Source organism: Thalassolituus pacificus (genome assembly GCF_025318105.1).
Classification (GTDB): Bacteria; Pseudomonadota; Gammaproteobacteria; order Pseudomonadales; family Oceanobacteraceae; genus Venatoribacter; species Venatoribacter pacificus.
Genome location: NZ_JAOANI010000015.1, coordinates 406,255 through 521,597, shown reverse-complemented (window position 1 = coordinate 521,597; position 115,343 = coordinate 406,255). Strand labels below are relative to the sequence as shown.

At 55.0% G+C, this 115,343-nt stretch carries 104 protein-coding genes (2 of these 104 only partly in view); 68 read left to right on the top strand and 36 right to left on the bottom strand.

Features of this window, described 5'->3' with window-relative positions:
• On the bottom strand, positions 1 to 672 hold the 5' portion of the coding sequence (gene prlC / locus NYR02_RS09515; RefSeq protein WP_260976128.1) for an oligopeptidase A. The gene continues 1,407 nt to the left of window position 1, outside the view; the window shows 672 of its 2,079 coding nt (coding positions 1-672); its start codon is at positions 670 to 672; its stop codon lies beyond the left edge, outside the window.
• A gap of 122 nt (positions 673 to 794) precedes the next feature.
• Between prlC and NYR02_RS09510 the strand changes: the two genes are divergently transcribed.
• Entirely contained in the window at positions 795 to 1,346 is a 552-nt protein-coding gene (locus NYR02_RS09510; protein ID WP_260976127.1) for a gamma carbonic anhydrase family protein, read from the top strand.
• Between the two features lie 41 nt (positions 1,347 to 1,387).
• On the top strand, positions 1,388 to 3,844 hold the full coding sequence (locus NYR02_RS09505) for an ATP-binding protein (protein ID WP_260976126.1): 2,457 nt from the start codon (positions 1,388 to 1,390) through the stop codon (positions 3,842 to 3,844).
• A gap of 66 nt (positions 3,845 to 3,910) precedes the next feature.
• Here NYR02_RS09505 and NYR02_RS09500 read toward each other — a convergent pair whose 3' ends face one another.
• The 3 genes from NYR02_RS09500 to NYR02_RS09490 form a co-directional block, all read right to left on the bottom strand.
• The gene (locus NYR02_RS09500) at positions 3,911 to 4,225 is read right to left on the bottom strand and encodes a CcdB family protein (protein WP_260976125.1); all 315 of its coding nucleotides are present in this window, start codon (positions 4,223 to 4,225) and stop codon (positions 3,911 to 3,913) included.
• Positions 4,225 to 4,470: a type II toxin-antitoxin system CcdA family antitoxin gene (locus tag NYR02_RS09495; protein ID WP_260976124.1), complete on the bottom strand. Its 246-nt coding sequence runs from the start codon at positions 4,468 to 4,470 to the stop codon at positions 4,225 to 4,227. Before NYR02_RS09495 ends, NYR02_RS09500 begins: the two co-directional genes overlap by 1 nt.
• Positions 4,471 to 4,627: 157 nt before the next feature.
• A complete protein-coding gene (locus NYR02_RS09490) occupies positions 4,628 to 5,875 on the bottom strand; it encodes an OmpP1/FadL family transporter (RefSeq protein ID WP_260976123.1) in 1,248 nt (415 codons plus the stop codon).
• Positions 5,876 to 6,110: 235 nt separating this feature from the next.
• Between NYR02_RS09490 and NYR02_RS09485 the strand changes: the two genes are divergently transcribed.
• Positions 6,111 to 6,833, top strand: a complete 723-nt coding sequence (locus NYR02_RS09485) for a YebC/PmpR family DNA-binding transcriptional regulator (protein WP_260976122.1) — start codon at positions 6,111 to 6,113, stop codon at positions 6,831 to 6,833.
• 172 nt (positions 6,834 to 7,005) lie between these two features.
• Positions 7,006 to 8,877 carry a choice-of-anchor I family protein gene (locus tag NYR02_RS09480; RefSeq protein ID WP_260976121.1) on the top strand — a complete coding sequence of 624 codons (1,872 nt, stop codon included), beginning with the start codon at positions 7,006 to 7,008 and terminating at the stop codon, positions 8,875 to 8,877.
• Positions 8,878 to 8,947: 70 nt separating this feature from the next.
• On the opposite strand, the gene NYR02_RS09475 is transcribed toward NYR02_RS09480, so the two are convergent.
• The 4 genes from NYR02_RS09475 to tsaC all read right to left on the bottom strand — a co-directional run bounded on the left by NYR02_RS09475 (position 8,948) and on the right by tsaC (position 12,096).
• Positions 8,948 to 9,646 (bottom strand): VC0807 family protein, encoded by a 699-nt coding sequence (locus tag NYR02_RS09475; protein ID WP_260976120.1) that lies wholly within the window; start codon positions 9,644 to 9,646, stop codon positions 8,948 to 8,950.
• A gap of 70 nt (positions 9,647 to 9,716) precedes the next feature.
• The gene (gene aroE / locus NYR02_RS09470; RefSeq protein ID WP_260976119.1) at positions 9,717 to 10,544 is read right to left on the bottom strand and encodes a shikimate dehydrogenase; all 828 of its coding nucleotides are present in this window, start codon (positions 10,542 to 10,544) and stop codon (positions 9,717 to 9,719) included.
• Positions 10,545 to 10,554: 10 nt separating this feature from the next.
• The gene (hemF, locus tag NYR02_RS09465; protein ID WP_260976118.1) at positions 10,555 to 11,517 is read right to left on the bottom strand and encodes an oxygen-dependent coproporphyrinogen oxidase; all 963 of its coding nucleotides are present in this window, start codon (positions 11,515 to 11,517) and stop codon (positions 10,555 to 10,557) included.
• Positions 11,518 to 11,550: 33 nt separating this feature from the next.
• Entirely contained in the window at positions 11,551 to 12,096 is a 546-nt protein-coding gene (tsaC, locus tag NYR02_RS09460; protein WP_260976117.1) for an L-threonylcarbamoyladenylate synthase type 1 TsaC, read from the bottom strand.
• A 244-nt stretch (positions 12,097 to 12,340) separates the two neighbouring features.
• Between tsaC and NYR02_RS09455 the strand changes: the two genes are divergently transcribed.
• The 10 genes from NYR02_RS09455 to NYR02_RS09415 all read left to right on the top strand — a co-directional run bounded on the left by NYR02_RS09455 (position 12,341) and on the right by NYR02_RS09415 (position 26,863).
• Positions 12,341 to 15,091, top strand: a complete 2,751-nt coding sequence (locus NYR02_RS09455; RefSeq protein WP_260976116.1) for a carboxypeptidase regulatory-like domain-containing protein — start codon at positions 12,341 to 12,343, stop codon at positions 15,089 to 15,091.
• Positions 15,088 to 19,215, top strand: a complete 4,128-nt coding sequence (locus tag NYR02_RS09450; protein ID WP_260976115.1) for a hypothetical protein — start codon at positions 15,088 to 15,090, stop codon at positions 19,213 to 19,215. Before NYR02_RS09455 ends, NYR02_RS09450 begins: the two co-directional genes overlap by 4 nt.
• A gap of 20 nt (positions 19,216 to 19,235) precedes the next feature.
• On the top strand, positions 19,236 to 22,283 hold the full coding sequence (locus NYR02_RS09445; RefSeq protein WP_260976114.1) for a transglutaminase domain-containing protein: 3,048 nt from the start codon (positions 19,236 to 19,238) through the stop codon (positions 22,281 to 22,283).
• Positions 22,284 to 22,534: 251 nt separating this feature from the next.
• Positions 22,535 to 22,663 carry a transglutaminase domain-containing protein gene (locus tag NYR02_RS19605; protein ID WP_420864302.1) on the top strand — a complete coding sequence of 43 codons (129 nt, stop codon included), beginning with the start codon at positions 22,535 to 22,537 and terminating at the stop codon, positions 22,661 to 22,663.
• Positions 22,664 to 22,704: 41 nt separating this feature from the next.
• The gene (locus NYR02_RS09440; RefSeq protein WP_260976113.1) at positions 22,705 to 23,187 is read left to right on the top strand and encodes a hypothetical protein; all 483 of its coding nucleotides are present in this window, start codon (positions 22,705 to 22,707) and stop codon (positions 23,185 to 23,187) included.
• Complete coding sequence (locus NYR02_RS09435) at positions 23,188 to 23,658, top strand: hypothetical protein (RefSeq protein ID WP_260976112.1); 471 nt, start codon at positions 23,188 to 23,190, stop codon at positions 23,656 to 23,658.
• A 169-nt stretch (positions 23,659 to 23,827) separates the two neighbouring features.
• Positions 23,828 to 24,127 (top strand): hypothetical protein, encoded by a 300-nt coding sequence (locus tag NYR02_RS09430; protein WP_260976111.1) that lies wholly within the window; start codon positions 23,828 to 23,830, stop codon positions 24,125 to 24,127.
• An 878-nt stretch (positions 24,128 to 25,005) separates the two neighbouring features.
• The gene (locus NYR02_RS09425; protein ID WP_260976110.1) at positions 25,006 to 25,263 is read left to right on the top strand and encodes a hypothetical protein; all 258 of its coding nucleotides are present in this window, start codon (positions 25,006 to 25,008) and stop codon (positions 25,261 to 25,263) included.
• A 707-nt stretch (positions 25,264 to 25,970) separates the two neighbouring features.
• Complete coding sequence (locus NYR02_RS09420; RefSeq protein ID WP_260976109.1) at positions 25,971 to 26,465, top strand: hypothetical protein; 495 nt, start codon at positions 25,971 to 25,973, stop codon at positions 26,463 to 26,465.
• 179 nt (positions 26,466 to 26,644) lie between these two features.
• A complete protein-coding gene (locus tag NYR02_RS09415; RefSeq protein ID WP_260976108.1) occupies positions 26,645 to 26,863 on the top strand; it encodes a hypothetical protein in 219 nt (72 codons plus the stop codon).
• 15 nt (positions 26,864 to 26,878) lie between these two features.
• Here NYR02_RS09415 and dprA read toward each other — a convergent pair whose 3' ends face one another.
• Both dprA and NYR02_RS09405 read right to left on the bottom strand, forming a co-directional pair.
• Positions 26,879 to 28,024: a DNA-processing protein DprA gene (gene dprA, locus NYR02_RS09410; protein WP_260976107.1), complete on the bottom strand. Its 1,146-nt coding sequence runs from the start codon at positions 28,022 to 28,024 to the stop codon at positions 26,879 to 26,881.
• Positions 28,025 to 28,033: 9 nt separating this feature from the next.
• Positions 28,034 to 29,095 (bottom strand): LysM peptidoglycan-binding domain-containing protein, encoded by a 1,062-nt coding sequence (locus NYR02_RS09405; protein ID WP_260976106.1) that lies wholly within the window; start codon positions 29,093 to 29,095, stop codon positions 28,034 to 28,036.
• A 111-nt stretch (positions 29,096 to 29,206) separates the two neighbouring features.
• Here NYR02_RS09405 and def point away from each other — a divergent pair, with 111 nt between their 5' ends.
• From def to NYR02_RS09370, 7 genes are all read left to right on the top strand, one after another.
• Positions 29,207 to 29,728 (top strand): peptide deformylase, encoded by a 522-nt coding sequence (def, locus tag NYR02_RS09400; RefSeq protein ID WP_260976105.1) that lies wholly within the window; start codon positions 29,207 to 29,209, stop codon positions 29,726 to 29,728.
• The gene (fmt, locus tag NYR02_RS09395) at positions 29,728 to 30,678 is read left to right on the top strand and encodes a methionyl-tRNA formyltransferase (RefSeq protein ID WP_260976104.1); all 951 of its coding nucleotides are present in this window, start codon (positions 29,728 to 29,730) and stop codon (positions 30,676 to 30,678) included. The genes def and fmt overlap by 1 nt, the downstream gene beginning before the upstream one ends.
• Positions 30,675 to 32,021 (top strand): 16S rRNA (cytosine(967)-C(5))-methyltransferase RsmB, encoded by a 1,347-nt coding sequence (rsmB, locus tag NYR02_RS09390; RefSeq protein ID WP_260976103.1) that lies wholly within the window; start codon positions 30,675 to 30,677, stop codon positions 32,019 to 32,021. Before fmt ends, rsmB begins: the two co-directional genes overlap by 4 nt.
• A 102-nt stretch (positions 32,022 to 32,123) precedes the next feature.
• Complete coding sequence (gene trkA, locus NYR02_RS09385) at positions 32,124 to 33,497, top strand: Trk system potassium transporter TrkA (RefSeq protein ID WP_260976102.1); 1,374 nt, start codon at positions 32,124 to 32,126, stop codon at positions 33,495 to 33,497.
• Between the two features lie 12 nt (positions 33,498 to 33,509).
• The gene (locus tag NYR02_RS09380) at positions 33,510 to 34,958 is read left to right on the top strand and encodes a TrkH family potassium uptake protein (RefSeq protein WP_260976101.1); all 1,449 of its coding nucleotides are present in this window, start codon (positions 33,510 to 33,512) and stop codon (positions 34,956 to 34,958) included.
• A 2-nt stretch (positions 34,959 to 34,960) separates the two neighbouring features.
• Complete coding sequence (locus NYR02_RS09375; protein ID WP_260976100.1) at positions 34,961 to 35,551, top strand: sigma-70 family RNA polymerase sigma factor; 591 nt, start codon at positions 34,961 to 34,963, stop codon at positions 35,549 to 35,551.
• Entirely contained in the window at positions 35,548 to 35,742 is a 195-nt protein-coding gene (locus tag NYR02_RS09370; protein ID WP_225691293.1) for a zf-HC2 domain-containing protein, read from the top strand. The genes NYR02_RS09375 and NYR02_RS09370 overlap by 4 nt, the downstream gene beginning before the upstream one ends.
• A gap of 45 nt (positions 35,743 to 35,787) precedes the next feature.
• Here NYR02_RS09370 and NYR02_RS09365 read toward each other — a convergent pair whose 3' ends face one another.
• A complete protein-coding gene (locus tag NYR02_RS09365; protein WP_260976099.1) occupies positions 35,788 to 36,693 on the bottom strand; it encodes a lysophospholipid acyltransferase family protein in 906 nt (301 codons plus the stop codon).
• 128 nt (positions 36,694 to 36,821) lie between these two features.
• Entirely contained in the window at positions 36,822 to 37,730 is a 909-nt protein-coding gene (locus tag NYR02_RS09360) for a lysophospholipid acyltransferase family protein (protein ID WP_260976098.1), read from the bottom strand.
• Between the two features lie 151 nt (positions 37,731 to 37,881).
• On the opposite strand from NYR02_RS09360, the gene NYR02_RS09355 reads away from it, so the two are divergent.
• Together NYR02_RS09355 and NYR02_RS09350 are read left to right on the top strand one after the other, a co-directional pair.
• A complete protein-coding gene (locus NYR02_RS09355) occupies positions 37,882 to 39,522 on the top strand; it encodes a tetratricopeptide repeat-containing response regulator (RefSeq protein WP_260976097.1) in 1,641 nt (546 codons plus the stop codon).
• A 16-nt stretch (positions 39,523 to 39,538) separates the two neighbouring features.
• Entirely contained in the window at positions 39,539 to 40,171 is a 633-nt protein-coding gene (locus NYR02_RS09350) for a sensor histidine kinase (protein ID WP_260976096.1), read from the top strand.
• On the opposite strand, the gene NYR02_RS09345 is transcribed toward NYR02_RS09350, so the two are convergent.
• A complete protein-coding gene (locus NYR02_RS09345; RefSeq protein ID WP_260976095.1) occupies positions 40,159 to 42,231 on the bottom strand; it encodes a BCCT family transporter in 2,073 nt (690 codons plus the stop codon). The genes NYR02_RS09350 and NYR02_RS09345 overlap by 13 nt on opposite strands.
• A gap of 291 nt (positions 42,232 to 42,522) precedes the next feature.
• On the opposite strand from NYR02_RS09345, the gene glyQ reads away from it, so the two are divergent.
• The 3 genes from glyQ to NYR02_RS09330 all read left to right on the top strand — a co-directional run bounded on the left by glyQ (position 42,523) and on the right by NYR02_RS09330 (position 46,880).
• Positions 42,523 to 43,512: a glycine--tRNA ligase subunit alpha gene (gene glyQ, locus NYR02_RS09340; protein WP_260976094.1), complete on the top strand. Its 990-nt coding sequence runs from the start codon at positions 42,523 to 42,525 to the stop codon at positions 43,510 to 43,512.
• Positions 43,512 to 45,587: a glycine--tRNA ligase subunit beta gene (glyS, locus tag NYR02_RS09335; RefSeq protein ID WP_260976093.1), complete on the top strand. Its 2,076-nt coding sequence runs from the start codon at positions 43,512 to 43,514 to the stop codon at positions 45,585 to 45,587. Before glyQ ends, glyS begins: the two co-directional genes overlap by 1 nt.
• Before the next feature lie 96 nt (positions 45,588 to 45,683).
• Positions 45,684 to 46,880, top strand: a complete 1,197-nt coding sequence (locus NYR02_RS09330) for a hypothetical protein (protein ID WP_260976092.1) — start codon at positions 45,684 to 45,686, stop codon at positions 46,878 to 46,880.
• Between the two features lie 77 nt (positions 46,881 to 46,957).
• On the opposite strand, the gene NYR02_RS09325 is transcribed toward NYR02_RS09330, so the two are convergent.
• Positions 46,958 to 48,646 (bottom strand): hypothetical protein, encoded by a 1,689-nt coding sequence (locus tag NYR02_RS09325; RefSeq protein WP_260976091.1) that lies wholly within the window; start codon positions 48,644 to 48,646, stop codon positions 46,958 to 46,960.
• Positions 48,647 to 48,888: 242 nt separating this feature from the next.
• Here NYR02_RS09325 and gmhB point away from each other — a divergent pair, with 242 nt between their 5' ends.
• Together gmhB and NYR02_RS09315 are read left to right on the top strand one after the other, a co-directional pair.
• Positions 48,889 to 49,443 carry a D-glycero-beta-D-manno-heptose 1,7-bisphosphate 7-phosphatase gene (gmhB, locus tag NYR02_RS09320; protein WP_260976090.1) on the top strand — a complete coding sequence of 185 codons (555 nt, stop codon included), beginning with the start codon at positions 48,889 to 48,891 and terminating at the stop codon, positions 49,441 to 49,443.
• Positions 49,444 to 49,540: 97 nt separating this feature from the next.
• Entirely contained in the window at positions 49,541 to 50,371 is an 831-nt protein-coding gene (locus tag NYR02_RS09315; protein ID WP_260976089.1) for a lysophospholipid acyltransferase family protein, read from the top strand.
• A gap of 79 nt (positions 50,372 to 50,450) precedes the next feature.
• Here NYR02_RS09315 and NYR02_RS09310 read toward each other — a convergent pair whose 3' ends face one another.
• Positions 50,451 to 51,773 (bottom strand): Na+/H+ antiporter family protein, encoded by a 1,323-nt coding sequence (locus NYR02_RS09310; protein ID WP_260976088.1) that lies wholly within the window; start codon positions 51,771 to 51,773, stop codon positions 50,451 to 50,453.
• A 288-nt stretch (positions 51,774 to 52,061) separates the two neighbouring features.
• On the opposite strand from NYR02_RS09310, the gene NYR02_RS09305 reads away from it, so the two are divergent.
• Positions 52,062 to 53,225 carry a Fic family protein gene (locus NYR02_RS09305; RefSeq protein ID WP_260976087.1) on the top strand — a complete coding sequence of 388 codons (1,164 nt, stop codon included), beginning with the start codon at positions 52,062 to 52,064 and terminating at the stop codon, positions 53,223 to 53,225.
• Positions 53,226 to 53,324: 99 nt separating this feature from the next.
• On the opposite strand, the gene gyrB is transcribed toward NYR02_RS09305, so the two are convergent.
• From gyrB to dnaA, 4 genes are all read right to left on the bottom strand, one after another.
• Positions 53,325 to 55,742 (bottom strand): DNA topoisomerase (ATP-hydrolyzing) subunit B, encoded by a 2,418-nt coding sequence (gene gyrB, locus NYR02_RS09300; RefSeq protein WP_260976086.1) that lies wholly within the window; start codon positions 55,740 to 55,742, stop codon positions 53,325 to 53,327.
• Between the two features lie 79 nt (positions 55,743 to 55,821).
• Complete coding sequence (gene recF / locus NYR02_RS09295) at positions 55,822 to 56,949, bottom strand: DNA replication/repair protein RecF (protein WP_260976085.1); 1,128 nt, start codon at positions 56,947 to 56,949, stop codon at positions 55,822 to 55,824.
• Between the two features lie 27 nt (positions 56,950 to 56,976).
• On the bottom strand, positions 56,977 to 58,077 hold the full coding sequence (dnaN, locus tag NYR02_RS09290; protein WP_260976084.1) for a DNA polymerase III subunit beta: 1,101 nt from the start codon (positions 58,075 to 58,077) through the stop codon (positions 56,977 to 56,979).
• A gap of 99 nt (positions 58,078 to 58,176) precedes the next feature.
• Complete coding sequence (gene dnaA / locus NYR02_RS09285) at positions 58,177 to 59,685, bottom strand: chromosomal replication initiator protein DnaA (protein WP_260976083.1); 1,509 nt, start codon at positions 59,683 to 59,685, stop codon at positions 58,177 to 58,179.
• A 510-nt stretch (positions 59,686 to 60,195) separates the two neighbouring features.
• Between dnaA and rpmH the strand changes: the two genes are divergently transcribed.
• The 5 genes from rpmH (at position 60,196) to mnmE (ending at position 64,301) form a co-directional block, all read left to right on the top strand.
• Positions 60,196 to 60,330, top strand: a complete 135-nt coding sequence (rpmH, locus tag NYR02_RS09280) for a 50S ribosomal protein L34 (protein ID WP_260976082.1) — start codon at positions 60,196 to 60,198, stop codon at positions 60,328 to 60,330.
• A 32-nt stretch (positions 60,331 to 60,362) separates the two neighbouring features.
• Positions 60,363 to 60,767 carry a ribonuclease P protein component gene (gene rnpA, locus NYR02_RS09275; protein ID WP_260976081.1) on the top strand — a complete coding sequence of 135 codons (405 nt, stop codon included), beginning with the start codon at positions 60,363 to 60,365 and terminating at the stop codon, positions 60,765 to 60,767.
• Positions 60,715 to 61,011 carry a membrane protein insertion efficiency factor YidD gene (gene yidD / locus NYR02_RS09270; RefSeq protein ID WP_260976080.1) on the top strand — a complete coding sequence of 99 codons (297 nt, stop codon included), beginning with the start codon at positions 60,715 to 60,717 and terminating at the stop codon, positions 61,009 to 61,011. The genes rnpA and yidD overlap by 53 nt, the downstream gene beginning before the upstream one ends.
• A gap of 2 nt (positions 61,012 to 61,013) precedes the next feature.
• Positions 61,014 to 62,666: a membrane protein insertase YidC gene (yidC, locus tag NYR02_RS09265; protein WP_260976079.1), complete on the top strand. Its 1,653-nt coding sequence runs from the start codon at positions 61,014 to 61,016 to the stop codon at positions 62,664 to 62,666.
• 240 nt (positions 62,667 to 62,906) lie between these two features.
• Positions 62,907 to 64,301, top strand: a complete 1,395-nt coding sequence (gene mnmE / locus NYR02_RS09260) for a tRNA uridine-5-carboxymethylaminomethyl(34) synthesis GTPase MnmE (protein WP_260976078.1) — start codon at positions 62,907 to 62,909, stop codon at positions 64,299 to 64,301.
• 123 nt (positions 64,302 to 64,424) lie between these two features.
• Here mnmE and NYR02_RS09255 read toward each other — a convergent pair whose 3' ends face one another.
• From NYR02_RS09255 to NYR02_RS09245, 3 genes are all read right to left on the bottom strand, one after another.
• Positions 64,425 to 65,276 carry a metal-dependent hydrolase gene (locus tag NYR02_RS09255; RefSeq protein WP_260976077.1) on the bottom strand — a complete coding sequence of 284 codons (852 nt, stop codon included), beginning with the start codon at positions 65,274 to 65,276 and terminating at the stop codon, positions 64,425 to 64,427.
• A 224-nt stretch (positions 65,277 to 65,500) separates the two neighbouring features.
• Positions 65,501 to 66,169: a cupin domain-containing protein gene (locus NYR02_RS09250; protein WP_260976076.1), complete on the bottom strand. Its 669-nt coding sequence runs from the start codon at positions 66,167 to 66,169 to the stop codon at positions 65,501 to 65,503.
• Positions 66,166 to 66,741, bottom strand: coding sequence for a TetR/AcrR family transcriptional regulator (locus NYR02_RS09245; protein WP_260976075.1), 576 nt, complete (start codon positions 66,739 to 66,741; stop codon positions 66,166 to 66,168). The genes NYR02_RS09250 and NYR02_RS09245 overlap by 4 nt, the downstream gene beginning before the upstream one ends.
• 199 nt (positions 66,742 to 66,940) lie before the next feature.
• Between NYR02_RS09245 and NYR02_RS09240 the strand changes: the two genes are divergently transcribed.
• Together NYR02_RS09240 and mnmG are read left to right on the top strand one after the other, a co-directional pair.
• Complete coding sequence (locus tag NYR02_RS09240; protein WP_260976074.1) at positions 66,941 to 67,765, top strand: hypothetical protein; 825 nt, start codon at positions 66,941 to 66,943, stop codon at positions 67,763 to 67,765.
• Between the two features lie 382 nt (positions 67,766 to 68,147).
• A complete protein-coding gene (gene mnmG / locus NYR02_RS09235) occupies positions 68,148 to 70,046 on the top strand; it encodes a tRNA uridine-5-carboxymethylaminomethyl(34) synthesis enzyme MnmG (protein WP_260976073.1) in 1,899 nt (632 codons plus the stop codon).
• 145 nt (positions 70,047 to 70,191) lie between these two features.
• On the opposite strand, the gene NYR02_RS09230 is transcribed toward mnmG, so the two are convergent.
• The gene (locus tag NYR02_RS09230; protein ID WP_260976072.1) at positions 70,192 to 72,243 is read right to left on the bottom strand and encodes a TonB-dependent receptor; all 2,052 of its coding nucleotides are present in this window, start codon (positions 72,241 to 72,243) and stop codon (positions 70,192 to 70,194) included.
• A gap of 92 nt (positions 72,244 to 72,335) precedes the next feature.
• Entirely contained in the window at positions 72,336 to 73,280 is a 945-nt protein-coding gene (locus NYR02_RS09225) for a helix-turn-helix transcriptional regulator (protein ID WP_260976071.1), read from the bottom strand.
• Between the two features lie 167 nt (positions 73,281 to 73,447).
• Here NYR02_RS09225 and NYR02_RS09220 point away from each other — a divergent pair, with 167 nt between their 5' ends.
• The 4 genes from NYR02_RS09220 (at position 73,448) to NYR02_RS09205 (ending at position 76,015) form a co-directional block, all read left to right on the top strand.
• Entirely contained in the window at positions 73,448 to 73,744 is a 297-nt protein-coding gene (locus NYR02_RS09220) for a hypothetical protein (protein ID WP_260976070.1), read from the top strand.
• Positions 73,741 to 74,025, top strand: coding sequence for a hypothetical protein (locus NYR02_RS09215; RefSeq protein ID WP_260976069.1), 285 nt, complete (start codon positions 73,741 to 73,743; stop codon positions 74,023 to 74,025). Before NYR02_RS09220 ends, NYR02_RS09215 begins: the two co-directional genes overlap by 4 nt.
• Positions 74,022 to 75,638 (top strand): PepSY-associated TM helix domain-containing protein, encoded by a 1,617-nt coding sequence (locus NYR02_RS09210; protein WP_260976068.1) that lies wholly within the window; start codon positions 74,022 to 74,024, stop codon positions 75,636 to 75,638. Before NYR02_RS09215 ends, NYR02_RS09210 begins: the two co-directional genes overlap by 4 nt.
• 143 nt (positions 75,639 to 75,781) lie before the next feature.
• Complete coding sequence (locus NYR02_RS09205) at positions 75,782 to 76,015, top strand: hypothetical protein (protein ID WP_260976067.1); 234 nt, start codon at positions 75,782 to 75,784, stop codon at positions 76,013 to 76,015.
• Between the two features lie 41 nt (positions 76,016 to 76,056).
• Here NYR02_RS09205 and NYR02_RS09200 read toward each other — a convergent pair whose 3' ends face one another.
• Positions 76,057 to 76,944: a LysR family transcriptional regulator gene (locus NYR02_RS09200; protein WP_260976066.1), complete on the bottom strand. Its 888-nt coding sequence runs from the start codon at positions 76,942 to 76,944 to the stop codon at positions 76,057 to 76,059.
• A gap of 113 nt (positions 76,945 to 77,057) precedes the next feature.
• Here NYR02_RS09200 and NYR02_RS09195 point away from each other — a divergent pair, with 113 nt between their 5' ends.
• The 5 genes from NYR02_RS09195 to NYR02_RS09175 are packed head-to-tail and all read left to right on the top strand — an operon-like array spanning position 77,058 to position 83,849.
• The gene (locus NYR02_RS09195) at positions 77,058 to 78,695 is read left to right on the top strand and encodes an NADH-quinone oxidoreductase subunit L (RefSeq protein WP_260976065.1); all 1,638 of its coding nucleotides are present in this window, start codon (positions 77,058 to 77,060) and stop codon (positions 78,693 to 78,695) included.
• The gene (locus NYR02_RS09190; RefSeq protein ID WP_260976064.1) at positions 78,692 to 81,124 is read left to right on the top strand and encodes a YbcC family protein; all 2,433 of its coding nucleotides are present in this window, start codon (positions 78,692 to 78,694) and stop codon (positions 81,122 to 81,124) included. Before NYR02_RS09195 ends, NYR02_RS09190 begins: the two co-directional genes overlap by 4 nt.
• Positions 81,117 to 82,052 (top strand): sulfate adenylyltransferase subunit CysD, encoded by a 936-nt coding sequence (gene cysD / locus NYR02_RS09185; protein ID WP_260976063.1) that lies wholly within the window; start codon positions 81,117 to 81,119, stop codon positions 82,050 to 82,052. Before NYR02_RS09190 ends, cysD begins: the two co-directional genes overlap by 8 nt.
• Positions 82,052 to 82,828 (top strand): DUF6671 family protein, encoded by a 777-nt coding sequence (locus NYR02_RS09180; RefSeq protein ID WP_260976062.1) that lies wholly within the window; start codon positions 82,052 to 82,054, stop codon positions 82,826 to 82,828. The genes cysD and NYR02_RS09180 overlap by 1 nt, the downstream gene beginning before the upstream one ends.
• A gap of 34 nt (positions 82,829 to 82,862) precedes the next feature.
• A complete protein-coding gene (locus tag NYR02_RS09175) occupies positions 82,863 to 83,849 on the top strand; it encodes an L-threonylcarbamoyladenylate synthase (protein ID WP_260976061.1) in 987 nt (328 codons plus the stop codon).
• On the opposite strand, the gene NYR02_RS09170 is transcribed toward NYR02_RS09175, so the two are convergent.
• Genes NYR02_RS09170 through NYR02_RS09145 form a run of 6 tightly spaced genes read right to left on the bottom strand, consistent with a single transcriptional unit; the run spans position 83,815 to position 87,704 of the window.
• Positions 83,815 to 85,182, bottom strand: coding sequence for a sensor histidine kinase (locus NYR02_RS09170; RefSeq protein WP_260976060.1), 1,368 nt, complete (start codon positions 85,180 to 85,182; stop codon positions 83,815 to 83,817). The two genes, NYR02_RS09175 and NYR02_RS09170, sit on opposite strands and share 35 nt — an antisense overlap.
• Positions 85,179 to 85,850, bottom strand: a complete 672-nt coding sequence (locus NYR02_RS09165; RefSeq protein WP_260976059.1) for a response regulator transcription factor — start codon at positions 85,848 to 85,850, stop codon at positions 85,179 to 85,181. Before NYR02_RS09165 ends, NYR02_RS09170 begins: the two co-directional genes overlap by 4 nt.
• 12 nt (positions 85,851 to 85,862) lie before the next feature.
• Positions 85,863 to 86,162: a PepSY domain-containing protein gene (locus tag NYR02_RS09160; RefSeq protein WP_260976058.1), complete on the bottom strand. Its 300-nt coding sequence runs from the start codon at positions 86,160 to 86,162 to the stop codon at positions 85,863 to 85,865.
• The gene (locus tag NYR02_RS09155) at positions 86,116 to 86,700 is read right to left on the bottom strand and encodes a diheme cytochrome c (RefSeq protein WP_260976057.1); all 585 of its coding nucleotides are present in this window, start codon (positions 86,698 to 86,700) and stop codon (positions 86,116 to 86,118) included. Before NYR02_RS09155 ends, NYR02_RS09160 begins: the two co-directional genes overlap by 47 nt.
• 22 nt (positions 86,701 to 86,722) lie before the next feature.
• A complete protein-coding gene (locus tag NYR02_RS09150; protein ID WP_260976056.1) occupies positions 86,723 to 87,118 on the bottom strand; it encodes a DUF1924 domain-containing protein in 396 nt (131 codons plus the stop codon).
• Positions 87,111 to 87,704, bottom strand: a complete 594-nt coding sequence (locus NYR02_RS09145; RefSeq protein WP_260976055.1) for a cytochrome b/b6 domain-containing protein — start codon at positions 87,702 to 87,704, stop codon at positions 87,111 to 87,113. The genes NYR02_RS09150 and NYR02_RS09145 overlap by 8 nt, the downstream gene beginning before the upstream one ends.
• A gap of 195 nt (positions 87,705 to 87,899) precedes the next feature.
• Between NYR02_RS09145 and NYR02_RS09140 the strand changes: the two genes are divergently transcribed.
• The gene (locus NYR02_RS09140) at positions 87,900 to 88,679 is read left to right on the top strand and encodes a substrate-binding periplasmic protein (protein WP_260976054.1); all 780 of its coding nucleotides are present in this window, start codon (positions 87,900 to 87,902) and stop codon (positions 88,677 to 88,679) included.
• A 157-nt stretch (positions 88,680 to 88,836) separates the two neighbouring features.
• Here the strand turns inward: NYR02_RS09140 and NYR02_RS19445 are convergent, their stop codons facing one another.
• Both NYR02_RS19445 and NYR02_RS09130 read right to left on the bottom strand, forming a co-directional pair.
• A complete protein-coding gene (locus tag NYR02_RS19445; protein ID WP_270049560.1) occupies positions 88,837 to 90,273 on the bottom strand; it encodes a collagen-like domain-containing protein in 1,437 nt (478 codons plus the stop codon).
• Between the two features lie 21 nt (positions 90,274 to 90,294).
• On the bottom strand, positions 90,295 to 90,621 hold the full coding sequence (locus NYR02_RS09130; RefSeq protein ID WP_260976053.1) for a hypothetical protein: 327 nt from the start codon (positions 90,619 to 90,621) through the stop codon (positions 90,295 to 90,297).
• 299 nt (positions 90,622 to 90,920) lie between these two features.
• Here NYR02_RS09130 and NYR02_RS09125 point away from each other — a divergent pair, with 299 nt between their 5' ends.
• The 11 genes from NYR02_RS09125 to NYR02_RS09075 all read left to right on the top strand — a co-directional run bounded on the left by NYR02_RS09125 (position 90,921) and on the right by NYR02_RS09075 (position 103,645).
• Complete coding sequence (locus NYR02_RS09125) at positions 90,921 to 91,313, top strand: MerR family transcriptional regulator (protein ID WP_260976052.1); 393 nt, start codon at positions 90,921 to 90,923, stop codon at positions 91,311 to 91,313.
• 63 nt (positions 91,314 to 91,376) lie between these two features.
• A complete protein-coding gene (locus NYR02_RS09120) occupies positions 91,377 to 92,534 on the top strand; it encodes an isovaleryl-CoA dehydrogenase (RefSeq protein ID WP_260976051.1) in 1,158 nt (385 codons plus the stop codon).
• Positions 92,534 to 94,138, top strand: coding sequence for a carboxyl transferase domain-containing protein (locus tag NYR02_RS09115; protein WP_260976050.1), 1,605 nt, complete (start codon positions 92,534 to 92,536; stop codon positions 94,136 to 94,138). The genes NYR02_RS09120 and NYR02_RS09115 overlap by 1 nt, the downstream gene beginning before the upstream one ends.
• Positions 94,139 to 94,168: 30 nt before the next feature.
• On the top strand, positions 94,169 to 94,954 hold the full coding sequence (locus NYR02_RS09110; protein WP_260976049.1) for an enoyl-CoA hydratase-related protein: 786 nt from the start codon (positions 94,169 to 94,171) through the stop codon (positions 94,952 to 94,954).
• Positions 94,947 to 97,025 (top strand): acetyl/propionyl/methylcrotonyl-CoA carboxylase subunit alpha, encoded by a 2,079-nt coding sequence (locus NYR02_RS09105; protein WP_260976048.1) that lies wholly within the window; start codon positions 94,947 to 94,949, stop codon positions 97,023 to 97,025. The genes NYR02_RS09110 and NYR02_RS09105 overlap by 8 nt, the downstream gene beginning before the upstream one ends.
• The gene (locus NYR02_RS09100) at positions 97,022 to 97,942 is read left to right on the top strand and encodes a hydroxymethylglutaryl-CoA lyase (RefSeq protein ID WP_270049559.1); all 921 of its coding nucleotides are present in this window, start codon (positions 97,022 to 97,024) and stop codon (positions 97,940 to 97,942) included. The genes NYR02_RS09105 and NYR02_RS09100 overlap by 4 nt, the downstream gene beginning before the upstream one ends.
• A gap of 74 nt (positions 97,943 to 98,016) precedes the next feature.
• Positions 98,017 to 98,469, top strand: a complete 453-nt coding sequence (locus NYR02_RS09095) for an REP-associated tyrosine transposase (RefSeq protein WP_260976047.1) — start codon at positions 98,017 to 98,019, stop codon at positions 98,467 to 98,469.
• 85 nt (positions 98,470 to 98,554) lie between these two features.
• Positions 98,555 to 100,609 carry an acetoacetate--CoA ligase gene (locus tag NYR02_RS09090; RefSeq protein ID WP_260976046.1) on the top strand — a complete coding sequence of 685 codons (2,055 nt, stop codon included), beginning with the start codon at positions 98,555 to 98,557 and terminating at the stop codon, positions 100,607 to 100,609.
• Complete coding sequence (locus NYR02_RS09085; protein ID WP_260976045.1) at positions 100,602 to 101,381, top strand: enoyl-CoA hydratase-related protein; 780 nt, start codon at positions 100,602 to 100,604, stop codon at positions 101,379 to 101,381. The genes NYR02_RS09090 and NYR02_RS09085 overlap by 8 nt, the downstream gene beginning before the upstream one ends.
• A gap of 112 nt (positions 101,382 to 101,493) precedes the next feature.
• Positions 101,494 to 101,844: a hypothetical protein gene (locus NYR02_RS09080; RefSeq protein WP_260976044.1), complete on the top strand. Its 351-nt coding sequence runs from the start codon at positions 101,494 to 101,496 to the stop codon at positions 101,842 to 101,844.
• 49 nt (positions 101,845 to 101,893) lie between these two features.
• Complete coding sequence (locus NYR02_RS09075) at positions 101,894 to 103,645, top strand: Lnb N-terminal periplasmic domain-containing protein (RefSeq protein ID WP_260976043.1); 1,752 nt, start codon at positions 101,894 to 101,896, stop codon at positions 103,643 to 103,645.
• A gap of 7 nt (positions 103,646 to 103,652) precedes the next feature.
• On the opposite strand, the gene NYR02_RS09070 is transcribed toward NYR02_RS09075, so the two are convergent.
• Together NYR02_RS09070 and NYR02_RS09065 are read right to left on the bottom strand one after the other, a co-directional pair.
• The gene (locus tag NYR02_RS09070) at positions 103,653 to 104,468 is read right to left on the bottom strand and encodes a DODA-type extradiol aromatic ring-opening family dioxygenase (RefSeq protein WP_260976042.1); all 816 of its coding nucleotides are present in this window, start codon (positions 104,466 to 104,468) and stop codon (positions 103,653 to 103,655) included.
• Between the two features lie 10 nt (positions 104,469 to 104,478).
• Entirely contained in the window at positions 104,479 to 105,651 is a 1,173-nt protein-coding gene (locus NYR02_RS09065; RefSeq protein ID WP_260976041.1) for a YbfB/YjiJ family MFS transporter, read from the bottom strand.
• Between the two features lie 182 nt (positions 105,652 to 105,833).
• Here NYR02_RS09065 and rsmG point away from each other — a divergent pair, with 182 nt between their 5' ends.
• The 3 genes from rsmG to NYR02_RS09050 are packed head-to-tail and all read left to right on the top strand — an operon-like array spanning position 105,834 to position 108,249.
• Positions 105,834 to 106,487, top strand: coding sequence for a 16S rRNA (guanine(527)-N(7))-methyltransferase RsmG (rsmG, locus tag NYR02_RS09060; protein ID WP_260976040.1), 654 nt, complete (start codon positions 105,834 to 105,836; stop codon positions 106,485 to 106,487).
• 37 nt (positions 106,488 to 106,524) lie between these two features.
• Entirely contained in the window at positions 106,525 to 107,307 is a 783-nt protein-coding gene (locus tag NYR02_RS09055; RefSeq protein WP_260976039.1) for a ParA family protein, read from the top strand.
• 27 nt (positions 107,308 to 107,334) lie between these two features.
• Positions 107,335 to 108,249: a ParB/RepB/Spo0J family partition protein gene (locus NYR02_RS09050; RefSeq protein WP_260976038.1), complete on the top strand. Its 915-nt coding sequence runs from the start codon at positions 107,335 to 107,337 to the stop codon at positions 108,247 to 108,249.
• 1 nt (position 108,250) lies between these two features.
• Here NYR02_RS09050 and NYR02_RS09045 read toward each other — a convergent pair whose 3' ends face one another.
• Positions 108,251 to 109,177, bottom strand: a complete 927-nt coding sequence (locus NYR02_RS09045) for a M43 family zinc metalloprotease (protein WP_260976037.1) — start codon at positions 109,175 to 109,177, stop codon at positions 108,251 to 108,253.
• Between the two features lie 372 nt (positions 109,178 to 109,549).
• On the opposite strand from NYR02_RS09045, the gene NYR02_RS09040 reads away from it, so the two are divergent.
• From NYR02_RS09040 to atpD, 8 genes are all read left to right on the top strand, one after another.
• On the top strand, positions 109,550 to 109,918 hold the full coding sequence (locus NYR02_RS09040; RefSeq protein WP_145467405.1) for a F0F1 ATP synthase subunit I: 369 nt from the start codon (positions 109,550 to 109,552) through the stop codon (positions 109,916 to 109,918).
• Between the two features lie 23 nt (positions 109,919 to 109,941).
• Entirely contained in the window at positions 109,942 to 110,841 is a 900-nt protein-coding gene (atpB, locus tag NYR02_RS09035) for a F0F1 ATP synthase subunit A (protein ID WP_260976036.1), read from the top strand.
• A gap of 50 nt (positions 110,842 to 110,891) precedes the next feature.
• Complete coding sequence (gene atpE, locus NYR02_RS09030; RefSeq protein ID WP_015488783.1) at positions 110,892 to 111,119, top strand: F0F1 ATP synthase subunit C; 228 nt, start codon at positions 110,892 to 110,894, stop codon at positions 111,117 to 111,119.
• Positions 111,120 to 111,170: 51 nt separating this feature from the next.
• Positions 111,171 to 111,641, top strand: a complete 471-nt coding sequence (locus NYR02_RS09025; RefSeq protein WP_260976035.1) for a F0F1 ATP synthase subunit B — start codon at positions 111,171 to 111,173, stop codon at positions 111,639 to 111,641.
• 11 nt (positions 111,642 to 111,652) lie between these two features.
• Complete coding sequence (locus NYR02_RS09020; RefSeq protein WP_260976034.1) at positions 111,653 to 112,189, top strand: F0F1 ATP synthase subunit delta; 537 nt, start codon at positions 111,653 to 111,655, stop codon at positions 112,187 to 112,189.
• A gap of 15 nt (positions 112,190 to 112,204) precedes the next feature.
• Positions 112,205 to 113,749 carry a F0F1 ATP synthase subunit alpha gene (atpA, locus tag NYR02_RS09015; RefSeq protein ID WP_260976033.1) on the top strand — a complete coding sequence of 515 codons (1,545 nt, stop codon included), beginning with the start codon at positions 112,205 to 112,207 and terminating at the stop codon, positions 113,747 to 113,749.
• 65 nt (positions 113,750 to 113,814) lie between these two features.
• Positions 113,815 to 114,675, top strand: coding sequence for a F0F1 ATP synthase subunit gamma (gene atpG / locus NYR02_RS09010; protein WP_260976032.1), 861 nt, complete (start codon positions 113,815 to 113,817; stop codon positions 114,673 to 114,675).
• Positions 114,676 to 114,715: 40 nt separating this feature from the next.
• Positions 114,716 to 115,343, top strand: the 5' portion of a protein-coding gene (atpD, locus tag NYR02_RS09005) for a F0F1 ATP synthase subunit beta (RefSeq protein WP_260976031.1). The gene runs 767 nt beyond the window's last position; only the first 628 of its 1,395 coding nucleotides appear in the window; the start codon lies at positions 114,716 to 114,718; its stop codon lies off the right edge, out of view.

The window sequence follows — 115,343 nt, the reverse complement described above, 5'->3', positions numbered from 1 at the left end:
CGTTAAACGATAGCCTTGCTGCTCATGCGCTTTAGCCTGTTGCGCCAGCAGGTCGAGGGCACTGTCGGGCAGACCGGCCAGCTCAGGCTTATCGCTGATCAGTTTGCTCCACGCATTGGTGGCATCCAGCACGTTCTCGCCGAACTTAGAGGTCAGCTCAGACAAACGCTGACGGATTTCACCGTAACGGGCTTTTTTATCGTCCGGCAGATCGACACCGGCCAGATGGAAATCGCGCAGTGCATGTTCGACGGCGGTTTTCTGTGCGGTGCTCAGACTGTCGAAGTGCGCCGAGGCGCGCAGCTTTTTATAGGCATCGCACAGCGCTTTGTTCTGCCCCATTTCGGTACTGTACTGGCTCAGCAGCGGCAGGCAGGCGTTATAGGCATCGCGCAGCTCGTCGCTGTTAAGCACACCGTTTAAATGACCAACCGGCGACCAGGCCTGGCTCAGTTCATCGTCCCAGGCTTCCATCGGCGCAATAAAGTTATCCCAGGTTGGCTCGCTGACCGTGACCAGCAACTCGCGGATACGCTCGCGGTTCTGGTTCAACCTTTGTTCGATAGCAGGTTTGATATGTTCTGGTTTAATAGCCGAAAACGGCGGCAGACGATGGTTTACTGACAGCGGATTGGTCGCGGCCGTTGCGCTGGTAGATGAAGAAGTGGTCATAGATGCTTCGCTTCCGGAAAAGGGGCGTAGGTGAAGGTGCCTGACGGGCAACCCTTGCTCAATGCCTTATAAATTGGGTCAAATGGCCTTAATTCAAGATCATAGCGCGGGAACAGAACACAATGTCAGACGTAAGAAGCTATCAGGGCCATAGCCCGAAACTGGGCGAGCGCGTATTCGTGGACCGCAGTGCGGTAATTATCGGCGATGTGGAAATGGGCGACGACTGCTCGGTATGGCCGTTAGCGGTTATCCGCGGCGATATGCACCATATCCGTATCGGCGCACGCACCAGCGTACAGGATGGCAGCGTACTGCATATTACCCACGCCTCCGACTATAACTCCGGCGGTTACCCGCTGATTATCGGCGATGATGTCACCATCGGCCATCAGGCCATGCTGCACGGCTGCACCATCGGCAACCGCGTATTAATCGGCATGAAATCCATGATCATGGACGGCGCCATCGTCGAAGACGAAGTGATCGTCGCCGCCGGCGCCGTAGTGACACCGGGCAAACGTCTGGAAAGTGGTTATGTATACGTCGGCAACCCGGCGAAACAGGCACGGCCGATTACCGAAAAAGAACGCAGCTTTTTTACCTATGGTGCGGGGAATTATGTACGGCTGAAGGATAAGCATCTGGCGGAGGGTTACGATAAACCGCTCTGAGGCATTACACTGCTGACTTTGCACTCAATGAAGGGATTGAAATGGGCAGCAAGGTCAGCAGCAACACCTCTAAATTTAAATCTGCTTTACTCCGATGGATCAATGTCCTTGCCTTAGGTGTACTGGCTGCCGTCTTCTGGTTCTTTGTATTCGAAACTAGTATTCCAAATTTCGTATTCAGCTGGTTATCGAAACAGCCAACGCTGATTCAGTGCGTGCTTTCGGCACTTGCGGCCTTAATTACCATTCTGATTCAGCAACGCTTTCATGTACGACTTAAGCGAGCAAAACATAAGTACGTCCTTGATCTGAAAGCACTGCTGTATTACCCACCACTCCATATATCGGTTGCGATAGGCCTGATTCTATTCATCTGCATGAGCGATGCAGTTGCAACTCAACCATTCGACTCAAGTTCAACACTGCTGATCACTGTATTTTGCTTTACTTATGGAATTCTCGCAATTTCCATACACCCAAAATCCGAAAGGAAACATCTCACCAATACATCAAGCCAATCTCTCGACGCTATGTCTGATGAGGAATTCGGAAAGTGGATTAATACTGATGAACCTAAGTACACAGCTGATCTTTTAAATCGTAAGCAGTATGTCGAAAGGATAGTGAAACGGTTAGTGGATTCTGCATCAACAAAAGCAACCAGAGGTCAAATAATATACGGTCCATTTGGAAGCGGAAAATCAACACTTATCGAATCAGTCTTCAATGAACTTTCTGATCGCCACGATGAAGAATGGATCAGCTGTCATTTTGACTGCTGGGGCCGGACAGAAGATGCTGAAAAGCTCACAGAGCTTCTTTTAGAGGAAGTGATCGATGCAATTGGTCAACACGTCGATGCCTCCGCCATTATTGGTGTTCCATCAGAATATGTCGCTGCAGCCTACGATGCACACTCATTATTTCGGATTGCTGCGCCATTTATACGGAAACGTCCGAGAAATATGGTATTAGAAGACATTAATAAAATACTTAAACAGAACAATCTGAAACTGCTATTAGTCATAGAGAATATAGACAGAGCACAAAATGTTTCATTGTTTGCCGGTGTAGTGGGGAGTGTACTGGACCAGGTAGCGGTTCTGGACAGCATTCGCTTTCTTTTCACCTCGGATCGCCATCCTGATATTGCACAAATAGCCAGTCGCTTAGCTGATCATATTGAAGATCTCTCACTGAGCAACATTTACAAAATTATTCCTAGATTTATTGAATACTGCGTTAAGCAAACAGCATACGATATTATTTTATCTTACAAAGATCAGAACGGCGTTATATATCAGAGCAGAAAGAGTATCCATGACAAAAAGTTCCGTTCACTCTATATTGCTGCAGCTTCATTCATAGACAATATTCGTGATCTAAAACTGATATTCAGAAACACCGTAGAGATGTGGCGAATTCATCAGGGTGAGATACATATTCTGGATATTCTATTGTACAGTCTATACAGACACAGCTATAAACTTACACAAGAAATCGACAACATAGTTTTCAATAGAAATGGTAACGATAAAAGTGATCTAAACCAGGTCATCGAATACGAAAACCTAGCGGATCGAGTTGACGAAAGTTACATTCAACACTCGGCAATTAATAGCCCTGAAACGTCTCTTGCTATACTTCGAACATATTTTCTTGCGCATGGAGCCTATAGAGATAAATACGCCGGGATCAATCTTTCTGATAAATACGGAAACAACGCCCTTGAGAGCTTAAGAAATGGTGAAAAAACAGAGCAGAGTATTCAACCATTTTTAAGAGCCGTAATCAGCCTGAATGTTAATAATAAAAGCGGTCTGATGCAGCATTACTCACCAGATGATTTTATCAGCTACTCCAATGATTTAAATGTTATCGCCTATTGCTACTGGCATAACAATATAGAGGTTGCGAGAAAAGTCTGGCAACGAGCTCTTACAATAGAGTTTACAATGTCGGATGAAAACAGGCTCCGTTTCCGCTCTCTTGCCCACGATTTCGTATATTCGTCTGCCGTTATTACTCAAAATCGATTAGAAGATATTCTCCGCCCAACATTAGATATACTGGATGAGTCGGGGCGTTACGAACAAGCGATAATCCTGACGGAAGCCATCGAAAAAAAATATGATCTAGATATTGCAGAAAGATCATTCGAACATCTAATCTCTTTGAAATTTCAGGGTTTTAAAGATGTCAATCTGTCCATTTGCTTAGCAGACTTTACTTTCCTATTTGAGGAGAGAATAAATGATCACAACCAGAGCCAGTGTTTAGAACAGATCCGCATTGTTTTTGACTTACTGAGATCTAAAATGGAGCACGATGCCTACTGGCTGGAAGGATATTTCAAAGAAGTTAACGCTACAACAAAGCTTAAATCCAGAATGGAAAAAATTTTCTCCAAGCTAACGAAACTCGACGACTTTTCAGAGCGTGATAAAAATATTATCGAAATGATTGCAAAAACGCCTACTTCGGAGAAACATCAATAGAAGTATTTAAATCTATAAAAACAGGAGATGCCGTGACTGGCACCTCCTTGTTCGGATTTTATCACTTTAAATCCCCACCACCGCAAAATCGATCGCCGCTATAATCTCAGTTCGGTAAGCCGATAAATCGGCAACCTCTTCCCCCAGTAAGCGCGACTCAATACCCGCCATCTGTTGGGTCAGAGCAACGAAGGTTGCACCGTTAATGTTAAACACCGGGCACAGTTTGCTGATAACGCCAGAACGGCAATTGGCCTGTGCGGTTAGGGGAATCACCAGCCGTGTTTTAAGGTCGGCCAGAAGGCTGTTCTGCACATCCAACAGATAGGGGTACTGCCCCTTACTGGCGGGATTGGTGTTGCTGTAAACATAAAACTGCATCAGAAACTTCTCAGGCCGTCGCTGAATACACCCTGCTCGTCCACCAGCTGGTTGTAACCATTGATCGCCTGCTGGTTTTCTTTAAGCCACTGTTCACGCTGAACCTGAGCGACCTTATCGGCCAGCGCCTGTTCCAGCGTTGCCGACAGGTTGATTTTACAGGCCCGAGCCTGGGCCAGCAGGTCACTGTTGATGCTGACGTTGGTCGGTTTTTTCGGAGCGGCGTTGTTGTATGTGGCTTGCATACGAGATCCCATGCGCTATTCATATGTGCATAGACTATGCGCACCACGTTTTATGCACAACCCTAAAACAGAAACGGGAGGTGCCATTACTGGCCCTCCCGTTTTTAAGCGTCTTTCTGCGTCCGACATCAGACATCCGACCTCAGACAGACACCCCTCAGAACTTCACCTGCCAGCCCAGCGCCAGCTGGTTCTGGAACATGGTGATATCGGCTTCACCGCCACCAAAATTCGCCGGAATCGAGCCACTGCCATGCACGGTTTCTTCAAAGCCGTGGGTGTAAGCCACCGACACGTCGTTGCTGTCGTTTACGGCGTAGGTCGCGCCCAGTGAGGCGTGTTTCTGAATTACGCCCGGCGCCAGAATATTGAAGAAGGTCTGATTAACCAGAACTGGCTGGTCGCAGTAGCTGAAGCCAGCGCGCAGGGTCAGCCCCGGCTGCACATCGTACTCAACGCCGATTTTATAGACGTTGATACTTTCCCAACCAAAACCGGAACCGTTATCAGCCCCCAGTGGGCCACCTTCGTCCAGTTCGTTGGCGATGGAGCGCACACTGCCGTAGCCGATGAATTGCCAGTCGGCCGCCAGCGTCAGTGCCGGAATGACCTGCCAGGCCACGCCGGCGCTGTAGTTTTCGGGAATATCAAAGCCGCCGTTTTCAGCAAACAGGCCACGGTAACGATCAAAGCCATCGGTTCTGATGGCCGAAGACCAGCTCGCGCCCAGCGTGACACTGTCGCTCAGGTTACCCTGCCAGCCGAGTTTTACACCCCAGCCGGTGGCGGTATCGACGCCCTGATTGGATACCGCGCTGCCATCCTGTGACATACCGGCAAACGGCTGAATGCCTTTGGCTTCAAACTGCTGACGAACCCAGGTTAAGCCCAACCCCAGCGCGTGCTGATCGTTAAACTGGTAAGCGACGGTACTGGTAATAAACAGTTGCTCAAGGTTCACGCCGGCGCTGCCCTGCGCACCAAAATTGGCAAACGGGTTTTTGCCGTAATCGGTGTTCATCCCACCATTGCCATAAAGCGCCAGACCGTAGCTGAGGTGGTCGGAATGTTTACGGGCAAAGCCCAGTTCCGGCATCAGAAAGGATTCGCTGTCGTTGCCATCGTAATGGCCATCAATACCAAAGCCATTTCCGTGAATATCGGCGGAACGCTCAGGTTTGAAATAGGTGATGCCGGCATCCAGCTGTTGCTCTGCCGACAATGCACTGATGGCCGCCGGATTGCTGGCCGCCGCCAATGCATCATGAGCCATGGCGACAGAGACACCGGCCATTCCCTGGGCACGAACACTGCTGGCATGGGTAAAGTAACCGTTGGTGGCCTGGGCGCTGAATGCCAGACCACTGAGTGCAATGGCACTGCTGAGACGCAAAACCTGAGACATTGTTAAAACTCCGCGCGGGGACTGATGAAGGTGCGCAGTTTAGTCCATAGAGTTATAACCAATAAGTAATATTTCGGGATAAGGTTATAACAACCCCATGCTTTGATATCAGAGCCGCTGTTACCAGACCACTGATGAGCGGGCATTGATCCGCGCTCCGCGCCGCAGAAGACAGCATCGCGTCCAGCGGTTACAATCGGTGCGTTTTTTTCATTAGCCACAAGAAGCAATTCCTATGGGCCGCGCGTACCAGAACCGTAAAGAATCAATGGCCAAAACGGCCGCTGCTAAAACCAAAGTGTATTCCCGTTATGGCCGCGAGATTTATATGTGCGCCAAAAACGGTGGTATCGATCCATCCGCCAACCTGTCGTTGCGCGGTCTGATTGATAAAGCCAAGAAAGATCAGGTGCCAAGCCACGTGATCGATAAAGCCATCGACAAAGCCAAAGGCGGCGCCGGTGAAGACTTCCAGCCAGCGCTGTATGAAGGCATTGGCCCCGGTGGTTGCATGGTGCTGATCAGCGCTCTGACCGATAACGGTAACCGTACTTTCGGTGATATCCGTGGCATCTTCTCCAAGTGCAAAGCCAAGCTGGGCAGCCAGGGTTCGGTGTCGCACATGTTCGATCACCGCGCGATGTTTGTGTTTGCCGGTGACGACGAAGAAGGCGCACTGGAAGCCCTGATGATGGCCGATGTGGATGTCTCCGATATCGACTGCGAAGACGGCATGATCACTGTGTTGGTGCCGCCAACGGATTACTTCAAGGCGAAAACCGCGCTGACCGAGATGAACCCGGAAATCGATTTCGAAGTGGAAGAGATTACTTATCTGCCACAGACCGAGCATCCGGTGTCCGGCGATGACATCGCTCAGTTCGAGCGTTTCGCTGGCCTGCTGAACGATCTGGAAGATGTTGCGCACATCTACCATAACGGTGTGTTTGAAGGCTGATTCTGGCTTTTAACAACACTGAAAAAAACGCCGCTGCGGGTAACCACAGTGGCGTTTTTTATGGCTGAGACTTAATCTGCCATGTTTACCTCGCGGCTCAATTTCACGCAGCTGTAACATCTGCCCACCATTCTCTGCGCCCATAAATTTAAAGAATTTAAGCGGAGATAATATGAACCCGAAGTTTCTGGCTGTTGCGGTAAGCACGGCGCTGCTGGCTGCCTGTGGTGGCGATGACAACAATAGCAACAATAACGACAGCAAAAGTCCACTGGCCGAGCTGGGTATTCAGTGTGCTGCGGTAGAAAAAGCGGCAACTGAAACTAGCACCGGTACGCTGCAATTATCATTGGTTGATTCTTATTTTTCCGGTAATGACTTCGCCACCAGCTCAGCTGAGATTGTCAGCTATGACAGCTGCTCCGATCAGCTTTATGTGGTGAATGCCAAAGACGCCACCATCGATGTGTTATCACTGGCGCAGAACAACAGCGCGCCGACGAAAAAAAGCAGCATCAATCTGGCCGCTGCAGCCACTGCCGCCGGTATTGAAATTGGTGCCGCCAACAGTGTCTCGGCGAAAAAGGGGTTAGTCGCCGTCGCCATTGAAGCCAAGGTAAAACAGGATGCCGGTCTGATTGCACTGTACCGTTCTGACGATCTGAGCCTGTTGGCAACTTACTCTGCCGGTAGCCTGCCGGACATGGTCACCCTGTCGGCTGATGGCCGTTATATTCTGAGCGCGAACGAAGGCGAACCGAGCGGCGATTATAAAAATGACCCGCAGGGTTCGGTCACCATCGTCGATTTAAATAAAGGCTTCAGTGCCGATAAAGCCGTGGTACAGCAGGTGCTGTTTACCGATTTTAATAACGGTGGCAGCCGCGCTGCTGAGCTGCCAGAAGGCGTGCGTATTTCCGGCCCGGCCGGCACCAGCGTGGCACAGGATCTGGAACCGGAATATATGACCCTGAACAGCGACGGCAGCAAAGCCTGGGTTGCGCTGCAGGAAAATAACGCCATGGCCATTATTGATGTCGCCAACGCCCGCGTAGAAAGCATTAAAGCGCTGGGAGAAAAATCCTGGAATTCAGACTCCGGCAATCAGCTGGATGCATCGAATAAAGATAACGGCCCGGGGGAATTTGCCAGCTACGAGCAACTGGCTGGTCTTTATATGCCGGACACCATTGCCAGTTTCGAACTGAATAACGAAACCTATATTGTCTCTGCCAACGAAGGCGACGGACGCGAGTATATTTACGAAACCACACAGCAGGCTTGTGATACGGCCAATCACAGCTGGGATGGCAAAGATTATTCTGTAGGTGGTAAAAACGAAGATGCGCAAAAATATACCAACGAAAGCGACGACTGTATTTCTCATGTCGACGAAGCCCGCGGCGGCGACCTGTTTGATATCGTTGCTGACGCCCATCCGTTAAAAGCCGCACTCGATGATAACGACCAGCTGAAGCGTCTTAAATTTATTAACGACCGCGAAAGTATCGCTGCAGCCGATACCCTGTACTCCTACGGCGCACGTTCATTCTCAATCTGGAACAGCAATGCAGAGCTGGTATTCGACAGTGGCGACGATATTGCCAAGCGCGTATTTGCCGTTGAGCCTGATAACTTTAATGCCGACAATGAAATTAATTTAACCGCAGAAACCGCCGACAACCGCAGCGATGACAAAGGCACCGAGCCGGAAGCCATTGAAGTGGCCACTATTAACGGCCGTATTTTTGCGTTCGTTGGCCTGGAGCGTCAGGGCGGCATTATGGTGTACGACATCAGCAACCCGCAGGTACCGGTATTCCAGAGCTATCTGAATAACCGCGATTTTACTGCACCGGTCTGCACCGCAGTAAATGGCGATGGTGAATGCGATAACGATACTTACAACAGCGCGGCCGGCGATTTAGGCCCTGAGTCTATCGACTACTTCAGCCGTGAGGGTAAGCATTTTATTGCCGTGGGTAATGAAGTGAGTGGGACGACCAGTGTGTATCAGTTGAATTTCAGCAGCGCTGTACTGTAACGGCTGTATTGATAAAAAAACCGCGCTCCGGCGCGGTTTTTTTTATCTCTCTTATGTCTCTGCGCCAAGCTTACTGCCGCATAAAATCTTCCAGTCCGCGGCCGGTGGCTTTGTGGATATTGCGGAATAAATACCAGATCGCCAGAGCCAGAATAATCATGCTCGGCAGCACAATCACCGGATAGCTCATCGCCGTCATTGCACCCAGCTGTTCGTTATATTCTTCGGTACCTGGCATGGCGGTTACCATATAGCGCGCCAGGCCATAGTTAAGCGCTGATGACAGAAAAAACGAGGTGGCAATAATTTTATTGGCCATCGTCAGGTGACGCTGAAAGTTCTCTTCTTCGCCATGCTCGGCAATTGCCTGCTGCAGTTTTTCTGTGTCGATCACTTCGTCATTCAGAATAATCATGCGCAGTAACGAATAACGGGTATTCAAAGTCAGCAGCACGGCAATGCCGATAAGACCGGGAATAAGCGCTTCTTTAATGGCAAGATATTCCGGCGGCAAATGCAGCAGGCTGATACCACCGGTGAGTAAGACGCTGACGATACCCAGTATCGAAAAGGCATTCACTTTGCCAGCGGTCTTCAGATCCCACAGACCAAACGCTAACGGAAACGCCAATGCGACGACCACACCCAACGTTGGGCCCAGCATATCGTCACCACTGGCTTTGGTGAGAATCAGCGTCGGGATCACGATATTAAACAGCAGGTTACTGAAAAAATTATGATTCTTTTTATTGCTTGTGGTGGTGGCCATTACACTCTTCCATCAAAAAATAGACTGACGATCATCACTGCACAGGGTGACTGGGCAGATAAAGATGGCCTTAACGGTGGCGGCGTTCGCCACGCAATACCGCAATAACCGTTTTTGTTTCCGGGCGGACATCGCGCCACAGAGCAAAGGCTTCAGCCGCCTGCTCTACCAGCATGCCCAGACCATCAATCACTTTCTGCACGCCATTATCCAGTGACCACTGATTAAAAATCGTGGTCTGAGCACTGTACATCATGTCGTAGCAAACCGTTCCGGCTGTTAACACAGAGGCCGGTAACGGTGGCAAATCACCACTCAAACTGGCCGATGTGCCGTTAATAATCACATCAAACGTGCCGTCCAGCGCAGCAAACTCTGATGCTTTTACATTGCCTAAATCGGCAAAGTCCTTGGCCAGCATTTCTGCTTTACTCAGGGTACGGTTGGCAATAATCAGTTCCGCCGGTTGTTGCTCCAGAAGCGGTTGCAACACGCCCCGTACTGCACCACCGGCACCCAGCAATAAAATACGTTTACCGTTTAATGCCACACCATGATTCACCGTGAGATCACGCACCAGCCCCACGCCATCAGTGTTGTCGGCAAGAATACGTCCGTCAGCCATTTTCTTTAGTGTATTCACCGCCTGCGCACGCTGTGCGCGCGGGGTAAATTCATCGGCGTAACGCCAGGCGTTTTCTTTAAATGGTACGGTCACGTTCACACCACAACCACCGTGTTTAAAGAATTTATTCAGCGCCGAATCAAAACTGTCCAGCGGTACCAGCTGTGCCGTGTAGAGCAAATCCTGACGGGTCTGCGCGGCAAAGGCGGTGTGAATTTGTGGTGATTTACTGTGGCCAATGGGATTTCCCACCACGGCATAAAGGTCAGTCATGGCAGCCTCCTTACACCCATTCTTTGTGGGGCAGAAAATCGGTGTACAGCAACGCTTCCGGACTGCCCGGCTCTGGCTGCCAGTCGTAATCCCAATGCACCACCGGCGGCAACGACATCAGGATCGACTCGGTGCGGCCACCGGTCTGCAGTCCGAAAATTGTGCCGCGATCAAAGACCAGATTAAATTCGACATAACGGCCACGACGGTAGCACTGGAATTTACGCTCACGCTCGCCATAAGGCTGCTCTTTACGCTTAGCCACAATCGGCACATAAGCGTCGATATAGCCGTTACCCACCGCCTGCATAAAGGCGAAGGATTTTTCAAAATTCAGTTCGCCGTCCCACTCGTTCAGGTCGTCGAAAAACAGGCCGCCGACACCACGGTTTTCATCGCGGTGTTTAAGGTAAAAATAGTCGTCACACCATTTTTTATATTGAGCAAAAACACCGTCACCAAAAGGTGCGCACAAATCTTTGCCAGTCTGATGCCAGTGCACCACATCCTCTTCATAGGGATAAAACGGTGTTAAATCAAAACCGCCGCCAAACCACCACACCGGCGCTTCGCCTTCTTTTTCTGCAACAAATAAGCGTACGTTGGCATGGGAAGTCGGCACATAAGGATTGTGCGGATGAATCACCAGCGAAACGCCGAGAGCCTGAAAACTGCGACCCGCCAGCTCCGGGCGATTGGCCGTTGCCGATGCCGGTAAACGCGCGCCACGCACATGAGAGAAATTCACGCCGCCTTTTTCAATCACGGCACCATCCGCGATCACGCGGGTACGGCCGCCACCGGTTAATGCCAGCTCGCCCTCTGCCGCCGGACGTTCCCAGGAGTCTTCCTGAAACAACGCCTTACCGTCCTGCGCTTCCAGTGCGCTGCAAATACGGTCCTGCAGATCCAGCAGAAACGTTTTAACTGCCGCCACATCGCAGCGTTGCTGCGGATTCTGAGCCTGGCTCATAAATATTCTCCTCTGAGACCTGTCACAGGTCTGTTAACGCAAACGCTGACCAGACAGCGTGCGGATCTCTGACGGCTGAGCACGGCCACCCAATGCTCCCGGCAAAATACAATCGAGTTGATCCGTAAAATACTGACGCACACGCATCGCGGTACGGGCCGGTTCACGCCCCGCCGGATTGGCCGAGGTGGAAACAACAGGACCCACTTCATCACACAATGCACGTACCAGTGGATGATCGGTTATCCGCACCGCCAGCGACTGATGCTGACCCCGTAATAATGGCGAGACTTCGCGACGACAAGGTAACACCCAGGTGACCGGGCCGGGCCAGGTGGACATCACCTGCGCCAAATCGTCATCGTTCAGCGGCAACAACAGCTCATCTAACTGCTGCAATGACGATGCCACCAACACCAGACCTTTGTGCGCCGGGCGACCTTTAAGTTCAAGGATACGGCGGATGGCCGCATCGTTGTGCGGATCACAGCCCAAGCCCCAGACCGCCTCAGTCGGATAAGCCAACACGCCACCGGAGCGAATACTGCGCGCCGCCAGTTCAAGATGCCATGAATTCACAGACGGAACCCGCAGATGAAAGGAAAGGCGGCACCCTACAACAAGGGACGGAGGGCGGCAAGAGGAGGCCCAACGGCCACACTTTCGTCATCAATGCCACATCAGATCAATTCAGGCCTAAGACTTAAGAATGATTGTCACGGTACACGATTGAACCTGTCATTTCTGGCCAGTAGCCTCGCCGACTTTTCAGGGACGATGCATGCCTGTTTTCAGGCCTGCTTCAACAACTCAGGGGCAACCGATGAACGTCTGGTTCAGAGTTTTCTATATTGTGCTGGCACTGCTGCCAGCCACGCTTCACGCACACACTTCCGCAACGTCTGACGATATAACCCGCGGACTGGCCTGGCTCAGCAGCCAGCAGCAAGCAGACGGATCCTTCCGCAGCAATACCATGGCAGCCACCGACTGGCAGGCCAGTACCGAGGCTCTGCAGGCATTTGCCAGTGCCGGGCAGCAGGATCATCTCAATACCCAGACACTCGCAACCTATCTGGCTGGTCTCAATGCACCCGAGACCGAATTGCTGAGTCGGCGCATCAGCGCCAACCTGCGCCTCGGCCAGCCGTTCGCCGACGATCTGGCCACACTGGCTCTGCGGCAGAACAGTGATGGCGGCTTTGGTGACGAAAACGGCTTTGACAGCTCAGTTTACGACACCCTGTTTGCTCTGCAGGTATTGGCCAATGCCGGTAACCGGGCCTCACCGGCAACCTCGGCGGCTATCGGTTTTCTGCTGTCTCAGCAGCGCAGTGATGGCAGCTTTGCCCTCGATAGCGACACCGCCTCCTCCGCTTATATCACCGCCCTGACTCTGCGCGCTGTTACCCCTTATCTCTATGTGTACAACGTCGGTGAATCCCTGAATAAAGGTCAGGAATACCTGTACAGCCTGAGCGCCGCCAACGGCAGCTGGCAGAGTGACTGGCAAGCGGCGTTGTTCCTGCTCGCGGTTGTCCCTCTGACCACCGATGTTACCCGCTATGCCAACACCCTCAGCTGGCTGAAACTGCAACAGCAGGGCAATGGCTCCTGGCAGGATGATGCCTTTACCACCGCGCTGGCCGTACAGGCGCTGTATCTGAGTGCCAATATCAGCCTGCCAACCGCACCGGATAAGGCCACGGTTCGCGGTCGTACGGTCGATGCCGTCAGCGCACAGCCGCTGGCTAATGTACGTATTACCACCTCGCCGCTCAGTGCTACCGATCTGTTATCCGATGCGCAAGGCAGCTTTGTACTTAACGGTCTGGAAGAAGGCAGCTACCGCCTGACCTACGAAGCCGATGGTTATCTGACCGCCTCACAGACGCTGAACGTTAAAGCCGGGCAGCTGATTGATCTGGGCGATATCCGCCTGAATCTGGCGCCGACGACCAGTCTGGTGCGTGGTGTGGTCAGCGATGCCAATACCGGTCTGCCGGTCGCTCAGGCTCTGGTGCAGGTCACTCTGGCTGGCACCACAACCGATACCCTGACCGCGGTCGATGGTTCCTATCAGCTCAGCTCAGGTGCTGGCAGTGCCAGCCTGATGATCAGCGCCAGCGGTTACCATGGCGTCAGCGCCAGTGCCAATCTGGTGGCCGGCAGCGCAGCAGAGTTTTCTGTGCAGCTGCAGCCGGATTCAGAACCCACCGTGCCGCTGCAACTGTCTGGCCGGGTGCTGGATGCCACGACCGGACAACCGCTGGCCGATGTACAGGCCGAGCAGCTGAGCAATACCTCAGCGGTGCTGTCCGGCAGCGATGGCCGCTTTACCATCCCGTCACCGCTGGCAGGCGAGCAGCAGATTATGCTGTCGCGCCCGGGTTATGACAGCGTGCTGCTCAGTGTCGTCGTACCGGCCACCGGCCGCGCTGCACTGGGAGATATCCTGCTGACCGCCAGCGAGCCGGTGAGCACAACCCGTATTACCGGCCGTATTACCGATGCCGACAGCGGGTCCGCGATTGAAGGTGCTCAGGTCAGCGTATTTGGCAGCAGCACGACCTCCGACAGTAACGGCTTCTATCAGCTCGATGGCATTACCAGCCTGGAGTTTGTGATCGGAGCCAACGCCACCGGTTACGTCTTTGGTTCCGCACCGGTCAGCCTCAGCCAGCCACGCGCCCTGACCATGGATATCGCCCTGATGCCAGCCAACGCCGGTGGCATTCTGGTCAGCCAGGTCACCACCGGCCAGCCTGCCTACGGCGCCTATCAGCGGGTTGCACTGAGCACCACGCTGACCAACCTCACGGTACGTGAACGCCGCCTGCTGCTGTATGTGCTGATCACCGACAACAACAACCAGATTCTTGACCGTTTCCCGGGGGCCGATCTGCCAGCGTTACCGGATACCGATAACGCCGAAGCCTGGGAACACTACAAACAGCATCTGAGTGACGCTACTGAGGTGCTGGCACCGAATGAAAGCCGCCATGTTGAGCTGGCCATGAGCTGGAACAGCGGCCGTCAGGCTCCCGGGCAATACCGGGTGACCATTCAGGCTCTGGACGCTGACACCAGCCAGGTGCTGGCTGAAGCGGCAGCGGCACTGGTGATTGAGCCGACACAGGCACTGCCTTCTCTGGCAGCCGAGATTACTCCGGCCTTCGCGCTGCTCGACAGCAACGCCGACCTGACTCTGGGGGCGGTATTGCGTAATGCTTCCAACGTGCCGGTCGACGCCAGCCTCAGCTGGACTCTGGCCGACCCGGACAACCAGATCCTGAGCAGTGGTCGTCAGGATCTGCAAATCACGCCGGAGCAAACCAATCTGCAGCTGACGCTGGAAAACCTGCAGCAACAGATCAGCCGCAGTGGTAATTACCCACTGACCCTGACCCTCGACACGACTGCCACTCAGGGAACCCCTGAGGCCGCACAGCTGTTCGTGCCGCCAACGGTACGCCTGCAGGTGGAGCAGGACCTTACCCCGCAACAACTGATTCCGGGCGCCGAGCGCCGCTCACAGGTACGCATTCTGATCAAAGGAGTTGATGGCGAATGATTTTTCCGGCCCATTTTAAAATCTGGTGCCTGGCTCTGCTGAGCCTGTGCGCCGTGCTGCTGAGTCCTGCCAGTCAGGCCTCCCATGCCCGCTATGGTCATATCAGCTGGGAGCCACGCCCCGAAATCAGCGAAACAACCGTCGACTTCCGTATTGTGGTGGCCTTCCGCCGCAGCTATTTCGGTAACCTGCAGCTGGGCAGTGTCTTTCGTCCGGCCGCTATCAGCTTCGGTGATGGTAAATCCGCGAACTATGAGTTTGAGGTGATCGCCCTTAACACTCAGGAAGATTGGGTTATCGGTCAGGCGCGTCAGGCCGGACTTGAATCCGGTACCGTACGCCACGAATATCCGTCGCAGGCACGCAGCAATGGTGAACCCTGGGTGGCATCGTTATCGGTCTGTTGCCGCATCGGTTCGCTGCGTAACTCTGCCAACAGTAATTACCGGGTGCATACCAATGTTGATCTGAGCAGCGGCAACCGCTCTCCGGTCAGCAGCCTGCCACCGATTGTCAGCTGCGCCCGTGGTGACTGCAGTTTCTCTGTCCCTGCCGTTGATAAAGACAATGACCATCTGCGCTGGAGCCTGACGCCACTTGGCCAGTCAGGTATCTCACGTAATCCCACCGGCTTAACGCTGGATACCAGCACCGGTTATGTCGACTGGAGTGCCGGCAGCCAGAACGAACCTCTCGGACTCTATGCCCTGTCGGTCACCATCGAAGATCTGGATGAGTTTGATCAGCCGCGCAGCGCCGTGGTGGTCGATTTTATTATCAACCTGCGCGACTTCGTCGATAACCAGCCACCGGTATTTGATCAGCCACCATCACCGGCAACCGGCGATATTATCAATGCCGTTGTTGGCCAGACTCTGACCCTGGATATTCAGGCGAGCGACAGCGACCTCAACGACGAAGTGTTCGTCAACAACCTTGGCCTGCCTGCCGGTGCCAATGTCAGCAACCTGACTCAGGGCAACCCGAGCGCGGTGCGTTTCAGCTGGACTCCGTCCATGGCCGACCTCGGTGACAAACTGCTGACCTTTACCGCCACCGACCAGAAGGCTGCCAGTGCGCTGCCGCTGTCGCTGGTGATCCGGGTTATCCAGCCAATGATCAGTGATGTGCGGGTTATCGACCGCATTGCCGCCACCGATATTGATATCGAGCAGAGCACCTTCAGTGAAACCCCGGCCGACGTTCGCCTCGGTACTCCGGTGTCGGAAGTGGAGTGGCACTACCCGACCTTTGATGTCGGCCAGATTGCCGATATCCGTTTCGACCTGAAGCTGCACAACCTGCAACCCGGCGAAACACGTCTGGTTATCCATGAACTGGAAATGACCTACCGCGATGTGAACGGCAATCTGATCCGTGATGGCCTTGGCTCACGCGCGGTGCAGGTTTCTGAAACCGTTCTGGCGCTGTCGACCAATACCGACCGCATTCAGTACCGGCCGCAGGAACAGGTCATTATCAGCAGTCAGGTCCGCAATCAGGACGAAGGCGATACCAGCAGCGGCTTCCGCCTGCAGATCGTCGATGAACAGGGCGTACTGGTCAGCCAGCTGAACGAACAGACCCTGAGTTTCACCAGTCTGGAAGATAAAACCATCAATGGTTATGACTTCAGCATCGGCAATCTGATTGCCGGTAACTACCGCGTGCGGGCCGAACTGCTGCGCGCCGATGGCCGCGTAACCGCAGTGGCCGAAGCCCCCTTCAGCGTTGTGGCTAACAGTGGCGGCGCGCTGAGTCTGGCCACCAGCCTGTATACCGACAAACCGGTTTACGGCCGCTGGGACAGCGTTAACCTCAGCGCCCGTCTGCAGAATACTTCCAGCAATGCGCCGCTGACGACCACCCGCAACGAACTGCTGGTGTATGCGCCGGATGGCACAGAAGTTTTCCGCCAGAGCCGTGATCTGGGCAGCCTCGCACCGTCGTCAATGGAAGACTTCAGCTTCCTGCTGGCCCTGAACGACGCCAGTCAGGGACAGTATCAGGCTGTGTGGAAAACACTGGATGCCACCAGCGGTCAGGAACTCAGCCGTTCGCAGGCCGGATTCCGCGTGCAGTCTCTGGCACTGCAGGAACTGCTGGGCAGTGTTCAGGCCGCAGACAGCCGTATCTATCATACCGGCAGCACCCGCTGTGATTTCACGGTACGCAACCGGGCGCCGGAAGCGGCTTTGGGGACTCAGCTGGCTTACAGCCTGATTCAGGCGGACAGCGAAACCCTGCTGCAGCGCACCGAAATCAGCGCCGATATCGGCCGCAATGATGAATTTACCTGGCACACCGACTTCAGCGCCGCAGGACAAGCTTACGGTGGTTATGCCTGTGTACTGGAAGCCAACATCAACGGCACCTGGCAGGTTCTGGCCAGTGACAGCTTTGAAGTGCAGGCGCCTGAAGTATCCACGGCCATCAGCAGTGAAGGCCCTGGCCGCGTGCTGGTGCTGACCGATGCTCCGCGTCAGTGTTCTGCTCTTGAGGACATCCGCGTTGGCTTCGACTTCGGCGCCGAACTGAGCACCTCTCAGCAGATTGAAATCCGCCTCTACGGCCCAGATGGCAAGCTGTTGGATACCGAAATCGTCAGCGCGCTGGATACCGAAATCAACCATCGCCACGGCAAGGCCAACACCGATCTCAGTGTGAAAGCTCAGGCCAGCGGTCAGTTCGAGGTGCTGGTGCAGTCATCATCCGGACTGGGCAAAGAGTACCGGGTGGAGGTATCGGTTAAACGTAACTGGCTGAGTAAAGTTGAGAAGTCCTGGACCTTCGACTGCAGCTGCGACCGCCCATTAACGCTTAATGAACTGTACGAAGACGTCAGCCTGCTGGCCTGGCATCCGTGGCACAGCGATGACGATCTGCGTAATGCCGACCCGTTCGGCCCGCTCAACGGCCCGGATGTGAATGAGCAGAACGACTTTATCGAACAACTGCTGCAGGACGCTGGCTGGGAATACACGCTGGTACACAGCGCCGATGACTTTGCCCGCGAGCACCGTCTCGGTGGTTACAGCAGCTACCTGTTGCTGGCCGAACGTCCGCAGCTGCACTGGCAGGTACAGAAAGAGCTGCGCGAAGCGGTCTTCGCCGGTAAAGGCCTGATCGTCGCCGGTGGTTTCGATAAACGTAACCTGTGGCTGGAATCGGCACTGGGTGTGGCGGTGATTGGCCGTCATCCATGGGCGCGGGAATTACAGGTACACAACTCTGACCTGAGCAGCGCCTGGAATGCCCAGCTGCCGCTGGCCGATAAGGTTCAGGGTATCTGGCTGACCGGCGCCGAAACCCTTGCCGAATACGCGCTGGCCGGAGACGACCAGCAGCATAACTGGCACTGGCTGGATAAAGGCGAGCATAAAGCGCACGACATTTTCGATGTTAAGCGCCGCGCCATTACCGGCTACGACTATGGCAAAGGACGCAGCCTGTTCTTTGGTTTCGACCTGTTGCTGCAGGCCACTCAGGCCGGGGCTGACAGCAGCTATGCCGAACTGATTCTGCAGGCACTGCAACAGATCCAGCCGGATGAACTGCCGGCCCTGGGCTCTGCCGTACTGCCGCTGAACGTACAGTGGCAGAACAACCGCGGTGCCGTCAGCTTAGTCAGCGAACTGCTGCTGCCGGAAGGTGCTGAGCTGCTGATTCCCGGCATTTTTGCTCAGCAGGATGAACACTGGCTGGCAACCCTGACGCTGGCAGAGCAGCAGACTCTGGCATCACGTCTGTACATCAAATTGGCCGACCGCGACGGTGAGCAGAGCATCGGCCTGCTGACCACCACCGTCGACGGCAATCAGCAACTGCAACAGGCGCAGGCCAGCTTTGCATTCGGCGCCAGCGCCACCCCGGAACTCGCGGCAACCCAGGCACTGCTCGACAGCCTGGCCTGGGACTACTGGTATCGCCTGAACTACCGCCATGCCTGGCTGAAGTTCAAGCTGGCCCGCGAAGCCATCAACAAAGAGCACTGGTATCAGGCGCAGACGCTGTTGCTGCTGGCCGCCGACCTGTTGCTGGTTGGCCATGAAGACGATGTCGCCAGTGCCCGTCAGCAGGTACAGCGTCATATTCAGTTTGTCGGCGAGAAGCTGGCGCAATGATCATGAAACGGAATTCAGTTATGACTTCAGGAACCCCTTCTATGCCTTTGCTGCAACAGGAGCTGCTGCTGGACAGCGCTCCACGCTCATCCCGCCCGCTGCGCCTTATTGCGCGCACGGTGCTGGTTGTTTTTCTGAATGCGGTGATCTGGCCGTCCTGGGCGGTTGCGGTGGAAATTGACCAGCAACAGCAGCTGGAAGAACAGCAACGCTGGCTGCAGGACAATCAGCAGCTTGATCAGGTGCTGGCCAATCTGCGCGATCATATAAGCCAGCAGCGGCAACAGGTGCTGGACAAACAGAATGCCGAGCAGGGTTTTGTCAGCCGTGCGCTGAGCTTTGTTGGCTTTGGTGAGGATGCCTTGCCGGATAATCCCAGCCAGCGGTTTCAGCAGCGTCTGAATGAGCTGCGCCAGGACACCGAAAATTCCCTCGCACAGGAAGCCGCCCGTCTGCAGGAGCATCGCCTGCCGGCCGTTGTGCTGGAGCGACAGCAGCAACTGCAGACGCAGATTCTGGCCCGCTACCAGCAACTGCAGGAACAACTGACGGCAGCCACACAAGAGCAATCGCTGGATGATCAGGAGCAACAGCTCAACGCCCTGAACGACCTGCTGAACAGTTTCAGTATCGGTAACCCGCGTGATCCGTTCGATCCGGAACAACTGCCGTGGGGCACACCAGATCCGAAACTGACCCCGGAACCGGCACAGGATGCCAAACTGCTGAGTCAGCGTTACGACCTGCCGTTATTTGAGCAGGGCGTACAACTGGCCAGTAACGTCATCACCCCAGACATGCTGGGCAATCCCGGCGGCCCGGTTCAGGCCGATCTGGATGCCACCCTCGACGCACCGCTCAGCCCGGCCATGATTGCCAAAGCCGGTGAGCTGAATAACGATCCGGTCGCGATCTATCAGTGGGTTCGTAATAACGTTGAATATATTCCCAGCTACGGTTCGGTGCAGGGCGCTGAATACACCCTGACTTATCAGAAAGGTAACGCCTTCGATACCGCCAGCCTGCTGGTTGCCCTGCTGCGTGCCGCCAATGTTCCGGCCCGTTACGCCTTTGGTACCGTGCGTATGCCCGCCGCCAGCGTGATGAACTGGGTTGGTAATGTGCAGGTACCGGAAGCCGCCGGCAATCTGCTCGGTCAGGGCGGCGTGCCCAGCAAGATGCTGGTCAGCGGTGGTCAGGTGACGCACTTCGAACTGGAGCATGTCTGGGTTGAAGCCTGGATCGATTATTTACCCAGCCGTGGGGCAAAGCACAGCGTCGGTGACAGCTGGATTCCGATGGATGCCAGCTACAAGCAATATGAATATCAGGACGGTATGGGCCTTGATCAGGCCGTACCTTTTGATGCCCAGGCGCTGGCCGACAGCCTTGAGCAAAGCAGTACCGTTAATGAAGACGAAGGCTGGGTACAGGGTATTCCACAACAGGATGTTGAACAGGCGCTGACTAACTATCAGGCTCAACTGGAAGACTACATCAGCAGCCAGGCTCCGGACGCCACCGTCGGCGATGTACTGGGTACGGCTGCCATCAAGACTGTTGTGCGTGAATCACTGGCGGCCTCGCTGCCGTACGAACTGCGTACCCGCAAACTGGTGGCTTCGGCCCTGACCGACAACCAGCGCTGGAAATTCAAATACACGCTGGGCAGCAGTCAGTACGGTCAGATGGGCAATATTCTGCTCAGCATTAATCAGCCAACCGCCTTGTTAGCCGGTAAAAAGCTGGCTCTGTCATTTGCCCCGGCTTCAGAAGCCGATGAGCAAACCCTCACCAGCTATCTGCCGGAGCCGGATGCCAATGGCGACATCGACCCGGCGGATATACCCGACACCCTGCCCGGTTACCTGATTCATCTGAACGGTGAGTTCACCATTGGCAGTGAGATTACTGCGGCGACAAGCAGCAGCGTGACCATGGGTACCGAGCTGTTATCGGAAATGGGTTACTGGCAACCCGGCCGTGGCTGGCGCACCTCGCAGAACAAACCCATTGCCGGTGAATACCGTGCACTGGCGCTCGACCTGCATGGCGTCAGCCCGGCACAGGCCGATGCACTGAAAAATGATCTGGAAAACACCCAACAAAAAATCACTGCCGAAGATTACACCGACCTTGGCAAACAACAGCTGGTTGGTGATTTACTCTACGCCACCATCCTCAGCTACTTTGCCCTGAATAATGTGCAGGATGATATTGCGGCAAGTCAGGCCAATATGGTGAGCTATAAAGCACCCAGCTACGGTTTATTCAAAACCAATGTGACCCCGCTGTACTGGTTTGGTATTCCGCGTAACGTGAAGATTAATGGTCTGGTAATGGACGTTGATCACATCACGCATCTGCTGGCGCATAAAAATAACGACACCCAGCAATGGATTAATTACAACCGCGTTTCTGGTGCACGCCTGAGTGCGATGGAACATCTCGTTCCCGAGCAGATGTTCAGCACTGAAGACAATCCGGCAAACGGTATCAGTGCAGTCAAAGCCCTACAGCTGGCAGCGGCCGAAGGCCAGAAAATCTGGACCATCACACAGGCAAACCTCGACGTCGCATTAAATGGTCTGCAGTTGCCGGCATCTGTTGAAACGGATATCCGTAATTCGGTATACGCTGGCAAAGAAGTTACCGCCCATGAAAAGCCAATCAGCTTCTTTGGCAGCAGTCAGGTTGGTTATATTGTGCTGGATCCGGAAACCGGGGCCGGTGCTTATCTGATTGGTGGCGGGGAGAATGGTGCTTTTGTTTTAATCCTTTCTGGGCTAGCGCTTACTTTCTTCGGAATAGGAATATTGAGCGCTGCTTTACTTGGCGGGCCTGTAGGTTTACTAATGTCTGGTATATTAATTTCTGCAGGTTCTTTACTTATCGCAGCTGGCTTCGCACTTATCAGTGGCAATAGCTGGGCATGTAGTAAAATGGTAGGAGCTGCGGTTGGTATGCTTACCTATGCATTAGGACTAATAAGTGTTGCTTTTGGTGGTTTGGCTGCGGCTGTCATATTTGGTGCGTTGTTATCTGATATAACGTCTATATGTGGATAGCTTAGATATGCCGAAAGAATATAGCGCTTTATTAACAGTAATGTCTGGAACACTTTTAGGCTATATGCTGCAGGACTATTCACAATGTACTAATGATTTAATGAGAGTCACAGATTTTTTGTCATCATCTGCACTATTTTGTTTGGTAGTATTTTTTATACTAGAGATAAGGAGATACTTCAAAAATAGAAATGTCGACTAATTTACTTCAGAGCTTTTACTGAAATACAGAGGGCGGATTACAAACTCGAATATCGCGCGGTAACGCCTTCGATACTGCCAGCCTGCTGGTTGTCCTGCTGCGTGCCGCCAATGTTCCGGCCCGTTACGCCTTTGGTACTGTGCGTATGCCCGTCGCCAGCGTGATGAAGAGTGCTTGATCCTCTACTGAATCGTTCGATTAAAAATGGGGGGATTACAGGTGTACGCCAGTAAAGAAGTGACTGCCCATGAAAAACCAGTCAGCTTCTTTGGTAAATCGTCCGTTGGTTACACCGTTCTGGATCCGGAGACAGGAGCCGGTGCTTATCTGATTGGTGGAGGGGAGAACGGGGGAAGACTACTCTCTGATCTTTCGGCAGGAATTGGACATTTAGCGATCCTTACATCTGTATCCTCTTTCTTCTGGCCTTTGATTGTAACTCCACCATTTGCATTAGCCATTGCAATTTTTTCTGGCATAATAGCGCTAGCCAGTCTAAGTGTTAATTGTTCGACGAATCCAAGAGCAATTGTTCCATCATTAGTCTTAATCGCAATGATCGGTGCTGCTATCGTGTTTGCATACTATGCAATAATATTTGCTACATTCGCCAGCTTGGCAGCCATGGTTTCAACTGCTGCGCTTGTTGCGTTTTCTCTTGATATTTTCGCTTATATTCTCTCCACATTTCTGGTTTGTTAAATGCTGTACTACTGGGTATTTCTTATTCTATTTATCGCTGTCTCTTCTGCTCTTCTTGCACTAAAGAAGAGCAGGAGTCTACTGTGGGAAGACTTAAATCAGACTGTACCAATCTGTAAATTTCCACAGATGGAATACTCTAGAATCAAATTCAGATATGACATAAAAGACATGGTCTTACAGAATGATGGCGTATATAAAATTGCAGCGGTAAAGATGTTTCGAGTTGGTCGATTGACACCTCGCAGAGTTGACCCTGCGATAATGTTTTTCTTGGATAAGAAAGAATTAAAAGCATCCGAAATCGACTCAATTACAAACAGAATAAAATCCTATACTAACTCCTTTTTTAATAGACTTTTTGGCATAGCTGAGTTTCATGAATACAGTGATGATGGCGGTGTGCTTTTGGTCATCATTGGTCTTATACCAAGAAAGAAGCATCTGCAAAAATTTGGCATTTGGAGGTAGTCATCACGCGACTCTATACTTTCCACAGAATTATTTTTCATAAGCATTTTAGGCGATACAAATCACAATAATGACAGGTTTAATATCAGCAGAATCACCAGTAACCCGGTCATATAGAAAACAGGGATGGTGCTATCTGGAAGAGCAAATCAATGGCTGAAAATGGCCATTGATTAATCATCTGCTGGCGCCTGTTGTTGCCATGATCACGCCGCTGATTTTTATCGGTGGCGCTGAATATATCCGTCCAGAGATTGTGCAGATGTCATTGGTAACAAGTGCTGTTTTTCTGCCATCCGGCCAGCTGCGCTGGTTCTGGCAGCAGCGCTTCAGGGATCTGAAAATTTTTCCGGATTCAGGCCAGGTAACGTATATTTTATCAGCAGTAGCCGATGGAATTCCAAATCGTATTGGAACAGCAGTAAGAGCGATATTGTTATATTTAATCTGTCTGTCAGGATTGCTATGAGAACAAAAATTATTATGACCATGTTTTTTTATGGTATTTTTTTGATAATGCTAGCGACACAAAATTGGATAATTCAAACTCTGGGCTGGAAGAGTTTTTTTATCTTACTGGTGCTATGGACCTCATCTTTAATATGGATACGAAGCAGTGGAAAAATATTCTAAACTCCCTTTGAATAATTGATCTGATTCTATAGCTTCTGGGGAAGCATCCGACATAGTAGGTGTAATTCCAACCTGACAATCACGTTCACTGTACACTCAAGTGGTATCTGTCTTGTCTGCAGAAACTCAAGCAGACAGAACATTAGCTGTGTGGATTTTTGTTTAAAATAGTGTTAATTTTTTGCAAGCTACTTTTATTGGAAGCTTGAATCTACTTGGATGACAATGGCATTGACTAAGAAACCTGAAGATCTTAATGATAGCTTTGGCATTTCTCTTGCTTCCATCGTACTGCTTGGTTATTTTTTTTACCAACTGTGCGAAGGTAAGATTTACACACATTCAGTTTCAGGATATGTAATTACATCAGAGAATGACACGTTCTTTTGGGTTTCTGCCAGCATACTCGTAATACTACTCAGCATTTTGATTTATATTTTCATTAAAAAGAAAATTTAAGGCACATCTGATTCTCATCACTTTAACCCAGACTTTATAAATCCTGAAAAATTACCGAATTATCCACGATAAACAAATTGGATTAACTCTTTTTATAGTAAACTGAATCCCCAGTTCACCATCGACTATGAGGTGCAGAATAAATCGATTAACGGCGAATAGCATGAGTGCTTAACCTGCTGGCGCGAGCCCTGAAAATTTAGAAAATACCCAGCAATGGCTTACAACTGTACTTCTTGTACAGGCATGAGTACGATGGTGCATCTTGTTTCTGAACACAAAACAGCAGGAGCAGCTTTGCACAGTAATGTCGCCCGAAGGGTGGTATATATGGATATATCGAATGAAATGTTAAGCACCAAAGGCAGTCTATCGAACGGCATCAATATAGTTAAAGATTTATTGCTTTCAGTTGCAGAAGGTCAGAAAACCTGGACTATTACACAGGTCAACCTGTATTTTTTATTAAGCAACCTGACACAGTCAGAACAGGATCATTGGATATGTGGCTAAGTTCATTGTGTCAGAGTCTTTCATTCGAAAATACATGGTCTTTGGCGGCCCTGGGTGTGCTGTTTATTCTTATATATTGGTGGTTCATTCAACGAAAGAAGAATCACCACTTGTTATGGTTTTATGGGTATGGGGTAGTTTTAAGCTTTTTTTACAAATTATTCGTATTTCCATATAAAACCCAGTATTGGCCAACGTTAACCTCGGAAGAGGTTATCTTAATGGCCATTGTCCCCGGGTTTATATACATAGCGCTCCTTTCATTTAAGCCTTCGAAGGGTGATATGGGGAGCGCTATATACAATCTAACCCAGGGAAGTATGGTGTTTGCCCTGATATTAGTGCTTGGCTGGCTGTTCAGTCCTTCGTGTTTTTCACACTGATGGAGTTGTGTAGCAGATGCCCCTGGCCAATAGATAATGTCAAAACCAACTGAGTAATCTGCTTTAATTGTGGCTGTCATCATGGAATTCTTTACAGATTCAGATTTTCTATGGACCTTGATTCGCAGAACAGGCTTCCATGTAAACTGTGCGGTTCAGACATGGTAGATAATGATAAATCTGGATGTTATTTTTTCCTCTGGATCGTTCTTGGTGTTTGCCTACCTATCATTTTTGATGACATCGCTTGTAGCATTTCACTTTCAGTACTCAGCATGGTTTTATTCACTTATTTGTTACTCTCTATAAAAAAGAAACGTCGTTTTGATCAGAATCAGATTTCTCCTCTGGCTTATACTGAGCGCTCTGATTTACTGGCTGAATATCAGCAGCATCACCAGTGATTCATTTGTGCAGAAAATGGGAATGGTGGCAGGCAGTACTCTGCTTGCTATTCTGCCGCTGATGTCGGTTAAGTGGTGGTGCTATCTGGAAGAGCAAACCAATGGCCGCCGGTGGCCATTGATTAATCATCTGCTGGCACCGGTTTTTGCCATTATCACGCCGCTGATTTTTATCGGTGGCGCTGAATATATCCGTACAGAGATTGTGCTGCTGTCATTGGCAACCGGCGCTGTTTTTCTGCCATCCGGCCAGCTGCGCTGGTTCTGGCAGCAGCGCTTCGGCGATCTGAAAAGCTTTCCGGATTCAGGCCAGGTAAGCCGGAGTCAGCTCAGCCGTATCCGCAACCTGGCACTGGGCTGGATATTTATGCCGTTACCTTTGTATTTTGTTGCTTCGTTGCTGTGGCAGCGCTGATCGTCACGCCATAAGCGAAATTCAGACCTCAGGGTTTTATGCGCAAAAAGAACATTCTGGTATTGGAAATCCTGCTCTGGCTGTTTATCGGTCTGTTGATTGTTATTGCCAGTCAAAATTCCTGACCATTGAACAGAGGCCAGTAACCAACAGCTTTATCTTTTATACCGGAGACAGCAATGCCAACATCTGCCGATACTGCATGGCTGCCTTATTTCATCAGCATCGCATTAGTTGCTGTGATCGGTGTACTGATCAGTGGCCTGAAGAATAAGCGTATTTTTGCTTTTGGCCGTTGGTATAAAGCCGGGGAAAACAAGTCGCAGTATGTACAGATCGTGATCGGCTATCTGCTACTGATTGCGCTGTTTATTTTTCTGCTGCTAAATAGTTTGTAGGGGCAATTGCGGCTGTTACTTCAGCCGCATATAACCACCTGGCACCTGTGCCAGCCAGCCCTGCAATTCGAGATCGAGGAGTTGCGGTAATAATTGCGAGATGGGTAAGGTACTGCGCAGGGCAATCACATCGGTGCTGGTCGCACTGTAATCCACCTGAGTAACCAGTTGTGGTACTTCAGTCCGCACTGCAGCCGTCGCTGTCGGTGGTAAGACAATCGGCACATCTGCCGATGCCGTCGGCTCGTCGAATTCCAGTTGTGTCTGTGCTTGCGCCTGTTCCGGCAACAGGTTCAGCTCCTGCAATACATCCTGTGCGTTTTGCACCAGACAGGCACCTTCGCGGATCAGCTGATGGCAACCATGGCTGAGCGGATTGGTCACCGCACCGGGTAAGGCAAAAACTTCGCGCCCCTGTTCTGCGGCCTGCCGCGCGGTAATCAGCGAGCCACTTTTAATCGCCGCTTCAACCACTACAGTGCCCAGACTCAGACCGCTGATAATGCGGTTACGGGAAGGAAAGTGTTTGGCCTGGGGCTCTGTTCCCGGGGCAAACTCCGACAACAACAGTCCTTTTTGCATCACCATCTGCGCCAGCCCAAGATGGCGCTGCGGATAAATCACATCCGGGCCACTGCCGAGTACCGCAATGGTGCGCCCACAACTAAGCGCTCCCTGATGCACTGCGCCATCAATACCAATCGCCATGCCACTGACGACCGTCAGACCAGCCGCCGCCAGCTGACTGGCTGTTTGTTGCGCCCATTCCGCGCCATAAGGGGTTGGGTTACGACTGCCGACCATGGCAATCATCGGCTGACTGAAACAGGCCAGATCGCCGTGATAATAAAGAAAGGTCGGCGCATCGCGCAGACTGGCAAGCGTTTCAGGATACGGAGCCACACCCGCCAGCAATACGCCACAACGGTTGTGGTTGCGCCAGCGTTGCAGCACATCAAAACCATCGCTCAGGGCAGGATCATCCAGCCAGCGCGCAGCAGCATCGGCCTTCAGGCCAAAAGATTGCAGCTGCGCAGCGGTGCAGGATAAAAGATCGTGCGGACGGGAAAGATTTTGGCGGATGTCGCCTAGTGTAACGCTGCCGACGCCCGGCAGTTTTGCCAGACGCCACCAGGCGAGTAACAGCTCGTCCCTGAGCATAAACAGTCCTTATTGGTTCGGGGATTCCACCTTGTCGCCGACACGCAGCGGCTGGGTGGCACGCATAATCAATGCGTAAGACAGTTTTTCGAAGGTGCGGAATACCATCAGGCTGCCGGCACGTTCTTCAGGCAGGCGAACCCGCTCGGCGGCCACGCGGTCATACACCACGGCACCGGCTTTTTTAATCAGCAGCACAGAACCTGGCTCCAGACCATCGCGCTCACCCCGGTTAAGCACCACCACGTCGTACTGGCCAACCTGCGTGACGCCACCGGATACCGCCAGAATCTGTCCCATTACGGCACGATCCGGAGATTTCGGATAGAAGTTGGCAATCAGATCGCGATCTTCGGTTGGCAACAGCAAGTCACCAACGGAAACCTGCTGGTTAGTGCGTTCCAGTTCCAGCGTGACAATATCATTGTCATGCGCCAATACGCGGCCCATACCGATATCCAGTGCTTCCAGTCCCAGCACTTCGCCGCTCTCCGGATCACGGTATACCTGACCTTTGCGGAACACGCCGTAAGCGCTGGAAACCTGCGGGCCAAAATCACCGCGCGCATACACTTTACCGCCAGCACCCATCAGGATGCGGGTATCGGTACCGGACAGAACACGCGGTGCTTTCTCCAGCACTTCCGGCGCAACGACGCGGTGCTCACGCAGAAAACCACGGATGGCGTCCTGAGGAATCGCAGGAATGGCTGATTCAATCGGCTCTACGCGTGCCGTTGGCTGCATTTTTACCGTACCCGGCGATAACTTCACCGTACGGCTGCCTTCGCCGCGTTTGGTCACGGTTACGCGGGTTTCACCATCAATGCTGACCAAACCAATTTCATCACCAGGGAAAATCAGGTGCGGATCTTTGATCTGACCGTTCTGATACCAGATTTCCGGCCACTGCCAGGGATCATTGGTAAAGCGTTCGGAGATATCCCAAAGGGTATCGCCCTTTTTAACCACATAGCGTTGTGGCGCATCCGATTTCAGATCCAGCGCCATGGCACCGGTTGAAAGACACATCAAACCAGCAACGAGAATGCGCTTGATGGTTTTGCTCATCCTGTATTCCCTTTATTATTAGCGGATCTGCGATCGCGCATTGAAAATCACTGTTCGGCAGCCATCTTAGCAAGTCACGACCACTTAGTTCTATAAAAGCACAGCAACTCTATGTCCATACTCGAAATTTTAGAATACCCGGATCCCCGTTTACGTACCAAAGCCGTGCCAGTGGCTGAGGTGGACGAGCGCGTGCGGGCCATCGTTGATGATATGTTCGAAACCATGTATCAGGCACCGGGCATTGGTCTGGCGGCCACGCAGGTCAATGTGCATGAGCGCATCGTGACCATCGACGTGTCGGAAGACAAGAACGAACCGCTGGTGTTTATCAACCCGGAAATCACCGTGCTCGACGGCGAAATGGAATCCATGCAGGAAGGCTGCTTATCGGTACCGGGCTTCTACGAAGAGGTTACCCGTATTGAGCACTGCCTGGTCAAAGCCCTCGACCGTGATGGCAAACCCTTTGAAATGGAATGCCGTGGTCTGCTGGCAGTCTGTATTCAGCACGAAACCGACCACCTCGAAGGTAAACTGATGGTCGATTATATTTCGCCGCTGAAGCGTAACCGCATCAAAGACAAACTCGAGAAGAAGCACAAACTCGAAGCCCGCTCAGGGAAACAGTAATGTCATTACGTATCGTTTTTGCCGGTACGCCGGAGTTTGCTGCCATCCATCTGCAGGCGCTGATCAACAGCGAGCATGAAGTGATCGGCGTTTATACCCAACCCGACCGCCCGGCCGGACGCGGTAAGAAGCTGCAGCCGAGCCCCGTTAAACAGGTTGCACTGGATAACGGCCTGCCGGTTTACCAGCCGCTGAATTTCAAAGACCCGGCTGATGTTGAACAGCTGAAAAGCCTGAATGCCGACGTCATGATCGTGGTCGCCTACGGCCTGATTCTTCCGCAAAGCGTACTCGACGCACCAAAACACGGCTGCCTGAACGTCCACGCCTCACTGCTGCCACGCTGGCGCGGTGCAGCGCCGATTCAGCGCTGCATTGAAGCTGGTGACAAAATGACCGGCATCACCATCATGCAGATGGATAAGGGTCTGGATACCGGCGACATGCTGAGCAAAGTCACCACCGGTATTCTGGCTGACGATACCGGCGGCACCCTGCATGATCGTCTGGCAGAGATGGGGCCGGGCGCTCTGCTGAATACCCTGGCACAGCTTGAAGCCGGAACCCTGCAGCCGGAAAAGCAAAACGATGCACTGGCCAACTACGCCCATAAACTGCTGAAAGAAGAAGCGTTAATCGACTGGCAACAACCGGCTGAAGAAATTGCGCTGCGCGTGCGCGCCTTTAACCCGTTCCCGATGGCTTACACCCTGCTTGGCGATGAGCGCATCCGCGTGCTGATGGCCGAAGCTCTTGAACAATCAAGTCAGCTGCTGCCAGGCACTATCGCCAACGTCAGCGCCGATGGTCTGGAAATCGCCTGTGGCGAAGGAGTATTACGTATCACTCAGGTACAGTTAGCCGGCAAAAAAGCCATGAACGTGGCCGATGTGATTAACGGTCAGCCGCAGTTGTTTCAGCCGCACCACATGCTGGCGTCACAACTTTGACCGCCGTAACCTCGCCCTGGGGTAAAGCCAAAGACACCACCCTGAGTGCCCGCCGTGCGGCGGCCATGGCACTCAGCGCCGTCCTCGCCGGACAATCCCTTAACCAATGCCTGCCACCGCTGGAACTGCGTGTTGAACTCGCCGACCGTGGCTTTCTGCGCGATCTGGCACTGGGCAGCTGCCGTCATTTTCAGCGCCTGAACGCACTGGCCAAAATGCTGCTCAGCCGGCCTTTTGGCGAAGAAGATCAGGACTTATTTGCCCTGCTGATCATCGGTCTGTACCAGCTGGAAATTCAGAAGAAGGCACCGCACGCCGCCGTGCACGCCACCGTCGAAGTCTGCGAAGAGCTGGGCAAGGGTTACGCCAAATCCGTTATTAATGCCTGCCTGCGCCGTTACGCGCGCGAATACGAAAGCCTGACCCCACCACTGGACGAAAACCCGGTCACCGCCAGCAGCCACCCGAAATGGCTGGTGAAAATGCTGAGCAAAGCCTGGCCGGAACAGTTTCAGGACATTCTCGACGAAAATAACCAGCGCCCACCGCTGTGCCTGCGCGTAAATCAGCGCCACGGCAGCCGTGAGCAATACCTTGAGCGCCTGCAGCAAGCCGGTATCGAAGCCCATGCCGCCGAACACAGCGCCGTTGGTATTTATCTGCTGGAATCCTGCGATATCACCGCCCTGCCCGGTTTTGCCGATGGTGATTTCAGCGTGCAGGACGAAGCCGCACAGCTGGCCGCCATGCTGCTGGCACCGCAGGACGGCGAACGCATTCTCGATGCCTGCGCCGCTCCCGGTGGTAAAACCTGCCATCTGCTAGAAAGCGCAGACGCCCGTGTCGTAGCGCTGGATATTGAACAAAACCGCCTGCCACGGGTGCATGAAAACCTCGCCCGCCTGCAACTCAGCGCCGAGGTTGTGTGTGCCGATATGGCCACGCCCGACGTCTGGTGGGATGGTGAACTGTTCGACGCCATTCTGCTCGACGCGCCCTGCTCGGCCACTGGTGTGATCCGTCGTCATCCGGATATCAAGCTGCTGCGTCGTCGTGAAGACATCGCCCAACTGGCGCAGGTTCAGGCGCAATTGCTGGATACCACCTGGTCATTACTGAAGCCTGGCGGGCGGCTGTTGTATGCCACCTGCTCGGTGCTGCCGGAAGAAAACAGCGCGCAAATGCAACGCTTTGCCGATGCCAATGCCGACGCACAACTGCAGACGCTGGACTTTTGCTGGGGAAGCGCCTGTAATGCCGGGCGTCAGCTGCTGCCACAACGCAACGGCCACGACGGTTTTTACTACGCCCTGCTTGTCAAAGGAGCCGGAACACATGCGTAACAGAATGCCCTGGAAACTGAGCGAATTTATGACAAAAAGGCAGGAACGCCTTTTTGCACAGCCGCAGGCTGCCCGTCAGGGTGCTGCACAAGGATGTGCAGCATGAAGATTATTATCCTGGGAGCCGGTCAGGTCGGCGGCACACTGGCTGAAAACCTGGCCAACGAGCAGAATGACATCACCGTGGTCGATACCGATGCCGACCGCCTGCGCGAGCTGCAGGACCGCATCGACATTAAAACCGTACTTGGTCGTGGCTCGTATCCCAGTATTCTGCGTGATGCCGGGGCCGATGATGCCGACATGCTGGTTGCCGTCACCAACTCTGACGAAACCAATATGGTCGCCTGTCAGGTCGCTTATACCCTGTTCCGCACCCCGACCAAGATCAGCCGCATCCGCTCCGGCCAGTATCTGAAGCAGGCCGAGCTGTTCCGCAATGATGCCTTCCCGATCGACGTTCTGATTTCCCCCGAGCAGGTAGTGACCAACTACATCAGCCGCCTGCTGCAGTATCCCGGCGCATTACAGGTGCTGGATTTTGCCGATCAGCGCGTGCAGCTGGTTGCTGTCCGCGCATACTACGGCGGCCCGCTGGTCGGTCAGGCGATTCATCACCTGAAAGATCACCTGCCCAACATTGATGCCCGCGTGGCGGCCGTTTTCCGCCGCAACAAAGCCATTGAGCCAACCGGTGACACCATCATTGAAGCCGACGACGAAGTCTTCTTCGTTGCCGCCAAAGAGCATATCCGTAAGGTAATGAGTGAACTGCGCCGCGAAGAAGACTCTTACAAGCGGGTGATGATCGTCGGCGGCGGTAATATCGGTTACCGCCTAGCGAAAGCGCTGGAGCGTGATTACCGCATCAAACTGATTGAACACGGCGAACAACGCGCTCAGTTCCTCAGTGAAAATCTGAGCAAAACCGTGGTGCTGCTGGGCAGCGCCACCGACAAAGCGCTGCTGGAAGAAGAAAACATCGAAAACACCGATGTATTCTGTGCGCTGACTAACGATGACGAGGTGAACATCATGTCGTCGCTGCTGGCCAAGCGTCTTGGTGCACGCAAGGTGATGACCCTGATTAATAAAGCGGCCTATGTCGATCTGGTCCAAGGCGGCATGATCGACGTGGCGCTGTCTCCGCAACAGGCCACCATCGGCAGCCTGCTGACCCACGTACGCCGTGGCGACGTAGTGAATGTTCACTCACTGCGCCGCGGTGCTGCCGAAGCGATTGAAGCCATTGCCCACGGCGACAGCAGCTCGTCCAAAGTGGTGGGGCGAAAAATCCGCGAAATCAAACTGCCACCGGGTACCACCATTGGTGCCATTGTGCGCGGTGAAGAAGTGATTATGGCGAGCTCTGATGTGGTGGTGGAATCCAATGACCACGTCATCCTGTTCGTGATGAAAAAACGCCATATTCCGGATGTCGAGCGCCTGTTCCAGGTCGGCCTCGGTTTCTTCTGAGCGGAGCAGTCCATGCACTTTGCGGTTATTGCACGCATTCTTGGTATTTTTCTCATGCTGTTCAGCATGACCATGCTGCCACCGATTCTGGTGTCGATGTGGTTCAACGACGGTGCCACCGAAGCCTTCGTCATCGCCCTGGTGCTGACCTTTGGCCTGGGTTTTGTGTCCTGGTTACCGGTTAAAAATGCCAATAACGACCTGCGCACCCGCGACGGCTTCCTGATTGCCGCATTGTTCTGGCTGACGTTAGGGCTGGCCGGTACGCTGCCGTTTATGATTGCCGAACAGCCGGGCCTGAGTTTTGCCGACGCGTTCTTTGAATCGTTGTCCGGCTGGACCACCACTGGTGCAACAGTGATGACCGGCCTCGAATACCTGCCAAAATCCATTCTCTGGTATCGCCAGCAGCTGCAATGGCTGGGCGGCATGGGGATTATCGTACTGGCGGTCGCCATTCTGCCGATGCTGGGGATTGGTGGCATGCAGCTCTACCGCGCGGAAATGCCCGGCCCGCTGAAAGACTCCAAACTGACCCCGCGCATTGCCGAAACCGCCAAAGCCCTGTGGTACGTGTACGCCTTCTTAACCATCAGCTGCGCGCTGGCTTACTGGTTTGCCGGCATGAGTGGCTTTGATGCCATTACCCACAGTTTTGCCACCGTAGGCATTGGTGGTTTCTCAACCTATGACGCCTCCATCGGCCATTTCGACAGCGCTCTGATTGAAGGCATCTGCGTGTTTTTTATGCTGACTGCGGCCATCAATTACTCTCTGCATTTTTTCGCCTGGCGCAACCGTACACTCAGCCATTACTGGCAGGACTCGGAAGTACGCTTCTTCCTGCTGGTAATGACTGGCGGTGCCCTGCTGACCATTTCGGCGCTGTGGCTGACCAACACCTACGCACTGCCGGAAGCCATCCGTTTCGGTGTCTTTGAACTGGTGTCCATCGCCACCACCGCAGGCTTCGGCACCGCCGACTTTGCCGGCTGGCCAGTCTTTCTGCCGGTATTGCTGTTTATGATGGCCTTTATCGGTGGCTGCACCGGTTCGACCGGCGGCGGTATGAAAGTCATCCGCGTGCTGCTGATCTACAAACAGGGCGTGCGCGAAATCCGCCGTTTGATTCATCCCAATGCCATGATGCCCATTAAGCTCGGCCGCCGTGCCGTACCCGACCGGATTCTGGATGCTGTATGGGGATTTTTCGCCGTCTATATCGTCACTTTTATGGTGATGATGCTTGCGCTGATGGCCACCGGCCTTGATCAGGTAACCGCCTTCTCTGCAGTGGGTTCCTGCCTCAATAACCTCGGCCCTGGTCTCGGCGATGTCGCCGCCCATTACGGCAATATTTCCGACACCGCGAAATGGCTGCTGGCACTGACCATGCTGCTTGGCCGTCTGGAAATTTTCACCTTACTGGTACTGCTCAGCCCGACGTTCTGGCGCAGCTGAGCATGAATAATCCCCGGCCTTTTGCTGATAACGAAGAGCTGACCGAACTGCGCCAGCAGATGCTCAGCTTCGCCCGCCTGCAACTCAGCGACGAACAACAGGCCGAAGATGTGGTGCAGGAAGCACTGGCCGGCGCACTGAAAAATGCCGCCGCCTTCAACCGCTCCGCCAGTCTTAAAACCTGGGTGTTTGCCATTTTGAAAAACAAAATTGCAGACGCCCTGCGAGGCCGTTACCGCCAACCACAAATGACCGATATCGACGACTGTAAGGATTGCAGCCTGGCCGACGACCAACTGTTTGATGAGCGCGGACACTGGCATAAAAATGAGCGTCCGCAGCGCTGGGATGCACCAGAGCAACTGGTGCACGATGAACACTTCTGGCGCGTCTTCGACCGCTGTCTTGATGCGGTCCCGGCAGAACAGGCACGGGTATTTATGATGCGGGAATTTATCGAACTGGACAGCCAGGAAATCTGTGCGGCACTGGAACTGACAACAAGCAACCTGCATGTGCTGCTGTACCGCGCGCGGCTGCGGCTGCGCGAATGTCTGGAAGATCACTGGTTTGGTGCAGGGGAAAACGCATGATGAATTGTCAGCAGGCCACACGCCTGATGTCTGAAGCCCAGGAGCGCCCGCTCAGCCTTAAAGAGCAGGCCGAGCTGAAAGTTCACACCCTTATCTGCTCTGGCTGCCGCCGTTTTGGTGAACAGATGCATCTGCTGCGACGATTCACCAAAGCATCCCATCCGCAGGATAAAGACGACAGCAATCAATAGCGCCTGTACGCTTCAGACCAGAGCCCGCTACATAATTCAGACACCTTATGGGATATTCGCAATCCGGTAGCGCGTCGGCCCGCCTTCAGGGAAGCGGTTAAAACGCTTATAGGTCCACTGGTATTGCGCCGGACAGAGCGAAACACACTCTTCAATGCTGCGGTTCATTGACGTAGCCGACACACGTACATCGTCAGCGTACAGATCGTCATCTGCACGGATGAAATAAATATCAAAACCTTCGGCATTGGGCAGGCGCTTGGCAAAACCGTAAATGGCTATGGCACCGGTTTTTTTCAGCATGTCATGCGGTAATTTCGGCGTCAGGGTTTCTATGCCCATAAAAGGCGCGAACACGCCGCTTTTCTTTTGCGGCTCCTGATCCGGCAGAAAGCCGATCATTCCACCGTCATTGAGCACATCAAATAACCCTTTTACACCGGCCCGGGTGGTCGGCACCAGCTTACAACCCACCGCTTCACGGCGGGCAACCATCCAGTTATTGAATACCGGTATTTTGGCCGGACGATACATGATGGTGATCGGACATTTAGTGGAGATGTAGTTGTTGATGATTTCCCAGTTGCCCAGATGCGGCGCCAGCAGAATCAGGCCACGGGGATCAGCGATCGCTTCATCAAGCACATCTTCGCCAATAACATTGCGGATCAGGCCTGCTGCCCGCTCGGGCGCGTAGCCCCACATCGGCCCCATTTCGGCGAGAATCTTGCCGTTTTCTGCCAGCGTTTCAGCCAGCAGATCTTCGCGTTCTGCTTCGCTCAGCTGTGGATAACAGAGGGACAGATTGAGACGGGCCACTTCACGGGCGCGGGTACGGCGTTTCAATAACAGCCAGCCCAGACCACGGCCAACTTTTTGTGCCAGAGAGAGAGAAGTAAGGGACAGCAGCTTGATCAGCCCTATCGCCAGATAACCAATAATCGATTTCACAATACGACTCCTGTGCGGGAGTCGCAGTGTACCGGTTACCACATTTCATGCAACAGACCGGCACAGGATCAGAACTGTTCTTAAAGATTAATAATATGGCCAGGCAAAGCCCGGCTAGCGCTGCGGAATCAGGGAACCCCGGCTTTGGCGTAAGGGTTCAGCGCATGCTCGGGACGATGCTTAAAGCGCTTGTATTCCCACTGATACTGCTCAGGGCACAGCGCGATACAGCGCTCAATTGCCAGGTTCATGGCCGTTGCCGACACTTCGGGATCGTCCGCGTAAATATCTGAAGGGGGCTCAGAAATATGGATATCAAAGCCTTGCGACTCAGGCAGCCGGACAACGCACAGCATCAGGGCAATCGCGCCGGTTTTTCTCAGCAGCTCACCGGGCAATTTGGGCGTCAGTGCCGGCACTGACATAAAAGGCACAAACACGCCGCTGCGGCGCTTGGGTTCCTGATCGGGTAAAAAGCCCACGACCCCACCAGACTGCAATACGTCAAAAAGCGTTTTTACTCCGGCCCCGGTAGTCGGAACCAGATTGCAGCCCAGCATCTCCCGCCGCTTCACCATCCAGTCATTAAATACCTGATTCTTCAGCGGCCGGTACATAAAGGTTACCGGGGTCTGGCCCGAGATGAAGTTGTTCGTCAGCTCCCAATTTCCCTGGTGCGGAATCAGCAGCAACACACCCTGTTCATCCGCAAGCGCCCTGTCCAGCAGCTCACCACCGTGAACCTTGTTCAGCAGTTTCAGGCCTTCCTGCTGACTGTAACCCCAGAAAGGCCCCATCTCTGCCGCTGTCATACCGCTGTGCAGCAAAGCATCACGCGCCAGCTGATCACACTGCTCAGGTGCCATGTCCGGATAACAGAGCCTGAGGTTTACCCGCGTCACCTCTCGGGCACGACTGCGGAAAAACCAGAGCAGCCAGCCGATACCCCGCCCCAGCTTTTGCGCCGTCTTTAACGGTGTCAGTCCTACTAACTTAATCAGTCCGATCAGTATGTAGCCTAAAAGAGATTTCAACATGCAACTCCTCTGCAGAGCCTGAAGTGTACCTGCAGCCTGTCTCATGCAACAGGCACAACTGAGACGACGCAGAGACAACAAACATAGGCCCGGCAACAGCATCCATCGGTTGCTCTGCTAGACTCAGAACATCACGTAAATGACCGCTCATATGATTAATCTTGAACTCGCCCTCAAAGAAAAACGCATCCTCGTTGTAGATGATCTGGTAGAAGCCCGCAGCGCACTGAAAAAGATGATTACCATCCTTGGCGCGACGCAAATAGATACCGCCACTGACGGCCGTGAAGCCATGGAATTTATCATGGAGCGCGAATACGACATCGTGCTGTCCGACTACAACCTCGGCAAAGGCAAAGACGGCCAGCAGATTCTGGAAGAAGCGCGCTACTGCAACCGCCTGCGTTCAACCGCGTTGTTTATTCTGGTTACCGGTGAAAATGCCGTAGAAATGGTCATGGGCGCGCTCGAATATGAGCCCGACAATTACATCACCAAGCCCTTTACCCTGAATATGCTGCGTGAACGCCTGACCCGCATCCTCACCACCAAGCTGGAGTTACTGGAAGTCGATACTGCCATTGATCTGGGTGAAAACGATCGCGCCATAGATCTGGCCAACGCCGTGCTCGACAACAATCCTAAGCTGCTGATTCCTGTTACCCGCATTCTCGGCAAACTCTACATCCGCCAGAAGCGCTATAACGAAGCCATCAAAGTGTATTCCGAGCTGCTGAACAAGCGCTCGGTATCCTGGGCGCGCCTTGGCCAGGCCATCTGCATGCATTTTCTCGGTGATTCGCGCAGCGCCCTGGCGCTGCTCAAACAAACGCTGACGGCTCACCCTATGTATGTGCAGTGTTATGACTGGACCGCCACGATTCTGCTCAGTCTGGGTGATGCCAAAGGCGCGCAGAAACAATTGGAGAAGGCGGTAGAAATTTCCCCCAAAGCCGTGCTGCGCCAAATGGAGCTGGGCAAACTGGCGTACAGCAACGGCGATTTTCCGGTAGCGGAAGCCGCCTTTGAACAAGCCATCAAACTCGGTCGTCACTCCTGCTATAAAAACTCCAGAAACTATCTGCAGTTTGCCCATACCGTGCGCCACGAATTAAAACCCGGCGAACAAAGCCGCGAGCAGCGCGCACGGGTCGAAAAAGCCTTTAAGGCCATTGATGAGTTGCGCCAGGACTACGCCGGTCAGGACAGCATCATGTTCGAGACCAGCATCATTGAAGGCAAAACCTACAACGCGCTGAATGAAGAAGATAAAGCGCGCGCTTCAGCCCAGCGTGCCGAAGAGATTCTGCAGCGTATGAAAAATCCCAGCGATGAACAGCAACTGCAAATGACCGAAGCCTACATCGACACCGGTCAGCACGTGAAAGCCAAGCAACTGATACGCAAACTGCAGCAGCAGGGAATGGGCAGTCACGAACTCAACCAGTTGCAGGCGCTGGAAGAAAGCCTCAACCAAATGGTCATCCGTGATCACACTACAGCCCTCAATGCCCGTGGCGTGAGCCACTATGAAAAAAGTGAATTTAACGAAGCCATCGCCGCCTTCGATGAAGCCGCCTCTTATGAAGAAGCGGGCGTCAGCGTGCTGCTGAATGCTATCCAGGCCAAAATCAGCCTGATCGAAAATACCCAGGTAGACATCGGTCAGCTGAAAGATTGCTACCGTTATTTCCAGCGTATTGGCAAAATTGGCAGTAACGATGAACGTTATGAACGCTACGAGCGTCTGAAGGGCACGTTTATGCGCCTGAAACGGGCCGCAGGTCTTTAGGGCACAGGAAGTTTCCATGAAATTTGAACATCTGGTCGGTGCTGTCGTACACGATCTGAAAAATCAGCTGCAGGCACTGCTCGACTACGAGCAGGAAGCACTGGCGCGCATTCCCAAGCGCTATCACACGCACCTTGAACCGATTCTGCAGCGCACCAATCGCCTGAAAAACGACACCATGCAAATGGTGACCTTATTTCGTCTCGAACAAAAATCCCATTTCCCGATGGACGATGCCTGGCCACGCGACACCGCCGCCGATGCCATTGAAGCCACCAGCCTGCAATATCCGGGTATCCGTTTCTCCAACGATATCGGTGAAGACTGCCAGGGCTTTTATAACGAAACCCTGATTCATCTGGCGCTAATTACCTTAATCACCAACAGCGCTCAGGCCGGTGCCACACAAATCCGCCTGACCGCCGACGACAGTAATGGCCTCACCATCTGCGTCGACGATAATGGCCACGGCTTTGATGAAGCTGTGCTTGCCGGTGAAAAAGACACCACCAAAAACGAAGGTTCAGGCCTCGGCCTGTTCTTTGTTGAACTGATTGCCAGCCACCACAAACAAGGCGAAGAACACGGCAGCATACGCATCGCCAACCGCAAGGAAGGCGGTGCGTCGGTCAGCGTTCACTTACTCTGAACGGCCTCCGTGCTGGTGCTGAGCTCATCGTAACCCGCCGTCTCCCAGGGCAGGTGCCCGGGGGTGATGTGCAGGAAGTTCAGATAATTCTCAAACTGATCAAGCAAATCACGGATGACCTCCTGCTGATCACAGCCATACAGGTCATAACCCTGACTGCCGCGGCGCAGATACACCTCCGCACGGGCAAACTGCTCACCGGCTGCCGGGGTTTTATACGCCGGTAAAGGCTGCAGTGTGCGGCGGATATCGTAGATAAAGTCCACCTCGTCACCGCCCTGCACCTGCAACCAGACTCTGGCCTGCGCGGTATCGTGCCCAACCTCAGCCTGCCAGCCGTGCTGCGCCAGCTCTTTGCAGACCTGCTCCAGCGCCGGTACTGCGGTGGTGGCAATAAAGCCATCAACGCGTGTGGCATCCGGGAAATCCACCAGACCCGCCAGACGCCGACGCCACTGGCTCTGCTGCTGATGCGGGCGGGTGGACGCGCTTGAGTTCAGGCTCGAAGCACGGTGCCCTTCAATCACTAACGCCCGCCACAATCCCAACACGGCCAGCAACATGATGACGGCAAACGGCAGCGCACTGGCGATGGTCATGGTTTGCAGCGCACTCAGGCCACCGGCCAACAGCAAGACGGCGGCGATGGTTCCTTCCAGAAAAGCCCAGAAGATGCGCTGCCACAGCGGAGTTTCCAGCGCCCCGCCAGAGGCGAGGGAATCGACTACCAATGAGCCGGAATCCGATGAAGTTACAAAGAAGGTAATGATCAGACACACCGTAATCAGCGATAAGAACGACGACCAGGGTAAGTGATCATAGAGCTGAAACAGCGCCACGGCGTGGTCAGCCTGCACATCGGCAATCAGGGTATTGAGGCCTTCATTCATAATCAGATACAGCGCAGTATCGCCAAAAATCGAAAACCAGAGAAAGGTAAACAACGTCGGTACCGCCAGTACGCCAAAGACAAACTGCCGGATGGTGCGGCCACGACTGATTTTGGCAATAAACAAACCCACAAACGGTGCCCAGGCGATGGTCCAGCCGAAAATAAACAGCGTCCAGTTGCCAATCCAGTCACTGCGCGAATAAGCCTGCAGATTGAAGGTACGCGCCACCAGTCCGCTCAGATAATCGCCGGTGTTCTGCAGAAAGGTTTCCAGAATATGAATGCTCGGGCCAATGAAAAACACCACCACCATCAGGAAGATGGCCAGCGTCATATTCAGCATCGACAGGTTTTTAATGCCTTTATCCATCCCCGCTACCACCGAGGCCGTCGCCGCCAGCGTGATGGTGAAGATCGCAATCACCTGTACCGTGGTACTAACCGGCACCGCCGGCCAGAGGTAGTGAATGCCGGCATTAATCTGCGCCACCGATAACCCCAGTGTGGTCGCCAGACCAAACAACGTGCCGAGAATCGCAAACACATCCACGGTATGTCCCAGCGGCCCATAAATGCGCTCGCCAATTAACGGATACAACGCCGAACGGATCGACAACGGCAGGCCATGACGAAACGCAAAATAGGCCAGCACCAACCCAACCAGACCGTATATCGCCCAGATATGAACACCCCAGTGGAAATACGCAATCTGCATCGCCTGGCGCGCCGCCGGAATGGTTTCGGCCGCGCCCATCGGCGGTTGTGAATAATGCAGCACCGGTTCAGCCACGCCAAAAAACAACAGCGCAATGCCGTAGCCCGCCGAAAACAACATCGCGAACCAGGCCGGAAAGCTGTATTCCGGCTCGGCATGGTCGGGCCCGAGGCGGATATTGCCCCAGCCGGATATCGCCACCCCGACGATAAACAGCAGAAAAATCGCCACCGCCAGCATGTAAAACCAACCAAAGGTGCTGGTGATCCAGCTCAGTGCGCTGCTGAACACCTCACCGGCCAGTTGCGGATTGGCGATGGTGCCGATGATCAGCAACGCGGCAATAAGAACCGTAGGAATAAACACCGGCAGCAGCACGGTCGATTGCACCGCCTTATGTTCGGCCAGCGGCGATGGTTGTTGCTTGCGGACAGAGTCCGGTGAAGTGGTCATAAAGCCTCCATGTTATGCCAGAGCGGTTCAGGCCCTTTGCCCGCCAGCGCACGAAACACACGCAGAGCAACTCCGGAAATCCGCCCTGCCTGTGGCAGGACGATGCTTTTTTACCCTGACAAACCCCTCCGGCGATTACAACCCCCCGAACTTGCTGACCCCGCACGCTGCCCCTGTTCTCGGGGCGCATCGCTGCTATAATCCGGCGTCTTTTTATTTTGCGAACAGCATTCAGGGCCTGATTCACTTAGTCTGAACAAGCTCTGGCCGTGCCAACACAGGAATTCCACCGTGAGTCAGAGTCGCCACAACGTTAAAACCTTCCAGGGCCTGATTGCCGCCCTGCAGGAATACTGGTCCGAACAGGGCTGTGTGATTAACCAACCTCTGGATATGGAAGTGGGCGCCGGTACCTTTCACACCGCGACCTTCCTGCGCGCCATTGGCCCGGAAAACTGGAGCTCTGCTTACGTGCAGCCAAGCCGTCGTCCGACCGATGGCCGTTACGGCGAAAACCCAAACCGTCTGCAGCACTACTACCAGTTTCAGGTCGTGATGAAGCCGAATCCGGTGGATATTCAGGACAAATACCTCGAATCCCTGCGCGTAATGGGCATCGACACCCTGGTGCATGACGTCCGTTTTGTTGAAGACAACTGGGAATCGCCAACTCTGGGCGCCTGGGGTCTGGGTTGGGAAGTGTGGCTGAACGGTATGGAAGTGACTCAGTTCACCTACTTCCAGCAGGTTGGCGGCCTTGAGTGTTTCCCGGTAACCGGCGAAATCACCTACGGTCTTGAGCGTATTGCCATGTACCTGCAGGAAGTGGATTCGGTCTACGACCTGGTGTGGACCTACGGCCCGGACGGCACGCCCGTGACGTACGGCGATGTCTTCCACCAGAACGAAGTGGAGCAATCGGCTTACAACTTTGAACACGCCGATGTCGATTTCCTGTTCATCGCCTTTGACCAATACGAAAAAACCTGTGCGCGCCTGATCGAAGCCGGTCTGCCGCTGCCCGCTTACGAGCAGGTACTGAAAGCCTCACACACCTTTAACCTGCTGGATGCCCGTGGTGCCATCTCGGTCACCGAGCGTCAGGGGTATATCCTGCGCGTGCGCACCCTGGCCCGCTCCGTCGCTCAGGCGTACTTCAACAGCCGCGCCGAAAAAGGCTTCCCACTGGCAACCGAAGCCAACCGTGCCGACGTCCTCGCACGCTATCTGGCCGATAAAGAAAAAGCCGCTGCCAAAGCCGCCGCCCAGGAGAACAAATAATGAGTGCCTCTCAAATCGAAAGTCGGGATTTTCTGGTTGAACTGGGTACCGAAGAGCTGCCACCGAAGGCGCTGAAAACCCTGTCTGCCGCGTTCACCTCCGGCATCGAACAAGGTCTGAAAGACGCCGGTCTGAATTTTGGCGCCGTTGTCTCTTTCGCCGCACCACGCCGTCTGGCGGTGCGCATCGAAGCACTCGAAGCCCAGCAGGCAGACCAGGAAGAAATCCTCTACGGCCCGCCAGCCAATATCGCCTTTGACGCCGATGGTAAACCAACCAAAGCCGCCGAAGGTTTTGCCGCACGTGCCGGTGCAACCGCAGCCGATCTGCAGACCGGTGACAATGGCAAGCTGATGATTCAGCGCACCATCAAAGGCAAGCAAACCACCGAGCTGCTGGCCGCGATTGTGCAAAACAGCCTCGACAAGCTGCCGATTCCCAAGCGTATGCGCTGGGGTGCTTCGCGCGTTGAATTCGTGCGTCCGGTGCAATGGCTGGTGATGCTGTTCGGCTCTGACGTGGTCGACGGCGACGTGCTGGGGCTGAAGGCTGGCAATACTTCCCGTGGTCACCGCTTCCACGCACCGGGTGAAATCACCATCGCTAATCCGGCGGAATATCAGGACAAACTGCGTGCCGCTTATGTGATGGCCGACTTTGCTGAGCGCGCCGCGCTGATCAACGAACAGGTCGCTGCCAAAGGCAAAGAGCTGGGTGGCGAAGCCGTTATCGACGCCGACCTGCTGAACGAAGTGACCGCGCTGAACGAATGGCCGGTGGCACTGGCCGGTTCGTTTGACGAAGACTTCCTGCGCGTACCGCCGGAAGCGCTGGTGTCATCCATGAAAGAGCACCAGAAATACTTCCACGTGATGAAAGACGGCAAGCTGATGCCCAACTTCATCACCATCGCCAATATCGAATCGAAAGACCCGGCGCAGGTGATTTCCGGTAACGAAAAAGTGATCCGCCCGCGCCTGTCGGATGCGGCCTTCTTCTGGGACACCGACCGTAAACAGAAACTGGAAAGCCGTTTCGCCAAGCTGGAAAACGTGGTGTGGGTGAATGGCCTGGGCTCCATCGCCGATAAAGCCCGCCGTATCGGTAAGCTGGCCAGCCGTATCGCCGCAGTAACCGGTGCCGACAGTGCTCTGGTAGAGCGTGCCGCGCAGCTGTGCAAAAACGACCTGGTTTCCAGCATGGTGTACGAGTTTACCGACCTGCAGGGTCTGGCCGGTAAATACTACGCCGAGCACGATGGTGAACACGCCGATGTGGCCGCCGCCATGGTTGAGCAATATATGCCGGCCTTCGCCGGTGACGCGCTGCCGGCCACCCAAACCGGTACGCTGATTGCACTGGCTGATCGTCTCGACAGCCTGGTGGGCCTGTTTGGTATCGGCCAGATTCCGACCGGTTCCAAAGATCCATTCGCGTTGCGCCGTGCCTCACTGGGCGTGTTGCGTCTGCTGGTTGAAAAACAAATCAACATCGATCTGGGTGACCTGATCGACTGGACTATCGACAACAACTGGGTTGCCGCACCTAAAGCCGACACCAAAGCCACGCTGACCGAATACCTGCTGGATCGCTTCAGCGCCTGGTATGCCGACGAAGGTATTCCGGCGGGCGTATTCCAGTCAGTCCGTGCGCTGGGTATCACCAACGCGCTGGATATTAACCGCCGCGTACAGGCCGTTCACGCGTTCAATAAACTGGACGCTGCCGAAGCACTGGCTGCTGCCAACAAGCGTGTGTCGAATATTCTGGCGAAAAACGGTGGCGACAAAGTGGAGGCCAAAGTGGATTCTGCCCTGCTCGCACAGGCCGAAGAAAAAACATTGGCCGAACAGGTTGCTACCAAACAGCAGGCTGTTGAACCATTAATGGCACAGGGCGATTACAGTGCCGCGCTGACCGAGCTTGCCGGTCTGCGCGCGGCGGTTGATGCCTTCTTCGACAACGTGATGGTCATGGCCGACGACGAAGCTGTGAAAAACAACCGCCTCGCACTACTCAAGCAGCTGCAGGGATTGTTTATCGGTATCGCCGATATTTCGCTGTTGCAGGGTTAATTAATTTATTAATTGATCTGCGTAACAGTTTTAAAAAGCAGCCTGAATTAGGCTGCCTTTTCTTATTCACGACCCTTCTATTTCAAAGGATGAAATATGTTAAAACACACTGCACTTTTTTCTGCTATTGCTCTGCTGGCTGCCTGTGGTGGCGGATCGGGTGGATCTGACAACACTAATGGTTCATCCGATCAGGTCAAAATCGCCCTGGGTACAACTCCCGTTAACGGTGTTTTTATGAAAAAAACAGACGGTTCATGGGAAAAACTTGGTTCTGATATCAAGACACTGGATATCGCTAAAAATACTCCGGTTGAAATTGCGACCTGGTGTATCGATGACCAACAAAATACCGCAATATTTGTCGACGTTCTGAGTGCAGGCGCTGACTACACCATTGACCATAGCTGGTACTGCGAAGATAAAACAGCCAACAATTCAGAAGTAACTTTTTCATCGTCTAATCCGGATATTGACATCGTACAAGCGAGACTGACCTATGTGGACGAAATCTCACCTTCTTCAGGTTGGGCAACATTAGAAGGTTCCACTGGTGAGAGAACATTTATAGCAACCGGCTACGATGAAACAAATGATAAGGCCTATTTTTATAAAAAATCCGGCTTAGAACTAAAAGCTGGTGACTCATTTACTATCGATTTTCTTGATACGACTCTTTCCCAAGAAGTCGAGATGAAAACTGCACCAACCGGTGCGACCGGGTTTGATTTTAATCTTGACTACACCATGAGTGATGAAACATGGGAGTTACCACTATCTATTTATATGGCTGAAGGTTCCAAATATATTGAAGTCCCAGCCAGCTTCCGCGTAAGTGGAGATTATTATCGAACCAACTGGCAATTTGGTGATGACTCTTCTCTCGATGCTTATACGTCTGAACCCAGTTTGACGCAAAATTTACTGACTTCGGCACCTGAAGAACTTGATATTAACGACCTTAACGTATCACAAGATAAAACTACTATATCGATTTCTTTTTCAATAGATAACCCTGAGTTGCCATTACAATCATTTAGCTTAGAGTTTGATGATTTTGGCAATACGGATGTTGGATCGGATAGTATGATGCGGTATTTTATTGATGGAGCTTTAATGGAAGGCGGAAATTTAAGTATTAATCTCGTAAATCCATCCGACTTACCGGATAGCTCTCTGAATTACCCACACCCTAAGCTTGATAACGCTGTCTATAGCACCGCTAAATTTGGCACTAAAGAAATTGGGAAATATTACCTTCGTATTAAATCTAACGACAACTTCAATAACTGAGATAGTTTACCTATTTAATAAAAATCCCGGCTCAATCAGCCGGGCTTTTTATTTTCGTCCACCGAAATTAATCCGGCTTAATCAGCCTTCACCCCACGGCGTATTTCTTTAAAGTTAATCCGCTCCAGCGCCGGATCATCGCTGTTTTCCTGCCACTGCATCCATTGAGTTAATGAAATAGACAGCTGCAAGGAATAGTCGAGTGAAATCCAGTTCTTACGACCACTGGCATAATCCGGTACACCATTGCCCATCACGTTAACCGGCCCGTTATCGGTTTCAACGGTCATATTAAAAGGTGCGGCAGCCGGTACATTGGCAAAATAAATACTGTCGATATTGGCAAAGCTGACACCATTATTCACCGTTGCTTTGCTGCCACTGCGGTCGACACCAACTAACGGATTTTCAGGATCAGGGGTTACGCATTCTTTGGTGATACCTGAAAACTGTGACAGCAGCGGCGGCGTATCAAAATTGCTGTCCGGTACCGATGCACTGCCATGACACGACATGCACGAGCTGTTGGCATTATCGGCCGGGCCGTTCAGTCGATAATTACAGCCTAAATGTCCCATATGCTGCATCGGGTTGGCGCCGCCGTATTTATTCAGTTCATTCACGGTATCCCAGAAGATCACCTCTTCCATAAAACCGTTCTTTTTCACATCCAGCGGATAATTATGAGCCAGCTTGCCAGCCGGTGGCGTATCGTTACCCCACATCACACCCAACAGACTAATGCGCAGCCACGGATCGGCTTCTTTGGCTTTACGCTGACCGTCGGCAACAAAGGTGCCGAATACCCATTGTGTGCCCGGCGCACGGCTGTCTTTTACTGCAAAATCAAACTGCAGCAGGCGCACGTCGTTCCACTCTGTTGTGCTGCGCGGACACTGCTGGCTTTCTTCAATCAGCGTGCACTCATTGCCCTGCGCAGGTGTGCATTTACAGAATGACGGATCGGAGATATTGGCATTCCAGGCGGGCTGATTCGCCAGTACCGGTAACTGTTCCGGAGTGGAGGTATTGAACAGTGGTTTACCAACCACCGCACCTTCATCAAAGCTCACATCGTTAGCCGGAATTTTCGCGGTGCCATCCGCCTGCCAGACAGTGCCTAACGTATAAGCAGCCGTTGCATTAAAGAAGCCAACCGCCCACATAGTGGTATCGATTACACCTTGTGGCGTGGAAAAGGTAACCGGTGCTTCGCGAGTCAGGCCATGGGTAAATTCGCGGCCACTCATCGCATCGTAAGTCTGGAAAGGAATGCTGTACCACGGACGCACGCTGTTGTTACACACATCCCAGTCTTCGATCCCGGGACGGTTAACGTTGCCTTCCTGGATGTAATTCATCACCAGCCAGCTGTAGTCATACGCCAGCTGTTTTTTTGTTGCCGCAGGAGTCGCGCTGTTAAAAAGCGCATCAAAACGTGCATCACGCCACGGCTGTGCCGCACGGTCATCAACCGGCTGACGCGGATACTTGTCGGATATGCGGAACACCGGCCCCTGCCAGTCGACAGGCGGCACGTTGCTGATTTCCTGACCTTTCCACATATTGCTGAATTTGGCCGCCGGGTCCTGCCAGTAGCTCGGGTAAGTACCGCTGCAGGTGCCGCTGGTCATGCTCGCGGATGCGGCATCAGGAGCTTGCGCTGCAACCACATCAGTTTGTGCTTTTTCACCGCAGGCACTGAGTAACAGCCCGAGGCTAAGCAGTGAGATTCCGGCAATGCGCCGGCGAAATGAACTTTCCATAGTGATATTCCTTTTGCTGAGAAATCAGTTTTTGCTGAAGGATCAGGCCAACCGAGCGTATCATTTGCCATTATCGGCAGGCATCATTGCCCGCCAGACTCAGGCAGAGTTATCAGCCGAAAAGCATGACTGGCACTAACTGACATATTTTTAATTCAGCGCTGCACCTGGTTAACCCCGTTGACGGTTATGTCGTCCACATCTCTCCGGCACGACACCGGCATTACAGAAGAGACTGCCCCATGAAACTCATCATTCTCGATCGCGATGGCGTACTGAACGAAGACTCCGACGACTTTGTAAAATCCGTCGATGAATGGCTACCGATTAACGGCAGTGCCGACGCCGTTGGCCGTTTATGCAAAGCCGGTTACACCATCGCTGTTGCGACCAATCAAAGTGGCCTGGCACGGGGACATTTCAGTCTTGCCGACCTGGAAGCGATGCACGCTAAAATGAACGCGCTGGCCGCTGCCGAAGGTGGATCGTTTGCCCATATCGCCTTCTGCCCTCACGGCCCGGATGATGGCTGTGACTGCCGCAAACCCCTGCCCGGCCTGATTCATCAGATTGAAAAAGCCTTAGGCACATCGGCAGAAGGTTGCTGGATGGTGGGCGATTCCATCCGCGATTTAGAAGCTGGTGTCGCAGCAGGCTGCAAACCCGCACTGGTACGCACCGGTAAAGGCGAGAAAAGCATCGCCAAACTCGCCGCAGCCGGACTGAGCCAGGCGCAGGTGTTTGATAACCTCGCTGCTTTTGCCGATGTAGTGCTGCAACAGCCCACAGATGTTTGATTGGGAAAAAGTCCGAGGAATTCAGGTAACAAGAGAACCCCGGCTAAAGTGGTATAAATAACGCCCCATTATAAAAAGCGCAGAGCACGGTATCTCTATGGCCGCACGTCCTGATACAGCTGGCATGGATGCCAGTGCAACAACTCACCGCTTATGGCTGGCTCAGCTGCGCAGCCTTATTTTTTATGGCTGGCTGGCCGTGCTCACCTTTGCCTGGTTTATTCCCAGCTTTGTTATTGGCATCTTCCTGCCGCTGAAGGCGCGTAACTATTTCATCATGGTGTTTTACTGCCACATTGTGGTCTGGTCGGCGCGGCTGATCTGCGGAGTTAAATGGCAGGTGGAAGGCCGGGAGAATATTCCCACCGATGGCCGTGGCTATGTACTGCTGAGCAAACACCAAAGCACCTGGGAAACCTTTTTTATTCCCACCATCATTGCACCGCATGTACAGGTGGTTAAACGCGAGCTGCTTTATCTGCCGTTCTTTGGCTGGGCGCTGAAGATGATTCATCCGATATTTATCGACCGCACTCATAAAACCAATGCGCTGAAGCAGGTACTGAACCAGGGGGCCGACCGTCTGAACAGCGGCATTCATGTATTGGTTTTCCCCGAAGGTACAAGGGTGTCGCCGGGTAAGCGCAAAGCCTTTTCCAAAGGCGGTGCTATGCTCGCCACCAAAAGCAAAGCGCCAGTAATTGCCATTGCCCACAACTCCGGCGAACACTGGCCAAATGACAACTGGGTAAAACGCCCAGGCACCATTAACCTGATGATCAGCCCGGTGATGGAAACGACCGGTCTCAGTACTGCGCAACTGAGCGAGCTGAGTGAAAGCTGGATTAACAACCGGGTCGATGAAATTTCAGCCCGGCCGTTTGACGGTGAAATGGTCGATGCCGACAGCAGTGGTAAACGTTTCTGAACAATAAAAGGCAGACTGGCTGTAAGTGCCCGCCGTAGTAAACACTCACCATCAGCCTGCAATTTACAATCTCAGCAGCTTACAGCACCATCGCGGCAATCCAGCCAGCGGCCAGTAATGGCAGATTAAAATGCAGAAAGGTCGGCACCACGGTGTCGCGCATATGATGGTGCTGGCCATCGGCATTCAGACCCGCGGTCGGCCCCAGCGTCGAATCCGACGCCGGTGAACCCGCATCGCCCAACGCCCCGGCGGTACCGACCAGCGCCACAATCGCCAGCGGGCTGAAGCCCATCTGCAGACATAACGGCACATAGATCGCGGCGATGATCGGAATGGTCGAGAACGACGAGCCAATGCCCATCGTCAGCAACAATCCGACCACCAACAGCAATAATGCCGCCAGTGCCTTGTTATCACCCAGCCAGCCCGCCGAACCATTGACCAGCTCGGCAATATGGCCGGTACGCTCCAGCACCTCCGAGAAGCCCGAAGCGGCAATCATAATAAAGCCGATAGAGGCCATCATCTTGATGCCATCGACCAGCACGCCTTCGGACTCATTCCAGCGCACCACGCCGGTCAGAGAAAACAACATAAAACCGGCCATCGCCCCCAGAACCATCGAATCGGTATACAGCTGCACGACAAAGGCCAGCACAATGGCCGCCGCTGCAACCATCAGCGCCTTAGGCTCATAACGGCGTTCGGTATGTTCGGCAATCGCAATGCGGGTGAGGTTATATTCACGCGGCTTGCGGTAGGTAAACAGCGCCGCAATGATCAGGCCGGTCAGCATTCCCAGCGCCGGAATCACCATCGCCTGTACCACCGACACCCCTTCCACATTCAGGCCGGCCTCAGCCACACGTCCGAGCAAAATCTCATTCAGATAGATATTGCCGAAGCCCACCGGCAGGAACATATAAGGCGTTACCAGACCAAAGGTCAGCACACAGGCCACCAGACGGCGGTCGAGACGTAAGCGGGCAATCACTAACAGCAGCGGCGGGATCAGAATCGGGATAAAGGCGATATGGATCGGAATCAGGTTCTGCGACGACACCGCGACCAGCAGCAACAGACCGAGCAGGCCATTCTTCAGCCAGCGCGACTCGCGGCCACCGGTTTCGGCACCCAGCTTACGCAGAATGGCATCGGCCAGTAAATGCGGCAGACCCGACAGCGAAATCGCCACCGCAAAACCGCCTAATAAGGCATAGCTGAGCGCAATACCCGCGCCACCGCCGATACCGGCATTAAAGGCCTCCAGCGTGGTCTTCAGATCCAGGCCGCCGACCCAGCCGCCAACAAAGGCCGCGACAATCATCGCCAGCATTACGTGCATACGCGCCAGACTGAGCACCAGCATCAGTACCACCGCAATCACCACCGCATTCATGGTTTTTCCTCATTCAGGCCCGGTATAAAACTGACCGGGCAGTCAGACACTCAAAGAAGGCGCGCAAAGTACCACAAACTGGCCGGTTGAGGGTGACGGAGCGCAGGAATGGCAGGCTGACGCTGCGTCTTTTTAAGGTTTCTTCGAACAGTGGAATCTGAAGTGAGCCGAATAAGGTCTGGTATTCGGCTCATATTCCTGACTATTATGAGCCGAATATGATTGTTAATCGGCTCAGATGCTGTAACTGAGTTCCTGCCATCAACCAGCTTCCTCCCGGAGACAAGCATGCAATGGATCTGGCAATCCTCTGCCTGGCCAGAGTTCAGTTGGCAACATGACCCGCTGCAACCTCTGCTGCGCGCCATACAACAGAAAAGCGGCGTACTGCAGGGCAAGGCCAGCCTGAGCTCACCGGCCGAACAATCCCTGCAGGCTTTGCTCGCCAATATCGTTGCCTCCTCCGCCATTGAAGACGAGAAGCTGAACGCCCAGTCAGTCCGCTCTTCCCTCGCCCGCCATCTGGGCATCAGCGAAGAACAACCCTACCCGGTCTCTGAACGCTCAGAAGGACTGGCCGAGATGATGATGGATGCCCTGCAAAACCATCAGCAAATGCTGACGCTGGAGCGTTTGTATCAATGGCATCGCTGGTTGTTCCCACAAAGTGAGACGGGCTTTCTGAATAAAATCCGGGTTGGCCAGCTGCGGGGGCCAGAGCCTATGCAGGTGGTATCCGGCCGTCTGGACCGCCCGACCGTACATTACGAAGCACCGCCAAGAGCCGGACTGGAACAGGCTATACAGCAGTTTATTGATTGGTTTAACCACACCGCAACCAACCCCGATAGCGACCCTCTGCTGCGCGCAGCGGTTACCCATCTGTGGTTTGTGACCCTGCACCCCTTTGATGACGGCAACGGTCGCCTGACCCGCGCCCTTACCGATATGGCGCTGGCTCAGGCCGACAGCCAGAGTGTGCGCCTGTATGCCATGTCGGTTGCTATTCTGGCCGACCGCAAAGGCTACTACGCCGCGCTTAACCAAACGCAGCAGCTTGCTTCTTCAGAAAACGCAGCAGATAACGGAGAAGAGGAAAACGACACGGCGCAGACTCTGGATATCACACCCTGGCTGCGGTGGTTCTTGCAAACACTCGAAGCCGCCATCGACAGCGCCATCCGGACGATCGATCGCACCTTAGAGAAAACCCGCTTCTGGCAGCAGCACCGCGATACCCCGCTGAGCAAAGAACAAATCAGGGTACTGAACCGCCTGCTCGATGGCGGAGAGAAAGGCTTTGAGGATGGAATAAGCGCAAGCCAGTATCAGAAAGTAGCCAAAGTCAGTAAGGCCACCGCTACCCGCCATCTGGCGGATTTACTGGAAAAAGGCTGTATTGAAAAGCTGCCGGGCGGCGGGCGGAGTACGAGGTATAGGATCGCAGGATAATACTGATCAAGATGCCAGAATGAAAAAGCCCCGGCTGTCTGCACAGCCGGGGCTTTTTATTTATCGCTGATGCTAACGCGCTTTATGGCAAACCCAGAATCAGAAATCTAGGTTCGCTACGTTCAGCGCGTTGGCTTCGATAAAGGCGCGGCGCGGTTCTACCTCATCCCCCATCAGCGTAGTGAACATCTTGTCGGCACCGATGGCGTCTTCGATGGTCACGCGCAGCATGCGGCGGGTGTTCGGGTCCATGGTGGTTTCCCACAGCTGTTCCGGGTTCATCTCGCCCAGACCTTTATAGCGCTGGATATTGAAGCCTTTTTTCGCTTCGGCCAGCAGCCATTGCACAGAATCCCAGAAGTCTTCGATCAGGTGGACACGCTCGCCACGCTGAATGTAAGCGCCCTCTTCCAGGGTTTCGCTCAGTTTCTGGCTGGTTGCGGCCAGTTTTTTGTAGCCGCTGCCGTTGAAGAAATCGTGATCCAGACGGAATTCTTTTGGAATACCGTGGGTAATTACTTTAATCACGATTTTATGGCTGTTGCGCTCGCTGTCAGCCGCGACTTCAACAATAAAGTGGCTGCCACTGCGGCCAGCGTCCGGCAGGCGCTCACTGAGCAGTGCGGCCCATGCTTCGGCTTTGGCTTTGTCAGCCAGCTCTGCGCTGTCCATACGCGGCAGTGTCACCATCTGGTGCAGCACTTCGTGCGGTACCAGGTTGGACATGCGGGTGATGGTTTCCTGCGCAGCACGGTATTCGGCAACCAGTTCAGCAAAGGCAACGTCGGTAATCGCCGGGGCGTCAGCAGACGGGTGCAGAGCGGCTTTTTCCAGCGCGATGTGGGTCAGGTAGCTTTCCATCGCTTCTTCGTCTTTGATGTATTGCTCCTGCTTACCACGCTTGATTTTGTACAGCGGTGGCTGGGCAATAAAGATGTGGCCGCGTTCGATGATTTCCGGCATCTGACGGAAGAAGAAGGTCAACAGCAGCGTACGGATGTGCGCACCGTCGACGTCGGCATCGGTCATGATGATGATGCTGTGATAACGCAGCTTGTCCGGGTTGAACTCTTCGCGGCCAATACCACAGCCCAGTGCGGTAATCAGGGTGCCGACTTCGGCGGACGATAGCATCTTGTCGAAACGGGCTTTTTCAACGTTCAGGATTTTACCTTTCAGCGGCAGAATGGCCTGGGTGCGGCGGTCACGGCCCTGCTTCGCAGAACCACCCGCCGAGTCCCCTTCCACCAGGTACACTTCGGACAATGCCGGGTCTTTTTCCTGACAGTCAGCCAGCTTGCCGGGCAAACCGGCTATATCCAGTGCGCCTTTGCGGCGGGTCATTTCACGCGCTTTGCGCGCGGCTTCACGGGCACGGGCGGCGTCGATCATCTTGCCGACCAGATCTTTGGCCTGCTGTGGGTACTCTTGCAGATAATCGGAAAAGAGGCGGCCCATTTCCTGCTCAACCGCGGTTTTCACTTCGCTGGAAACCAGCTTGTCTTTGGTCTGCGAGCTGAACTTAGGATCGGGTACTTTAACCGAGATAATGGCTGTTAAACCTTCACGGGCATCGTCACCGGTGGTGGCAACTTTGGCTTTTTTCGCCAGGCCTTCTTTCTCGATGTAGTTATTCAGCGTACGGGTCAGCGCGGCGCGGAAGCCTGCTAAGTGAGTACCGCCATCACGCTGAGGGATGTTGTTGGTGTAGCAGTAGATGTTTTCCTGGAAGGTGTCATTCCACTGCATGGCCACTTCCACCGCGATACCGTCATCACGCTGCATATTAAAGTGGAACACGTCGTTCAGTGCGGTTTTACCTTCGTTGAGGAAGGTAACAAACGAGCCCAGACCACCTTCAAAGGCAAACACGTCTTCACGGTCACTGCGCTCGTCTTTCAGATGAATACGTACGCCGGAGTTCAGGAACGACAGTTCACGCAGACGCTTGGCCAGGTAGTCGTAACTGAATTCGGTTTTATTGGTAAAGGTTTTCAGCGATGGCAGGAAACGCACGGTGGTGCCTTTGCCATCGGTAACGCCAACTTCTTTCAGCGGGTAATCCGGTACGCCATGGCTGTATTCCTGCTCAAAAACTTTGCCGCCACGACGGATGGTGAGTTTCAGCGATTCAGACAGCGCGTTTACGACAGAAACACCCACGCCGTGCAGACCACCGGAAACCTTGTAAGAGTTATCGTCGAACTTACCACCGGCGTGCAAAACGGTGAGGATAACCTCGGCCGCTGATACGCCTTCTTCCGGGTGCAGCTCGGTTGGAATACCACGGCCGTTATCTGATACGGAGACGGAGTTATCGGTATGGATGATCACGTCCACCTGGTCGCAGTGGCCAGCCAGGGCTTCGTCAATGGAGTTATCCACCACCTCAAATACCATGTGATGCAAACCGGTGCCGTCATCGGTATCGCCAATGTACATCCCCGGCCGTTTGCGCACGGCATCCAGCCCTTTCAGGACTTTAATACTCGACGAGTCGTAAGTCTGCTCACTCATTCGGTGGTTCCTCTTGATGAATTCGGTGCGCTGCCGCTGTTGTACGTTGTCGGACAGTGCGAAATAAGCTGTTCTTTTATCAGTCCGTTACCGGGCTTTGTTCTTGTGTTACGCCCTGAATTTCTTGCGCAACATCCTCAATACGTCCGTGTTCCACGTGGAACACAGTGCTCGCTACCGGCTGCCAGATATCGGTCAGCTTGTCCTTATCGATACTGGTAATAAAGACCTGACATTTTAAGTCTTCCAGCAGTTTGCATAAAGCGAAACGGTGCTTTTCATCCAATTCAGATGCAAGATCGTCGACCAGGTAGATGGTGCGGCGTCCACTCTCTTGCTGGAACAAAGCGCCCTGGGCAATTTTCAGCGCGGCGACGACGGTTTTCTGCTGACCACGGCTTAAAATTTCAGCCGCAGGCTGCTTGTCGACCTTGATACGCAGCTCGGCACGGTGTGGCCCTGACTGGGTATAGCCCAGCACCATATCACGCTCCTGCTGCTTATCCAGTACGTCCTGCAGCGCGGAATCTTTATCCCATCCCGGATAGTACGCCAGACTGACATCGACGCTCTCATCCAGTGCTTTGAGAATGCGCATAAACTCGGGCTTAAAGCGTTTAAGATAATCGCGACGGTGCTGGTCAATCACCAGCGCACTTTCAACAAAGCCTTTATTCCACACCGGCAGCCATTCTGCTTCTTTCTGCTTAAGCACTGAATTGCGCTGCTTAAGCTGCTTGCGGAAGGTTTTCCACTGCTCCATGAAACTGTGTTCCACGTGGAACACACCCCAGTCGATAAACTGGCGGCGTTCTTCCGGCGAACCGGACAGCAGTTTGAATGTGGTGGGATCAATCACCTGAACCGGCAACCAATGAGCGGCTTCTGCCTGGGACGTCAGCACAGAACCATTTAACTTCAACAGATGATCTCCGCCTTTTAAGCGCAGACTGTCGAGCTGACAGTGGCCAAGGCTCTCGTCGTCGATATCCATCTGTATTTCAATACGGTCGGCATCATGGGCCAGAACGTGCTTAAGCTGTGACGTGCGGAATGATTTACCCGCCGCCATCAGCACGATGGCTTCGAGAATGCTCGTTTTGCCCGAGCCATTATCGCCGTAGATGAAGTTCACTCCGGGCTGGAGTGTAAGATCCAGCGGCTGCAGATTTCGCACGCCGCTGATTTTAAGCTGCCGGATTGGCATAAGAAGAGTTCGCTATATGGCCGGCGACTACAGGCGCATCGGCATAACAACATACATCGCGTCGCCGCCTTCCGGTTCTTCCAGCAAGGCACTGCTGTTGGCATCGGACAGGGTCATTTTTACCTGCTGGGTATCCAGTACGCTCATGACGTCCTGCAGGTAAGAAACGTTGAAGCCCATTTCCAGAGCATCACCCTTGTATTCCACCGCGACCGATTCTTCCGCTTCTTCCTGCTCGGGGTTATTGGCAAACACTTTGAGCAGATCGGTATCCAATACCAGACGCACGCCACGGTACTTCTCGTTGGACAGAATCGCGGTACGGTTAAATACCTGACGCAGTTCGGTACGCTCGGCCAGCATCACATTGCTGCCGTTTTTCGGGATCACGCGGCTGTAATCGGGGAATTTACCGTCCACCAGTTTCGAGGTGAAGGTGAAATTCTCAGTGCGCGCACGCAGATGGTTGGTGCTCAGCGACAGCGTGACGGACGATTCCGGATCGGTCAGCAGCTTAGCCATTTCCAACACGCCTTTGCGTGGCAGAATGATCTGCTGTGCGGTATCCGGGCCATTCATCGCCACCTGGCAGGTTGCCAGACGGTGGCCATCGGTCGATACAGTACGCAGACCGTTGGCGCTGACTTCAAACAACATGCCGTTAAGGTAGTAACGCACGTCCTGCTGGGCCATGGCGAAGCTGGTGCGGTCAATCACACGACGCAGGCTGCTTTGCTCCAGGGTAAAGGTCTGTTCACCGGCAATGTTATCCACATTGGGGAATTCGGTGGCAGGCAGAGTCGACAGAGTAAAGCGCGAACGGCCAGAGCGGACGTTAACGCGCTGCTCATCCTGTTCGATTTCAATCTGTGCACCATCGGGCAGTGAACGGCAGATATCCATCAGCTTTTTGGCCGGAACCGTGATCTCACCTTCCTGACCTACCTCGTCAAGGGTAACGCGGCCAACCAGTTCGACTTCCAGATCGGTGCCTGTCAGTGACAACTGCTGGCCCTTAACCTCCAGCAGTACGTTTGACAGTACTGGCAGAGTCTGGCGCTTTTCTACTACGCCGGCCACCAATTGCAGAGGACGAAGCAAGGCTTCCCTAGAGATAACGAATTTCATGGTTCTCCACTCAGGTCCTGGGCATGTTCATCGGATTGAACAGCGCCTGTGATTCTTGAAAACGGTCTTCCTGTAAAACACGGCATGATTACCGTTGTTTTACGTTGTCAGCGAGCGCAGCAGATTCTTATAGTCTTCGCGAATATCTGCGCTGGTTTCCTGTAGTTCTTTGATCTTGCGGCACGCATGCAGAACGGTTGTGTGATCACGCCCACCAAAAGCGTCACCGATTTCCGGCAGGCTATGGTTGGTCAGTTCTTTGCTCAAAGCCATCGCCACCTGACGCGGACGGGCAATGGAGCGGGTGCGGCGCTTAGATAATAAATCAGACATCTTCATTTTGTAATACTCAGACACGATTCGCTGAATATTATCGATACTGACCTGTTTATCCTGCAGCGCGAGCAGATCTTTCAGAGATTCTTTAATAAACGGCAGGGTGATTTCACTGCCAGTAAAATGAGCATTGGCGACCACCCGTTTCAGTGCGCCTTCGAGCTCGCGCACGTTGGAACGGATCTTCTGCGCAATAAAGAAAGCGGCATCATCGGGCAGGTGCACACCGGTCTGCTCGGCTTTCTTCATTAAGATAGCAACACGGGTTTCCAGCTCCGGCGGTTCAACCGCCACGGTTAAACCCCAGCCAAAGCGGCTTTTCAGACGCTCTTCCAGGCCGTTGATCTCTTTCGGATAGCGGTCACAGGTCAGAATCATCTGCTGGCCGCCCTCAAGCAGCGCATTAAAGGTGTGGAAAAATTCTTCCTGCGAGCGCTCTTTACCGGCGAAAAACTGAATATCATCAATTAACAAAGCATCCAAACCCCGATAGAAGCGTTTGAATTCGTTAATGGCGTTCAGCTGCAGGGCTTTCACCATATCCTGCACAAAACGTTCGGAATGCACGTACAGCACTTTGGCATTCGGGTTTTTACTTTGCAGGTAGTTACCCACCGCGTGCATCAAGTGGGTTTTACCCAGGCCAACACCACCATATATAAAGAGGGGGTTGTAAGAGCCGCCGGCATTCTCTGCAACCTGGCGAGCCGCCGCATGGGCCAGCTGGTTCGATTTACCTTCCACAAAGGTTTTAAAGGTAAAGGTAGGATTCAGGAAACTCTGATGCTGAATGCCACCCTCAACCTGCACTTCACGCTTTGGACGACTGACCGCCGGAGCCGGCGCGGTAACCGGTGCATCACCATAAGAAGGATGACCACTAAAAGACGCCGCTTCCTGCTGGTTACCATAATCGAGTTCAGCCTGTGCCTGCGCCCTCGGTGCGGCAAAACCAAAATTTTCATTTCTGGCCGGAGCTGGCGAAGGTTCAGGACGACTGACTCCTGACGGGCGGAACATGGGCTGTGCTTCACCAACAGCCAGTTCTACGCGGGTAATCAGGCCGCCGTTGAGGTCAGAAAGAATTTCCTGGATACGCTGCAAATACTTATCTTTTACCCAGTCTTTTACAAAACGGTTAGGCGCACTCAGAACCAGCTGTCCACTATCGGCGTTTGCCAACAACGGCCGGATCCATGTGTTGTATTGCTGCGCGGGGAGTTCGTGCTGCAAGTGTCCCAGGCAATCTTGCCACAGAGCTGTCAGTGCCACTTCTTTACATCCGTCATCTGAATTCTAGCGAGCCGCATATTCTAACTGAGGGATCGATGGTTATCCACAGAAGTTATGATAATTTTCCACTTCATTCAAAACCCTGTGGATAAACAGGACGAAAGCATGCGGATATCTTTCTGGATAACTGCCAAGGCGTTTTTCCAGGCAATTCCACCCACATTCCATACCTGGGTTACCGGCAGCTAGTGCATAACTTAAGCGCAGTTTAACCCGGCAGTTGTGCTTCCGTTAAGATATTGATTTTTATAGTTTTTTTACGGTTATACACAGAAATTGGCTTCACTAAGAATATAAATAACGAACTACTACTTCTCTTCTTTCACATAACATAACCAATATAAAAATCTTTTTGGGTCAGCAGGAAAAAACAGATTAAGTTCAGGGCTGAAACTGCACATAAAATCACCATTGCTATTGCTGATTCTTTCTCATACAATTGCGGCCCTTAAAAATTAGACCCTTTTCACTTAACTGGGTGACAGTGTTATGAAACGTACTTTCCAACCAACCGTACTGAAACGTAAGCGTACTCACGGCTTCCGTGCCCGTATGGCTACCAAAAACGGCCGTGCAGTTCTGGCTCGTCGTCGTGCTAAAGGCCGTCACGAACTGACTGCTTAATCGACCGTCTGACGCTGCGTAGTTTGCCGTCTATGTCGGAATTCGGATTTCCCCGCCGTGCCCGCTTACTCAAGCCGGTGGAGTTTAAACGGGTTTTCGACAAGACAGAATTACGCGGTAGTTCGCCTCACCTTTTGGTGTTGGCAACTCCGAATGAGCAGGACCAGGCCAGAATAGGATTTGTTCTGGCCAAAAAGCAGATCAAACGGGCTGTAGACCGCAACCGGATTAAACGTCTGGTTCGCGAATCTTTCCGACATCATCAGCATGAGATGGCGTCGTTGGATTTTGTTTTACTCGCCCGCTCTGGTCTTGCCGAACTGGACAACCAGCAAATTCGTGAGATGATTGACGGCCTTTGGTTCAGATTAAAGCGTCCTTCCAATGACAGACAAGCAAACGGCAGCCGAAAAAACCGGCGCGCAACCCGGCGCTAAGGTGTTGCTGTCCCTGATTGCTTTCTATCGTTACGCTCTCAGTCCTCTTATTCCCAGTCGTTGTCGTTATTACCCCACCTGCTCTGCCTATGCCGATGAAGCGATTCGTCGATACGGTGCTGCGCGCGGCGGTTATCTTGCGCTCAAACGATTGCTCCGGTGTCACCCATGGGGTTCCCACGGTGTGGATCCGGTACCCGATTTACCCAACCATTCCTCCAATTGTTGTCAACGGAAACCCTAATCATGGATATCCGCCGTACGGTCATATTTCTTGGCCTGATTGTCAGTAGCTATTTCCTTATTCTTGCCTGGAACGATGACTACGGTCAGAAAAATCAGGTGACTGCACCGATTGAAGCAACGCCGTTTGCTGAAAATCAGGATGCTCCGGTAACCACCGCCAGTGCAGACGAACTGGCTGAACAGCCAAGCGTGGATACACCGGTTGTGAATACAGCAGCCCAGGCTCAGCCATCGTCAGAACTGATTCACGTTGAAACCGACGTACTGCGTCTGGTGATTGACCCACGCGGTGGTGAAATTGTTGAGGTGCTGTTGCCTGAATATCCGGCAGCGGTTGATCAGAAAGACGTTCCTTTCGTATTAATGGAGCGCAACCAGCGTCGTACCTATGTGGCTCAAAGTGGTCTGCTGGGTAAAGACGGTGTGGATTCACAAGGCCCGGCGTTGTACAGCGCGGATGCCACTCAGTACCAGCTGGCGGAAGGCCAGGATGAGCTGAGCGTCGTGTTGACCACACAAACGGATAAAGCCGCGGTGGAAAAAGTATTTACCTTCCGTCGTGGTGATTACCTGATGGATGTTAACTACCGCATTAAAAATACCTCGGCCGAAACCTGGCAGGGTGTGTTTTATGCTCAGCTGAAGCGTGACAATTCTGTCGATCCGTCAAAAGGTTCGCAGATGGGTATGGCCGCATATTTAGGTGCTGCTCTGACCACCAAAGAAAACCGTTACGAAAAAGTCACTTTCTCTGATCTGGAAGATGGCGAGTACAAAAAGGTAGAAAAAGGTGGCTGGGCCGCCATCCTGCAGCATTACTTCCTTGCCGCCTGGGTGCCTGCGAAAGATGAGCAGCACACCTACAATGGCCGTGCAGTAAAAGGAAACTACATCTTTGGTTTCTACGATGCACCAACCGTTATTGCTGCTGGTGAAACCGCTGAAGTGGGTGCCAGCCTGTATGTTGGCCCGAAAGTTCAGGGTCGTCTGGCAGAAATTGCAGAGCATCTGGACCTGACCGTCGATTACGGTTGGTTGTGGTGGATTGCCCAGCCGCTGTTCTGGCTGCTGAGCTTCTTCCACGGTCTGGTGGGTAACTGGGGTGTCGCTATTATCCTGCTGACCGTTCTGATTAAAGCCGCGTTCTTTAAACTGTCTGCAACCTCTTACCGCTCAATGGCGAACATGCGTAAAGTCGCGCCGAAGATGCAGGAAATTAAAGAAAAATACGGTGATAACCGTGAAAAGCTCGGCCAGGAAATGATGAAGCTCTACAAAGAAGAGAAGATCAATCCGCTGGGTGGTTGTCTGCCTATCTTGGTACAGATGCCGGTATTTATCGCACTGTACTGGGTACTGATGGAATCTGTGGAGCTGCGTCAGGCACCCTTCTTCCTGTGGATTAAAGATATGTCGGTGATGGATCCTTACTTCATCCTGCCATTAATTATGGGTGCTTCTATGTTTATTCAGATGAAGCTGAACCCAACGCCGCCGGACCCAATGCAGGCGCGTGTTATGCAGTTTATGCCGGTAATCTTTACCATCTTCTTCCTGTGGTTCCCGGCTGGTCTGGTGCTGTACTGGGTGGTAAACAACATCCTGTCGATCAGTCAGCAATACGTGATTACCAAACAGATCGAAAACAGCTGATCTGCAGGAATCTTAAAAAGGCGCTTCGGCGCCTTTTTTATTGCCTGCCGTCCGTGGCGGCAACCCTTCGTGCCGTTGCGGTGCAACGTTAAAAGCAGCTCCTGCTGCTTTTTTATTGCCTGCAGTTCAGGAAAGTGGCTTTCATTACCGGCAGCAACACATATTCACAGACTCAGGTACAATTCGCGCAAGCCAAACCGCTGTGTTTTAACCGGCAGTAACAGATTTCAGGAATCCGCGATGAGCAACCTTATCCACAACGACACCATTGCCGCTGTAGCGACCGCACCCGGACGAGGTGGTGTTGGCATTATCCGCGTATCCGGCGCGCTGGCGTTAACCGTGGCACAGGCCGTACTCGGTATAGCGCCTAAGCCACGTTATGCGCACTACGGTCCTTTTAAGGCGGCTGACGGTACGGTGCTGGATGAAGGCATCGCCCTGTTCTTTCCTAATCCGAATTCTTTTACCGGTGAAGACGTCCTCGAGCTGCAGGGTCATGGCGGCCCGGTAGTGCTCGATCTGTTACTGAAAGAAGTGGTGGCGCTGGGTTGCCGCCTGGCACGCCCCGGCGAATTTTCTGAGCGCGCTTTCTTAAACGACAAAATGGATCTGGCCCAGGCCGAAGCCATTGCCGATTTAATTGATTCCGCCTCTGAGCAGGCCGCACGCTGTGCGCTGCGTTCATTGCAGGGTGAGTTCTCCAATAAAGTACACAGCCTGCTCGATCAGTTAATTCAGCTGCGTATTTATGTCGAAGCGGCCATCGACTTTCCGGAAGAAGAAATCGATTTTCTCTCCGACGGCAAAGTAGCCGCCATGCTTGATGCTGTGGATGCTGAATTGAAAGCGGTATTGCGCGAAGCCGGACAAGGCGCGTTATTACGCGAAGGCATGAACGTGGTGATTGCCGGACGGCCGAACGCCGGCAAATCGTCGCTGCTGAACGCACTGGCAGGCCAGGAGCGCGCCATCGTTACCGATATTGCCGGCACCACGCGCGACGTACTGAAAGAACATATCCACATCGACGGTATGCCGCTGCATATTATCGACACCGCCGGTCTGCGCGACGCGCCGGATGAAGTCGAGCGCATTGGCATTCAGCGCGCCTGGGAAGAAATCAGCAAAGCCGACCGCGTTTTACTGATGGTCGACAGCACCACCAACGAAACCGATGCAGAGAAATTACTGCACGCCCTGTACGACGAGCGTGGTTTGCAGGAAGCCGCGACCGACCTGTTAAATAACGGCCGCTTAACCGTCATCCGCAATAAAGCAGATTTATCCACCGAGACCATTGGCCTGAATAACGGCGGCCGTTTCCCGGTAATTACCTTATCGGCGAAACAGAATGCCGGTGTCGATGTGCTGCGTGAGCACCTGAAACAGATTATGGGCTTTGATGCCGCCGCCGAAGGTGGTTTCCTCGCCCGTCGCCGTCATATCGACGCCCTTAACCGCGCCCAGCAAGCCCTCGATTTTGGCCGTCAGCAACTCGAAGGTATGGCAGCCGGTGAACTGCTGGCCGAAGATCTGCGCATGGCGCAGCACGCACTGAACGAAATTACCGGCGCATTTACCGCCGATGATTTATTGGGTGAGATTTTTGGCAGCTTCTGTATCGGCAAGTAACTCAGCCGCAACGGCAAGGGCTGTGGAAAACGGCTTCTGACAGTCGGAAAATATTTTTCAGACATAAAAAAGCCGCGAACATCGCGGCTTTTTATTATTGCCAAAGGCTCTGACAATTACAGATCAAACGATCTTATATTTCTGCTGTTCTTCTTCCCACTTGCCCAGCAGTTCACGGTTATCGTGATCCCATGGGTGGAAGTCGCGGCGGAAATAATCCAGATAATCACGAAAGATGGTCGGTACCAGGCCGGGCTTCAGGAAGTAAAACTGAAAACCTTTCCACCAGACTTTCGGGTTGAATAGCTGGCCGTCTTTCCACAGGAAAATAGCCTGAATAATGGAAGTACGCAGGCAGAAAAGAACGGTGATGTTGATCATGGTGATCACGCGCAGCCAGTAGCTGCCAACCGCTTGCTGGTATACATCGTAGGCCACGGCTTTATGTTCCGTTTCTTCCACGGCATGCCAGCGCCACATTTCTTTAAACTGTGGATGCATACCTTCGGTGGATTCCGGGTTGGTCAGAATCTGGTGCGCCATGATGGCGGTAAAATGTTCCAGCGCACAGGTAATGGCCAGACGGTGTTTACGCGGCAGCCATTTTTTCATCCAGATTTTTTCTTTTTTCTCGAAGGACATGATTTTGTCGATCGGGTAATTCCATTTTTTCAGAAAATCGTTGTACTGCGCGTGTTCGTGGCCGTGAATCGCTTCTTGTTTAATAAAGCCTTTAATTTGCTGCAGTAATTGCGGGTCGCTGATTTTATGCTGATGGTCGCGCACCGCATCCATAAACATGCGCTCGCCTTCCGGAAACAGGCATGACAGGGCGTTCATGAAGGTCGATTTAAAGACGTCATCGCCGTACCAGTATTTTGGAATGTCATCGAGTTCGAATTCAAATTCCATTTTACGACCGGGAATTTCCATGGAAGAACTGATGGCCTGAGCTTTTTGCTGTTTGCTGTTCATAAGCGCCTCGCAGATGATGCACCGGGTCCCAATGTCTGTGCGGTAAAGAGTGCCGCAAAAAATAATGACCGGTACGTTATTCTCATTATGCGTAACAGGATAGGCGCATCAGGCCAGAGCTGACAGGTGATCGGACGACAATTATGGGGTGCGCAGTGGCTACCGTTGGCTTTCGATCACCGCCGCTGAAACCAGCAGGCGGTGAAGTGCAGAGCATAAGATGTTCAGAGGTGGCCGACTTTCACCAGAATCAGCGTTTCTTCATCCACAAAAGGATAGTGCTGGCTTAAATGCGGGCTGCGCAGCCAGGTATGCCGCGGATATTCACCGTGCTCGTCTTTAAAGCAGCCGGAAATCACCAGAATTTCTTCTCCGCCCCAATGCCTGTGTGGCTGAAAAACTTCACCAGCCGGCCAGCGCACCAGTGCTGTGCTGGCGCCCTGATGTTCGTGCAGCGGGCAAACTGTGAGGCCGCCAATTCCGGGACGCCATTGCTGATCTTCAGGGCGCAAACGCACGGTTGCGCTGTCGGTTTCTGCAAACTGATTAAGTTTTACAAAAATCAGGCAACCGTTAATGGAAAACGGGCTGTGAGCGGAACCGGGTGGATTACGCAAATAACTGCCCGCCGGGTAATCGCCCGACTCGTCACTGAACACACCTTCCAGCACATAAATTTCTTCGCCCAGCGGGTGACTGTGTTGCGGGAAACGAGTGTTGGGTAAATAGCGTACCAGGCTGCTGACCTGGCCCTGTTCCGGCGCTTCACGTTCCAGCGGAAAACGCTCAACAGGCGCTTGCGGGGCTCTGAGCCAGGGTTGATCGCCGGGGCGAATAACCACCGCTTTGCTGCGATCCATATTGATGGGTTGAAAGGCGGGTTGCGCGCTCATAACGTCTCCGGTTGCTGGTCAGAGTGACTGCGGATAAGGGTTGTCAGCCATTGGCTGACGGCGTTCAGGCGCGGGGCCTGTGGCTGATCACGGTCGAGCAACAGCGCACCTTCAAGGGCACTGAGTATTACCCGCGCCAGTTGCGGGGCGCTGTCTGCGTGATCGGCGGCGCGGGCCAGTACGGCACTGATCCAGGTTTCCAGACGCTGCAGAAACTGCTCAACGGCGGCGCGTTGTTGATCGTTGGTTTCATCCCCTGCGGCGGCAAACGCCAGGCACAAACACTGGTACTGCGATTGCTGACTGAGCAGAAACAGTGCCGCCAGTTGTTGCAGTTGCTGGCCGGGGTCGCTCAGTTCGTGGCAGCGCTGCTCGAGCCGGATAAAGAAATCCTGCTCGTAGTCTTTCACCAGTTCCAACAGCAGAGCATCGCGGTTTTCAAAGTGATAATGCACCGAGCTGCTTTTGATTCCGGCCACTTTACCCAGCTCACGAAAGCTGGCGGCATGCAGTGTGCGCCGGCGGATCTGCTCGATAGCGATCTGTTTCAGTTGGCTACGGGTATCGCTCATGTTTGTTGGCCCATCCGGAATGAAGCGTCATTCTATCTAACGGGTGTTAGATGGCAATCACTTTTGCCTTTGCGCAAATCCCGCAAGCTCAGGCTGACTATTCAGGCAATTGCTCTTTTTATGAGTTCGGCGGTTAAAGAGAGCGGATTCGCCGCCGATTGCTATCTTTATTGATATTACTTTCAGGCAGGAGAACGCCGTGCGCGCAGCAGCTCTGGCGATAGCCACCACATTATTGGTAGGATGCATCGCAGAAGAAGACAAAAACAAGATCACCAACGAACAGGGAGTGACCGTCAGTGACCCCACCCTGGCGCTGAATGGTTTATGGGATGGCCAGTTTGATCAGGCAGGCAGCCTGCGGGTGCTGATCTACAACGGCAACGTTTACGCTCTGGATGAAAGCCGTGGCTATTACGGCACGGCGCTGCTGAATAACGATAACCGTACGGCCACGCTGGCGCTGACCAGTTACGCACTGTCGCAGAACGATACCGCCGCCAAACAGTATGTGGCCGATGGTCTGAATCAGGATTACAGCCTGAACGGCCTGTTATACACCGTGGAAACCTCGCCACAGCTGGTCGGCGATTTTGAAAACGCCACCGCCACCGGCAGCTTTGTGCTCACCGATGACGGCATTTGGCCGAATAACTCCGCTTTAAGCTTGCTCGCAGGTAAGTGGACGGCCACCGGTTACGAGTTTTATGTCGAACCGTTGAGCAGCAAAGCGTCATTCAAAGGCATCAGTACCGACAGCAGTGGCTGTACGTTCGAAGGTGATATCACCCTGCTGGATAAAAACGATGCCCTCTATGCCGTTACCCTGCGTGAGCGCAAAAACTGCCCGGCATTTAACGAAACCAACGCCAGCGGCTATGCGGTGGTCAACAGCGACTCCGAGTTAGAAGTGTACCTGCGCAAAGATACCGACCTGCTGTTTATGACCTTTACCGCGCCGGTTAGCAGCACACCGGTTGAAACGACGACCGATCCGGCCACCGATCCCACAACCACGCCCTGATATCCCCTTCCGGCAGCCACGGCCCGGTGGCTGCCCTATTTCTTCATCCGCTCTGTGTATAACTCTGTGACTAACGCGTAACAAAGATCCGCATAAGCTGGGATCTCAGCATGAACAGTTTTCCGTATTTATTCTGAGGATAAAGTTACCCACAATTATCAACAGCTTTATACACTCTCTAATACTTTGTTTTTAAAGGAATTAAATTGAAAAGTCACAGCGGTGACTAAAATTGGCTAACAGTCTTTTTACCGATGTGGATAAAGTGTATAAAACCATTGGTTAAATTTTACTCAGCCTACTGCCGCTGAGCGGTTAAGGCTGGTATACTGCGCGCCCTTTTTTCCCGATTCCTGTTAAACGAACAATTCTGAGGTGGTTTGTGGATTATCCCGTGCGTTATGACGTCATTGTGGTTGGCGGTGGCCATGCCGGTACCGAGGCTGCGCTGGCCGCGGCGCGTACCGGCTGCAAAACCCTGCTGCTGACCCACAACACCGATACCGTCGGTGTGATGTCGTGCAACCCGGCCATCGGCGGGATTGGCAAAAGCCACCTGGTAAAAGAAATCGATGCACTGGGCGGCGCCATGGCGCGCGCTACCGACAAAGCCGGTATCCAGTTCCGCATTCTTAACAGCCGTAAAGGCCCGGCAGTACGTGCAACCCGCGCTCAGGCCGACCGTGCGCTGTACCGCTCGGCGATCCGTCATATTGTGGAAAACCAGCCCAATCTGGATATCTTCCAGGCCGCCTGTGACGACCTGATTACCCAGGGCGACGGCGTTGGCTCCACCGTCTGTGGCGTAGTCACCAACACCAATATGCGCATTCACGCCACCAGTGTGGTGTTAACTGCCGGTACATTCCTCGGCGGACTTATCCACATTGGTATGGAAAACCACAGCGGTGGCCGTGCCGGTGATCCGCCGTCGATTGCGCTGTCCAGGCGTCTGCGCGAAATGCCGTTTAACGTTGGCCGTCTGAAAACCGGTACGCCGGCGCGTATCGACGCGCGCAGTGTTGATTTTTCGGTGATGCAGGTGCAGCCAGGCGATGCGCCGCTGCCGGTGATGTCCTTTATGGGCTCGGTGGATGAACACCCTGAGCAGGTGAACTGCTACATCACCCATACCAACGAGCGCACCCACGAGATTATCCGCAATAACCTCGACCGCTCGCCGATGTATGCCGGTGTGATCGAAGGGATCGGCCCGCGTTACTGCCCGTCGATCGAAGATAAGATTACCCGCTTCGCTGATAAAACCAGCCATCAGGTGTTTGTTGAGCCGGAAGGTCTGAACAGCAACGAGCTCTACCCGAACGGCATCTCCACCAGTCTGCCGTTCGACGTACAGCTGGATCTTATCCACAGCATCTGCGGTTTTGAGAATGCCCACGTCACCCGTCCCGGTTACGCCATCGAATACGATTACTTCGATCCGCAGGATCTGAAGCACAGCCTTGAAACCAAATTCGTTAACAACCTGTTCTTTGCCGGACAGATCAACGGCACCACAGGTTATGAAGAAGCCGGTGCACAGGGCCTGCTGGCCGGTACCAATGCCGCACTGCGCGCGCTGGAAAAAGACGCCTGGGTACCGCGCCGTGATCAGTCGTACATCGGTGTGCTGGTCGACGACCTGATCACCATGGGCACCAAAGAGCCGTACCGTATGTTCACCAGCCGCGCCGAATACCGCCTGGTGCTGCGTGAAGATAACGCCGACCTGCGCCTGACCGAAGTGGGCCGTGAGCTGGGTCTGGTCGATGACGAACGCTGGGCAGCATTCAGCACCAAGCGCGAAAGCATCGAGCAGGAAGCGCAGCGCCTGAAAACCACCTGGGTGCAGCCGGGCAGCGCCGAAGCTGCCGCGCTGGAAGCCAAAGGCGAAAGCAAATTTGTGCGCGAATACAGCCTGCACGATCTGCTCAAACGTCCGGGTCTGGAATACAACGACGTGGCTGGTCTGAAAGGTGAGCCGGTGGCTGATCCGCAGGTCGCCGAGCAGGTTGAGATTCAGGCCAAGTATGACGGCTACATTGCCCGTCAGCTGGATGAAATCGAACAGCTGCGCCGCTATGAAAACACCAAACTGCCAACCGACCTCGACTACGACGCCATGGGTGGCCTGTCGAACGAAGTGAAGCAGAAACTGAATACCCTGCGCCCGGAAACCCTCGGCGTGGCTTCACGTATTTCCGGTATTACCCCGGCGGCTATCAGCCAGATTCTGATTCACCTGAAGAAGAAAAATGCGGTAAACAAGCTGAGTGCGTGATGCGCTGAGTTGGTTGCTTTCAGTTAACTGAAATCAAAAAGGGTCTGATTTTTATCAGGCCCTTTTTATTTTCTCCGGATTTAACCCCGGCGCGTTTTCCGCCGGGGGTTGTTGGCTGGGGGTTGTTAGCCTCAGTGTTATCTGTTCAGAAGCTGTAGGTCACCGAGGCACCGATGGTGCGCGGGTCGACCACGGCAGCGTATCCTTCCGGGTAGTAACCGGAGGCAGGTTCGCGTGTCAGCAGTGCTTCTTCGTTGGCCAGGTTGTTGACGAAGGCCGACAGCAGCCAGTCGCCCTGTTCGTACGTGGTGCTCAGGCGCGCGATGATATAGTCACCGGCTTTACGCTCTTCGCTGTTAAGAAAATCACCGAAGTACTCACCCACATAGTTGGCCGACAGATCAACATTCAGCGCATGGGTCAGCCAGTAGCGGCCGCCGATATTGGCGGTGACGCCGGGGGCAGAATTCAGGCGGTTGCCGTCGGCCTCAGGGTATTCATCAGTAGCGTCGGTAATTTCAGAATCCAGCAGACCCAGGCCACCGCGCAGTTGCAGGGCGCTGGAAACAAACAGGCGTGCTTCGATTTCAGCACCGTAGGTAACGGCTTCGTTCAGGTTATCGATTTTGCGGTTATTGTCTTTGACACTCAGTGCCTGGAAACCATCGTAAGTATTGTGAAATAGGTTAACCGACAGGTTCAGATTACCGTTCAGCAGGGTGCTGCGGCTGCCCATTTCGTACGCGGTTACGCGCTCTTCATCAAAGTAGTAGTACTCGTTGGCGGTAGAGTTAAAGCCGCCACCGCCCTGGTTGTAGCCTTTGCGCGCACTGGCAAACAAGGTGGTGTTATCTGTAGCGGCAAACTGTACAACCAGCTTGGGCAGGTGAATGGTTTTTTCCCGGTCGAGACGGGCTTCTGCGGCACCGCGCAGGGAAAAATCACGGGTCTGCTCTTCTTTCTGCACGCGTGCGCCGAGGGTGAGCGCCCATTGCTGATTCAGCTGGTAGCTGCCTTCGCCATACAGCGAGGTTGAGCTGCTGTTGTCTTTACCGTTGTAAACCGAAGCGCCTGCGCTGTTGAAATCCTGGCTGCGCTCGGAATAGGCCAGGCCAACAAAGCCACTGAGGGCACTGTCCTGCGGACGGATGCTTACCTTGGCGTCGATATTGGTGTCTTCTTCGCGCATCGATACCTGAGATTCCCGTGCCGGATCAGGCTGGTATTCATCAAAGCCCCAGTCTAAACCGCTATCGGCAATCAGCAGGTCGACCGAGATGGCATCGGATACCTGATAGCCCAGATCCAGACTCAGGGTATCGGATTGGGTATCCATATAGCGCTGGGTGACCGGCACGAATTTCCATGGATCATCGCCTTGATAGTATTGCCGCCCGGTGTTGCCCTGCTCTTCGCTGGTGACATAGCTCAGTAAGGCGGACAGGCCATCAACCGCCGCCGGTTCCCACAACAGCTTGCTGCGAACGCGGTAGGAGCTCAGCTCGTTCAGGTCGTGGCTGGACGGGTTGGTGTCGTATTCAGTGCTATCGGTATAGGTATCGCCGTCGGTTTTTTCGGCCGCCAGACGGAACGCCAGCTGGTTATCGACCAGCGGTGCGTTAAGCATGATGGCACTGTTGAGCAGGTTGTCCTGATTGCGCGCACTCAGGCGAGCCTTGCCTTCCAGCTCATAGGTCGGTTTATGTGTCTTGATGTAGATACTGCCGCCAATGCTGTTGCGGCCGTTGGTGGTGGACTGCGGACCACGGTAGACCTCGATCTGCTCCACATCCCACAGGCCGGTATCGCCGGTCAGGTCGGCAATAAAGGGCTCGGCCACACCATCAACCAGGCGCGATACACGCGCTTTGGAACCGCCGGAAAAAGACAGAAAGCCGGTCGCGGAACCGTTACCGGAAACGCCACGGATATCCGGATTGGCACCGGACAGAACCACCAGGTTGGCGGTGTCGGCGATGGCGCTGTTTACCGACAGGTACTGGTTGCTGGCCAGATCAGCGCCGTCGATCACATTTACCGAGGAGGTGGTGTCCTTCAGCGAGCGTTCGGTCTTTTCACCGACCACGGTGACCTTATCGAGGGACGCCGGATTGTCCTGCGCCCAGAGGGGAGCAGCGCCGGATGCGCTGCTGACGGCAATAAATAACAGCTTCTTGGTGAAAGACGGGTAATGCATAACAGCTCTCCAGATTGCATAGCCAGATACGTCTGCGGGAGGGCTGTTACAGCACCGTCCCGGATCAGGCTGCGCACGCTAGAGGGTTTTTATTATTTTCGCAAATGCGAACCATTAGTATTCAATGGCTTGTCGGCAGTCACTGCGGCACGCTTACGGCTACCTTTTACGGTTCTGGGCAGATAACCAAATTCGCGCCGGAAAGCATCGCTGAAGCTTTGCAGATGGCTGTAGCCAGCGACCTGCGCGGCCTGAATCACTGTGGCTCCTTCGGCCAGTGCTTTGTGGGCAATGTCCAGTTGCATACGGCGCCGGTAGGCCCCCAGACTGATGCCGTGGCGCTGCTTAAAAATCCGCTGTACGGAGCCGGGATTGCTGTGACATTGGCTGGCAATCTGGGCGATGGTGAGGTCGGTGGCGGTATCGGCGGTCAGTAACAGATCAATCCGCTCGGCCAGCTGCTGCAGATGCTCGTTGGCCGAAAAAGTTCGCAGCGGAAGTATCTGCTGCAGGGCCTCATGCACTAATGACAGGCACAGGCTTTCCTGCTGCAGCTTGCCCAGTCGGGGGTAGTGTTCATGGCAGATGCGCTGCAGCAGTTGGCGTATCAGTGGCGTAATCACAAAGCGCGAAGGGTGCAGATGGTTCTGCAGCAGAGGACGCAGTGCGCTGTACTCATCGTCGCTCAGACTGGTGCTCAGCCAGTCATTGCTGAGCAATATCATCAGCTCGCTCTTGTTCTTTTCCAGGCGGAAATGCTTGAACCCCAGAGCGCTCTCAAGCACCGGAAACAGCGCGCCGTTACAGCGATCATGGCTGTTAAAGGTAATTTCCTGGCGGCCGATGCGAATGCGGGTCAGACCATGCAGGGCAAACACCAGACGAATGCCGGGGGTGAACAACAGGCTGAGGTTGGACTCGGTATGAATCGTCAGCTGTTCATACTTAAGATCCAGCCCCGGCCGCAGCCGTTGCAGCAGCAGATGGCCCTGGCTGCCGGAGAGTGGATCAATAAGAATTTTCTGATAGTCAGACATCAATGTGCGCCACAAAAAAAGAAAAACCGGCAAAAGAGTAAAAGGAATTTTCACCGTGGATAACGGGTATTTTCACCGTTGTTTTTAACTATTACAAATCATTATCATTTGCGTCTTATTGCTGGTCGCCATTCTGACGGCTGGGTTCGTGCTCTGTGGAGGATTGAGTGGACGCTGTTTCTCTGACGTTGCTGGCACTTTTGCTGTTGTTGCTGGCCCTGGCCTGTATCTACCTCAGTCTGCGAAATCAACGCGGATTAGCGGCTCCGCTGGGGATACTCTGGCGCTATGCCGGTTGTGGCGGATTGCTGGCCTCGCTGTGGCTGATGGCCGCGCAGGGCGTGGTGGCGTTTTTTGCCTGGCTGACAACGTTGATGGTGCTGCTGGTGCTGGTTCCGGCGCTGGCATTCTGGCTGCGTAACTCACTGCGTAACTCCCTGCGTAGTGCCCGGAGGGTTAAATGAAAGCGGTTATTCAGCCACAGTGGTGGCGCAAAACCCTGATCGGTCTGTTGTTTTGTCTGAGTCTGGCCTATGCCCTGGTGGCGTTATTTGCGTGGTATGGGCCCGGCGGTATTCAGGCACCGGTGAAAGTGCAGCTGAATATGTGGCTGCTGGCGCCGTTGTGGCTGACGTTTTTCAGCCTCAGTTATCTGTTTACCAGCTGGCGCACCGCCGCCATCAAACTTGGACTGGCCAACCTGCTCTGCTGGGGTCTGTTTTTTACGCTCAGGGGATTCTCATGAAAATTCGCAGCGATATCGTGCGTACCTACCAGAGCATTCATACCTGGACCGGCATCACCACCGGGTTGCTGCTCTTTATCTGCTTTTTTGCCGGTGCTCTGACCATGTTCCAGCAGTCGTTGCAGAGCTGGGCTGAGGCACCGCGTGTCTCGCTGCCAGCGCTGGCAGACAGTGAGCGCGATGCGCTGATCCACCAGGCGATGGCAACCTCCACCCAGGCGGCTAAAGGCTTTACTCTGCACCTGCACGATGCCACGGCACCGCTGAGCTGGAGTGATACTGCACCGGCTCATCTGCTGGATCAGGAAACCCTGAACTACGCCAGTCTGGATGACCGGGGTGAACTGTTGGTAGAGCAATATCCGGTTGTACACGTTGCCGATTTAATTGATGAGCTGCACCGCACGGCCGGTATTCCGGGGGTTGTCGGTCACGAATCGCTGGGCGTGCTGGTGATGGGCGTTATCTCGGTACTGTATTTCCTGGCCCTGGTTTCCGGGTTTATCTTCCTGCTGCCGACCATGGCGCGCAGTTTTCTGGCATTGCGCGAAGGCAAAGGGCGATTCCGCTGGTTATTGGATACCCATAATCTGGTGGGTGTCACGAGTTTGCCTTTCCATCTGCTGATTGCGCTGACCGTGGTGGTGTTTGCATTTCACGATGATTTTTACAACGGTCTGAGCGTTATTTACGGCGACCAGCCAATGTTTCCGCCTGCATCAACCCCGGCGCTGCCGGATAACGTCCAGTCATCATTGCATCCGCTGCAGACCTACCTCAGCCGCGCGGCCGAGCTGATGCCCGGCCAGCAGGTCAGTACACTGAAGTTCCAGGACTTAGCGGGACAGCGCCCCAGCCTGCTGATGTACCTGACCAGCGATGAGCATCTGCAAATCAGTCCACAGGGAAATATGCTGGTGCTTCAGCCTTACACGCTCGATCTGATTTACAGCACCTGGCCAGAGGGAGATGAAAGTCTGTGGGGGCGGTTGGTTAACAGCTTTTTTGCCCTGCACTTCGGCAGTTATGGTGGCGAGTGGGTGCGCTGGATATACTTCCTGCTCGGCCTTGGCGGCGCTTATCTGTTTTACAGCGGTAATCTGTTGTGGCTGAGTAAACGCCGCCAGCAGAAGCATTACCCTCAGGCGCGGCTGAATCATCTGGCCGCCCTGACGTATGGCGTGAGTTTTGGCTGCATGGCGGGCATCGCCGCTGCCATGCTGGCCGGACGCTGGCTGGCTCCGCTGTTTGATAACCTGAATCTGCTCTACCTCAGCAGCTACTATCTGGTGTTTGTCGCAGCACTGTTGCTGGCATTTTTCTGTTCCGGCGAAGCCGCCAGAGTACCGTTGTTGCGTCTGACCGCCGCGTTGTATCTGTTGATCCCGCTCAGCTCGGTGCTGGCAGGGATTGCTTCGCCGGATCAGCCGTTATGGCCCGACGCTGCCAGTATGGCTGTGGAGTTGTGCATGCTGCTGTTTGCTCTTGGCCTGGCTTATCGTTCGCTGATTACGGATGGTTTTCACAAGCAGCAACAGAACGAACAGCAGCACAAACAACAGAATAAACAGCACGATCAAGAGCACGCCTTACTGCACGACAACGTCGTCTGAACCGGCCAGTCACCACTTAAACTGCAAGCTTGACCCGAAAAAGGCATGAACAGCCTCCCGCACACACGCCGGGCTTGATACGTATCAAGCCCGTTTTTGTTTCTGCTGCCACACTGAGCAAAAGCACATTAATGGAGCGTGTTATGAGTGGCGAACAACAAGTCATCGATTTTTTACTGCAGTTGCTGGATGACGCAGCGGTACAGAATCAGGAAATGAATGGCCCGTATCTGGAAGATATTCTGTTCACCCAGTTGCTGACCCGTCTGGCGGCACGGCGCACGGAAAAAGACATTCTGCATCAGGTGCAGTACCACCTGAATTTCGAGCAGCGCAATCTCAGTAAGGATGAGTTTGTTGTTACCCGTGGCTGCTGATGTTCTGCGGCAGCCGGCCTGCCCAGTTCAGCCTGCCCAGTTCAGCTGCGCAGGCTTTGCTGCCCCAGTAACCCGGTCAGAACCGGTGAGACAAACTGACGTTTTACGCTCACCGCATAGAAGTTTTCATACACATTGGGCAGGGTCATAAACTCCTGCAGTGTGCCTTGGGCAATCTCATCTTTCACCACCACGTTGGGCAGCACAGTCAGCGCGCCGGTATCGCGCGCCAGCAGACGCAGCATCGCCATATCGTCGGCCTCTGCCTGCACGTCCGGCTCGTAATGCCAGCGACTGCAAAAGCCATCAAAGGCGCTGCGCAGTTCCGTGCCACTGGCCGGTAACACCCAGCGTCTGCCGTCATATCCCTGCGGAAATTCTGCCTCCGGCTTTTGCTCTGGCGGGCCGACCACGGCCAATGGCTGGCGGGCCAGCAATTGGCTTTGCCACAGCGTGTCCTGGCCGTCCGCGGCGACGTTACTGTTGGTCAGAATCAGGTCAAACTGGTGGTTGGCGAGGCCATTCAGTAAGTTGGCCATCCCTCGCGCATGCAGGCTGAAGCGCACTTTCGGCTGATTGATCAGCGGCGCGATAAAGCCCTCAACAAAGTTACGCGACATGGTGGATAACACACCAATACGCAGTTGCTGGTACTCCGGCTCAATGCCGTGACGCAGCAGCGATTCCAGCTCTTCACCGCGACTGAAAATATCGTTGGCATAGCCCAGCACCCGCTGACCGGTGGCGGTCAGCAGCAGACGGCGGCCGCTGCGCTCAAACAGCTGAGTGTCCATGCTCTCTTCCAGCGCGCGGATCTGTGCCGACAGCGCCGATTGCGAGACATGCAGCTGGCGCGCGGCTTCGGTCAGATTGCCCAGCGTGGCAACGCGCCAGAAATAATGCAGATGATGGTAATTAAGGCGGCTCACTTAATCGTTCTCTAAAAGTGAATGAACTGTGAGTTTATATCTATTTTACCTGTGCTAACCAGCGCCGACATACTGTACGCACACCTGATCCATGAACCAGGAGGTTGCGTACCATGAGTATTTCCTCTCTGCTGATGGCCATTGTGTTGGCGGCGATCCCGCTGACACTGATACTGGCCGCTGTTCCTGCCGGTCTGCAGACCCGGCGTTTTGCCTTTAACGATGACCAGCGCTGGCACGTTGCCTGGCGTGCGGTGCAACTCATTGCCGTGCTGACCCTGAGCGCCATTGCGCTGGCGTTGCTGTTTCCGGCCGCTGAGCGGCATTGGCTGAGCGATCATCCCCTGCGCCTGACGCTGTTGTTGCTGCTCAGTGTGATGGCACTGGTGGTGGTGAAGTTCTCACGCCGTTATCTGGCTGCTGATCCGGGCTTTGGCCGTTATCTGCGCTGGCTGTTGCTGACGCTGGCAGCGGTCGCGCTGGTGTTTATCAGCAATCACTTACTGCTGTTTGTGCTGGGCTGGATTGCCATCAGTCTGGCGCTGCATCAGTTGCTGATGTTCTACCCCGACCGTCCGCGCGCGGCGCTGGCGGCGCATAAAAAATTCCTGCTGGCGCGGCTGGCAGAAACCTCTCTGCTGGTTGCCTTTTATCTGCTGTGGCAACAACACGGCACGGCCAATATCGACACCATCCTGAGCGCTTACCAGACCCCGGCCGCCCTGAGCCTGAGTGAGCAGGTTGCCGCCGTACTGATTGCGCTGACCGCCCTGATCAAATGTGCGCAGCTGCCGGTACACGGCTGGCTGATTCAGGTGGTGGAAGCGCCGACGCCGGTATCGGCCCTGCTGCATGCCGGGGTGATTAACCTCGGTGGCTTCCTGCTGATTCTGTTCGCCCCGCTGTTTTTGCAGGTGGCTGCGGCGCAGTGGCTGGTGCTGGTGGTGGCTGGTCTGACGACGGTACTGGCAGCACTGATTATGACCACCCGCATCAGTGTGAAGGTGCGGCTGGCGTGGTCAACCAGCGCGCAGATGGGTCTGATGCTGATTGAATGTGCGCTGGGCCTGGTGGAGTTGGCGTTGCTGCATCTGCTGGCGCACTCGGCTTACAAAGCCTGGGCGTTTTTAAGTTCCGGTTCGGCGGTGCAGCAGCATGTGCAACAGTCGCTGCTGATTAGCCCGCCACCGGCGGCGCGCCATTGGTTGCTGGCTTTGTGGCCGGCCGTGGCGTTGGTGACGGCGGCCTGGTGGTTGTCGGCATTGCTGCATCCGGCAGCCCAGCCGTTCAGCGGCTGGTTGCTGCTGGCGCTGGCGCTGACCGCATGGCTTACCTACAGCATTCGTGATGGCGTCTGGCTGCGGCCGTTGCTGCTGGCGGGGGCGCTGGCTCTGGCTTACAGCGTGCTTAAAACCCTGATGATGCCTTTGACCGGCGATCTGACAGCGCTGCTGCGGCCCGGGGTGTTCAGTGCTGCGGACCTGTGGGCCGGTGCGCTGTTCCTGCTGCTGTTCGCCCTCTGGTGGTTGTTGCGCTGGCGTCCCGAGTGGCCGCCGGTGCAGCGTTTATCGGTGGCTCTGTTTGCCGGTCTGTATCTGGACGAATGGTTTACCCGCATCACCCTGCGTCTGTGGCCTGCACGTCTGCCGGTACGGGCCAATCCTAAACATAAGCCTCAACATTCTGCCGGGCAGCACGATGCTTCGGCAGTAGCGGTCACATGCCACGACAATAAGGAGCAACTGTTATGAACCTGTCAAACGTCCCGGTCGATTCCATGGCATTGCTGGCGGCGGTGGATGCCGCCGGAAAACGCATTGCGCCCACCTGGCCACTGGATCAGTTCATTGCGGTAAACCCGCTGTGGGAATTGCGCGATCAACCATTTACCGATGCCGCTGCACGCCTGGAAGCATTGGGCCGCATTCGCTGCCTGATGCCGGCCGATCACTATGCCCGTCTGTGGCAGCGCAGCCAGATCCGTGACGCCCACTTGCTGCGAGCTGCGGCCGAGCTGGGCGCGACTGACGATATCGAAGCGCTGCTGCAGACGCTGAAACAACCGGCGGCAGAAGCGCACTGGCATAACCTGTCGGACTGGCTCGACAGTACCCGTGACCGTCAGCACCAGATGGCCTGGCGCGATGAAATCACCCATCAGATCAGCCAGTTCTGTGCGGCTTTTTGCCAGCAGTCGGGGCCGCAACCCGCACGCCATTTGTATCTGAGCTGGGTTAAGCAGATCCGTGCCGACCGTGGCATTGCCATTCTGATGGGCGAGCCGGGCCTGACCAAAGCGTTCCGCGAGCTGCCGGACGATCCGCAAGCGCTGATTCTGATTGCACTGGCGGAGTTGGGTCTGAGCACGCCGGACCAGATCGAAGCGTATGCCCATGCGCTGCTGCTCGATATCAACGGCTGGGCGTCCTGGTTTGCTTATCAGCGCTGGCAGTCGCGGCTGGAGGGGGGCAGCGATGATGCCTTGCCGCAGCTGGTTGCCATTCGCCTTGGTTGGGAGCTGGCTTTGTGGCGTCACTGGCAGCTGCGCCATGAGCAGGGCGCACAACAACTGCAACAACAGTGGTACAGCCAGTTGCCGCAACTGAGTGCGCTGGTGGCACAGCAACGGCAGGCGCAGAAACCGTTGTGGGTATGGCAGCGGGCGGCAGAGATTGCCCGTCAGCAGCAGGAATTACAGATACTGGCGCAGAAGCCGCTGGCCACCTCGCCGCAGCCGAAACTGCAGGCCATTTTCTGCATTGATGTGCGTTCCGAGGTCATGCGGCGGGCGCTGGAAGCCCAGTGCCCGGATATTCAGACACTGGGGTTTGCCGGTTTCTTTGGCTTGCCGGTCGCTTATACCCCGGTAGGCACAGACCTTAACCGGCCGCAGTTGCCGGGATTGCTGGCCGCCGGTTTGCGCGTCAGCGAAGGCGGGCATGAAGCCCAGGCGCTGGGTTTTGCCAGAAGAGAACAGCAGCAGAAAGACGCGGCATGGAGTGATTTCAGCCGCGGTGCCGCCACCTCATTCAGCATGGTCGAAGCGGCCGGGCTGAGTTACGCCGCCAAACTGCTGCGTAAAACCTTTGGTCTGGAAGCCGAAGCGCATCCGGTAAACGATTGGCCGGTCACCGGCCAATGGACATTGTGGAACGGTGAACGGCCACTGACCCTGAGCGAAAAAACCGATCTGGCCGACGGCATTCTGCAAGCCATGAGCCTGAAACGGCTGGCGGGCGAAGTGCTGCTGGTCGGGCATGGCAGCCACACCACCAACAACCCGCATGCGGCGGGGCTGGATTGTGGTGCCTGCGGTGGTCAGACCGGTGCAGTCAACGTACAGGTGCTGGCACAGCTGCTGAACGATGATGGCGTGCGCAAAGCACTGGCCGACCGTGGCCGGGTTATTCCGCACAGCACCCGCTTTGTGGCGGCGCTGCATAACACCACCACCGATCATATCCACTGCTTCAGTCAGGTGACCGCCGCCGCCGGACAATGGCTCAGCGATGCCACGTTGCTGGCTCAGCGGGAGCGCGCCACGGCCCTGGGGCTGGCGCATGAGCCTTGCTTCAATCAGCCGCAAACACTGGATGCGGCGATTAGCCGGCGTGCGCTCGACTGGTCAGAGGTACGCCCTGAATGGGGGCTGGCGGGTAACAGCGCCTTTATTGTCGCGCCGCGCAGCCGTACCCGCGGGCTGAATTTCGGTGGTCGTACCTTCCTGCACGATTATATCTGGCAAGACGACGCCAGCTTCAGCGTGCTGGAACTGATTATGACCGCACCGATGGTGGTAACGCACTGGATCAATATGCAATACAACGCCTCGGTGAGCGACCCGCTGAAATACGGCAGTGGCAACAAAGTGCTGCACAACGTGGTGGGGGGTAATCTCGGCGTGTTTGAAGGTAACGGCGGTGACCTGCGCATCGGCCTGCCGCAGCAGTCGGTGCATGATGGCCAGCAATGGATGCACGAACCGCTGCGTTTGAGCGTGTACATTCAGGCACCGGCCGAGGCCATTGCCGCCATCGTCGAACGTCACGAAAACGTGCGCCAGCTGGTGGATAACGACTGGCTGTACCTGTTCCGGCTGGATGATAACGGCGTGGCTGCGCGTCTTTATCAGGGAGCATGGCTGGAAACAAAGTCAGAGCAGGAGGCAGGCCATGACTGACACCCTGGCCAGACGCATAAGCCATCTGCAACGGCTGGAGGCCGAGGCGATCCACATTATCCGTGAGGTCGTCGCGGCGTTCGATAACCCGTGCATGTTTTACTCCATCGGCAAAGACTCCACCGTCATGCTGCATCTGGCGCGCAAGGCGTTTTACCCCGGCCGGGTGCCGATGCCGCTGCTGCACGTGGATACCACCTGGGAGTTTGCCGAAATGGCGCACTTCCGTGACCGGCTGGCCGCCGAACATCAGTTGCAGATTCTGGTGCACACCAACGAAGAGGCGCTGGCCGCCGGTGTGCATCCGGTGGAATCCGGCTCGGTAAAGTACAACGACCAGATGAAAACTGTGGCGCTGAAGCAGGCGCTGGACCATTACCGCTTTGACGCCGCACTGGGCGGGGCCCGCCGTGATGAAGAAAAGTCGCGCGCCAAAGAACGGGTGTTCTCGGTGCGCAGTGAGAGCCACGGCTGGGACCCGAAAGCCCAGCGGCCGGAGCTGTGGTCGATCTACAACACCCAGATCCGCAAAGGCGAATCGGTGCGTGTGTTTCCGCTGTCAAACTGGACCGAGCTGGATATCTGGCTCTATATCCTGAAAGAAAACATCGACATCGTACCGCTCTACTTTGCCGCTGAACGGCTGAGCTGGGTGGACGACGCCAGCGGTCAGATTCTCGCCCTCGACGATGAGCGTATGCGCCCGTATCTGTCCGCGCGTGAGCTGCAATCACTGCAACCGCGCTGGATACGCTTCCGTACGCTGGGCTGTTATCCACAGACCGGTGCGGTCGAAAGCCGCGCCACCACGGTAGAAGGCATCGTCGCGGAAATGCTCACCACCCGCACCAGCGAGCGCCAGGGGCGGCTGCTGGATGCTGACCAGGCCGGTTCGATGGAAAAGAAAAAGCGTGAGGGCTATTTCTGATGCCGGTCGCCGCCCTGCTGACCCGTCATGGCAAAGGCCCGCTGCTGGCGGCTGCGCTGCGCCCGCAGGAGATTGGCGTGATCAGTATCGGCTACTGGGATACCGACCAGCTGGGCACCTTTTCCGGCGAGATCGAACGGCCCATGCCCGCGCTGGATGTGGTGCGCCTGAAAGCCATACTGGCAGCGGATCTCAGCGGTTGCGGGCTGGGTCTGGGCAGTGAAGGCAGCTTTGGTGGCGGACCATACCCCGGTCTGCTGCCCTGGCAGCAGGAACTGGTGGCTTTGTTTAACCACGACACCGGTCAGTGCGTCACTGGCGTCGCCGCCGGGCCTGCGCCACTCGGTGTGCAGACGCTGGCCGATGAGCAGGCCTTGGCTCAGTTACTCAGCCGCCATCCCGGTCAGGGCTGGATATTACGTGACGGCGACCTTACCTATAAAGGACTGACGAGCGCGGCGCAGGTTCTGGAGCGGGTATCGTCCTGGCCGCTGACGCTGGAGCCTGACTGGCGGGCGATGCACAGCCCGCTGCGCTCACAGCGCATCCGCGCCGCGGCCGACAATCTGGCACAACGGCTGGCAGCCCAGTGTCCGGCCTGTCAGCGTCCCGGTTTCTGGCCCGACGACGCTGAGGCCGGTCTGCCCTGCGCAGGCTGCGGCGCAGCGACCCATAAAATTCAGCGCCGCACGGCACACTGTGCCTGCGGCTTTACCCGGACATATCCGGTTAGCGCACAGGCCGATCCGTTCGATTGCCCGTGCTGTAACCCCTGAAAACGATGACCGACTATGAAAACGATGACCGACTATGAAAACAGAGTGGCTTGATGGCCTCAGCGACAGCGGCCTGCAACGCGCCGTGCAGTTATTACAGGCTGGCGAATGCGTGGCCGTACCGACCGAAACCGTTTACGGCCTGGCCGCCGATGCCCGTAATGCGGCGGCGGTACGCGCTATTTTTGCTGCCAAGGGACGTCCGGCCAATCATCCGCTGATTGTCCATCTGGCCAGTGCAGAACAACTGCCGCAGTGGGCGGCCAGTGTGCCGCCGCAGGCCTGGCAGCTGGCACAGGCATTCTGGCCCGGACCGCTGACGTTGCTGTTGCCTAAGGCGGCGGATGTACCTGAAGAGGTAACCGGTGGTCTGCCCAGCATTGGCCTGCGCGTCCCCGCGCATCCGCTGTTGCAGACCTTATTGCGCCAGCTCGGCAGTGGTGTGGCTGCGCCTTCGGCGAACCCGTACAAAGCGTTAAGCCCGACCTCGGCGGCGCAGGTGATGGCCGGACTGGATGGCCGTATTGCCGCGGTATTGGATGGTGGTGCCTGTGAATTCGGACTGGAATCGACCATTGTCGATCTCACTCAGCCAGATCAGGGCATCCGTATCCTGCGCGCCGGGCCGATCAGCCGCATTGCCATAGAGCAGGTGCTGGGACGGCCGGTTGAGGTACCGCAGCAGCACAACGAAGCGGTGCCGGGTAACGTGCAGGCGCATTATCAGCCGCGCACTCCGCTGCATCTGTTCAGCAGTGACGAACTGGCGGATTTCATAAAAGACGGGGTTGGCGATGACACCGGCCTGCTGCTGTGGTCACCGCGCCTGATTGGTCTGGCCTGTGGCCGTGAGCGGGCGCTGATTCTGCCGGATAATGCGCCCGCTTTTGCGCAGACGCTGTATCAGACACTGCATGAAGCCGACCAGCTGGGTTATCGCCAGCTCTGGCTGGAGCAACCACCGGGAACAGAAGACTGGCTGGCGGTTAACGACCGGCTGTCGCGGGCAGCGTCACAATAACGCACAGCCCCTGTGGCTGGTTGGCGCGCAGCTGCAGGCTGCCGCTGTAGCTGGCCACAATATCGCTGACAATTGCCAGGCCAAGACCGCTGCCCTGAACGTTGTTCTGAGCGTTGTTCTGAATCCTGTCTTCGTCGAGGCGGGTGCCGCGTTGCAGCAGCCGTTCGCGCTCGCGCTGGTCGATGCCCGGCCCCTGATCCGACACCATAATCTGCCAGTCGTTTTCATGGCTACTGATGTGCAGATCAATCTGCCCGCTGGCGTATTTGCAGGCGTTATCGAGCAGGTTACCGAGCAGCTCCAGCATATCGTCACGGTCCTGCGGCAGAACGCCGCTTTGTGGATAATGCGCCTGCAGCCGAACCTGTGGGTAAAGCTGTTGCAGCACCTGCAGCAGTGGTGGCAGGTCTTCACTCAGTTTGGTTTGCCGCCCGGGGGATGACATCCCAACAATTCTGGCGCGCTTCAGTTCGCGCTCGACCAGCTGCCGCAGGCGCTGCAGAGCTTCGCGCTGTTGTTGCTGGTGCTGTGGATCAAGCTGTTCCGCCAGCAGCTGCAGCTGTTGCAGCGGGCGTTTCATTTCGTGGGCAAGATTACCCAGCGCGTTACGCGAGCGGCTGACCCGCTGCTGCAACAGGCTGAGCAGGCGATCGATTTCTTCGGTCAGTGGCTGCACTTCCTGCGGGTAATGACCGGCGGCGGCATTCAGGCCGTCGCGCTCGCCAAAACGCAGTTCGCGCAGTTGCTGCTGTAAGGGTTCCAGCCGGGTGAAGGCGCGGCTCAGCTGGCGGCGCTGGATCAGCATTAACAGCAGCATGGCACAGATCACGAGGGCGAGGGCCGCCAGCCGGTATTGGCTGAGTTCGTTGTGCAGAGGCGCGATGTCTTCCGCCACCCACAGGGTAAAGTCGTGATTCTGTACGCGGATGCCCTGCGCCTGGCTGAGCCACTGTTCATCGAGTTGATCCCCCTGAATGCCGGGTTGCTGCCAGTGCCGGACAACGCCGCTGGCCAGCTGAATAGCGGGTGGTTCTTTATCCCACAGCGAGCGGCTGCGCAGGTCGGTGCCCTGCTGGTCGCGGATGGCAAAATAATGGCCGGAGTACACACGCTGATAGAGTGTGCCCAGACGGCTGTCATCCACCTGCCAGTGGCCCTGAGCGTCCTGTGTCAGGGCGGCAATCAGACCGTCGGCATCGTGTTGCAGACGGCTGAGCACGGTGTGGGTGGTGAGCTGGCGCACGCCATAGTCGGCCAGCCACAGCAGCGGTAACAGCAGCAGCAGTAAGGTCAGCAACCATTGCCGGCGCAGCTGTTGCTGCAGTGAAATCATGTTTGTGTGTCCGCCGCCAGCTGATAGCCCTGCCCACGGCGGGTTTCGATAAAGTCTTTGCCGAAGTACTGACGCAGGCGGTTGATGTAGACCTCAATCACGTTGCTGTCTTTCTGTTGCTCTTCTTCGTAGACGTGTTCGCTGAGGCGGGTTTTGGAATGCACATCCTGCGGGTGCTGCATCAGGTAGCGCAGCAGGCGGAATTCAATCGCGGTCAGCTCGATGGTGCGGCCATCGGCGCTGTTGGCTTGCTGGCGTTCGGTATCCAGTGTCACACCGCGCCAGCTCAGGGCGTTACTGGCCTGGCCGCCCTGCCGGCGGCCGATGGCTTCCAGCCGGGCGAGTAACTCCTGGCTGTGAAAAGGTTTGCCGAGGTAATCATCAGCACCGGCTTTGAGGCCGTCGACCCGCTCATGCCAGGCGTCACGTGCGGTCAGCACCAGTACCGGCGTGCGGTTACCGGCATTGCGCCAGCTGCGCAGCACGTCCAGACCGTTTTTACCCGGCAGGCCGAGATCAAGCACGATCAGATCCGGCTGCAACTCGTTGCCGAGAAACTCACCATCAATGCCATCGTGGCTGACCTCTACCGCGTAACCGGCTTCGCGCAGCAGCGGCTGCAGGGCATCGGTCAGTTGCTGGTCATCTTCGATCAGCAGCAGCTTCACAGCGGCCGGGCCTCAGTCGTCATCGCTTTCATCCTCCAGCCAGGCACCGCTGCGGGCGTCGATATAGGTTTCATGTCGCTGTCCGTGGCTATCGAGCCATTTGAGTTCGTACACCAGCACACCGTCTTCCCATTCCACTTCGGCATCCAGCAGTTCACCACCCAGAGGATGCCGTTGCAGAATGGCTTCCAGAGAGAGTATCTCACCCTGCTCCACCCAGGCCCTGATCTGGGTCTGGTCGGGATGTTTTCCGGCAAAGGCCGGATTAATCGTCCCAACGGCCAAAGCCAGGAATAACCACCGTATGTTCATTGAATTTCCCCTGTGCGGCATCTTTATGGCAGCTGTCGCATTGACTGAATGAACCAACCTGCGGATTGCCAGTGACCATACGCTCCGGTACTTCCCGGTGCTTACGTTTAAAGTATGGCAGTTCGGTGATGCGCTGAGGAGTGTCGTTGTAGGCGAGGCCTTTAAGGTAGCGTGTGTGATTGCTGGCGCTGTGAGCACTCAGGTAGGCCAGAATCTCTGCCTGAGCGGCGGCACTCAGCGAGGCATCGTCACCAAAGTGATTATCAAGGCTGGCCATCATCGTCTGCCAGCTGCGCGCCGGCAGCAGCTTGGCCGGATAAGGCAGATGGCAGCTGCCGCATTCTTGTTTGTATTGCTGCGCTGCGGCGGTATCTGTGCCGGGCTGTTCGCTGCGCGGCCGGTATTCGCTGTGCTCATCATCATCGTCATCCGCGAAGGATTGATTATTCAGAGTGCTCAGGCCGTAAATGCCAAGGGTCAGGGCGCTGCCCAGCAGCAGTGTGCCGGTGGCAAAACGCAGGGCGTTCAGTTTGCTCATGGTTATTCTCCGTTTTTCCGAATCAGGGCTGGCTGAGCCAGGTAATCACATCGCCTTTTTCCTGCGCACTGCACTCGCGGCCCAGCGTCCAGCGGCAGTTACGCAGGAACCACTTCTCTGTTTTGGCGGCATCGGTAAAGCGCTCCGGGTTGGCGTGCACCGTCATCGGCTCAATGAGCTTGCCGGTTTTCTGATGTTTGCCGGGCTGTGCCGGATCGCGTCCGTGGCAGCTGGCACAACTGCGCCCGTTGTTGTCCTGCAGCCACAGCGCCTCACCGGCGGCGGCTGAGAATGGCCCCGCTCCGCCAGCTTGCAGAGCCTGAAGCTGGACGCTGGCGTCGGCATAGCTGAGGCTGGTGGCGAGCAGGCTTAAGGTAAAAAGAGCCGCACTCAAGGCGCGGCGGGTCAGGTTATTCATGCTGATCTCCCTGGCCGTCAATGTCGTCAGAGCGTGCTTCTTTGCGACCGTGAATCATTGAGCGCACCAGGTTTTCGCGGTGATGCAAACTGCTGAACAGCACCCCGGCAACGTGCAGGAAGACCAGCGCCAGTGTGCTGTTGGCGAAAAATTCGTGGATTTCTTTCAGCGTGTGTTCGTCAAAAGAGGCCAGCCAGGTGCCTGCTAATGGCCCGGCGTTTTCATCCGCGCCCAGCGTTGCCATACCGAATACCACGGTGCCGGTCAGCGCTAACAGCAGGGCAACCACCATGGCACCCCCGGCCGGGTTGTGGCCGATGTAGCGGCGCGCCTTACCGGCCGGAATGGCAATCAGATAATTCCATACGCCACGCGGGGACGTCACAAAGTCGCTGAAACGTGCGTGATGGCTGCCAATCAGCCCCCATACCAGGCGAAAGGTGACCAGCGCAGCCACGCTGTAACCAGCCCAGACGTGCAGGGTTTCGAACTCGTCTTCACTCAGATAAGCGATAAAGAAAAACAGCACCAGCGACCAGTGGAAGATACGCACCAGCGGGTCCCAGACTTTGATTGTGTGTGTCATAACGACCTCTCCTCAGGATTTACACCCAGCGTAGAGCGGCCATGCTTAAACCAACCTTAAAGTCATCAACAGGCAATATGGGGCAGTGGATCATGTGGCAAAGCTGACATACCTGCCTGCGATCATCATTGGCACTCCGCGACTCTGAAAACTACCTACACTGGTCACTATCCGCACAGGCCGAAGGACTGCACCATGACACTGAAATTTCCGATGATGATTGCCTCACTGTTCAGCGTATTGCTGATGTTTCCGGCTCAGGCTGCTCCGGTTTGTCCGACGGGTGGCGTTAAGGTGGGCTGGGAGCCCTGGCTGCCCTATGCCTATGAAGAACAAGGAACTTTTACTGGTCTGGATCTGGATATGGCGACCGCCATTCTGACCCGCATGGGCTGCCCTTTTACCTTTGTGAACCGGCCCTGGAAGCGCCTGCTGACAGAAGTGGCCGCTGGTGATCTGCACCTGACCGGCGGTGCCTCACGTACCGCTGAACGCGAAGAATTTGGCTATTTCAGCACGCCATACCGTACGGAATCGGCAGTGATGATAGTGCGTAACGAGGATGCCGCAGGCTACGCCAGTATCACCTCGCTGAAGGATCTGATCGGCAAGAATTTTACCCTTGGCATTACCCGCGGTTATTACTACGGCGAAGATTATGCGGCTCTGGAAAATGATGCGGGTTTCAAAGCCCGTCTGGCCGATGCCGGTGATGATGCAACCAACTACAAAAAGCTGGCGGCGAAACGGCTGGATGGCTTTCTGGCTGACCCGTTCTCCGCCGCAGCAGGGCTGAAAAAAGAAGGCTTCAGCGGCCGTTTCAAAACCCTCATGACGGTCTACTCCGATGACATCTACTTCCTTATCAGCAAAGCCGCGACATCACCGGAGTTTGTTGCCGCTTTTGATCAGGCGCTGGCAGAACTGAAGACCAGTGGTGAATACCAGGCGATTCTGGATAAGTACCTGAACTAGGGCCTGTCGACACTAAGTAAATCCGGCCTGCTGAGAGCCAGTTTTTCTCAGAACAAGGAGAGAGGAGTGATAAATGGTGTCTGAGCTGTGCGGGCCAGGCGGCCCGCAACAGGAAACAGGCGGTCAGATGTTTGCTCTGACCGCCTGCGGGTATCCTTTATTCAAGGATGACGTGAAGTCTATCGGTGGCACCGAAATAGTTAGTATCAACACCGGTGGTTAATTTAATGATGCTCGCCACGCTGGGGGTCTGAACTCTCAGCATCGGTTCCAAATCATCTGAGGAGGTATCAGTGATGGTTACGCAATCCGGAGTTGCCTTCAGCTGACTCGGACGGATGACTGCTTTAAAGGTAAGATTCGAGGACAGAGTGGTCAGCTTTTCGTTTTTATCGATAAAGGCCAGCTGTCTTCTCAGTGAAGCGCTTGAATTTGCTTTGAACACACCAGAAATCACCGTGCCCTTACGGACATTTTTTGCAACGGTGTAGTACAGCGTGCCAGAGCAGTATGAATTGGTGAAATACAGATCGTGGCTACGGTTCACATAACCACCGCGCAGACCCAGCAGATAACCTTTACTGGAAATCAGCGTGACCTCTTCTGTGTTCATCGAAAGCAGATTCATTTCTCCGTACGGAAATTCCCTTCTAACTGTTGGGCTTTCTGCGAGAATCAGCTTTGGTACCAGGCCAAAAAAGTTCATACTGCCGGCCTCACCCTGGGCCCCCACCGGTCCCTGAATGCCTTGCGGTCCCTGTGGTCCGGTATCACCTTTTTCACCGGCAACACCCTGCGGCCCCTGGATACCTTGTGGTCCCTGGGCACCGCTATCGCCGGTCAGCCCTGCAGGTCCCTGCGGCCCTGTCTCTCCTTTGGCACCGGTGTCACCCTTCGGCCCCTGAGCGCCGGTCGCGCCTTTTTCGCCAGCCGGGCCCCGAGGACCTGTGTCACCCTGCACACCGGCGATACCCTGAATACCTTGTGGCCCCTGCGGACCGGTATCCCCTTTTTCGCCGGCCGGGCCCTGAGGACCCGTAGCACCCTGGACACCGTCAATGGTGGCACCGACCCATTCACCGTTTTCATTGATAACAGGGACTGTGGCACCGCTGCTGTTTTTGATGCTGACAGCGGATGGGGTAATCAGGCCGCTGACGTTGTCACTGATGGCGGCACGGCGGGCAAAAGGGACGGCGCTGAATGACATTCTGGGTGCCATCTCGTCGTCGCCAGCCACCATAATGCCCAGCGTCTGAGTGCTGTCTGCAAAGGCGTCCGCAGGCAGAGGGTTCTGCGGGTTGCTGCCGAGAACCACGCTATAGCGTCCTTCGCTGAAGCTGACGGTCTGAACTTCGGTCCACACCACAAGGGCACCACTGCCTGTCGGGTCTGTCCATTGTCCGCCGTTATCGACGTAGTCTGTTGAGCCGCCATTATCGGAATACAGGGTAAAGCGTACCGATTCTTCGCCGCTGAGCGGCTGCGCGTTATCGGTGTAGGTAATGGCACCGGAAAGCGTGATGGCATCCGGAATTTCTCCCCAGCTGCTGAAGCTGAGGAGTGCGCCGAGTAAGATGAGTATCCGTTTCATAATGGATTTAAATTCCCTGTATTAATGGTTGGCCTGGGTATGAGTCAGTGAGATTTCATGGGTCGACTGATAACGGGATGATGCTGCCGAGCCGGCACCGGCAAAAATCGCCAGCTGAGTGGAGTAGGTCGCGGATTGCATAACGAAAGGTGGTTCAGAGAAGCCCGGATCAATAGGGCCAGGATTTTCGGGGCCGGGATCAACAGGACCGGGGCCAACGGGGTCGGAGCCGTTATTGCCACCATTGCCTGCGTTCGTCTCCGGGGTTGTTGAGCCGCCGCCGCCACCGCCGCAGGAGATTTGCACCAGTGTCAGTGCAGCAAGTATGAATGCTTGCCAGTATTTCATGCCTCTTCCTTGTGCTGTTGGAGAATTCCAGCGCCGGATTCTATATAAGCAGGCTGTCTGTTTCCAGCCGGATGGCGGGAAGTGTGAACCAATTACTGAAAGTTTTATAAATAAGCGCCGGGGACGGCCTGCACGGAAACATGCCGCAGACCTGCTGCACATGCCTGCTGGCGCTGCCTGTTTGTTCTTTATTCGCTGTAACCTACCGCCTGCCGCTTCTGGCCCGAATTGCCCTTTGTTTTGCGATATTGGTTTACGTTAACGTAAAGGTAACTTAGCAGCCCGACAGCCCAACCCGAATGAGCCGTACTTACAGCATCCGTGACCTCGCCGACGAGTTTGATATCACCACCCGCACCATCCGTTTTTATGAGGCGGAGGGCATGCTCAACCCGCAGCGCGAAGGTCAGACCCGTATCTATACGCCACAGGACCGGGTCACGCTGAAGCTGATTCTGCGCGGTAAGCGTTTGGGCTTATCGCTGGCCGAAAGCCGCGAGCTGATTGGTATGTACCGCCCTGGACTGGAGCCGGAGGCCAACCGTCCGCAGCTGGAAAAACTGCTGGCGGTGATAGAACAGCGGCGCAGCCACCTGCGCCAGCAACTGCACGATATCGAACGCATGATGCAGGACCTGGACGACGCCGAGCTGAAAGCCAGCGAGGCACTGGCGGCACTGACAGGCGCTTAGCGCCGCCCGTTATTTCCGGCCCTGCTGACCAAGAATAAAAATACAACAGGAAGGAGCCATACGATGACCGGATTCAATTTTGGCCTGGGCGAAACGCTCGATATGCTGCGCGATCAGGTGCGCGGTTTTGCCCAGCGTGAGCTGGCGCCACTGGCTGCGGACGTTGACCGCGACAACCAGTTCCCCATGCCCATGTGGCGCAAGTTCGGTGAGCAGGGATTGCTTGGCATTACCGTCAGTGAAGAATACGGCGGTGCCGGTATGGGCTATCTGGCCCATGTCATCGCCATGGAAGAAATCAGCCGCGCCTCGGCTTCGGTCGGGCTGTCCTACGGCGCCCACTCCAACCTCTGTGTAAACCAGATTTACCGCAACGGCACGGCAGAACAGAAGGCGAAATACCTGCCGAAGCTGATCTCCGGCGAGCACATCGGTGCGCTGGCGATGAGCGAACCCAATGCCGGTTCCGACGTGGTGTCGATGAAGCTGCGCGCCGATAAAAAAGGCGATCACTATGTGCTTAACGGTACCAAGATGTGGATCACCAACGGCCCGGATGCCAACGTCTATGTGATCTACGCCAAAACCGATCTGAGCAAAGGCCCGCACGGCATGACCGCCTTTATCGTCGAGCGTGACTGGGCCGGTTTCTCACGCAGCCCGAAACTCGACAAGCTCGGCATGCGCGGCTCCAACACCTGCGAGCTGGTGTTCGATAACGTCGAAGTACCGGCGGAGAATATCCTTGGCGGCGAGAACATGGGCGTGAAAGTGCTGATGAGCGGCCTCGACTACGAACGCGTGGTGCTGTCCGGCGGCCCGACCGGCATCATGCTGGCCTGTATGGATGTGGTGCAGCCCTACATCGTTGACCGCAAACAGTTTGGCCAGAGCATCGGCGAGTTCCAGCTGGTGCAGGGCAAGCTGGCCGATATGTACACCAGCATGAACGCCAGCCGCGCCTATCTGTACGCCGTGGCGGCCGCCTGCGACCGCGGTGAAACCACGCGCAAAGACGCCGCCGGTGTGATTCTCTACTGTGCCGAAAAAGCCACGCAGATGGCGCTGGATGCGATCCAGCTGCTGGGCGGCAACGGCTATATCAACGACTTCCCCACCGGCCGCCTGCTGCGCGACGCCAAGCTGTACGAAATCGGTGCCGGCACCTCGGAAATCCGCCGTATGCTGATTGGCCGCGAACTGTTTCAGGAGCAGAGCTGATGCCGCATATCCAGTCCCGGCTCGACAGCCGCAGCCCGCAGTTTGCCGCTAACCGCGCACAGATGCAGGCGCTGGTGGCCGACCTGAAAGCCAAAGTCGCCCGCATTGCCGAAGGCGGTGGTGAGGTGGCGATGCAGCGCCATACCGCACGCGGCAAATTACCGGTGCGCGAGCGCATTCAGCTGCTGCTTGACCCCGGCAGCCCCTTTCTCGAAATCGGCCAGCTGGCGGCCCATGAGGTGTACGGCGAAGACGTACCCGCCGCCGGTGTGGTTGCCGGTATCGGCCGTATCAACGGTCAGGAATGCATGGTGGTGGGCAACGATGCCACGGTGAAAGGCGGCAGCTACTACCCGCTGACGGTGAAAAAACACCTGCGCGCGCAGACCATCGCCCAGCAGTGCAACCTGCCCTGTGTCTATCTGGTGGATTCCGGCGGCGCTAACCTGCCGCGCCAGGATGAAGTCTTCCCCGACCGTGAACACTTCGGCCGTATTTTCTTTAACCAGGCCAATATGTCGGCTGCCGGTATCGCCCAGATTGCGGTGGTGATGGGTTCCTGCACCGCCGGCGGCGCTTATGTACCGGCGATGGCCGATGAATCCATTATCGTGCGTAATCAGGCCACCATTTTTCTTGCCGGCCCGCCGCTGGTGAAGATGGCTACCGGCGAAGAAATCGGTGCCGAAGAACTGGGTGGTGGCGAGCTGCATACCGGTCAGTCCGGGGTGGCCGATCATCTGGCCGAAAACGACGAGCACGCGCTGCAGCTGGCACGCAACGCCGTCGCCAACCTGAACCGCCATAAGCCGCAAAGCACGGCGGCAGAGGTAAAAGAACCCGCCTATCCGGCCAGCGAACTGTACGGTCTGATTCCGACCGATACCCGCCAGCCCTACGATGTGCGCGAGGTCATTGCGCGGCTGGTGGACGGCTCGGAGTTTGATGAATTCAAAGCGCGCTTCGGCACCACGCTGGTGTGTGGCTTTGCCAAACTGTACGGCATGCCGGTCGGCATCGTTGCCAATAACGGCATCCTGTTTTCCGAATCGGCACAGAAAGGCACGCACTTTATCGAGCTCTGTGCACAGCGCAAAATTCCGCTGCTGTTTCTGCAGAACATCACCGGCTTTATGGTCGGCCCCAAATACGAAGCCGAAGGCATCGCCCGCCACGGTGCCAAGATGGTGATGGCAGTGGCCTGTGCCAAAGTGCCAAAGCTGACGCTGGTGATCGGCGGCAGCTTTGGCGCCGGTAACTACGGCATGTGTGGCCGCGCCTACGATCCGAACTTCCTCTTTATGTGGCCCAACGCGCGCATCTCGGTGATGGGCGGAGAACAGGCAGCCGGCGTGCTGGCGCAGGTGAAGCGCGAGCAGCTGGCGAAGAAAGGCGAGCCCTGGAGCGACGCCGACGAGAACGCCTTTAAACAACCAATCCGTGAGCTGTACGAGCAGCAGGGTCATCCGTACTACAGCTCAGCGCGGCTGTGGGACGACGGCATTATCGACCCGGCCGACAGCCGGCGCGTGCTGGGGTTGGCGTTGTCGGCCTGCCTGAATAAACCCATTGAAGAGACGCGCTTTGGCGTGTTCCGCATGTAGAGCCTGTTCGAATCAGGTAAGGAATCGACCATGTTAGAACTCGCAATTCATCAGGGCGTTGCCACGCTGAGCCTCGACCGTCCTGAACTGGGTAATGCCTTTAATGCCGAACTGATTGCCGGGCTGCGGGCGCAGTTAGCGGTGCTGGCCACGGAACCTGCGGTGCGGGTGCTGGTGCTCGCCGGTCAGGGCAAACACTTCTGCACCGGTGCCGATCTCAACTGGATGAAAGCGCAGAAAGACGCCTCCGAGGCAGAGAATCACGCCGATGCCCTGCAGCTGGCCGGTCTGCTGCAGGATCTGAATGACTTCCCCAAACCGACCATCGCCCGTGTGCAGGGCGCAGCCTTTGGTGGCGCGCTGGGGCTGATCTGCTGTTGCGATATGGCGGTGGCGGCGGACAACGCGCGCTTCTGTCTGAGCGAAGTCAAACTCGGTTTAAGCCCGGCCACCATCAGCCCTTATGTGCTGGCGGCGATGGGCGCACGTCAGGCGCGGCGTTACTTCTTAACCGCTGAACTGATCGACGCGCCAACGGCGCAGGCACTGCAGCTGGTGCATGAAGTAGTGCCGGCGGAGCAGCTGGATGAGCAGGTGCAGCGCTGGTGTCAGGCGTTGCTGGCCAATGGCCCGCAGGCGCTGGCGGCGACCAAAGCCCTGATTGCTCAGCAGAGCAGCCCGCTGACTGAGCAGCTGAAAGAACAAACATCGGCACTGATTGCCCGCCTGCGCGTCAGCGCCGAAGGCCAGGAAGGATTAAGTGCGTTTCTGCAGAAACGCGCCCCCACTTATGCACAGGAAGCCGCCCATGACTGAGCACCTGTTTAACAAGATTCTGATCGCCAACCGTGGCGAAATCGCCGTGCGTGTGATGCGTACCGCAAAAGCGCTGGGCATCCGCACCGTTGCCATTTATTCCGACGCCGACGCCAGCGCGCTGCATGTACAGCAGGCCGACGAAGCCATTGCTCTCGGTGGTGTGACCGCCGCCGAAAGCTATCTGGATATGCACAAGGTGCTGGATGCCGCACGCGCTACCGGCGCTGAAGCCATTCATCCGGGCTACGGTTTTTTAAGCGAAAACGCCGCCTTTGCCCGCGCCTGTGAAGACGCCGGCATTGCCTTTATCGGCCCATCGGCTGCCGCGATTGAAGCCATGGGCGATAAGGCCAGCGCCAAAGCCCTGCTGGCCGACAGCGGTGTGCCGCTGGTGCCCGGCTATCACGGCGATGAACAGAGCGACGAACGCCTGAGCACCGAGGCTGAACGCATCGGTTATCCGCTGTTGCTGAAAGCCAGTGCCGGTGGTGGCGGTAAGGGCATGCGTATCGTGCTCTCCGCCGCCACGCTGCACGACGATATCGCCGCTGCCCGGCGCGAAGCGCGCTCGGCCTTTGGTGATGATCGCCTGCTGATTGAGAAATACCTGATCCGTCCGCGCCATGTGGAAGTGCAGGTGTTTATGGACAGCTTCGGCAACGGCGTTTACCTGTTCGAGCGTGACTGCTCGGTGCAGCGCCGCCATCAGAAAGTGATTGAGGAAGCGCCGGCGCCGGGCATGACAGCCGCGCTGCGCCAGCGTATGGGCGAGGCCGCGCTGGCGGTGGCGCAGCGTATTCAGTATCGCGGTGCGGGCACGGTGGAGTTTCTGCTGGATGCCAATCATGAATTCTTCTTTATGGAGATGAACACCCGCCTGCAGGTTGAGCACCCGGTCACCGAGATGATTACCGGCGTCGATCTGGTGTACTGGCAGTTACGTGTGGCGGCGGGTAAAGGTCTGCCGCAGGACGTCAGCCAGCAGAGCCTGCCGATTAATGGCCACGCCATCGAGGTGCGGCTGTACGCCGAAGATCCGGACAACCATTTCCTGCCTGCTATTGGCCGCCTGAATCTGTGGCAGGCACCAGAGCTGAGTGCTTCTGTTCGCCTCGACAGCGGTGTGCAGCAGGGTGATGACGTCAGCCCTTACTACGACCCGATGCTGGCCAAGCTGATTGCCCACGGCCGTGATCGTACCGAAGCACTGCATAACCTGCGCACGGCGCTGGCTGCGCTGCAGGTCGACGGGGTAAAAACCAACCGCGATTTTCTGCTGCGTTTGCTCAGCCTGGAGGCTTTTGCCAATGCCGAACTGAGCACCGATTTTATTGAGCGTAACCAGCACGAACTGACGCAGCCTTTGCCTACCCACTGGGAACTGGCGGCGTTAACCGAGCTGCTGTTGCCGACGCTTGCCTCTCAATCTCAACCTCAGCCTCAGCAGCAAGCGCATGACCCGTGGCACGCCGATGGTTTTCAGTCGGCACTGCCTGCGCAGCGCGTGCTGCGGCTGGAAAGTGCCGTCGGTGATGTGCTGCGGGCACGGGCGCGGGCGAATGAGCAGGCGCACGGTCCGGACAGAAATCAGGGCTGGCACCTGCAGCTGGCCGATCGCAGTGTGCAGCTTCAGGGGCGTTTAGAACTTAAGAGTCAGGCCGGTGATACGCGTCTGTTACAGCTGGATGCTCGGGTAAATGGCCAGCAGCAATCACTGCCGCTGGCGCTGAGAGAACACGATCTGCTGCTGTTTTTGCCCGAAGGCAGCCAGCGCTTTGTGCGTAACCGCTGGCTGGGCGAACAGGCACAGGATGATCATGGCGGTCTGACTGCACCCATGGCCGGTCAGGTGCTGGAGGTTAAAGTACAGCCGGGCGAACAGGTTCAGGCCGGGCAGGTGCTGATGATTATGGAAGCAATGAAAATGGAGCACAGCATCCGTGCACCAGAGGCTGCGCTGGTACAGGCGGTGCTGTATCAGGCCGGTGATCAGGTGGCTGAAGGCACCGAGCTGTTGCAGCTGGAGATAACGGCAGAGGCAGAGAACGCAGCGGAGGCCGACGCATGATGCAGCGGGCACATCCGGACAGCGTGCGCATTGTCGAAGTCGGCGCGCGCGATGGCTTACAGAATGAGGCGCAGGCGCTCAGTGTTGAGCTGCGCTGCGAGCTGATTGGACGGCTGGCCGCCGCTGGCCTGCGCCATATTGAGGCTGGTAGTTTTGTCTCGCCCAAATGGGTGCCGCAGATGCAGTACAGCGACCGCGTACTGCTGCAGCTTGAGCGTCAGCCCGGCGTGCGTTATGCCGCCCTCACCCCCAATCTGCAGGGGCTGGAAGCGGCGCTGGCGGCCAACGCCTCAGAGGTTGCGGTGTTTACCGCCGCCTCCGATGCCTTCACCCAGAAGAACATTAACTGCAGCGTGGCGCAGAGCCTGGAACGTATCCGCCCGGTACTGGAACATGCGCGCACGGTTGGTCTGCCGGTGCGCGGTTATGTCTCCACCGTGATGGGCTGCCCTTATCAGGGCGAGGTGCCGGTGCAGGCGGTGGTCGATGTGGCGCAGGCGCTGCTGGATATGGGCTGCTACGAAATTTCACTGGGCGACACCATTGGCACCGGCAGCGTGCCGCAGACGCAGAATCTGATCCGTGCACTGGCACTGCATATGCCAGTGTCGCAGCTGGCGGTGCACTTTCACGATACCTATGGTCAGGCGCTGGCCAATATTTACGCCGCGCTGGAACTGGGCATTCGCACCATCGACGGCTCGGTCGCCGGACTGGGTGGCTGCCCTTATGCCGCCGGGGCATCGGGTAATGTCGCCAGCGAAGATGTGCTGCGTCTGGTCGAAGGCCTCGGCCTGCATACCGGTATCGACGCGCAGCTGCTGGCAGAAACCGGGCAGTGGATCAGCGATCAGCTGCAGCGCCCGAATGGCAGTAAAAGCGGACGGGCGCTGGTGGCGAAAGCCACGCAGAAATAGTGATGAGATGGCTGTAGGAGGGGATCTTATCCCCGGCCTGGGACAGTAATGCAGCTATATAACAGGGAATTGTTATGGCAAAGCTCTGGCAACAAACCGGCTACAGCCAGTTAAGGCGCGGGCGTTATTCCGAAAGCGGTCGAATTTATCTGGTTACTGCCGTGGCAGAAAAGCGCAGGCCTGTTTTTATGGACTGGCAGAGCGCCAGTATTGCATGCAGGACATTTACCGATGCAAAACTGCTTGGCGACGCCAGACTGCTTTGCTGGGTTTTGATGCCTGATCACGTACATTGGCTGCTGCAGCTGGAGGAGCAGACGGAGCTTGCTGTTTTGGTGGGGAAGCTGAAAGCGGTGACCAGTCGTAATATCGGCACGGCAGTCTGGCAATCCGGTTTTCATGACCGTGCCATTCGTCACGAGGAAGATGTTCTGCCTGCCGCACGCTATATCGTCGCTAATCCTCTGCGTGCCGGGTTAGTAAGGCGGGTCGGAGATTATCCCTATTGGGATGCACTGTGGATCTGAGTCAGTAATGGGTCGGGGATAAGATCCCCTCCTACAGGATTGGTACCGGTATTTGCCGTAGCCTTCGGAAGTATAAGGACAAGCAATGACAGAACAGCAACAACCCCTCTGGACGCCCTGCGCCGGACGCCGTACCGCCTCGCAGATGCAGGGCTTTATTAACTGGCTGGAGCGCACCAGTGGCCACCGCTTCAGCGACTACGATGATCTGCACTTATGGAGTACCCACGAGCGCGAAGATTTCTGGCAGGCGATCTGGGATTATTGCGATGTGATCGCCAGCCATGAGGCGACGGCGGTGCTGAGCGATGGCGATAAGATGCCCGGCGCACGCTGGTTTGAGGGCGCGCGGCTGAACTTCGCTGAAAATCTGCTGGCTCCGGCGCAGAACCCCGCGTTCCGCAATAAAGCCGCACTGGTGTTCCGCAACGAAGATCCGGCCCAGCGCCGCAGTCTGACCTACGCCGAGCTTTATGCTCAGGTGGCGCAGCTGGCGCAGGCCATGCGTGCAGCGGGTGTTGAGGCCGGTGACCGGGTGGCGGCCTTTATGCCCAATGTGCCGGAAACCGTGATTACCATGCTGGCGGCAGCGTCGATCGGTGCGCTGTTCTCCTCCTGTTCGCCGGACTTTGGTCTGCAGGGTGTGCTTGATCGTTTTGGCCAGATTCAGCCGAAACTTCTGATCGCGACTCAGGGCTATTTATACGCCGGTAAAACCATCGACTGTGGTGAGCGCGTGGCTGCGATCCGCGATGCGCTGCAATTACCGCCGCAGCAGCTGATTTCGGTGCCTTATCCGGGACTGACGCTGAGTAAACCTCAGGGCTCGGTGAGCTGGCAGGATTTTATAACCTCGTCGCAGCAGCAGTGGTCTGAGGATGACATTGAATTTGTCCAGCTGCCGTTCGATCAGCCGCTGTATATCCTCTACAGCTCCGGCACCACCGGCGTACCCAAGTGCATCGTCCATGGTGCTGGCGGTACGCTTTTGCAGCATCAGAAAGAGCTGCGTCTGCATACCGACGTACGCGCCGATGACGTGCTGTTTTACTTTACGACCTGCGGCTGGATGATGTGGAACTGGCTGGTTTCCGGACTGGCCACCGGTGCCACGCTGGTGCTGTTCGACGGCTCGCCTTTTCACCCGGCGCCCGATGTGTTGTGGAAGATGGCCGCTGAAGAAGGCATCACCATTTTCGGCACCAGCGCCAAATACCTGTCGGCGCTGGAGAAAGCCGGCATAAAACCGGCGCAGTTACATCTGCAACAACATCAGCAAGGAAAGCCGCATAAAGTGCGCACCCTGCTCTCCACCGGTTCGCCGCTGGCACACGAAAGCTTTGATTATGTGTACCGCGATATCGGCGCCGATATCGCGCTGTGTTCCATCTCCGGCGGTACCGACATCATTTCCTGCTTTGCGCTGGGTAATCCGTTGCTGCCGGTTTATCGCGGCGAACTGCAGTGCGCTGGTTTAGGCATGGCAGTCGAAATCTGGGATGACGAAGGCCGGGCGCTGGCTCCGGGCGAAAAAGGCGAACTGGTGTGTACCAGAGCCTTTCCGTCGATGCCGGTTGGCTTCTGGAATGACCCCGACGGGCAGAAATATCACGATGCCTATTTCAGCCGCTATAGCGCACAAAAGCCTGATGGCGTCTGGGCTCATGGCGATTACGCCGAACGTGTCGCGCACCATGGCAAAGACAGCGGTGAAACAGCCGGACTGGTTATTCACGGCCGCTCCGACGCGGTACTCAACCCCGGTGGAGTGCGCATCGGTACCGCCGAAATCTACCGTCAGGTCGAGCAGCTGGACGAGGTGCTGGAAAGTCTGGCCATTGGTCAGCCCTGGGCCGGTGATGTGCGCGTGGTGCTGTTTGTGGTGCTGAATAATGGCCTGACCCTGGATGATGCGCTGCGCGATAAAATCCGCAGCCAGATCCGCAGTCACTGCACGCCGCGCCATGTGCCGGCGAAGATTATTCAGGCGGCGGAGCTGCCGCGTACCATCAGCGGCAAGCTGGTGGAGCTGGCGGTGCGCAATGTGGTGCAGGGTTTGCCTGTTAACAATACCGACGCCCTGAAAAACCCGGAAGCGCTGCAACACTTCCACGATCTGGAGGAACTGCAACATGACTGACCACAGCGCACACCTGACTCTGGAATTATGCAAAGACGACAGCGGTGCCGAAAGCATCGCCCTGCTGACGCTGAACCGGCCGGATATTAAAAACGCCATTTCCGATGGCGAAGTGATCGACGCCATCGAACAGACGCTGGCTCAGGTTAACGACCGTCAGGATATTAAGGTCGCGGTATTTACCGGTGCCGGTAAAGTGTTCAGCGGTGGCGGAAATATCAAAGCGATGCAGCAGCGCAGCGGTATGTTTGCCGGCGATGCACAACAGCTGACAGCCAATTACAAAGCCTTTATTCAGCGTATTCCGCTGGCGTTTGCCCAGCTGGAAATTCCCATTATCGCCGCGGTTAATGGCCCGGCGGTGGGTGCCGGTAACGATATGGTGTGCATGTGCGATGTTGCCATTGCCAGCGAGCAGGCGACCTTTGCCGAAAGCTTTATCAAACTGGGGATTATTCCCGGCGATGGCGGCGCCTGGTTATTACCACGTCGTATCGGTATGCAGCACGCGCTGGAAATGGCGCTCACCGGCCGCACATTTTCGGCCGATGAAGCACTGCGCATGGGACTGGTCAGCCGCGTGGTACCCCATGCTCAGCTGCTGGGCAGCGCCCTTGGTCTGGCACGGCAAATGGCCACCAACGACGCCCGTTGCCTGCGGGAAATCAAGCGCCTGTTTAATGCCGCCCGCAGCCAGACCTTAGAACAGGCGCTGGATGATGCTGCGCAGATTCAGGGACAGCTGCATCATGCACCGGGATTTAAGCTGTAATAGTGGCGTTGTCTTAGTCGGTCAGGATGATTTTAATTGCGGCATGGAATGATCTTCATATAATGAGTCCGCACTCAGGATTTACGTTTAAATAAAACAAGGATTTAGCTGAATGAAAGCCATTAAAATTGCGGTAATGATGTTTGCAGCCTCTCTGGCCGGTTGTGCCACGCTGTTTTCCGAAGACTCTGCGACCATTAATGTTTCTACCTCTAATGGTAAAAAGGTTGATATCACCGTCGACGGTCAGAACTATACGGCCCCAACGACTGTGAAGCTGGAAAAAGATGGTTCGACGAAAGTGATTGAAACCAAAGACAGCAGCTGCGCATCGTCGACTGCCGTACGCAAAAAGATAGAAGTTGTAACCTTTGTTAACGTCTTCTCTACCACCGGTTTTACCACTGATGCCGCTACCGGCTCGATGTGGACCTATGACAACGCGGTAATTGATTGTCAGTAAACCGATGTTGACTGAGCCGATAAAGGGGAGCCTGCGGGCTTCCTTTTTTTTGTTTGTATGGTTTTTATTCGCATGCAACTCCGCGTTCGCCAGAGATGCTGTACCGGGCTGGCAGCATGATCGCTGGCTTTCGTTACTGCATATCAAAAACGGAACCCCCACGATTACCGATCCGGCGTTTATTCTGACGCAGGATGACTTTTCTCCTGAGCTGGAGTGGCAGGCAACGCTCAGGCTGTTCGCGCAGCAGCCGCAGGCAATCTGTCGCTTTCCTGCCCGCTATCGTCTGTTACAGGAAAGCGGTACCAGCCTGCCTGAGTTTCCTGATTGTCCGGAGTACCGGGTATTTCTGCAGCGTGTGCCGGTTGATCAGGTCAGTGTTATTTATGCCTCTGAAAATCTGACCAGCCCGAGCAGTATGCTTGGTCATGCCATGCTGGCGGCCGAAGGTGTGCGCGATGATGGATTTTATGCCCGTCACTCTGTTTCATTTTTCACGGTGCTCGACAGCATTAATCCGATAAAAGTGCTCTGGGAAACGTTGATAAAGGGCAAGGAGGGCTTCTTTCTGGTTAAGCCCCTGCGTGCACATTTCGAATTTTATAATCTGGCAGAGCAGCGCAATGTGTGGCGGTATGAACTTGACCTGGATGCCGGGCAGCGGGCATTACTGCAGGATCATCTGTGGGAATTACGCTCGGTTAAAATGGATTATTTTTTCCATACGCAAAATTGCGCCACGGTATCCGCTGACCTGCTACGTCTGGTTATTCCGCAATTAACAACTGGCGACTGGGTGACCCCTATTGATCTGGTCAAAGCGGTAAACCGCAGCGGAAAAATTAAAAGCATAGAGATAACACCGGCCGCCAAATGGCGTGTACGTATGCTTGAGGATACCGTGCCGCAGGAGTTGCAGGATGCAGTTTATCAATGGCAACAGGGTGAAATCGATAAGCTGCCGCAGGTCGGTGGTGAAGACGGATTTCTGCTGCGGGAAATGGCAAGCGCTGTGCTGGATTACAGAGAGCAGACTGGCACTGACGATACGGAACAGAGCAGGAAAAAAACAGCAGCGCTGCGTCAGAGCATCCCCGACTCGCCAGAATTTTCTGACTATGAACTGACACTCGATCATTATCGTTCGCCACTGAAAACACCGGAGGATGCACATTATTCATTCGGCTATCAGAGTACAGAAAAAACCGACTGGTTAAGCCTGCAATGGCTGGCGGTAGGTCATGGCATTGAAGACGACAACCGTCAGTATTTTGCCGAGAACGAATTAAAACTGTTTGATCTCTCGTTGCGCGCATCGCCACAACGTGAAGCATTACGTCTTAATCATCTGCAATTGTATTCAGCCCGTTCCCTGACACCGTGGGATCGTTTTACCGGTGGTATTTCGGGGGATTTTCGCGTCGGGTTTTATTCACTGGCTGACGATAATCTGCAGCGGCAAACCGCATTTAATATTCATGGTGGCGTCGGTATTACCCTGGCGGCGTCCGCCGATTTGCGTCTGTATGCTTTGCTGAATGGCGGCTGGTACCGGAATAACGATGCCGATTTTCTCTACGCCGAACCGGAAGTGGGTGCTTATCTGTACGAAGTCTTTGGTATGAAAAGCTGGCTGCGTTACCAACCCAGATTTGCTCCTGACCGAAAAACACAACAACAGCTGACGCTGACGCACAGTATTGCACTGGATGAATCAGCCTTAATTGCTGAAGTATCCCGCCTTGCTGTTGATGGCAAATATGAACATGCCGCCAGCGTTAACTGGCGCTGGTATTTCTGAGTTCTGGTTAAAGCCCGAAACCAATCGCGGAGACGGCTTTGCCCATAATTTCTTCGCGATAAAAAGCGCTGCCCTGATCTGCGCCCGCGGCTCCGGCCACCATCATCATCGGCAGCAGGTGCTCTTCGCGCGGATGCACCTGACGTGCGCCGGGGGCATCGCTCCAGTGATTGAGCGCTGCAGTGCGCTGGGTTTCGTCCTGTGCTGCGGCGTCAATCAGCCAGTCATCAAAGGCTTTGGCGGCAGCAGCATCGGCGGCTGAGTCGGCAAAGAATGCGCTCAGGTTGTGGTAGCTCAGGCCACTGCCGATGATCAGCACGTTTTCGTCACGCAGCTGTGCCAGCACTTTTCCGGCAGCCTGATGCTCGGCCGGGTTCAGCCCCTTTTTCAGCGACATCGCCAGTACCGGAATCTCTTCCTGCGGATAGGCAACTTTCAGCGGAATAAACACGCCGTGATCCCAGGGTGCGTTGTTATCCACCGCCGCTCCGATACCGGCATCCTGTAGTAATTGCGCGGCCCGCTCCGCCAGTGCCGGGGCACCCGAAGCCTGATAGCGGATTTCATAGGTATGCGGCGGGAAACCGTAATAGTCGTATTCCAGTTTCGGCTTTGAGCCACCGCAAAAGGTAAATACCGGCGCTTCCCAGTGGGCCGAAATCAGCAGAATGGCGCTGGGTGGTTGTGGCAGGCGCGCAGGAATCGAACGCAGCATGGCGGCCATGTTATCCCACAGCTGCGGGTTGCCCGGCCATTCCATAAAAAAGCACGGGCCGCCGCCGTGGGGAATATAGAGACTGGGCTGACGTTGCTTGGCTGACATCTCGGTGCCCTCAGTGATCGCGGCGTGCGGGTACCCACAACATTAATACAAACGCCCAAACCAGTGCTGCAAATCCCCAGATAAAGGTGGATGACAAACTGGCTCCGCCTTCAATGCCGAGTTTTGCCAGCCAGGGGCCGAGCAGCTGGGTGAAGCCATAGAGAGCAATGAGCGCGGCGCTTAACCTTGGTCCCTGATGCGGGTGCAGGCTGCGCGCCAGCCGCTGGGTCAGCAATACCGCGCCTAAAAAAGTACCGCCGACCAGAATCGCACAGAGCCACAATCCCGCCGACTGCTGCGGTAATAACAACAGCGCCCCGACCCCCGCCGCCTGAATGGCGTAGTTCCACAACAGTGCGGTTTTATCACCGATAGCGGCACCTAAATGATTCCACAGCCAGGTCGATGGCAGCGAGGTGATGGCGACTAACAGCCAGGCGCTGGGCACCAGTGTCAGTTGCCAGTCGGCCGCTACCGCCGGCAGAAAGGTCATCGGCAGAATGTAGCCTAACCCGGCACCGGCATAGGCCAGAAATAATGGCGTGCTGGCGCGGTCCCAGAGTGCTGAATGATCGTCACCCTGCCCGGCCGGCGCGTGGCCGGGTAAGCGATGCAGATACCAGCTGCTCCACAATGCCAGCGGAATGGCGGCGATGGCCGCTGGCAGCCAGCGTTGCGGGCCAGCCAGCCAGGTGGCACTGAGTTCAACCAGCGCGCTGGAGCTGAGCAGGCCAATGCCCACGCCCAGATACATCAGGCCACTGAGTTGCGCTTTCTGTTGCGTAACCAGCCACTCCAGCACCAGCGCCGGTGCCAGCACAAAGACCACGCCGTTACCAATACCGTTCAGCAGGCGCAGGGCGGCGAGGGTTTCGTACTGGCTGACGAACACCTGCAGTAAAGTAATCAGTGCATTGCCGGTCAGCATCAGCGCCAGCGTAATACGGCCATGGCCACGCTGATAGAGAAACAGCGCCAGCATGGCGCCGCTTAAATAGCCGACGTAATTCCAGGTGGCGAGGGATGCGGCCTGAGACAGTGTGATCAGGCCGTCATCGACCAGCAGTGGCAGCAGCGGCGTGTACACAAAGCGGCCGAAGCCATGCACCACAATCAGCGATACCGCAGCGGCGATAATGGGCCACCAGTGGGACGATGGCTGATGACTGGCGGTGGAATTCATACGCAGGCTCCCTTAATGAGTGTGTGCATGATAGGGCTAAGCGCTGATAAGCCCAATCCGACTTAGGTTATGTCCGGAACAAGTCTGGTGAATGTCGGTTAAGCTTGCAGGCGCGCGTTTCCCGTCTCCTGCGGGCGTATGCTAATATCCGCCGCCTTTCTATATTGCTGGTTTGATTCACCATGAACGCTGAAACAGATTCTTTAACCCGTCAGCTGGCGCGCGGCGCTGAACAGATGCAGATTGCCCTGACGGCAGAGCAACTGAGCGCGTTGCGTGCCTATCTGGATCTGCTGCAGAAGTGGAACAAAGCCTACAACCTGACCGCCATCCGTGAACCGGAGCGCATGGTCGATTTGCATTTGCTCGACAGTTTGGCAGTGCATCCTTTTGTGCAGGAAGCGGACAATATTGCCGACGTCGGCACCGGGCCGGGCTTGCCGGGTATTGTGCTGGCAATCATGAATCCGCATAAAACCTTCACCCTGCTCGACAGTAACGGTAAGAAAACCCGGTTCCTGTTTCAGGCGCGCACCGCACTGGGGCTGGATAACGTGACCATAGTGAACGATCGGGTCGAGGCATATCATCCCCCCCGGCCTTTCGATATGATTGTCAGCCGCGCTTTTGCCTCGCTCGCCGATATGACCCACTGGTGTCAGCATCTGCGCGCTGAGCAGGGCTGCTTTCTGGCGATGAAGGGGCAATATCCACAGGATGAAATTGCCGCCATCGCCGACAAATTCCGCGTGGTGGCTTCCGATGCCATCAGCGTTCCCGGTGTGGAAGGCGAACGGCACTTGCTGCGTTTGCTGCCGGTTAATACCAACGATTGAATGCGTGTCGCCGTCAGGCACTGAAGGAAGCTGAGTTGTGAGCAAAGTTCTGGCAATTGCGAATCAGAAAGGTGGTGTCGGCAAAACCACAACGGCGGTCAATCTGGCGGCCTCGCTGGTCGCGACCAAGCGTCGTGTGCTGCTGGTGGATCTTGATCCACAGGGTAACGCCACCATGGGCAGCGGTATCGACAAGCACGACCTTGAGGTCTCCCTCTATGATGTGCTGACCGGGCGTGCCCGGACCGCGGCGGCCATCCGGAAAACCGAAGCCACCGCCGGTTTTGATCTGCTGCCGGCCAATGGCGACTTAACCGCTGCCGAAGTCGAGCTGATGGATCTGCCCCGGCGTGAAAGCCGTCTGCGCGAAGCGCTGGCCGAAGTACGCCCCGATTACGACTACATCCTGATCGACTGTCCGCCGTCACTGAATATGCTCACGGTCAATGCTTTGGTAGCGGCGCAAGGGGTCTTGATTCCGATGCAGTGCGAGTATTACGCGCTGGAAGGTCTGAGTGCCCTGATGCAGACCATCGAATCGATCAAAGCAACATCCAATCCGAAGCTGGAAATCGAAGGCCTGCTGCGCACCATGTACGATCCGCGCAACAGCCTCACCGTCGATGTTTCCACACAGTTGATCAGCCACTTTGGCGACCGGGTGTATGGCACTGTGATTCCGCGCAACGTGCGTCTGGCCGAAGCGCCAAGTCACGGTGTACCGGTGCTGAGTTACGATAAAACCTCTCGTGGTGCCGTGGCCTACCTGGCACTGGCCGGTGAAATGAACCGCCGCACCCGTCAGACCGCCTCGGCCTGATGCAGCTAAATAAGGTTAATTGAACGCATGACAAAGAAAAAACGCGGCCTTGGGCGCGGCCTTGACGCCCTGCTGACCAGCTCCCGTGCGGCGGTCGTCGCCACGCAGGCAGACGGTGACGATAACCGTGACGTCAGTGACAGCAGTCAGTCGTTAGACGCTGGCGAGTTGCGTCACCTGCCGATCGAATGGATTCAGCCGGGTCAGTACCAGCCGCGCAAAGACATTCAGCCGGAAGCGCTGGAAGAACTGGCAGCCTCTATCAAAGCGCAGGGTCTGATGCAGCCGATTGTGGTGCGTCCGCTGGCCAGCGCCGATGATCGTTTTGAAATCATTGCCGGTGAGCGCCGCTGGCGCGCTTGTCAGCTGGCTCAGCTCGATACTGTTCCTGCTTTGATTCGTGATGTGGCCGACGATGCCGCCATCGCCATGGCGCTGATTGAAAATATTCAGCGCGAAGACCTGAATCCGATGGAAGAAGCCGCCGCTCTGCACCGTCTGCAACACGAGTTCGAACTGACGCAGATGGAAGTCGCCGAAGCTGTGGGTAAAAACCGCGCCACCGTTGCCAATTTGCTGCGTTTGATGAACCTGAACGAAGACGTAAAGCGCTTGCTCGAACACGGCGATATCGAAATGGGCCACGCCCGCGCCCTGCTCGGCTTAAGTGGTGGCCAGCAGAGCGAAGCCGCGGCGCAGGTGGTCAGCCGTACGCTGACCGTGCGTCAGACCGAAGCGCTGGTGCGTCATCTGCAGGAAGGCAAAACAGAGGATAAAAGCGCCAGCAAGCCCAATCCGGATATTCAGCGCCTGGAGCGATTACTGGGTGACCGTCTGGGCGCCAAAGTGGCCATCAAGCACAGTGCCAAAGGCAAAGGTCAGCTGGTGATTAATTACACCAATCTGGATGAGCTGGACGGCATTCTGGCGCATATCAAGTAAGTCAGTCTGCAGCGGTGTTACGGCTGTTAAGTAACAGCGAGTGCCGCTCCCCTCCTTCGTTAAGTACCGACCAGACCGCAGCTTTCTGACCCTGACTGAACATCAGCAGGCTCTCGTCACGGGCCAGTGACATATAGTTCATAAACATATCGGCGCTGCCGCAGGTTGAACTGGGATGCGAAGGTGTCATGCCGCCGTAATTGCTGCTGCTCAGCGGTGTATCACTGATGCCGTCGTCAACGTTACAGCTCTCCTGCTCGCCGGCGATGTGTTTCAGTCCCAGCCAGTGGCCGACTTCGTGGGCGGTGGTTTTGCCCAGATGCAGACCCTGTTCCAGTGGCGGTTCTGTGCCAAAGGCCAGGGTGGCTATGAGTACGCCGTCTTCTTCTGGCGGATTGCCGGGCAGGCTGGCGCGTCCGGCCAGTGATACTTTGCCATGGCGGTCGCGCATATCGCTGACCCAGATATTAAGGTAGCGCTCCCGTGGCCAGGGATCTTTACCGCCTAAAGCGCTGTAATGCAGATAGCGATAACCCCAGCGGTATTCCTCCGGCGCCAGTTCAATATTCTGCGTGGTGCGGGTAATGCCGGTAGTTGGTTGCCCCTGTGGGTCGGTCGTGGCCAGTTCAAAGCGGATCTGCATATCGGCAATAAGAGGCTGAAACTCTGCCGGCACCTGGCTCAGGTCATCATTCTGGCGGTTGAATGCGCGGTTCAGTGCGGCTATCTGTGAGTGAACTTTAGCGACGCTGATACGGCTGTCATCTGACGCGGGATGCTCCATGATATGAACCACCACCGGGATGGTGATACCGGCGACAGGAGTGTCGGGGTTTTCTGGCTGTGGCGCGGGACTCTGGGATGAGTTATTGTCGCCGCCGCAGGCACTGAGCAGCGATAGCAGCAGTAAGAGGATTCCCTTCTTCATTGGTTGTTCCGGACAAAAGCAAAAGGCGCAGCGTATGCGCGTGAAGGCTGGATGCAAATAGCTATTGATAGAACTCTGTGTACCCTTCGGATGCATAAAAGTCAGGATGCCACAGGGCGTCTGAGAGTAGCGCTCAGGTAGCATTAAGTAAGTCATCACTTCCTTACGTAGGCCTGACAAATCCTGACGTTGAGGCTCGTGCAGCTCAAACCGGCGCGGGATTCAGCCTTTGCCTGACCTGCATCATACCTATTGGTCGAATTATTCTCGTTTTGCCCCCCGGTTTCGGTTGAAGCTGAAGGGTCGAGCCAATATAATCACCGCGCCTTAAAATAGGCTGTTGCAGATTTTTGACCAATTGTGGGGCTGGGGATGACAGGCATACCGCGTCCTCCGGCCTACCGGATCGTGATTTTACAACTGATCCTGACGGTTCTGGCCGCATTGGTTGCCTGGTTGCATAGCGATGTAGCCGCCAAGTCGGCATTGTTAGGGGGCTTAACCTGCGCCCTGCCCAATGCGTACTTCGTCTGGCGCGCGTTCCGTTATAGTGGAGCCCGGTCTTCTGTACAGATCGTACAGTCGTTTTACCAGGGGGAATCCTGGAAATTTGTGCTGACGGCGCTGAGTTTTGCTGTGATTTTTCAGCGCGTCGAGCCTCTGAATGTCCTGGCACTGTTTGCTGCGTTCATAACAGTGCAGCTGGGCCATCTGGCCGCAGCAAAGATAGCTAATTTATAAACCTTTGGAATTGAGAGTGAACAATGGCTGGTAACTCCCAAGAGTATATCTCGCACCATTTAACCAATCTGACCTACGGCAAACTGCCTGCTGGTTATGTTCGTCATGACGCGGATGGTACTGAAACTGAACTGACTGAAGCGACCTGGACCATGGCTCATAGTGGTCAGGAAGCTGCAGATATGGGCTTCACTGCGGTACACGTCGACTCACTGGGCTGGTCTTTCGGTCTGGGCGCTATGCTGATGTTCCTGTTCTGGCGTGCTGCCAAGAAGGCAACAACAGCTGTACCAACGGGCTTCCAGAACTTTGTGGAAATGATCGTTGAGTTTATCGACAACACCGTTAAAGAAGCGTTCCATGGCCGCAATGCTCTGGTTGCCCCGCTTTCTCTGACTATTTTCACCTGGGTCTTCATGATGAACTTCATGGATTTGATCCCGGTTGACGTGCTGCCCACTATTTTTGGTGCCTTCGGCGTTCACTATATGAAGGTTGTACCTTCTACTGACGTGAACATCACCATGGGTATGGCACTGACTGTTTTCGCCATGATGATTTACTACTCCATCAAGGTTAAAGGTATCGGCGGTTTTGTGGGTGAGCTGACGCTGCACCCATTCAATGCGAAAAACCCGGTCGTCCAGGCGCTGTTTATTCCGGTTAACTTCTTCCTGGAATCGATTGCGCTGATCGCTAAGCCGATCTCTCTGGCACTGCGTTTGTTCGGTAACATGTATGCCGGTGAGATGATCTTCATCTTGATCGCGCTGATGTTCTCTGCTGGTGCTTTCCTCGGTCTGCTGGGCGGTGTCCTGCAGTGGGCCTGGGCTGTTTTCCACATTTTGGTGATCACACTGCAAGCGTTCATTTTCATGATGTTAACCATCGTGTATCTGAGCATGGCGCACGAAGATCATTAATTTTTTTAACCCTTAACTCACTAACTTAACTTCTATATTTGGAGATAACTATGGAACAAGGTCTGGTATTCCTGGCTGCGGCTCTGATGATCGGTCTGGGTGCTCTGGGCACAGCAATCGGTTTTGGTCTGCTGGGTGGTCGTCTGCTGGAAGGTACTGCTCGTCAGCCTGAACTGGGTCCAATGCTGCAAGGTAAAATGTTCCTGATCGCTGGTCTGTTGGACGCCGTGCCAATGATCGGTGTTGGTCTGGGTCTGTACCTGATGTTCGCTGCCTAAGGGTTCATGTAATAACGAACTTCCTTAATCAATGAACATGAGGGCTCTGGCGTGAACATTAACGCGACTCTGATCGGCCAGATCATCACTTTCGCTATCTTCGTGTGGTTCTGCATGAAGTTTGTATGGCCTCACCTGTTGGGTGCTATGCAAGAACGCGAAAAGAAAATTGCCGATGGTCTGGACGCAGCTAACCGTGCTGAACGTGATTTGGAACTGGCTCAGGAAAAAGCCGCTTCCCAACTGCGTGAAAGCAAAGAAAAGGCTGCTGAAATCATCGAACAGGCTAACAAACGCGCTAACCAAATCGTCGACGAAGCTAAAGAAGCTGCTCGTTCCGAAGGTGAGCGTTTGGTAGCTGCTGCTCAAGCTGAAGTTGAGCAAGAGGTGAACCGCGCTAAAGAAGTTCTGCGCAAGCAGGTGTCTGAGCTGGCCGTGGCCGGCGCAGCCAAAATTCTTGGTAAGTCAGTTGATGCGGCTGCTCACTCTGAGCTGCTGAACCAATTAGCTGACGAACTGTAAGCGAGGTTTCCATGGCTGAATTAACAACTCTCGCTCGGCCATACGCCAAAGCGGTGTTTGCTGAAGCAAGTGAGAAAGGTGCATTAGACGCCTGGTCTGCGGATCTGGCATTACTGGCAGCCTGTGTTGCCGATGCCGATATGGCAAAAGTACTGGTGCATCCGTCTCTGACTGCGCAACAGCAGGCACAGGCTTTAACTGACGTATGTGGCGACAAGCTGAATGAAGCAGCCAAAAACCTGGTAGCCGTTCTGGCGGAAAACAAGCGCCTGATGCTGGTGCCTGAAATCGCAGCTCTTTACGAAGAGCTGAAAGCCCAGTTGCAGAACACGGTTGACGTAGTCGTCACCTCCGCGTTCGAGCTGAGCAATGAGCAGGCCGATAAACTGGCACAGGCCCTTAAAGCCAAACTGCAGTGTGATGTACGTTTGACCAGCGAAATCGATGAGACTCTCATCGGTGGCGCCATCATTCGTGCCGGGGACTTGGTAATCGACGGCTCCGTTACCGGCAAGCTGTCAAAATTAGCCGAAGCGATGAAATCCTAGTTTGAGGGACGATGCATGCAGCAACTGAATCCATCTGAGATCAGTGAAGTCATCAAAAAACGCATCGAAAATCTCGATGTGACTTCACAAGCCCAGAACGAGGGCACCGTCGTATCTGTATCTGACGGTATCGTTCGTATTCACGGTCTGGCTGACGCCATGTACGGTGAAATGATTGAATTTGAAGGCGGCGTATACGGCCTGGCAATGAACCTGGAGCGTGACTCCGTTGGTGCCGTTGTTCTGGGCGAATACAAAGGTCTGGCTGAAGGCCAGACTGCCAAATGTACTGGCCGCATTCTGGAAGTACCTGTTGGTGAAGCCCTGCTGGGTCGCGTTGTCGACACTCTGGGTAACCCGATCGACGGTAAAGGTCCGATCGAAACCAACCTGACCGCTCCTGTTGAACGTGTTGCGCCTGGCGTAATTGCACGTCAATCGGTCGATCAGCCTGTTGAAACTGGTTACAAAGCAGTCGACTCCATGGTGCCGGTTGGCCGTGGTCAGCGTGAGCTGATCATTGGTGACCGTCAGACGGGTAAAACTGCGATGGCTATTGACGCCATCATCAACCAGAAAGGCTCCGGCATTAAGTGTATCTACGTTGCCATCGGTCAGAAGCAATCTTCTATCGCTAACGTGGTACGCAAACTGGAAGAACACGGCGCGATGGATCACACCATCATCGTAGCGGCAGGCGCGTCAGACCCGGCAGCAATGCTGTTCCTGGCTCCGTACTCCGGCTGCGCCATGGGTGAATACTTCCTCGACCGCGGTGAAGACGCTCTGATCGTATTTGACGATCTGACCAAGCAAGCATGGGCATATCGTCAGATTTCCCTGCTGCTGAAGCGCCCACCAGGCCGTGAAGCTTACCCAGGTGACGTATTCTACCTGCACTCCCGTCTGCTGGAACGCGCATGTCGCGTTAACCCAACGTACGTTGAGCGCATGACTAACGGTGCAGTGACAGGCAAAACCGGTTCTTTGACCGCGCTGCCAATCATTGAGACTCAGGGCGGTGACGTTTCGGCGTTCGTACCGACCAACGTGATCTCTATTACCGATGGTCAGATCTTCCTGGAAACCAACCTGTTCAACTCCGGTATCCGTCCGGCGATGAACGCGGGTATCTCTGTATCCCGTGTAGGTGGTGCTGCACAGACCAAGATCATCAAGAAACTGGGCGGTGGTATCCGTCTGGCTCTGGCTCAGTACCGTGAACTGGCGGCTTTCGCTCAGTTTGCATCGGACCTGGACGAAGCGACTCGCGAACAGTTGGAACACGGCCGTGCCGTTACCGAACTGATGAAGCAGAAGCAGTACGCGCCAATGTCCACCGCTGAGATGGGTCTGGTGATCTACGCTGCGACTGAAGGCTTCCTGAAAGACGTTGAAGTGAACAAGATTCAAGCGTTTGAAGCTGCTCTGCTGAGCTACGCCAACAGCGAATACGCTGAACTGATGGCGAAGATCAACGTTAAGGGTGACTACAACGATGAAATCGCCGCCGGTCTGAAAGAGTGCATTGAGAAATTCAAAGGCACTCAGACCTGGTAAGTCCGGTGCTGGCGATGCCGGAAACGGCCATCGCCAGCTGGATTCACTCAACGTAGGGCAGCTAAATGGCAGTCGGAAAAGAGATTAAAGAGCAGATTACGAGTGTAAAAAGCACGCAGAAAATTACTTCAGCGATGGAAAAAGTCGCTGTGAGTAAAATGCGTCGCGCTCAGATGCGCATGCAGGAAAGCCGTCCATACGCGGATAAAATCCGTGATGTGATCGGTCATCTGGCGAATGCAACATCTGAATATCGTCACCGTTATCTGCAAGACCGCGAAATCAAGCGTGTTGGTTATATCGTGGTGTCTTCCGACCGTGGCTTGTGTGGCGGTTTGAACAACAACCTGTTCAAGCGTGTTGCACAGCAGTCCAAAGAGTGGAAGAACAAAGGTGTGGAAGTTGACTTCTGCGCTATCGGCTCCAAAGCCGGTCTGTTCTTCAACAGCTTTGGCGGCAACGTAGTAGCCTCCCAGTCTCATCTGGGTGATGCTCCTGAGTTGGCGAGCCTGATCGGAGCGGTAAAAGTGATGCTGGACGCATTCGACAGTGGTCGGATTGATCGTCTGTTCATCATGCATAACCGTTTTGTGAACACCATGACCCAATCGCCAGAAGCGGTGCAGTTATTGCCCCTGAAGGCACAACAAGACGATTCACTGAAACACCATTGGGACTATATCTACGAGCCTGATGCCAAAGAGATCCTCGAAGGTCTGTTGGTACGCTACGTAGAATCTCAGGTGTATCAGGGTGTGATTGAAAACAACGCCTGTGAACAGGCCGCGCGTATGTTGGCAATGAAAAACGCCACCGATAACGCTGGCGGCATGATCAAAGATCTGAACTTGCTGTATAACAAAGCTCGTCAGGCAGCGATCACCCAGGAAATTTCAGAAATCGTTAGCGGTGCCGCGGCCGTTTAAGGCCCGGGAACACAGGTTTTAAGGTTAAGAGGAACCGAATATGAGCGGACGTATCGTACAGATCATCGGCGCCGTTATCGACGTGGAATACCCACGCGATGTGGTGCCTAAGGTCTACGACGCCCTGACCGTAGATGGTACTGAGACAACTCTCGAAGTTCAGCAACAGCTGGGCGACGGCGTAGTTCGTACCATTGCGATGGGCTCGACAGAAGGTCTGAAGCGTGGCCTTCCTGTAACAAACTCTGGCGCTCCAATCTCTGTACCAGTTGGTATCGAGACACTGGGTCGCATCATGGACGTGCTTGGCCGTCCAATCGACGAATGTGGTCCTATCGGTGAGAAAGAAGTTGCTTCTATTCACCGTGCAGCACCCACCTTCGACGAACAGTCTGCCAGCAGCGATCTGCTGGAAACAGGCATCAAAGTAATCGATCTGGTTTGTCCATTCGCTAAGGGTGGTAAAGTGGGTCTGTTCGGTGGTGCCGGTGTTGGTAAGACTGTAAACATGATGGAACTGATCAACAACATCGCTAAGGCACACTCCGGTTTGTCTGTATTCGCCGGTGTTGGTGAGCGTACCCGTGAAGGTAACGACTTCTACTACGAAATGGCGGAATCCGGTGTTGTAAACCTGGACGACAAAGTCAAATCCAAAGTAGCAATGG

Coding starts and splice junctions, on each gene's coding strand:
- NYR02_RS09090 (WP_260976046.1), top strand. CDS start 98,555: ATGACAGAACAGCAACAACCCCTCTGGACGCCCTGCGCCGGACGCCGT.
- NYR02_RS09380 (WP_260976101.1), top strand. CDS start 33,510: ATGCACTTTGCGGTTATTGCACGCATTCTTGGTATTTTTCTCATGCTG.
- NYR02_RS09445 (WP_260976114.1), top strand. CDS start 19,236: ATGACTTCAGGAACCCCTTCTATGCCTTTGCTGCAACAGGAGCTGCTG.
- NYR02_RS09350 (WP_260976096.1), top strand. CDS start 39,539: ATGAAATTTGAACATCTGGTCGGTGCTGTCGTACACGATCTGAAAAAT.
- glyS (WP_260976093.1), top strand. CDS start 43,512: ATGAGTGCCTCTCAAATCGAAAGTCGGGATTTTCTGGTTGAACTGGGT.
- dnaN (WP_260976084.1), bottom strand. CDS start 58,077: ATGAAATTCGTTATCTCTAGGGAAGCCTTGCTTCGTCCTCTGCAATTG.
- NYR02_RS09080 (WP_260976044.1), top strand. CDS start 101,494: ATGAAAGCCATTAAAATTGCGGTAATGATGTTTGCAGCCTCTCTGGCC.
- NYR02_RS09435 (WP_260976112.1), top strand. CDS start 23,188: ATGCTGTACTACTGGGTATTTCTTATTCTATTTATCGCTGTCTCTTCT.
- NYR02_RS09360 (WP_260976098.1), bottom strand. CDS start 37,730: ATGTTGAAATCTCTTTTAGGCTACATACTGATCGGACTGATTAAGTTA.
- NYR02_RS09155 (WP_260976057.1), bottom strand. CDS start 86,700: ATGAGCAAACTGAACGCCCTGCGTTTTGCCACCGGCACACTGCTGCTG.
- gmhB (WP_260976090.1), top strand. CDS start 48,889: ATGAAACTCATCATTCTCGATCGCGATGGCGTACTGAACGAAGACTCC.
- rnpA (WP_260976081.1), top strand. CDS start 60,363: ATGTCGGAATTCGGATTTCCCCGCCGTGCCCGCTTACTCAAGCCGGTG.
- NYR02_RS09495 (WP_260976124.1), bottom strand. CDS start 4,470: ATGCAAGCCACATACAACAACGCCGCTCCGAAAAAACCGACCAACGTC.
- NYR02_RS09485 (WP_260976122.1), top strand. CDS start 6,111: ATGGGCCGCGCGTACCAGAACCGTAAAGAATCAATGGCCAAAACGGCC.
- yidC (WP_260976079.1), top strand. CDS start 61,014: ATGGATATCCGCCGTACGGTCATATTTCTTGGCCTGATTGTCAGTAGC.
- NYR02_RS09140 (WP_260976054.1), top strand. CDS start 87,900: ATGACACTGAAATTTCCGATGATGATTGCCTCACTGTTCAGCGTATTG.
- NYR02_RS09065 (WP_260976041.1), bottom strand. CDS start 105,651: ATGAATTCCACCGCCAGTCATCAGCCATCGTCCCACTGGTGGCCCATT.
- NYR02_RS09170 (WP_260976060.1), bottom strand. CDS start 85,182: ATGATTTCACTGCAGCAACAGCTGCGCCGGCAATGGTTGCTGACCTTA.
- NYR02_RS09355 (WP_260976097.1), top strand. CDS start 37,882: ATGATTAATCTTGAACTCGCCCTCAAAGAAAAACGCATCCTCGTTGTA.
- yidD (WP_260976080.1), top strand. CDS start 60,715: ATGACAGACAAGCAAACGGCAGCCGAAAAAACCGGCGCGCAACCCGGC.
- NYR02_RS09160 (WP_260976058.1), bottom strand. CDS start 86,162: ATGAACATACGGTGGTTATTCCTGGCTTTGGCCGTTGGGACGATTAAT.
- NYR02_RS09195 (WP_260976065.1), top strand. CDS start 77,058: ATGAGTATTTCCTCTCTGCTGATGGCCATTGTGTTGGCGGCGATCCCG.
- NYR02_RS09050 (WP_260976038.1), top strand. CDS start 107,335: ATGACAAAGAAAAAACGCGGCCTTGGGCGCGGCCTTGACGCCCTGCTG.
- NYR02_RS09500 (WP_260976125.1), bottom strand. CDS start 4,225: ATGCAGTTTTATGTTTACAGCAACACCAATCCCGCCAGTAAGGGGCAG.
- NYR02_RS09190 (WP_260976064.1), top strand. CDS start 78,692: ATGAACCTGTCAAACGTCCCGGTCGATTCCATGGCATTGCTGGCGGCG.
- NYR02_RS09225 (WP_260976071.1), bottom strand. CDS start 73,280: ATGTCTGACTATCAGAAAATTCTTATTGATCCACTCTCCGGCAGCCAG.
- NYR02_RS19445 (WP_270049560.1), bottom strand. CDS start 90,273: ATGAAACGGATACTCATCTTACTCGGCGCACTCCTCAGCTTCAGCAGC.
- atpA (WP_260976033.1), top strand. CDS start 112,205: ATGCAGCAACTGAATCCATCTGAGATCAGTGAAGTCATCAAAAAACGC.
- NYR02_RS09110 (WP_260976049.1), top strand. CDS start 94,169: ATGTTAGAACTCGCAATTCATCAGGGCGTTGCCACGCTGAGCCTCGAC.
- NYR02_RS09210 (WP_260976068.1), top strand. CDS start 74,022: ATGAAAATTCGCAGCGATATCGTGCGTACCTACCAGAGCATTCATACC.
- NYR02_RS09490 (WP_260976123.1), bottom strand. CDS start 5,875: ATGTCTCAGGTTTTGCGTCTCAGCAGTGCCATTGCACTCAGTGGTCTG.
- NYR02_RS09510 (WP_260976127.1), top strand. CDS start 795: ATGTCAGACGTAAGAAGCTATCAGGGCCATAGCCCGAAACTGGGCGAG.
- NYR02_RS09315 (WP_260976089.1), top strand. CDS start 49,541: ATGGCCGCACGTCCTGATACAGCTGGCATGGATGCCAGTGCAACAACT.
- NYR02_RS09045 (WP_260976037.1), bottom strand. CDS start 109,177: ATGAAGAAGGGAATCCTCTTACTGCTGCTATCGCTGCTCAGTGCCTGC.
- NYR02_RS09150 (WP_260976056.1), bottom strand. CDS start 87,118: ATGAATAACCTGACCCGCCGCGCCTTGAGTGCGGCTCTTTTTACCTTA.
- NYR02_RS09250 (WP_260976076.1), bottom strand. CDS start 66,169: ATGAGCGCGCAACCCGCCTTTCAACCCATCAATATGGATCGCAGCAAA.
- rpmH (WP_260976082.1), top strand. CDS start 60,196: ATGAAACGTACTTTCCAACCAACCGTACTGAAACGTAAGCGTACTCAC.
- atpE (WP_015488783.1), top strand. CDS start 110,892: ATGGAACAAGGTCTGGTATTCCTGGCTGCGGCTCTGATGATCGGTCTG.
- hemF (WP_260976118.1), bottom strand. CDS start 11,517: ATGAGCCAGGCTCAGAATCCGCAGCAACGCTGCGATGTGGCGGCAGTT.
- def (WP_260976105.1), top strand. CDS start 29,207: ATGTCCATACTCGAAATTTTAGAATACCCGGATCCCCGTTTACGTACC.
- NYR02_RS09205 (WP_260976067.1), top strand. CDS start 75,782: ATGAGTGGCGAACAACAAGTCATCGATTTTTTACTGCAGTTGCTGGAT.
- NYR02_RS09095 (WP_260976047.1), top strand. CDS start 98,017: ATGGCAAAGCTCTGGCAACAAACCGGCTACAGCCAGTTAAGGCGCGGG.
- NYR02_RS09070 (WP_260976042.1), bottom strand. CDS start 104,468: ATGTCAGCCAAGCAACGTCAGCCCAGTCTCTATATTCCCCACGGCGGC.
- atpG (WP_260976032.1), top strand. CDS start 113,815: ATGGCAGTCGGAAAAGAGATTAAAGAGCAGATTACGAGTGTAAAAAGC.
- NYR02_RS09330 (WP_260976092.1), top strand. CDS start 45,684: ATGTTAAAACACACTGCACTTTTTTCTGCTATTGCTCTGCTGGCTGCC.
- NYR02_RS09475 (WP_260976120.1), bottom strand. CDS start 9,646: ATGGCCACCACCACAAGCAATAAAAAGAATCATAATTTTTTCAGTAAC.
- aroE (WP_260976119.1), bottom strand. CDS start 10,544: ATGACTGACCTTTATGCCGTGGTGGGAAATCCCATTGGCCACAGTAAA.
- NYR02_RS09375 (WP_260976100.1), top strand. CDS start 34,961: ATGAATAATCCCCGGCCTTTTGCTGATAACGAAGAGCTGACCGAACTG.
- atpB (WP_260976036.1), top strand. CDS start 109,942: ATGGCTGGTAACTCCCAAGAGTATATCTCGCACCATTTAACCAATCTG.
- gyrB (WP_260976086.1), bottom strand. CDS start 55,742: ATGAGTGAGCAGACTTACGACTCGTCGAGTATTAAAGTCCTGAAAGGG.
- NYR02_RS09255 (WP_260976077.1), bottom strand. CDS start 65,276: ATGAACAGCAAACAGCAAAAAGCTCAGGCCATCAGTTCTTCCATGGAA.
- NYR02_RS09130 (WP_260976053.1), bottom strand. CDS start 90,621: ATGAAATACTGGCAAGCATTCATACTTGCTGCACTGACACTGGTGCAA.
- NYR02_RS09020 (WP_260976034.1), top strand. CDS start 111,653: ATGGCTGAATTAACAACTCTCGCTCGGCCATACGCCAAAGCGGTGTTT.
- NYR02_RS09370 (WP_225691293.1), top strand. CDS start 35,548: ATGATGAATTGTCAGCAGGCCACACGCCTGATGTCTGAAGCCCAGGAG.
- rsmG (WP_260976040.1), top strand. CDS start 105,834: ATGAACGCTGAAACAGATTCTTTAACCCGTCAGCTGGCGCGCGGCGCT.
- NYR02_RS09415 (WP_260976108.1), top strand. CDS start 26,645: ATGCCAACATCTGCCGATACTGCATGGCTGCCTTATTTCATCAGCATC.
- NYR02_RS09120 (WP_260976051.1), top strand. CDS start 91,377: ATGACCGGATTCAATTTTGGCCTGGGCGAAACGCTCGATATGCTGCGC.
- mnmE (WP_260976078.1), top strand. CDS start 62,907: ATGAGCAACCTTATCCACAACGACACCATTGCCGCTGTAGCGACCGCA.
- NYR02_RS09040 (WP_145467405.1), top strand. CDS start 109,550: ATGACAGGCATACCGCGTCCTCCGGCCTACCGGATCGTGATTTTACAA.
- NYR02_RS09310 (WP_260976088.1), bottom strand. CDS start 51,773: ATGAATGCGGTGGTGATTGCGGTGGTACTGATGCTGGTGCTCAGTCTG.
- NYR02_RS09215 (WP_260976069.1), top strand. CDS start 73,741: ATGAAAGCGGTTATTCAGCCACAGTGGTGGCGCAAAACCCTGATCGGT.
- NYR02_RS09450 (WP_260976115.1), top strand. CDS start 15,088: ATGATTTTTCCGGCCCATTTTAAAATCTGGTGCCTGGCTCTGCTGAGC.
- trkA (WP_260976102.1), top strand. CDS start 32,124: ATGAAGATTATTATCCTGGGAGCCGGTCAGGTCGGCGGCACACTGGCT.
- NYR02_RS09325 (WP_260976091.1), bottom strand. CDS start 48,646: ATGGAAAGTTCATTTCGCCGGCGCATTGCCGGAATCTCACTGCTTAGC.
- NYR02_RS09305 (WP_260976087.1), top strand. CDS start 52,062: ATGCAATGGATCTGGCAATCCTCTGCCTGGCCAGAGTTCAGTTGGCAA.
- NYR02_RS09505 (WP_260976126.1), top strand. CDS start 1,388: ATGGGCAGCAAGGTCAGCAGCAACACCTCTAAATTTAAATCTGCTTTA.
- NYR02_RS09105 (WP_260976048.1), top strand. CDS start 94,947: ATGACTGAGCACCTGTTTAACAAGATTCTGATCGCCAACCGTGGCGAA.
- NYR02_RS09175 (WP_260976061.1), top strand. CDS start 82,863: ATGAAAACAGAGTGGCTTGATGGCCTCAGCGACAGCGGCCTGCAACGC.
- NYR02_RS09230 (WP_260976072.1), bottom strand. CDS start 72,243: ATGCATTACCCGTCTTTCACCAAGAAGCTGTTATTTATTGCCGTCAGC.
- cysD (WP_260976063.1), top strand. CDS start 81,117: ATGACTGACACCCTGGCCAGACGCATAAGCCATCTGCAACGGCTGGAG.
- dprA (WP_260976107.1), bottom strand. CDS start 28,024: ATGCTCAGGGACGAGCTGTTACTCGCCTGGTGGCGTCTGGCAAAACTG.
- NYR02_RS09085 (WP_260976045.1), top strand. CDS start 100,602: ATGACTGACCACAGCGCACACCTGACTCTGGAATTATGCAAAGACGAC.
- NYR02_RS09425 (WP_260976110.1), top strand. CDS start 25,006: ATGGTGCATCTTGTTTCTGAACACAAAACAGCAGGAGCAGCTTTGCAC.
- NYR02_RS09180 (WP_260976062.1), top strand. CDS start 82,052: ATGCCGGTCGCCGCCCTGCTGACCCGTCATGGCAAAGGCCCGCTGCTG.
- NYR02_RS09125 (WP_260976052.1), top strand. CDS start 90,921: ATGAGCCGTACTTACAGCATCCGTGACCTCGCCGACGAGTTTGATATC.
- recF (WP_260976085.1), bottom strand. CDS start 56,949: ATGCCAATCCGGCAGCTTAAAATCAGCGGCGTGCGAAATCTGCAGCCG.
- NYR02_RS09245 (WP_260976075.1), bottom strand. CDS start 66,741: ATGAGCGATACCCGTAGCCAACTGAAACAGATCGCTATCGAGCAGATC.
- NYR02_RS09405 (WP_260976106.1), bottom strand. CDS start 29,095: ATGAGCAAAACCATCAAGCGCATTCTCGTTGCTGGTTTGATGTGTCTT.
- NYR02_RS09345 (WP_260976095.1), bottom strand. CDS start 42,231: ATGACCACTTCACCGGACTCTGTCCGCAAGCAACAACCATCGCCGCTG.
- NYR02_RS09100 (WP_270049559.1), top strand. CDS start 97,022: ATGATGCAGCGGGCACATCCGGACAGCGTGCGCATTGTCGAAGTCGGC.
- NYR02_RS09145 (WP_260976055.1), bottom strand. CDS start 87,704: ATGACACACACAATCAAAGTCTGGGACCCGCTGGTGCGTATCTTCCAC.
- fmt (WP_260976104.1), top strand. CDS start 29,728: ATGTCATTACGTATCGTTTTTGCCGGTACGCCGGAGTTTGCTGCCATC.
- NYR02_RS09455 (WP_260976116.1), top strand. CDS start 12,341: ATGAACGTCTGGTTCAGAGTTTTCTATATTGTGCTGGCACTGCTGCCA.
- NYR02_RS09480 (WP_260976121.1), top strand. CDS start 7,006: ATGAACCCGAAGTTTCTGGCTGTTGCGGTAAGCACGGCGCTGCTGGCT.
- NYR02_RS09115 (WP_260976050.1), top strand. CDS start 92,534: ATGCCGCATATCCAGTCCCGGCTCGACAGCCGCAGCCCGCAGTTTGCC.